Genomic DNA, 114,264 nt, shown 5'->3' on the forward strand with positions numbered 1-114,264 from the left:
CTCCCGCAGTCACCGCAGCTCTTCAAGCAGCTCCTGCAGGTCGGCGGGTTCGAGAAGTACTACCAGCTCGCCCGCTGCTACCGCGACGAGGACTTCCGCGCCGACCGCCAGCCCGAATTCACGCAGCTCGACATCGAGGCGAGCTTCGTCGAGGAGGACGACATCATCGCCCTCGGCGAGCAGCTCGTCTCCGCCCTGTGGAAGCTCATCGACGTCGAGATCCCCCTCCCCATCCGCCGCATGACCTACGCCGACGCCATGGCCAGGTACGGCTCGGACAAGCCCGACCTCCGCTTCGGGCTCGAGCTGACCGAGCTGACGGACTTCTTCAAGGACACCGGGTTCGGCGTCTTCAAGGCGCCCTACGTCGGTGCCGTCGTCATGCCGGGCGGTGCCTCGCAGCCGCGTCGTCAGCTGGACGCCTGGCAGGAATGGGCGAAGCAGCGCGGCGCGAAGGGCCTCGCCTACGTCCTGATCGACGACGACGGCAGTCTGCGCGGACCGGTCGCCAAGAACCTCACCGACGCCGAGCGGGAGGGCCTCGCAGCCGCGACCGGCGCCAACCCCGGCGACTGCATCTTCTTCGGCGCCGGTGACCGCACGTCGTCGCGCGCCATCCTCGGTGCCGCGCGCGTCGAGATCGGACGACGCACGGGACTCATCAAGGAGGGCGACTGGGCGTTCGTCTGGGTGGTCGACGCCCCCATGTTCGAGCCCGCGTCCGCGGCGGTCGCCGCCGGGGACGTCGCCGTCGGAGGAGGGGCCTGGACGGCCGTCCATCACGCCTTCACGTCCCCGAAGCCCGAGTTCCTCGACACCTTCGACACGGATCCCGAGAACGCCCTGGCCTACGCGTACGACATCGTCTGCAACGGCAACGAGCTCGGCGGCGGGTCCATCCGGATCCACCGCCGCGACGTCCAGGAGCGCGTGTTCGCCGTCATGGGCCTCGGCGCCGAGGAGGCGCAGGAGAAGTTCGGTTTCCTCCTCGAGGGCTTCAAGTACGGCGCGCCTCCCCATGGCGGGATCGCGCTCGGCTGGGACCGCGTGGTCTCCCTGCTCGCGGGCACCGACTCCATCCGGGACGTCATCGCCTTCCCGAAGTCCGGTGGCGGTTTCGACCCGCTGACGGCCGCGCCGGCGCCCATCACGGCCCAGCAGCGCAAGGAGGCCGGCGTCGACGCGAAGCCGAGGACCGACGCGAAGGCAGAAGCGAAGACCGACCCGAAGTCCGGGCCCATGACCGGGGCCTGACCGGTACGCCGGAGTCTCCGGCACGCACTGAGGAGGACGGGGCACCCGGGTGCCCCGTCCTTCGCATCGGGGTCCCGGGCTGATCGCTGTCGGACGAATTGTGACGGTTCATCCGCGGGCGCGGCCGCTCTGTGAAATACTCGGCGGAGTATGTGCTCCGGGGTCGGTGTAAGTCCGAACCGGCGGTTATAGTCCGCGACCCGTCCACGAGCTGCGCACCCGCGCGATGAGTGGACGGTTGAGCCGGTGGAATTCCGGGACCGACAGTCAAAGTCTGGATGGGAGAAGCACACACGGCAGGGACTCGCCGCTGCCCGGGAACGGGTGACGGTCCTGTCGCGGCCTCGCCGCGACAGCGTGTCCCTCCTTCTGTCATCCCCGGAGCCGTCGTATCGGCGAAGGATCGGCATGGACTTTCTGCAGTGGCTCTTCGAAGCCCGCATCCCCGTAGGCAACGGCTCCCTCCTGCTCCGCGAGGTGGTGGGCAACATCTTCGGCCTGCTCAGCGCGTTCGGCGGCATGCGTCGTCGCGTCTGGGCGTGGCCCGTCGGCATCGTCGGCAACCTCCTGCTCCTCACGGTCTTCCTCGGTTCGCTCTTCGGTACGGCGAGCGCGGTGAACCTGCTGGGGCAGGCCGGGCGTCAGGTCATGTTCATCGCGGTCTCCGTCTACGGCTGGCGGCAGTGGCAGGCCAGCCGGAACCGCGGGGGACAGGCCGTCGTCCCGCAGTGGGCCGGCAACAGGGCGCGCCTCGGGATGGTCGCCTTCCTGCTCATCGGCACCCTCGCGCTGACACCGCTCTTCCGCATGCTCGGCTCCTACGAGCCCGTCTGGGCCGACGCCTGGACCTTCGTCGGGTCGCTGCTCGCCACCTACGGCATGGCCAAGGGCTGGGTGGAGTTCTGGCTCGTCTGGGTCGCCGTGGACGTCGTGGGCGTCCCGCTGCTGTTCAGCGCGGGCTACTACGCCAGCGCCTTCATGTACATCTTCTACGGCGGCTTCACGCTCGTCGGCTTCTTCGTGTGGGCGCGTGCCCAGCGGACGGCGAAGCCCGGCGTCGAGACGCTCCTCCCGGATCCGACCCTCCGGTGAGGACCACGGCGCACGGAATCGAAGGGGTCACGCCGGCGGAGTCGGCAGCGCTGCTGCGTGCCCTCGACCTCGCCGCGTGCGGCGTGCGGGGCGCCAACCCCCTTGTGGGCGCCGTCCTGCTCGCCCCCGACGGCGCCGTCCTCGGCGAGGGCCACCACCGGGGAGCAGGCACGCCGCACGCCGAACCAGCCGCCCTCGCCGACGCCCGGGAGCGCGGCAACGACCCGCGGGGCGCCACCATGGTGGTGACCCTCGAGCCGTGCGACCACACCGGCCGGACCGGCCCGTGCAGCACGGCACTCCTCGAGGCCGGCGTCGCCCGCGTGGTGTACGCGGCCGACGACGTCGATGCTGCCGCGGCGGGTGGCGGGCAGCGGCTGCGCGCCGAGGGCGTCGACTGCGTCGCGGGTCACGAGGCCGCCCGCGCCCGGGAGCTGAACGAGCGCTGGGCCGCTGCCACCTCCGCGCGGCGCCCCTTCGTCACGCTGAAGTCGGCGCAGTCCCTCGACGGCCGGGTGGCTGCCCCGGACGGCACCAGCCAGTGGATCACCGGCGCCGAGGCCCGCGCCGACGGCCACAGGCTCCGCGCCCTGGCCGACGCCGTCCTGGTCGGCACGGGCACCGTCCTCGCCGACGACCCGCAGCTGACCGCACGGCCGGGTACGGCACCGTCCGACGCCGCACCGACCGGCAGCGCACCGACCGGCGCAGCGCCCGTCGACTCGGCGCGGCCGGGCACCCCGGCGTCGGCGCGGAGTGCGGGTCTGCGCGTGGTCATGGGCCGCAGCGCCGTACCCGACGCCGCCGCGATCCGCGGCGAGGGGTTCCTCCACCTGCCGACGCGGGATGTGCACGAGGTCCTCGACGCGCTGTACACCCGGGGCGTCCGCCACCTCCTGGTGGAGGGAGGCCCCCGGATCGCCTCCGCCTTCCTCAGGGCCGGCGTGGTCGACGAACTGTTCAGCTACGTCGCCCCGCTGCTCCTCGGCAACGGCGCACCGGCGTTCCCCGGGCTCGGCGTCGAGACGCTCTCCGGCGCGACACGGTGGGTGCCCGACGACGCCGGGGGCCCCGCCGTCGTCCGGCTCGGAGCCGACGTGCGGCTGCACCTGCGGCCCCCGTCCCTCGCCCCCTAGCGGTACGTGGCCTCCCGCCCACGCTCCGGCTCTCCTCCCGCCTCCCCACCCGAAGGAAGTACCAGTGTTCACAGGAATCGTGTCAGAGCAGGGCAGCGTCGTCTCCCTCGACCTCGCGCCCGACGGCGAGAGCGGCCTCCTCGTCGTCGAGGCGCCGGAGACCGGGAAGGACCTCGCACCGGGCGCCTCGATCGCCGTCAACGGCGTCTGCCTCACCGCCGTCACGCTCGACGGCGCCCGCGTGGGCGTCGACGTGATGGGCGAGACCCTCCGCCGGACCACCACGGGCGGGCTGGAGCCGGGAGCGCCCGTCAACCTCGAGCGGTGCGTGCCTGCCGGCGGCCGCCTCGACGGTCACGTCGTCCAGGGGCACGTGGACGGGATCGGTGTGCTGCTCGAGCGCGAGGACCTCGGCGCGTGGCACCGGCTCCGTTTCGGGCTGCCCGCGACGCTCGGCCGGTACGCGGCGGAGAAGGGCTCCGTGGCGATCGACGGCGTCTCCCTGACCGTCACCGCCGTCAGCCCGGCGGACGACGCCGAGCAGTGGTTCGAGGTCGGACTCATCCCGACGACGCTCCGGGAGACGGGCCTCGGCGCCAAGGTCCTCGGCGACCCGGTGAACCTGGAGATGGACGTGCTCGCCAAGTACGCCGAACGGCTCCTCGGCTTCGCCGCCGCCGACGCGCGGCGGCAGACCACCGGGGGAGCGCAGTGACGGCACGCGTGCCGGCCGCAGCCGACGGACCGGTGCGGCTCGATCCCGTGGAGGCCGCCATCGCCGCCCTCGCGGCGGGACGTGCCGCCGTCGTCGTGGACGACGAGGACCGCGAGAACGAGGGCGACATCGTGTTCGCGGCCGAGGACGCCACCCGGGAACTGGTCGGGTGGACCGTGCGCTGGACCTCGGGCGTGCTCTGCGTGCCGCTGCGGGCGGACGACGCCGACCGGCTCCTCCTGCCGCCGATGACGGCGGTCAACGAGGACTCCAAGGGCACGGCGTACACCGTCTCGTGCGACGCCGCGGCCGGGGTCGGCACGGGGATCAGCGCCGCCGACCGCGCGTGGACCGCCCGTGTGCTCGCCGACCCGTCCAGCGGTCCGCGCGACCTCACCCGCCCGGGGCACGTCTTCCCGCTGCGCGCCGCACCGGGCGGAGTGCGCGAGCGGCCGGGACACACGGAGGCCGGCGTCGAGCTCTGCGTCCTCGCGGGCAAGCGGCCTGCCGCCGTCATCGCCGAACTGGTGCACGACGACGGCGACATGATGCGCCTGCCCGCGCTCCGGCGCTTCGCCGACGAGCACGGGATCCCGCTCATCTCCATCGAGGACCTCGTCGCCCACGTGGCGCACAGAGCCCCGGCGCTGCACGGCGCGGCCCCGCCCGCCCCCGCAACCACGACCACCACGACCACCACGACCGACCCCACCGAAGGAGCACCATGAGCGGCCACGGAGCACCCAGCATCGACGTCAGCGCACTGACCACGTCAGGGGGCGCACCCCTCCGCCTCGCGATCATCGCCGCGAGCTGGCACACCGAGATCATGGACGGCCTGCTCGACGGCGCCCGCCGCGCCGCTGCCGACGCCGGGGCCGACGTCACCGAGATCCGCGTCCCGGGCAGCTTCGAGCTGCCCGTCGCCGCGGCGCGCCTCGCACCGCACGTCGACGCCGTCGCCGCCCTCGGCGTCGTCATCCGCGGCGGTACGCCCCACTTCGACTACGTGTGCCAGGCGGCGACGTCGGGACTCACCGACGTGAGCGTGAGCACCGGTGTGCCCGTCGGATTCGGCGTGCTGACCTGCGACACCGAGCAGCAGGGGCTCGACCGGGCGGGCCTGCCCGGCTCCTCGGAGGACAAGGGCTACGAGGCGGTGTCGGCGGCACTCGCCACGGCCGCCGTCCTCCGCCCCTGGGCGCCGTAGCCCGATGCCCGGGTCCGGCGGTCGGAACGCGCGTCGCGTGCCCGATCCGCCCGACGACGGCCGGAGGCAGTCGGAGGCGTCCGTCACACGACGGCCGCCGCGGGACGGGGCGGCCCGGCGAGCCGATAGCCTAGGGAGGTGAAAACCTTTGAATCCCTGTTCGAGGAACTCAGCGCGAAGGCCGCCGACCGCCCGGCCGGCTCCCGGACCGTCGCCGAGCTCGACTCCGGCGTGCACGGCATCGGCAAGAAGGTCGTCGAGGAGGCCGCCGAGGTCTGGATGGCCGCCGAGTACGAATCCACGGAGGACGCCGCCGAGGAGATCTCCCAGCTGCTCTACCACCTGCAGGTCCTCATGCTCGCGAAGGGGCTCACCCTGGAGGACGTCTACAAGCATCTGTAGCCGCGCCGGCGCCACCCGCCCGCGGCCCCTGCTTGCCCTCTCCTCCTCCACCGAAGGATTCCTCCCATGCTCCGTGTAGCAGTCCCCAACAAGGGCGCCCTGTCCGAGGCCGCGTCCGCCATGCTCGCCGAGGCCGGCTACCGCCAGCGCCGCGACCCCCGCGAGCTCGTGCTCGTCGACCCCGAGAACGAGATCGAGTTCTTCTTCCTCCGCCCCCGCGACATCGCGGTGTACGTCGGCTCGGGCACGCTCGACGTCGGCATCACCGGCCGCGACCTCTTCCTCGACGCACAGGTCAACGCGGAGGAGCTTCTGCAGCTCGGCTTCGGCGCCTCCACCTTCCGGTTCGCCGGTCCCGTCGGGGACTTCTCCTCCGTGGAGCAGCTCGAGGGCCGCAGGCTCGCCACGAGCTACGAGGGACTCCTCAACGACTACCTCGCCGGGCGCGGCATCACCGCGTCCGTGGTCCGGCTCGACGGCGCCGTCGAATCCTCGGTGCGTCTCGGCGTCGCGGACGCGATCGCCGACGTCGTGGAGACCGGCAACACGTTGCGGGCCGCGGGCATGGAGATCTTCGGGGAGCCCATCCTGCAGAGCGAGGCCGTCCTCATCGGCCGGGCGGGTGCGGACGCACCGGCAGGGCTCGACGTCCTGCTGCGGCGCCTGCAGGGCGTCCTCGTGGCACGCCAGTACGTGATGATGGACTACGACATCCGCACCGACCTCGTGGACCGGGCCGCGGCCCTCACGCCCGGACTCGAGTCGCCGACCATCTCCCCGCTGCGCGACTCCGAGTGGGTCGCCGTCCGTGCGATGGTCAAGCGGAACCGGACCAACCGCATCATGGACGAGCTGTACGACCTCGGTGCGCGCGCCATCCTCGTCAGCACCATCCACGCCTGCCGGATCTAGGGGCAGCCATGACCGTCGCCATCCGCGTCATCCCCTGCCTCGACGTCGACGCCGGGCGCGTCGTGAAGGGCGTCAACTTCGAGGACCTGCGCGACGCCGGCGATCCGGTGGAGCTCGCCCACCGGTACGACCGCGCAGGAGCCGACGAACTGACGTTCCTCGATGTCACCGCCTCCTCCGGCAACCGCGAGACGACCTTCGACGTCGTCGCACGGACCGCCGAAGAGGTCTTCATCCCCCTGACCGTGGGCGGGGGAGTCCGCGAGATCTCCGACGTCGACCGCCTCCTGCGCCACGGTGCGGACAAGGCGTCCATCAACACGGCGGCCGTCGCACGCCCGTCCGTGATCGACGAGATCACGGCGCACTTCGGAGCGCAGGTCCTCGTGCTCTCCCTCGACGCGCGCCGCACGCGGGACGGCAGCACGCCGTCGGGCTTCGAGGTGACGACCTACGGGGGCCGCAAGGGCACCGGCATCGACGCCGTCGCCTGGGCCAGGGAGGCCGCTGACCGGGGGGTGGGGGAGATCCTGCTCAACTCGATCGACGCCGACGGCACCAAGGAGGGCTTCGACCTCGAGCTCATCCGGGCGGTCCGGGCCGCCGTCGGCGTGCCGCTCATCGCTTCGGGTGGTGCCGGCAGGCCCGAGCACTTCCCGCCGGCGGTGCAGGCAGGAGCCGACGCCGTCCTCGCGGCCTCCGTCTTCCACTTCGGTCCGATGGACGCCATCGCCCGGGTCAAGGCGGCCATCCGCGAGGCGGGGTTCCCCGTCCGTTAGCGCGTCAGGGTGCATCCGGCGCGGCGGCCCAGACCCGGGGTGGGGTTCCCACGGCTCCGGGTACCCGGCGCGGCGTCCCGGACGCACAGGTGCTGGCGGGTGCTGACCCGTCCCGGACCTCAGAGGCCTACGTCGGCGCTCTCGAGCAGGGCGACGGCGTCCGGCTGACCCTCGAACGTGACCAGCGCCTGCTGCCGTCGCCCATGGGCGTGGAGCAGCAGTTCGCCCGGATCACCGACAATGGCCACCGACACCGGTGCGCGCTTGGCGACGTGCCTCGGCCCGTCCGGCCTCACCAGCACGACGCCGAGATCCACCGCCCGGTAGAGGATGGCCGCCCGTTTGACGAGTTCCTCCCACAGCGCGTCCGCGTAGTCCTCGTCGAGCGCCCTGGGCGCCCAGCGCGTCGTGGCACGGCGGACGTCCTCGGTGTGCACGAAGTACTCGATGAGGTTGGTGCTCGTGTCGATCGAACTGATACGCATGGGCGACAGTGCGGGAGGGCCGGCCGAGAAGCGGTTCACCAGGGCCTCGTACCCCGCCGGGGACGCAGCGCGCTCGGCCGTCTCCCCGATGGCGCGCTCCGTGACGGGAGCCAGCCTCCGGATGACCATCCCGAGACTGAACACGGGCTTGTGCTCCCGCAGGTACAGGTGCGCGGCCAGGTCGCGCGTCCGCCACCCTTCGCACAGGGTGGGGGCGTCGGGGCCGGCTGCCAGAAGCGTCTCGGCCAGGACCTCGCGGGACGGGGTTACGAAGTGCATCACAGCTGAAAATAGCACGCCGCACCTCCGCGGGGGCAGGTGCGGGGGCGCATCCCGGGGACCGCACTAGAATCAGGGGTGATGCCTCCCTCCACTCCTTCCCCGTCCTCGTCCGGAACGTCCCCCGCGGGGCCACCCGACGAGGAGCGCCCGGCCCTCGATCCGGCCATCGCCGAAGCCCTCAAGAAGGACGACGCCGGCCTCGTCGCCGCCGTCGTGCAGCAGTACGACACGCTCGAGGTGCTCATGCTCGGCTGGATGGACGAGGAGGCCCTCCGGCGCACCCTGACGAGCGGCCGCGTGACCTTCTACTCGCGTTCCCGCGCCGAGTACTGGCGCAAGGGCGACACCTCCGGCCACCGCCAGTGGGTGAAGGGCGTGGCCCTCGACTGCGACGGCGATGCCCTGCTGGTCACCGTCGACCAGGAAGGCGCCGCGTGCCACACCGGCACCAGAACCTGTTTCGACGGGCGCGCGCTCCCCGCCGCGACCGCCGACCGTCCCGAACCCGAAGGATCCTGACCCCATGCAGCAGCTGGGCACCATCAGCCCCACCCTCGAGGAGTTCCGCGCCCTGGCGAGGGCCCGCCGCGTGGTGCCCGTGCACCTGAAGGTCCTCGCGGACGCGCACACTCCCATCGGTATCTATCGGAAGCTCGCCGCCGGGCAGCCCGGGACGTTCCTCATGGAATCGGCGGCGGTCGGCGGTGTGTGGTCGCGCTACTCCTTCATCGGCTCCCACTCCCGGGCCACGCTCACCACCCGCGACGGCGAGGCGTACTGGCTCGGCGAACCGCCGGCGGGTGTCCCGGTGGGCGGCGACCCCGTGGAGGCCCTCCGCCTCACCGTCGAGGCGCTGCGCACCGAACGGTTCGAGGACCTACCCCCTTTCACCTCGGGCATGGTGGGCTTCGTGGGCTGGGAAGCGGTCCGGCACTGGGAGCGTCTCACGAGCCCGCCCGAGGACGACCTGCTGCTGCCCGAGCTCGCGATGTGCCTCGTCTCGGACCTGGCCATCCACGACAACTCCGAGGGCTCGCTCACGCTGGTCGCCAACGCCGTCAACTTCGACGGCACCGACGAGCGGGTCGACGAGGCATGGCACGACGCCGTCGCCCGCATCCGTGCGATGCTCGCGAAGCTGGTGGCGCCCGCCGAACTGGCCGTCTCGGTGATGGCCGCCGACGCGCCGAGCGCCGAGCGCTCGATGGATCGGGTCCGCGAGTCCTGGTTCGAACCCGACTACCTGCGGGCCATCGAGCGCGGCAAGCGGGCGATCGTGGACGGCGACGTCTTCCAGGTCGTCATCAGCCGCCGGTTCGAGATCGAGTGCGACGCCTCCGCCCTCGACGTCTACCGGATCCTGCGCACCACCAACCCGAGCCCCTACATGTACCTCTTCAGCCTCGAGGACGCCGACGGGCGCGGCTACTCGATCGTGGGCAGTTCGCCCGAGGCCCTCGTGACGGTGACGGGTGACGAGGTCATCACGCACCCGATCGCCGGATCGCGCCCTCGCGGCAGGACCACCGAGGAGGACCGCGACCTCGCCGTCGAACTCCGCGCGGACACCAAGGAGAAGGCCGAGCACCTCATGCTCGTGGACCTGGCACGCAACGACCTCTCCAAGGTCTGCCTGCCGGGCAGCGTGGACGTCACCCAGTTCATGGAGGTGGAGAAGTTCAGCCACATCATGCACCTCGTGTCCACGGTGGTCGGCCGGCTCTCACCCTCGAAGACCGCCTACGACGTCCTCGCCGCGACCTTCCCCGCCGGGACCCTGTCCGGTGCCCCGAAACCCCGCGCCCTGCGGCTCATCGACGAGGTGGAACCGCACCGGCGGGGCATCTACGGCGGTGTCGTCGGATACCTGGACTTCGCCGGGGACATGGACATGGCCATCGCCATCCGCTCGGCCCTGCTGCGCGACGGCAAGGCGTACGTGCAGTCGGGCGGCGGGATCGTCGCCGACTCCGTCCTCGAGGCGGAGGCCCTCGAGACGGTCAACAAGGCCGCGGCGCCACTCCGCGCCGCGCTGACCGCGGCCGGGCTGCGGCCCGCGACGGCGGAGGTACCGTGAGCGCCGACCGTCCGGCCCCCGGCCGCCTCACCCGGCGCGGCATCGTGGTCCTCGGGATCGTGGTCCTCGCACTGCTCGCCTTCGGATCGACCACCCAGACCTGGCTCACCGTGCGCCTGCCGCAGGACGCCGTCCAGACGCCGGACCTCGCCATCCCCGGCAGCGACGCCTCCACACCCGTCACCGCGTTCGCGCTCGTAGCCCTCGCCGCGGCCCTCGCCGTGTCGATCGCAGGGCGTGTGGCCCGGTGGATCATCGCGGCCATCCTCGTGCTGTCCGGCGTCGGCATCGTGCTGTCCGCCGCCGCGGTCGCCCTCGACCCGGCCGGCGCGGCGGAGCCCGCCATCGGCACGGCGATCGGGGTCAGCAGCTCGGCGGGGGCCGAAGCGACCGCCGGCGCGATGCCCTGGCTCGCCGTGGCAGCCGGCGCCCTGCTGGTCCTCGCGGCACCGTGGGTGCTCCTGGCCGGCAGGATCTGGGGTGTGAACCGGCGGTACGACGCCGGCGCGGCCCGGGGCGTCCGTGCTCCGTCGGACGGCCTCCAACCCGCGGACGCCCTCCAACCCGGCGCGCCGGTACCGTCGACCGGTGACGTGGCTCCCGGCGTCGTCCCGCCTGTCCGCACGGGCCCGGACGAAGCAGCGGACACGGGGGCGGTCGGAACCCCCGCCCTGCCCGGCGCCGAAGCCGCCGGCGCCGGTGCGGACGCCGGTCGGCCGGAGCAGCCCGACCCGTCGGGGCAGTCCTCGCGGAGCAGCCGGACGAACACCCATGCGGACGAGATCGACAGCTGGGACGAGCTCTCCCGCGGGAACGACCCGACCGGCTGACCGACGGCTCCTCCCCGCACCGCCGGCACCGCCCTCCCGTCGCACCGCACCGCCTGCCCGTCGCACCGCCCACGCGTCGCCCGCACCACCCGTCGCGCCGCCCCCGTCGTCCGGCCGCGGCCCACCGCCTCCGTTCCGCCGCGCCGACCCATCAATGGCAGAATGGAACGAGACCCGTTCGAAGGAGATTTCCCATGGCATCCGAGACCCGCGCCTCCGCTACCCGCAACACCCCCGCGAACCACGCCCAGATGGGCGACGAGACGATCGGTCACGGCAACAGCCCCGCCGCATGGACCTGCGTGCTCATCATGCTGGCTGGCGCCGCCGTGGCCTCCTTCGCCTACGTCCTGGCCAGCACGGAGGGCAACAAGGACTTCGGCACGCTGCTGTTCTGGGCAGGCATCGGGGTCATGTTCATCGGCCTGATCGTCGGTTTCATCCTCCGCAAGATCGGCTACGGCGTGGGTGGATCCAAGCTCAAGAACAACGGCCACTAGATGACGGTCCTCGACGACATCATCGAGGGCGTCCGTGAGGACCTCGCGGAGCGCCGCCGTGCGCGTCCCCTCGAGGACGTCCGCGCCGCCGCCCTCGCGGCGTCCGCCCCGCTGGACGCCTTCGCGGCCCTCGGCGCAGGGCGGCCCGGGACGATGGCCGTCATCGCCGAGGTCAAGCGCAGCAGTCCGTCCAAGGGTGCGCTGGCCGACATCGCCGACCCGGCGGCACTCGCCGCATCCTACGAACGGGGAGGCGCGGCGGTCATCTCCGTGCTGACCGAGGAACGGCGGTTCGGGGGGTCGCTCGCCGACCTCGACGCCGTCCGCGCGGCGGTGGGCCTGCCCGTCCTCCGCAAGGACTTCACCGTGGACAAGTACCAGATCTGGGAGGCCCGCGCCCACGGCGCCGACGTCGTCCTCCTGATCGTCGCGGCGCTCACCGACGAGGAGCTCGCCTCGTTCCTCGCCCTGACGCACGGGCTCGGCATGAACGCGATCGTCGAGACGCACACCGAGGACGAGGTCCGCCGCGCGGTCGCCGCCGGAGCCCCCATCATCGGCGTCAACGTCCGCAACCTGAAGACCCTCGAGATCGACCGGGACGTCTTCGGCCGCCTCGTGCACCTCATCCCGACAGGTACCGTCGTCATCGCCGAATCGGGGGTGCGGGACGCGAACGACGTCGCCGGTTACGCCGCCAGCGGCGCGCACGCCGTCCTCGTGGGGGAGGCACTCGTCCGCCACAGCGACCCCGCCACCACGATCGGGGCCTTCCGGCGGGCGGACCGCACCGCCGGGAACCCGGGAGTACCCGCACACGGCTGACACGACATCCCTGCGCGGCCCCGCGGACCTGCGGGACGGCGCAGCGACAGCACGAAGGACCGGTCGCCGCCGGTCCGCGAGCGATCCGGACGGCACCGTCGCCCGGACCAGGACCAACAGGACAGGAACCCTGACGCCATGACCGACATGCACCAGGACGCGGGCCGCCCCGGCACGGACGCCGGAGCAGCGGACACCATCGACGCCGGAACGGCCGAGGCGTTCCTCAGCCACGACGAGAGCCTCCGCCACGCCCCGGGTCCCTACTTCGGGTCGTACGGCGGCCGCTGGATGCCGGAATCGCTGATCGCCGCGCTCGACGAACTGCAGGACACGTTCGAGAAGGCGAAGGCCGATCCCGAGTTCACCGCGCAGGTCACCGAGCTCAACAGGAATTACGCCGGCCGGCCGTCCCTCCTCACCGAGGCGCAGCGCTTCGCCGAGCACTGCGGCGGCGTCCGCGTGTTCCTCAAGCGCGAGGACCTCAACCACACGGGCTCCCACAAGATCAACAACGTGCTCGGCCAGGCCCTGATCGCCAAGCGCATGGGCAAGACCCGCGTCATCGCCGAGACGGGCGCCGGCCAGCACGGCGTCGCCAGTGCGACAGCGGCGGCACTCCTCGGGCTCGAGTGCGTCGTCTACATGGGCGCCGAGGACACGCGCCGCCAGGCGCTCAACGTGGCGCGCATGCAGCTGCTCGGCGCGACGGTCATCCCCGTCACCAACGGATCGCAGACCCTGAAGGACGCCATCAACGAGGCACTGCGCGACTGGGTCGCCAACGTCGGGACCACGCACTACCTCCTCGGCACCGCGGCCGGTGCCCACCCCTTCCCCTCCATGGTCCGGTACTTCCACGAGGTCATCGGCGACGAAGCGCGGGAGCAGATCCTCGAGCAGACGGGCAGGCTGCCCGACGCCGTGTGCGCCTGCGTGGGCGGCGGCTCCAACGCCATCGGCATGTTCCACGGCTTCCTCGACGACCGCGAGGTCGCCCTCCACGGCTTCGAGGCCGGCGGCGACGGCGTCGAGACCGGCCGCCACGCGGCGACGATCACCCTCGGCCGCCCCGGGGTGCTCCACGGGGCCCGCTCCTACCTCATGCAGGACGAGGACGGCCAGACGATGGAGTCGCACTCCATCTCCGCCGGCCTCGACTACCCGGGCGTCGGCCCGGAGCACGCCTACCTCGCCGACATCGGACGGGCGAACTACGAGCCCATCACCGACGCGGAGGCCATGGAGGCGTTCAAGCTCCTCAGCCGGACCGAGGGCATCATCCCCGCCATCGAGACCGCGCACGCCCTCGCCGGCGCCATGAAGGTCGGCCGGCGCCTCGCCGCGGACCTCGGGCCGGGGGAGCAGGCATCGGACAGGATCATCGTCGTGAACCTCTCGGGCCGCGGCGACAAGGACGTGGCGACCGCCGCGGGCTACTTCGACCTGCTCCCGGACGACAGTGCCGAGCAGGAGATCGCCCAGGAGGGTGAACAGCTGTGACCACGCATCCCACGAACACGTCCACCGGAGGACCGTCCGCCGCCGGTGGGTCCAAGGCCGCAGCCGCCATCGAGAAGGCACGCAGCGAGGGCCGGACGGCGCTCATCGGCTACCTGCCCGCGGGCTTCCCCGACGTCCGGACCACCATCGACGCCGGCATCGCCATGGCACGGAACGGCGTGGATCTCATCGAGATCGGCATCCCCTACTCGGACCCCGTGATGGACGGGCACGTCATCCAGGAAGCGACGGTCGAGGCGCTGGCCAACGGCTTCACCGTGCCCCGGATCTTCGACGTCGTCGAGGGCATCACGCGGGAGACGGACGCCGCCGTCCTCGTCATGACCTACTGGAACCCCGTGATGCGCATGGGCGTGCGCGCCTTCTCGGAGCGCCTGGCCGCCGCCGGCGGCGCCGGGCTCATCACCCCCGACCTCATCCCCGACGAGGCGTCCGAGTGGCTCGCGGTGTCCGAGGAGCTCGGCCTGGATCGCGTGTTCCTCGTGGCGCCCTCCACGTCGCCACAGCGCATGCAGAACACCGTCGACGCGAGCAAGGGCTTCGTTTATGCCGTGTCGGTGATGGGTGTCACCGGCGCCCGGACCTCCGTCGGTGCCGCGGCGCGGGCCGTGGTCGACGCGGCCCATGCGGCCGGCGCGGACCGCGTCTGCGTCGGCCTCGGCGTCTCCTCGTCGGCCCAGGTCCGGGAGATCGGTGTGTACGCCGACGGCGTCATCGTCGGGACGGCCCTCGTGGCCGCCCTGCGAGACGGCGGCGTGGACGCGGTTGCCGACCTCGCCCGCGAACTCAGCACGGGCACGACGAAGGTCCCGGCATGACCGCCGGGACGGTCACGTCAAGGCTTGCAGCGTCGATCCCCAGCCCCCCGGCCGAATGGGCGAGCTTCGATCTCGGCCCCCTGACGATCCACGCCTACGCGCTGTGCATCCTGGCCGGCATCATCCTCGCGCTCATGCTCACGCAGAGGCGCTTCGTCTCCTTCGGCGGGAACGCGGACGCCGTCTGGGACATCGCCATCTGGGCCATCCCGTTCGGCATCATCGGGGGGCGGCTCTACCATGTGTTCTCCTCGCCGGACGCCTACTTCGGGCCCGAGGGCGACCTCGCCCGGATCCCGCAGATCTGGCAGGGCGGCCTCGGCATCTGGGGCGCCATCGCTCTCGGCGCCGTCGGCGCGTGGATCGGCGCGCGGCGTGCGGGCGTGAAGCTCTCCGCCTTCGCCGACGCGGCAGCGCCCGGCGTGCTGCTCGCGCAGGCCGTCGGACGGCTCGGCAACTGGTTCAACCAGGAGCTCTTCGGCGCGCCGACCACGCTGCCCTGGGGCCTGGAGATCGACGCCGACAACGTCAACTTCCCGCCCGACCAGGCACCCGGCACGCTGTTCCACCCGACGTTCCTCTACGAGCTCCTGTGGAACCTCGCCGGCGTCGCGCTCCTGCTCCTGCTCGCCCGGAGGTTCCGCCTCCGCGGCGGGCGCATGTTCTGGCTCTACGCGGCGTACTACACACTCGGACGCGTGTGGATCGAGACGCTCCGCATCGACGACGCCGAGATGGTCACCCTCTTCGGCGTCACACAGCGGCTCAACGTCTGGACGAGCATCGCCGTCTTCCTCGTGTCGCTGGCAGTCCTCGTCTATCTCTCGGTCCGACGCGGCGCCGTCGACGCGCCGTCCGTCTACCTGCCCGGGCGAGACCCCAAGGACACAGGCACAGGCACAGGGACGGACGGCGGTGCCGGCGACGCTTCGCGCGACGGCGCGGCGCCCGGCCCGGAGTCCGAGGACGCCGGGACGTCGGGAGACCTCACGGATGCGCGCGAGGCCGGCGACGGTCGGGCAGGCGACGCCGCCGGGCACCCAGCCGGTGCCGCCCGGCACGAGCCTTCCGGCGACAGCGCCGACGGTCGGTCCGAGGGTGCGGTCGACGCCTCGGCGAGCCGCTCCGGAACGGCCGGCAGCGCTCAGGGCGCCACCTCCGATAACGCTTCGGCCACAGGTGGCCACGTGTCGGACACGGCGCGGAGGGCGCGGAATGGCCGTGGTAACCTTTCCGAAACAACGGCTCCCGAGTAACGTCCTGCGTTCCTCAGGGCCCCGCGAAAGCGGAGCCGCGGGATTAGGTCCCCGCAAGCAGTCCCCGGGCCACCGCCCCTCAAGGACGCAACACCACACAGTTGTGGACTATCGGTGCGACGGCCGGATCACCTTCCTGTCCGCACCGAACCGACCCGTCCGGCGCAGGACGAGTACTGCGACCGCCCGCCAAGAACGTCGGGCGATGCCGGCGCAGGCGGGTAGATGAACCAACAGACGGTGGCCGCTCCCAGCGGCGCCCGCGGGGCCAAGGCTGTCCCCTCCCGACGCTCCATCAAGGGGGAAGGATCCTTAACTGATGACTGCTGCAACGCCAGAGACCTCTACCGGGACGCATCCCGGGACGACGTCGACCACCGACGGGCCCGTGGAATCGCCCTTCACACGATTCGCCTCCATCCCGGAGGCCACGGGTCTCTACGACCCGGAGAACGAGAAGGACGCGTGCGGCCTCGCCGTCATCGCGACCCTGCGCGGTGAGCCCGGGCACGACATCGTCGATGCCGCACTGACCGCGCTGCGCAACCTCGAGCACCGCGGCGCCGTGGGCGCCGACGAGGGCACCGGCGACGGCGCCGGCCTTCTCACCCAGATCCCCGACGAGTTCTTCCGTGCCGTCGTCGACTTCCCGCTCCCTGCCGCAGGCTCATACGTCGTCGGCACCGCGTTCCTCCCCGCCGAGGCGAAGGAGGAGGAGACGGCCCGTGCCGGCCTCGAGTCGATCGCCGAAGCCGAAGGCCTCGAGGTCCTCGGCTGGCGCGTCGTGCCCATCGTGGCGGACCTCGTCGGCGCGATGGCCCGCGCGTGCATGCCGCACTTCGTCCAACTCTTCCTGGCGCCCGCGGACGGCGCGGTCCCGGACCTCGATGCCCGGGCATTCCGGGTCCGCAAACGCGCCCAGAACAAGTTCGGCGTCTACTTCCCCTCGCTGTCCTCGAAGACGATCGTCTACAAGGGCATGCTGACCACGGCGCAGCTCGAGCCGTTCTACCCCGACCTGTCGGACGAGCGGTTCAAGACGCGGCTCGGGATCGTGCACTCACGCTTCTCGACGAACACGTTCCCGTCGTGGCCCCTCGCGCAGCCGTTCCGGACCATCGCCCATAACGGCGAGATCAACACCGTCAAGGGGAACCGCAACTGGATGCGGGCCCGGCAGTCGCAGCTGTCCAATCGGCTGCTCGGCGACTCCCCGGAGGAGCTCTACCCCATCTGCACGCCGGGCGCCTCGGACTCCGCGTCGTTCGACGAGGTGGCCGAACTCCTGACCCTCTCCGGTCGCCCCATCACGCACTCGATCATGATGATGATCCCGGAGGCGTGGGAGAACCACGCCACCATGGATCCCGCCCGCCGCGCCTTCTACCAGTACCACTCCATGCTCATGGAGCCCTGGGACGGACCGGCCGCCGTCTCCTTCACCGACGGCAGGCTGGTCGGCGCGGTCCTCGACCGCAACGGCCTGCGCCCCGCCCGGTACTGGGTCACCGAGGACGGGCTCGTGATCCTCGCCTCCGAGGTGGGCGTGCTCGACGTCGAGCCCTCCCGCGTGGTCCGCAAGGGTCGCGTCTCACCGGGCAAGATGTTCCTCGTCGACACCGAGGAAGGCCGGCTCATCGAGGACCAGGAGATCAAGGCCGAGGTCGCCGCAGCGAACCCGTGGGGCGAGTGGGTCCGGGAGAACCTGATCCAGCTCGAGGACCTCCCGGAACGCGAGCACGTCATCCACACCAAGGCCTCGATCAACCGCCGCCAGCGCACCTTCGGGTACACGCAGGAGGAGCTGCGCATCCTCCTCGGCCCCATGGCGAAGAGCGGCGCCGAGCCCCTCGGCGCCATGGGATCCGACACGCCCATCGCCGTGCTCTCCAAACGCCCGCGCCTGCTGTTCGACTACTTCGTCCAGTCCTTCGCGCAGGTCACGAACCCGCCGCTCGACTCGATCCGCGAGGAACTCGTCACGTCGATGGGCGTGACCATCGGACCCGACGGCAACCTCCTGTCCACCGGGCAGGTGCGCTCCAAGCAGATCGCGCTCAAGTTCCCCGTGATCACCAACGACGAGCTCGCGAAGATCGCCAACCTCGAGACCGACGACGGCGACCGGCTGACGGTCCGCGTCCGGGGCCTCTACCGGCACGACGGCGGCGAGGCCGCCCTGCGTGCGCGCCTCGCGGAGATCTGCGAGCAGGTCTCCAGCGCACTGAACCGCGGTGTCGAGTACGTGGTGCTCTCGGACCGCGACTCGAACGCGCAGTGGGCGCCCATCCCGTCGCTCCTCCTCACCAGCGCCGTGCACCACCACCTCCTGCGCAGCGCCAACCGCACCAAGACCTCGCTCGTGGTCGAGGCCGGCGACGTCCGCGAGGTCCACCACGTCGCCGTGCTGATCGGCTACGGAGCCTCCGCGGTCAATCCCTACCTGGCGATGGAGAGCTGCGAGGAACTCGTCCGCAACGGCGACATTACCGGCGTCACCGCCGAGGCCGCCGTCGCGCACCTCATCAAGGGCCTCGGCAAGGGCGTCCTGAAGATCATGTCCAAGATGGGCATCTCCACGGTCAGCTCCTACTGCGGTGCCCAGACCTTCGAGGCGCTCGGCCTGGCGCAGGAACTCGTCGACGAGTACTTCCACGGCACGCAGACCCAGCTGGGCGGCGTGGGGCTCGACGTCGTCGCGGCCGAGACCGCCGCACGCCATGAGAGCGCGTACCCGCAGGACGGCATCGAGGACCCGCACCGCGGCCTCGACAACGGCGGCGAGTACCAGTGGCGCCGGGAGGGCCCGCCCCACCTGTTCAACCCCGAGACCGTGTTCCGGCTGCAGCACGCCACGCGTGAACGCCGCTACGACATCTTCAAGGCCTACACGCGCGGCGTGGACGACCAGTCGAAGGACCTCATGACCCTCCGCGGGCTCCTGAAGTTCCGCGGCGACGCCCGTGAGCCCATCGCGATCGACGAGGTGGAGCCCGTCTCCGCCGTCGTGAAGCGGTTCTCCACGGGTGCCATGAGTTATGGCTCCATCTCCAAGGAAGCCCACGAGACGCTCGCGATCGCGATGAACCGCCTCGGCGGCAAGTCCAACACGGGGGAGGGCGGCGAGGACGTCGAGCGCCTGCTGGACCCCGAGCGCCGCTCCGCCATCAAGCAGGTGGCCTCCGGGCGGTTCGGCGTGACGAGCCTCTACCTGACCAACGCGGACGACATCCAGATCAAGATGGCGCAGGGGGCGAAGCCCGGCGAGGGCGGCCAGCTCATGAGCCAGAAGGTCTACCCGTGGATCGCCCGCACGCGGCACTCCACACCCGGTGTCGCCCTCATCTCGCCGCCGCCGCACCACGACATCTACTCCATCGAGGACCTCGCGCAGCTCATCTACGACCTCAAGCGGTCGAACCCGAGCGCGCGCGTCCATGTGAAGCTCGTGTCCGAGGTGGGCATCGGCACGGTCGCTGCGGGCGTCACGAAGGCCAAGGCCGACGTCGTCCTGGTGTCCGGCCACGACGGCGGCACCGGCGCAAGCCCGCTCAACTCGCTCAAGCACGCGGGCATCCCGTGGGAGCTCGGGCTCGCCGAGACGCAGCAGACGCTCATGCTCAACGGCCTGCGCGACCGCGTGGTCGTGCAGGTGGACGGGCAGCTCAAGACCGGGCGCGACGTCGTCGTCGCCGCCCTGCTCGGCGGGGAGGAGTTCGGCTTCGCGACGGCGCCGCTCGTCGTGTCGGGCTGCATCATGATGCGGGTCTGCCACCTCGACACCTGCCCGGTGGGCGTCGCGACGCAGAACCCGGAACTGCGGAGCCGCTTCACGGGCAAGCCGGAGTTCGTGGTCAACTTCTTCGAGTTCATCGCTGAGGAGGTCCGCGAGATCCTGGCGGAGCTCGGCTTCCGCACGCTCGAGGAGGCCATCGGCCACAGCGAGCTGCTCGACTCCCGCGACGCGATCGAGCACTGGAAGGCCGACGGCCTGGACCTGGACCCCATCCTGCGCGGCAACGAGTTCGATTCCGGCGAGCCGATGCGGAACATGCTGCCGCAGAACCACGATCTGGACCAGCACTTCGACAACAAGCTCATCGAGATGAGTGCCGACGCGCTGCACCACCGCTCCCCGGTCCGCATCTCACTCGACGTCGTCAACACCGACCGCTCCGTCGGGACGATGCTCGGCCACGAGGTGACGCGGACGTTCGGGCTGGACACGCTCGGCACGAACACCATCGACGTGACCCTCACGGGCCAGGCGGGGCAGTCGCTCGGCGCCTTCCTGCCGGCCGGTGTCACTCTGCGGCTGTTCGGCGACTCCAACGACTACGTCGGCAAGGGCCTGTCCGGCGGGCGCATCATCGTCCGCCCGGACCGCGCGAACGCGTTCCACGCCGAGCACAACGTGATCGCGGGCAACGTCATCGGCTACGGCGCCACGAGCGGCGAGATGTTCCTCCGCGGCCAGGTGGGGGAGCGGTTCCTCGTCCGGAACTCGGGCGCCACCGCGGTGGCGGAGGGCATCGGCGACCACGGCTGCGAGTACATGACGGGCGGGCAGGCGCTGATCCTCGGCCGCACCGGCCGCAACTTCGGTGCGGGCATGTCCGGGGGGACGGCCTTCGTGCTCGACCTCGACCGCGCCCGCGTCAACCGGCAGAGCCTCGAGAACGGGGAGCTCCTGCTCGTCGAGCTGGACGCCGAGGACATCGAGATCGTCCGGCAGCTGCTGATCCGCCATGTCGAGGAGACCGAGTCCGCCCTCGCCGAGACCCTGCTCGCGTCCTTCGACGACACCGTCGCACGATTCACGAAGGTCCTGCCGCGCGACTACGCCGCCGTGCTGGACGCCCGCGCCACCGCCGCCGAACAGGGACTCGATCCCGACGGCGAAGAGGCATGGACCAAGATCCTGGAGGTAACCGGTGGCTGACCCACGCGGATTTCTGAAGGTGCGCGAGCGCCAGACCCAGCCGCGCCGGCCCGTGCCGGTCCGCATCATGGACTGGCAGGAGGTGTACGAGGCGCAGGAGAAAGGCGTCCTGAAGGCGCAGGCGGGCCGCTGCATGGACTGCGGCATCCCGTTCTGCCACCAGGGCTGCCCGCTCGGCAACCTCATCCCGGAGTGGAACGACCTCACGTTCCGCGACAAGGGCCGCGAGGCGATCGAGCGGCTGCACGCGACGAACAACTTCCCGGAGTTCACGGGACGGCTCTGCCCGGCGCCGTGCGAGTCGTCGTGCGTGCTCGGCATCAACCAGCCGCCCGTGACCATCAAGCAGGTCGAGGTCTCCATCGCCGACCAGGCGTTCGAGGAGGGCTGGGTGGAACCGCACCCGCCGGAGCGGCTCACCGACCGCACCATCGCCGTCGTCGGCTCCGGACCCGCCGGCCTCGCGGCCGCGCAGCAGCTGACCCGCGCGGGCCACACCGTCGCGGTCTACGAGCGTGACGACCGCATCGGCGGGCTCCTGCGCTACGGCATCCCCGACTTCAAGATGGAGAAGATCCACCTCGAGCGCCGCCTCGAGCAGATGGAGGCCGAGGGCACCCGGTTCCGCACCGGCGTGGACGTCGGGAAGGACATCAGCTGGGGGCAGCTGAAGCGGCGCTACGACGCCGTCATCGTCGCCACCGGCGCCACCGTGCCACGCGACCTGCCCATCCCGGGCCGCGACCTGGAGGGCGTCCACTTCGCGATGGACTACCTCGTGCAGGGCAACCGCGTCGTGGCCGGCGAGGCCATCGAGGACCAGATCCACGCGGAGGGAAAGCACGTGGTCATCCTCGGCGGCGGCGACACAGGCGCCGACTGCCTCGGCACCGCGCACCGGCAGAAGGCCGCGAGCGTCACGACGCTCGCCATCGGGCAGCAGCCCTCCTCCGAGCGCCGGCCGGACCAGCCCTGGCCCACGTTCCCCACGCTCTTCGACATCGCGAGCGCCCACGAGGAGGGCGGTGAGCGCCGCTACCTCGCGTCGACCGTCGAGTTCGTCGGCGACGGTGGCGTACTGCGCGGCATCAAGGTCGCGGAGACCGAGTTCGTCGACGGCCGCCGCGTGCCGAAGGCCGGCACCGAGCGCGAGATCCCGGCAGACCTCGTCTTCCTCTCCCTCGGCTTCACGGGGGCCGAGCCGGCGGGCATCACCGAGCAGGTCCACGCCGAGTTCGACGAGCGCGGGAACGTGGCGCGCGACGGCTACTACATGACCAACACACCCGGCGTGTTCTCGGCGGGCGACGCCGGCCGCGGCCAGTCGCTCATCGTGTGGGCCATCGCGGAAGGCCGCGCGTGTGCCGCAGCGGTGGACCAGTGGCTCATGGGATCGACCAGGCTGCCCGCGCCCGTGGCGCCGACCGACCGCTCCATCGCCGTCCTCTGATCGGCACCGGCAGCACCCCTGCCACCACCTCCGACATCACCCCGACGACCCCAACACGACTAGGCTAGGTTCATGAGACGCGCAAAAATCGTTGCAACATTCGGCCCCGCAATCGCCAGCTACGAGAACACCCTCGCGGTGCTCGAGGCGGGCGTCGACGTTGCCCGGATGAACATGAGCCACGGTGATTACGCCGTGCACACCAGCACCTACGAGAACGTCCGTCGTGCGTCGGAGGAGCTCGGCAAGCCCGTGGGCATCTTCGCCGACCTCCAGGGCCCCAAGATCCGCCTCGGCCGCTTCGCCGACGGCCCCCATGCCCTCTCCCCGGGCGACGTCTTCACCATCACCGTCGAGGACATCGAGGGCACGCAGGAGATCTCCTCCACCACGTTCAAGGGGCTGCCCCAGGACGTCAGCGTCGGCGACATGCTGCTCATCGACGACGGCAAGGTCTCGCTGCGCGCCACGGCGGTCGACGACGTGAAGGTCACCACCGAGGTCGTCGTCGGCGGCATGGTGTCCAACAACAAGGGCATCAACCTGCCGGGCGTCGCCGTGAACGTCCCCGCCCTCAGCGACAAGGACGAGGAGGACCTCCGCTGGGCCATCCGCACCGGTGTCGACATGGTCGCCCTCTCCTTCGTCCGCGACGCCGGCGACGTCAAGCGCGTCCACGAGATCATGGACGAGGAAGGCCGCCGGGTCCCGGTCATCGCGAAGATCGAGAAGCCGCAGGCCGTGGACGCCCTCGAGGAGATCATCGACGCGTTCGACGCCATCATGGTCGCCCGTGGCGACCTCGGCGTGGAGATGCCGCTGCAGGACGTCCCGATCGTGCAGAAGCGCGCCGTCGAGCTCGCCCGCCGCTGGGCCAAGCCCGTCATCGTCGCCACGCAGGTCCTCGAGTCCATGATCGACAACCCGCGCCCCACGCGCGCCGAGGCCTCGGACTGCGCCAACGCCGTGCTCGACGGCGCGGACGCGGTCATGCTCTCGGGCGAGACGAGCGTCGGCAAGTACCCCATCGAGACCGTCCGCACCATGGCCGACATCATCGAATCCACCGAACGGCACGGCCTCGAGCGGGTCCCCCCGCTCGGCAGCAAGCCGAAGACCCGCGGTGGAGCCATCACCCGCGCCGCCGTCGAGATCTCGGACCAGCTCGACGCCAAGTACATCTGCACGTTCACCCAGTCGGGTGACTCCGCGCGCCGCCTGTCCCGCCTGCGCCCGAGGAAGCCGGTCTTCGCGTTCACCCCGGTGCAGTCCACCCTGAACGCCATGTCCCTCATCTGGGGCATCCAGCCGAAGCTCGTCGAATTCGTGGAGCACACGGATCAGATGACCGCCCAGGTGGACAAGGTTCTCTTCGAGCAGGGCCTCGTCGAGGTGGACGATCTCGTGGTCATCGCCGCCGGTTCCCCTCCCGGACAGGCCGGTTCGACGAACTCCATCAAGGTCCACCGCGTCGGCGACATCACCGACGCCGGACAGCTGCCCGACGGCCACACGTCGTACATCAAGGAAGGCGTGGGCCCCTGGCCCCTCAAGAAGAAGTAGCCCGATCCGACGAAAGGACCCCCACCCTTCCCGGGTGGGGGTCCTTTCGTCGTCCTGCCCGGGTCGGGTTCGCCGACCCGGCCTCTCAGTTGACCTGGTTGATGATCGTCTCGGCGACCTCGCGCATGCTCAGGCGCCGATCCATGGAGGTCTTCTGGATCCAGCGGAAGGCCTCGGGCTCGGTGAGGCCCATCTTGGTGGTGAGCAGGCTCTTGGCGCGCTCCACGAGCTTGCGGGTGGCGAACTGCTCCTGGAGGTCGGAGACCTCGGCCTCCAGCGCCTTGATCTCCTCATGGCGTGACATCGCGATCTCGATGGCAGGGATGAGGTCGGCAGGCGTGAACGGCTTGACCACGTAGGCCATCGCCCCGGCGTCGCGCGCGCGCTCGATGAGTTCCTTCTGGCTGAAGGCGGTGAGCAGGACCACGGGGGCGATCCGTGCCTTGACGATCTGCTCGGCAGCCGTGATGCCGTCCATGACCGGCATCTTCACGTCCATGAGCACGAGGTCCGGCTTGTGTTCCTGGGCGAGCGCCACGGCCTTCTCGCCGTTGTCGGCCTCGGCCACGACCTCGTAGCCTTCCCCCCGCAGGATCTCGATGATGTCGAGTCGGATGAGCGTCTCGTCCTCGGCCACGATGACCCGGCGTGCGGGCCCGACGGGCGTGGATTCGGTGGATTCAGACACTGTTGCTCCTTGATCACGGTGGCGTTCTGGTGGGTCCGCGGAGCGCATGCCCGCGTACCCGGAAACAGCCTATCGGCATGTAGAGTGGATTCGCGCACCGGCGGTGGACGAAGTCAGCCTGCCACCCCAGGTCCGGGCGCGGACGGCCCGAATGGCGGAATTGGCAGACGCGCTGCACTCAAAATGCAGTATCGAGAGGTGTGTGGGTTCGAGTCCCACTTCGGGCACAGCGCATCCACGGATCGGGAGTCGTCCGGCGGACGATCTGTCCTCGCGGCGGGACGTGCGCCTCGACACGCCGATCCCGGGGTCATGATGGCCCTCCGCCCCTTCTCTCATCGCCGGTGGTCGTCTACCATTGGGGGTCCACCGCGAGACGGTGTTGGGATGGCTCAGCTGGGGAGCCGCAGTCCGCAAGTGAAGATCGCAACTGCAGGCAGCGGGGACGAGGAATTCGGGGAAGACGCCCGGATTGGTTGTGGGTCGCCGGGTCTGCTCTGGGCATAAACGGGCGGCAACGCCGGACGACCGCCCGCGGCGTGCCGAACACGGCACACACCCATCCTCATCCTCAGCCCGGCATGCGTGGAAGAAAGCCATCATGAAAAACTCTCTTAGTTGGCGTCTGTTCGTCCTTGTCGCAGGAACCCTGCTCGCCCTTCTGGCAGGTATGGGCCTGGCCGCACCGGCCGTCGCCTCGCCTGTCCAGGTCGCGACCTCCGGGAACCACTACGACCGGGGGGCGGATTTGTATCTCGAGGCGAAGGGCGAGGGCAGACACGTCGATCTGAAGGTCCGCGGCGAGAACTACGACGCCAAGTGGGTCTATGTGAAAGTCGTCCAGATCAATCATCACGGCCGGGAACGAGTGATCGACCATCGCGAGGTACGGACGGACAAGGACGACGACTTCAGGTACCAGATCAGGAACGCCTCGTGTGGCTACGAGTATAAGGCCATCAGCTACAGCAAGAAGGATGGCTGGGAGCAGAGTGGGAGGGTCTGGATCAAGTGCGATAGGGACCGTCACTAGGCTTCCAGCCAGCACGCGTTCCCTGTGATGGGCTCGCAACGATGGGCCCCCTCGGCCTGAAAGGCATTCTCGACCCGGCAGGGGATCGGTCCCGTACAGGACCCGAGCCCTGCCGGGTCATCTCATGGGACGGTCGGTCCCGGGTCCGGCTACTGCGTGGTGCGTCGGGCGGCGGCGCCGTGGCGCTCGGACACCAGTTCGCGTAGGGCGATGGAGACCAGGTCGCGCTGTCCCTCGCGCAGCTGGACCTCCGCGACCGTGTACAGCATCAGTTGTTCCTCGCTCTCCTCCCCGCCCAGGGAGAAGTAGCGCAGCCACACCTCCGACAGGTGCAGATCCTCCTCGATCATGATCTGCGTGAGTTGTTCCCTTTGGGTGTGGGCGTCCATGGTCCGTTCCTCAGCTCTCCGGGTGACATCCTGTTCCAACCTTCCTCCTTCACCGAGGTCGGAGGGTCGACGCCGGGTGCGGGAAATTTCTCCCCGTTCCGCCGCGAGGAGGGTGTGACGCTCCTCCGCTGCGTCGCCGGTCCTTCCCGGGGAGCCGCAGCACCGTTGCGGTGCAGCGCGGTCGGGGTACATTGGGCGCATGGCCAGCGAAGCGATGATCCTCGACGTCGACTCACCGGACGGTCCCCGGCCTGTCCGCTTGTCCAGCCCGTCCCGTGTCCTCTGGCCCCAGGCGGGCCTGACCAAGCTCGACCTCGCGCGCTACCTCATCGACGTCGCTCCCGCCTTCCTGACTGCCAACGGCGACCGGCCGGTGTCGCTGCAGCGATTCGGCGGCGACGTGGACGGCGACCACTTCTTCAGCAAGAACCCGCCCAAGGGCGTACCGGACTACGTGCGCAGTGTGCCCGTCACCTACCCCAGTGGCCGCTCCCACCCCCAGCTGGTGCTGGACGAGCCGGCCGCGGCGGTGTGGGCCATCCAGATGAACACCGTCGTCTTCCACCCCTGGGCGTCCCGCGCGGGCGCCCCGGACCTGCCCGACGAGTTGCGGATCGACCTCGACCCGCAGCCGGGCACGACCTTCGCGGACGTCGTCGCGGCGGCCCACGAGCTCCGTTCCGTCCTCGGCGACGCCGGGCTTGCGAGCTTCGTGAAGACGTCGGGCAACCGCGGTCTGCACGTCTTCTCGCCCGTCGAACCCGTCCACGAGTTCCTCGAGGTCCGTCGCGCGGTCATCGCCGCCGCCCGGGAGCTGGAGCGCAGGATGCCGGATCGCGTGACGACCGCGTGGTGGAAGGAGGAGCGCGGCGAGCGCATCTTCGTGGATTACAACCAGGCGAACCGCGACCGCACCATGGCCGGAGCGTACAGTCCGAGGGCGCTCCCGCACGCTCCCGTGTCCTGCCCCGTCACGTGGGACGAACTGGACGGCGTCGACCCTGCCGCCTTCACGATCGCGACCGTGCCCGAGCGGCTGCGCACGGTCGGCGATCCCTGGGAGCACCTCCACGACGAACCGGGAAGCATCGACGTGCTGCGCTCGTGGTGGGGCCGTGACGTCGCGAACGGCCTCGGGGAGCTGCCCTTCCCGCCGGACTTCCCGAAGATGCCCGGCGAACCGATGCGGGTGCAGCCCAGCCGCGCACGCAACCGCACCTGAACCCCGCCGTCCTCCGCGCTGTCAACACACGCCGCGACCTGAAGTGCACGGCTGCCGGGAGACCCGGAAGAGCGCGCTGTCAGCCACCGTCCTGCCCGCCGATGCGCCTGAGGACGTCGAGGGCCCGCGTACCCGACTGGCCGAGGCCCCCGTGACCTCCGCGCTCGCCACGGTCTCGGACCCGGAGGGCGGGCTGACGCTCGCCCTCGAGATCATCACCGTGGCGACGCCGGAGGGCCAGGACCTGGAGCTCCGGCCGGCGTCGACCGTGATCGAGGAGTGGGCTGCCGCGGCCGCCGGTGGGGAGTCGCCCGAGGTCGTGGGGCTCGTCGAACAGTACGCCGGTGGGGCGGTCCCGGGCGGCACGAGCGAGCTCCTGATGCTCGGCGCGTTCTCCGACCTACCGGACACCGCGCGGACCGTCACGGTGCGGCCGACGGGCGGCGAAGAGCCGGTGGAGGCGACGGTCCGGCCCGAGTCCCGGCCCGGCGTCCGACCGCTCGCGGCACGTGCTCCGGAGTAAACTTGGGCCCATGCCGAGCTCCGAGCAATCCCGCACCGCGGTCGTCATCGAGGACGATGACGACGTCCGCGATCTGCTGCACACCGTGCTGACCGGGACGGGGTTCAGGGTGCACACTGCGCCTGCGGGGCTTGCCGGCGTGGAGATGGTGCGGCGCCTGATGCCGGACGTCGTCACGCTCGATGTGGGGCTGCCGGACATCGACGGCTTCGAGGTGGCCGAGAGGATCCGGCGCTTCTCCACGACCTTCATCGTGATGCTGACGGCACGGGCCGACCCGTCCGACGAGCAACGGGGATTCGACGCCGGGGCGGACCGCTACCTGCGCAAGCCCTTCCGGCCCGCCGACCTCCGGCGGCACATCCAGGAAGGGACCACGACGGCGGACGCCTGACCGCCCGCGGTACGGATGCCTGTCTCCTTGGGGTCACGATCCGGTGGGGCTGCGCCTCAGTGGGAGCGGGCGCCCGCATCGGTCTCGAGGACGGGCGCGTTGACCGCGTCGGAGGCGAGCCCCGTCACCAGCGCGTACACCCCCTTGTGCAGGTAGTCGATCCCCTTCTCGCTCACGGGCCACAGTCGCGGGGCAGCGCCTGCCCCGGTCGCGTTCTCGAGCGTCTGGTCGAACGCGAGGCGGACGACGGCGTGAGCTGCCGTCGCGGAGGTGCCTCGGATGCCCGTCACGGACCAGATCCCGCGGAGAGCTCCGAGGGTCGCACCGGTCAGCCAGTGCATCACGCGGTTCCAGCCCGGGTACAGGTCTGCGTTGCCCGTCGGCCTACCGACGAGGGCACGCAGCGTCCGCCCGGGGACGTGCGAGTCGGGCCGGTGCGTCAGGCGCTGCTCCGCGTGTTCCGCCACGGTCATGGCGGCGGTCCCGACGAGGCCGGCTGCCGCACCCCGCAGGGCTGCCTGCAGGAGGGCCGAACGGCGCCCCGCCATCAGTCGTCGTCCTCGCGGGCGTCGTCGTCGACGTCCGTGTCGACCCCGTTGTTGTCGTCGTTGTTCCCGGTGTCGGTGCCGGGATCGTCGCTGTCCTGGTTACCCAGGTCGCAGCCGCCGAGGAAGAGGGCGCCGGCCGCGAGGAGGGCGGCGACGGTCTTCAGCTTCTTGTCGGCCATGGTGTCCGTCCTCCGGTGATCGGTCGTGGTGCGCCGCTTCCGGCGCTCCGCTTCACGGTAGGCAGGGCGCCGAAGCGAGGGCAACCCGCCGGCCCGTCCCGGCGGAACTTGCAATCCCTTCATCCGCCCTTCTGGTGCGGTGTCCCGATCGTGTCCTGTTCCGGCTTTCCTGGGGCAGGACACCGTAGCGCTTCATCAGCCAGTCGAGGTCGTCCTGCAGGCCGGCCTTCCAGGCCTCCCACGTGTGACCGCCGGGCACCGTCTGCAGCTGCACGTCGATGCCGGCCTTCTGCAGCGCGGCGGCCACCTCCTCGCCCTGCGGCCGGTCAGTCGCGGACGTCGCGGATCATGTTCGTGATCCTGGCCGTCGACAGCCGGCGGCCCCGTTCGTCCGTCATCACCACTTCGTGGGTCGTCAGCGTCCGTCCGAGGTGGATGGCCGTGGCAGTGCCTGTCACGAGCCCCGAGTCGGCGCTGCGGTGGTGCGTGGCCCCCACCTCGATCCCGACGGCCTGCCGGTCGGGTCCGGCGTGGAGCCCGGCCGCGAAGGAGCCGAGCGTCTCGGCCAGCACCACGTGCGCCCCGCCGTGCAGGATCCCGGCGACCTGCTGGTTGCCCTCGACGGGCATCGTCGCGACCATCCGCTCGGCGCTCATCTCGGAGAACACGATGCCCATCTTGACCGTGAGTGCGCCCACGCCGTAGCGCCCCAGCCAGCCGTGCATCTCGGCGGGAACCCCCGCGGCGACCAGCTCGGCCAGCCGGTCCTCGGACGGGCGGGAGGGGGTATCGGTCCGGGTGCGGTTGTCTGTCATGGGAACTAGGCTGGCACCTGTGAGTGAAACAGCCAAGCCCGCCGCGACCCTGACCGTCCCCCCTCCCTCGGAGACCTCCCCGGCGCCGGCGCCGGCCCGCCGCAGTGACGGCTCGCGGAACCGTCTCCTCGTCATCGACGGGCACTCCATGGCGTTCCGGGCGTTCTATGCCCTGCCTCCCGAGAACTTCTCCACCGACACGGGGCAGCACACCAACGCGGTGTACGGGTTCACCGCGATGCTCATCAACCTCATCAAGGACCAGAAGCCCAGCCACGTCGCCGTGGCCTTCGACCTCGACACCCCGACGTTCCGCTCGGAGGAGTACACGGAGTACAAGGGCGGCCGGAACAAGACGCCCGAGGAGTTCCACGGCCAGGTGGACCTGATCATCAAGGTCATGGAGGCCATGCGGATCCCGACCATCTCCCTCGACGGCTACGAGGCCGACGACATCCTGGCGACCCTGGCCTTCCAGGCCGCCGCAGTCGACTGGGACGTCCAGGTGGTCAGCGGCGACCGCGACGCCTTCCAGCTGGTCAACGACCGCGTGACGGTGCTGTACCCCAAGCAGGGTGTGACGAACATCCCGCAGATGGACGCCCAGGCCATCGAGGAGAAGTACTTCGTGCCTCCCCACCAGTACTCGGATCTCGCGGCCCTCGTGGGCGAGAGCGCCGACAACCTGCCCGGCGTCCCCGGCGTGGGCCCGAAGACCGCGGCCAAGTGGATCAAGCTGTACGGCGGCCTCGAGGGCATCCTCGAGAATCTCGACAAGATCGGCGGCAAGGTCGGCGACTCGCTGCGCGCCAACATCGACGACGTGAAGCGGAACCGCCGCCTCAACCGCCTGCTGACCGACCTCGAACTGCCGGTGGACCTCGACGCCATGGTGTCGCAGCACCCGGACCGCCCCGCCGTCGAGGACCTCTTCGACTCGCTGCAGTTCAACACCTTGCGCAAGCGCTTGTTTGACCTCTTCGGGGAGGAGGAGACCGAGGACGAGGGCGACGAGCAGAGCGCACCCTCCCACGTGCTGGTCGACGACGCCGCAGGGCTCACACAGTGGTTCACCGCCACCAACCAGGCCCCGGCCTCCGTCGCCCTGGCGACGGAGACGACGGCAGGCACCACGGACGTCGTCGGGATCGCCGTCGTCACCGGCCTGCATGCCGCCTTCATCCCGCTCGAGCCCCTCGACGCGGAGGCGGAGAAGGTCCTCGGGGGCTGGCTGGCCTCCACCGACGCGCCGAAGATCGTCCACGACTTCAAGACGGTGTTCAAGCTCCTCTCCGCCCGGGGCCTCCACCTCGCCGGGGAGGTCGACGACACGGCGATCTCCGGTTACCTGATCCAGCCCGACCGCCGCAGCTACGAGCTCGCGGACCTCGCGCAGTACCACCTGCGCCTGTCCATCACCGCGTCGGCCAACGACTCCTCGGGACAGCAGGCACTGGACCTCGGCGGGAACGACGTCGCATCGCCCGCCGTCGTCGCCGCGTACGCCGCCCTGCGCCTCAGCGAGCACTTCGCCGGCCAGCTCGTCGAGAAGGGCGCCAACCAGCTGCTCGGCGGACTCGAACTGCCGCTCGCGGAGGTGCTCGCCCGCATGGAGCTCACGGGTGTGGCCGTCGACCTCGACGGACTGGACCGGCTCTACGACGACTTCTCGAAGACCATCAGCGCCGCCGGCTCCGAGGCATTCCGGATCATCGGCAAGGAGATCAACCTCGGCTCGCCCAAGCAGCTGCAGACCGTCCTGTTCGACGAGCTCGAACTGCCGAGGACGAAGAAGATCAAGACGGGCTACTCGACCGACGCGGACGCCCTGACCGACCTGATCACCAAGACGGGCCACCCGTTCCTCGAGCAGCTCCTGGCGTACCGTGACGCCACCAAGCTGCGCCAGACCGTCGAGGGGCTCCGGAAGGCCGCGGGCGACGACGGCCGCATCCACACGACCTACCTGCAGACCATCGCGGCGACCGGGCGCCTGTCCTCGACGAACCCGAACCTGCAGAACATCCCGGTCCGCTCCGACGAGGGGCGGCGCATCCGCGAGGTGTTCGTCGTCGGGCAGGGCCGGAACGGCGAGAAGTTCGAGAGCCTCATGACGGCCGACTACTCGCAGATCGAGATGCGCATCATGGCGCACCTGTCCGGCGACGAAGGCCTCATCTCCGCCTTCCAGGAGGGCGAGGACCTCCACCGGTTCGTGGGCTCCCACATCTTCGGGGTCGCGCCCGAGGAGGTCACGAACGCCATGCGCTCGAAGGTGAAGGCCATGTCCTACGGCCTCGTCTACGGGTTGAGCTCGTTCGGCCTCTCCAAGCAGCTCAACATCTCCGTCGACGAGGCGCGCACCCTGATGCGCGACTACTTCGAACGGTTCGGCGCGGTGCGCGACTACCTGCGCGGCATCGTCGAGCAGGCCCGCAAGGACGGCTTCACCTCCACGATCGAGGGCCGGCGCCGTTACCTCCCGGACCTCTCCAGCGACAACCGGCAGCTCCGGGAGATGGCCGAGCGCGCGGCGCTCAACGCGCCCATCCAGGGGTCCGCCGCGGACATCATCAAGAAGGCCATGCTCGGCGTCGACGACGCCCTGACCACGCGTGGGCTTGCTTCGCGCATGCTGCTGCAGGTGCACGACGAACTCGTGCTCGAGATCGCCGAGGGCGAGGCCGCGGAGGTCGAGGCGCTGGTCCGCGAGCAGATGGGCAGCGCCGCCGAGCTGTCCGTGCCCCTCGACGTGTCGGTCGGCACGGGAGCCAGCTGGCACGACGCCGCGCACTAGGGCATCCGGGCCGGCGGCAGCCGTTGGTCGGGCGAGGCCGCCCCGGTTAGGGTGGTGGACTGTGAGCCACTACACGCCCGACCTGCGGACCGAGACCTTCACCCCTGGCCCCGACGAGGACGCCACCGCCGGTGGCCGCTTCGCGAAATGGCTCGACGCCGAGGGGATCGGCTTCCACGAGGGGACGTTCGACCCCGAGGACCTCCCGCACTACCTCGCTGCCTACCGGGCTGACCGGCGCGTCCTGTGGGGCGTGCACGACGGCGCCCAGCCCGCCGAGGCCCTCGGCGCCGACCACCCGGTCGCCACCTACGGCACCATGGTGCATCCGTTGAACGTCGGCGCGGGCCAGATCGACGCCCACCAGATCACGGCCGTCACCGTCCGTACCAGCCACCGGCGCAACGGGATCCTCCGGTCGATGATGATGCGGGACCTGCGGGAGGCGAAGGAGCGCGGACTGCCACTGGCGATCCTGACCGCGTCCGAGGCCACGATCTACGGGCGCTTCGGTTTCGGCTGCGCCACCTTCACGCAGAGCATCGAGGTCGACGTGCGCGAACGCTTCGAGGTGACGGCGCCGGGCACGGGCACCACGACGCTCGTCGCCCGGGAGCACGCCGTCCCGCTCGCCGAGAGGATCTTCGAGCACTTCCAGGCCTCGACGTTCGGGTCCGTCGGCAGGCAGCACGCCTACCCCCGCCGCGCCTCGGGCGAGTGGGGACGCGAGCGCCCCGTCGAGGACCGCGCGGTCCGCATGGCGGTGCACTACGACAGCGCCGGCGAGCCCCTCGGCTACGTGAGCTACCGGTTCGCCGGCTGGGAGACGACCCCGTACACGATGAAGATCGTCGACCTCGTGGCCGCTACGCCCTCGGCGTACCTCGAACTGTGGCGCTACCTGGGATCGCTCGATCTCGTGGAGCGGATCACCTGGGACGGCGCGCGCCGCGACGACCCCCTGCCCTGGGCACTGCGGGACCGGCGCTGCTACCAGGTCAAGGGCACCGAGGACGTGCTGTGGGTCCGTCTACTCGATGTGGCGGCGGCGCTCGGGCGGCGCTCGTACCGCGGCAGCGGCAGGATCGTGCTGCACGTGGTCGACGGCCACGACATCGCGGGCGGCTCGTTCGTCCTGACCGTCGTCGACGGCGCCGCGCAGGTCGTGCCCGCCGGCACCGAGGCGCCCGACGCCACGCTGACGGTGAACGCCCTCGGATCCCTGTACCTGGGGGGAGTGCAGGCGTCCACGCTCGCCCTGGCCGGCGGACTGACCGCGCATTCGGGTGAGGCAGTGGACCTGCTCGACTCCCTCTTCGGACGGCCGCAGGAGCCCTACTGCATCACCCACTTCTAGTCGCCGGTTCCCTGTCCGTGCACGGCCGCGGCCCGCATCGCGGGAGCTCCACGCTGCTTTGACGGTGTTGGACCCCGCGGCTAGACTGAGCAGGCGCGTAGTGCGTTTCGTCGGGTCCCGATGCAGATCGGATGCCCGCGGGGCGCAGTACTCCTCATGAACCTCTCGAGGTTCTTTCCATTTCGTCCACATCCGGACATCGGAACCCGCTCCCGGCCCAGCCGGAATCGCGGTCTCCGTCATGACCGGAGCTAGTCATCATCCACAACGGAGCCCCAACTACATGACCATCACCACCACCGAGAAGCAAGGTGCCCCCGTAGTCGCCATCAACGACATCGGCACCGCTGAGGACTTCCTCGCAGCGATCGACGCGACGATCAAGTACTTCAACGACGGAGATCTCGTCGAAGGTACCGTCGTCAAGGTCGACCGTGACGAGGTCCTGCTCGACATCGGTTACAAGACCGAGGGTGTCATTCCTTCCCGCGAGCTTTCCATCAAGCACGACGTCGATCCCGGGGACGTCGTCTCCGTGGGCGATCAGGTCGAGGCTCTGGTACTCACCAAGGAAGACAAAGAAGGCCGGCTGATCCTCTCCAAGAAGCGCGCTCAGTACGAGCGTGCCTGGGGCGACATCGAGAAGGTCAAGGAAGAGGACGGCGTCGTCACCGGCACCGTCATCGAGGTCGTCAAGGGTGGCCTCATCCTGGACATCGGCTTGCGCGGCTTCCTGCCCGCGTCCCTCGTCGAGATGCGTCGCGTCCGCGACCTGGCTCCGTACATCGGCCAGCAGATCGAAGCGAAGATCATCGAGCTCGACAAGAACCGCAACAACGTCGTGCTGTCGCGTCGTGCGTGGCTCGAGCAGACCCAGTCCGAGGTGCGCTCCACGTTCCTCAACAAGCTCGAGAAGGGCCAGGTCCGTCCGGGCGTCGTCTCCTCGATCGTCAACTTCGGTGCCTTCGTGGACCTCGGCGGAGTGGACGGCCTCGTGCACGTCTCCGAGCTGTCCTGGAAGCACATCGACCACCCCTCCGAGGTCGTCGAGGTCGGACAGGAAGTCACCGTGGAGGTCCTCGAGGTCGATCTCGACCGCGAGCGCGTCTCCCTCTCGCTCAAGGCCACCCAGGAAGACCCCTGGCAGACCTTCGCCCGCACGCACGCCCTGGGTCAGGTCGTGCCCGGCAAGGTCACGAAGCTCGTCCCCTTCGGCGCATTCGTGCGTGTCGAAGACGGCATCGAGGGCCTCGTGCACATCTCGGAGCTGGCCGTCCGGCACGTGGAACTGGCCGAGCAGGTCGTCTCCGTGGGTGACGAGCTCTTCGTCAAGGTCATCGACATCGACCTCGAGCGCCGCCGCATCTCCCTCAGCCTCAAGCAGGCCAACGAGGGCGTCGACGCGGACAGCACCGAGTTCGATCCCGCGCTCTACGGCATGGCCGCCGAGTACGACGACGAGGGCAACTACAAGTACCCCGAGGGCTTCGACCCCGAGTCGAACGAATGGCTCGAGGGCTACGAGACCCAGCGCGCCGCCTGGGAAGCCCAGTACGCCGAGGCCCAGTCACGCTGGGAGTCGCACAAGAAGCAGGTCGTGCAGCACGCGTCCGACGACGCCGCCGCAGCGAACGAGCCCGTCGAGTCGAACTCGACGAGCTACTCCTCGGAGCCCGTCGTCGCGGACTCCGGTTCCGGGACGCTCGCGTCCGACGAGGCTCTTGCGGCACTGCGCGAGAAGCTGACCGGAGCGTAAGCACCGGGTTGCAGCCGAACGCTGCAGCAGGACACAGGGAGGGCCCCCGCCGATCGGCGGGGGCCCTCCCTGCTTGTCGTCCGGGTGCCGGCGGGCACGGAGGTGACGGCTCCGGGCATCGGGAACCCGCCGGCTACCGACTCACCGGCGCTTCGACACCGTGACGGTGAAGCGGGGTGAACGGTCGAGCTGGTGCGTGGGGCCGATGATCCGCTCCAGGACCGGCCGGTAGCGCAGGTGGCTGTTCCACACCGTCCACAGCTCGCCCCCGGGTGCCAGGACGCGGGCGCACGCGCCGAAGAGCCGATGGGCTATGCCCGCGTGCACGGTACTGCCGATGTGGAACGGCGGGTTCAGGACGATGACGCCGGCCGAGGCGTCCGGCACCGTCGACAGGGCATCGTCCCGGCTCACCCTGACGCGGTCCGCGACGCCGTTGGCCTCCGCCGTGGCGAGCGTGGACGCCGTCGCCGAGGCGGACTGGTCCGTGGCCCGGACGTCCAGGCGGGGATGGCTCAGGGCGAGGTACGCGGCGATCGCCCCGTTCCCGCAGCCCAGATCGATGACCCCGGCCCGATGGGAGGGCCCGGCCGTCGGGTCCGCCAGCCCGCGCAGGTGGGGGAGCAGCAGCCGCGTTCCCGGGTCGAGCGCGGCACCCCCGAACGTCGCGCCGTAGGCGCGCAGCTCGAGAGGCCCGCCCAGCCCGACGTCGTAGCGTGCGCTCCGCGGGTAGGAGGACCCGTCGACGGGGCGGGGACCGGTGGCGACGAGGACGCGGGACTTCTGCCGGGCGAGACCGGCGGTGACGTCCGAGAAGTACCGGCCGAGCACGGTGTTCATGGCCGGCGTCATGTGCTTGACCCGGCCGGTGGCCAGGACCTGCACGTCCGGGCGGGCGAATAGCGCGATCGTCCAGGCGATCTCGTCGAGTTCGTCGAGCGAGCGGGGCAGTCGCAGGAGGACTGTGGTAACGCCGTCGAACAGCTCGGCGTCGAGCCGGCAGGACCGGTAGGATCCCTGCATCCCCTGGTCCGTGGCGTTCAGCGCCAGGGCCCGCTCGTGCACGACGCCGTCCTGGAAGACGCGGACGGTGGCGCCGGAGAGTGCTGCGGCGCCCAGTGTGAGGGCGCCATAGGCATCGTTGATCGTGGCGATGCCGCCGGTGCCGAGGCGATCAGCTGCGGTGTCGAGGAGCAGCCGATCGGCGGCATCCACGGCCACCAGCTCCTGTGCCTCGATGTCGGGGCGGCGGCGCAGGAGGTCCAGGCTGAACGGGGTCACCCTCTCCATCCTAGGTGCCGTCCCGACTCCGGTCAGGAAGTGCCCGGACCGGACTCGGGACCGCCGGGATCGTCCGGGCCGTCAGGCATGTGCGTGCTCGGACGGTCCGCGCCCGTGCTGTCCCCGCCGCCGGTGCCGGGATCGTCCGTGCTGCCCGCGCTGCCCGTGCCGTCCGGGGCGGAGGCACCCCCGGCCCTCCTGCCGAGAAGCCAGTCCAGCGGCGTCCCGCCTGGGCCCCCGGGGGACGCGACCGACCCCGATCCGTCGGCCGCCGTGTCCTCGGCCGCCGTGTCCCCGTCCGCGCCGTCGGGCACGAGATCCGTGCTGTACGGCGCGCGGGGCGGCGCGGGCAGCCGGTCGATCAGTTCGTTCGCCGCATGCGCGAGCAGATCGCGCTGCAGCGGCGGGAGGGTGAAGGAGCCGTGCAGATAGGCCTCGACCTCGTACTCGCCGGCATCACCCGCCAGCCCGAAGTAGTGCAGCCACAGCTCACCGGGGTCGATCTGCGCGTGACGGATGGCCCGGAGGAGCTGGATACGCTGGTACTCGTGGTCCGGATGGTTCTCCACCTGCAGCGCCCTAGTACGAGGGGCCGGCGGCGCCGTCGATCACGGACAGGGCGACCGTCCGCAGGTCCACCCTCGTCATCGAGGCCTCTGACAGCAATCGTCGCATCGCGGTGTCGGCATCGAGCCCGTGCCGTTCCATCAGCACGCCGCGGGCCGAGGAGATGAGGTCGCGGGTACCGAGGGCATCGCGCAGGGCCTTGCTCGCCGCCGCCGGGGAGCTGTCCGGCTGGACGTTCCCGAGGAGCGTCGCCGCCGGGGACGCGAGGAGCACGAGCTGCCTGCGATCCTGCAGGGAGAAGGCCGACGGGAGCGGGGAGTAGACCTTGAGCGCGCCGAGGCTCCTCCCGTTGTGCACGAGCGCCGTGCTGAGCGTCGATCTCAGGGGGAGGTGCCGGACGGCTTCCTGCCACAGGGGCCAACGGTCGTCCGTCCGGACGTCGTCGATCTGGACGGTGGCCTCGGCGGCCCACGCGGTGAGGCAGGGGCCCTGGCTCAGGTCGTACTGCAGCGCATCGGCTTCCGCGACCACGTCGTCGGTGTACCCGGTGCTCCGCCTGCGGCCCTGGTCGTCGAGGAGGGAGACACCGGCTCCGAGCGATCCCGGGATCGACCTCTTGACGGCCTCGGCCAGATCCTCGACGGCACGCCCCGCCGTACCCTCGGTCAGCAGGAGGCCCTTGAGTCTGGCGAAGACGAACGTCAGTTCTTCCATGGGTGAAGTCACAGTTCCAGCCTCGGCAGCAGAGCGGATTCGATCGGGTACGGAGTATCAGGATACACACGGGATCCCGCGGGCCCGGGCACGGATGCGGGCGATCGTCGCGTCCACCCGGGGCCGTCCGCGGCCACCCGGGGCGGTGGTCGGGACGAGCATCCCTTCGCCCAGCTGTCCCAGCACGCCGCGCGTGCCGCGCGCCGTCAGCCTCAGCTCCCGGACGGCACGGTCGCGAGCAGCTCCTTCTCCTCGACCAGCTCGGTTGAGAGGGTCTTGTAGCCCACCGAGCCGAACAGCACGGTGATGATGCCGTCCTCGTAGCCCATGACCGTCCCGCGTCCCCATTCGGGGTGCTCGACGACGGTGTCGACCTCGAAGGGGACGTCCGCCTGCGACGCGGCGCCCGCTCCGGCCGACTCCGGCACGGTTCCGGCCTGCTCCTGCCGAAAGCAGTTGTCGCAGTTGCCGCAGGCCCCCGGCAGTTCCTCCCCGAAGTACGCCAGCAGGAACTGCCGCCGGCAGCCCCTGGTCTCCGCGTAGCGGCGCGCCATGTCGACGCGTGACCGATCGATGCGCTCTCGTCTCTCCGCCTGCCCCACCGCAGCCTCCACCGCGTCCGAGGTGGACATCCTCCTCGCGCGGTACCCCTTCACGCCGTCCCCGACGGCGCCGGATGCCACGAGCAGGTTGAGGAGCCCTGCCAGCTTCCGGGGCGGGAGGCCCGAGAGCTCCTTCAGCTTCCTGACCGTGACGGGCTTGCCCCGGGCGGCGAGGAACGCGAACAGCTCCCTCAGCCGGGTGCGGTTGACGGACTTCGCGGCGAAGAAGCGGCGCAGGGACAGATCCTCGGGGCGGTAATGGAGGATGGCCCTCGACCCGAGCCCGTCCCGTCCTCCCCGGCCGATCTCCTGGTAGTAGCTGTCCAGGGAATCCGAGATGTCCGCGTGGAGGACGAAGCGCACATCCGGCTTGTCGATACCCATGCCGAAGGCGGTCGTCGCGACGACCACGTCGATGGAGCCGTCGAGGAACCCCTCGTGCACCGCCTGGCGTTCCTTCTTGAGCCGCCCCGCGTGGTAGACGTCGGCGCGCCGTCCGCGCTCCTGCAGCTCCGCGGCGAGGGCGTTGGCGGACTTCTTCGTCGCCGTGTATACCAGGCCGGGACCCTCGAGGGCCAGGACCTGGTCCCGGACGGCGCGCTCCTTCTCGGCGCCGTCGACGTGCTGGACGACGTCGAGGGTCAGGTTGGGGCGGTCGAAGCCCTCCACGATCACCGCGTGGCCCGCCAGATGGAGCCGCTCGGCGATCTCCGTCTGCACGGGGTGTGACGCCGTGGCGGTGAGGGCGACCACCGGCACCCGGAGATCCCTGAGCAGGTGGCCCAGCTGCAGGTAGTCGGGCCGGAAGTCGTGGCCCCAGGACGCGACGCAGTGCGCCTCGTCGACGACCACGAGCGACACGTCGAGCGAGCGGAGACGAGTGGCGACGTCGTCGCGTGCGATCTGCTCCGGTGCGAGGAAGAGGAACTTCGCGCGCGTCGCCTCGTCGTCGTCGGCTGCCGCATCCCAGGCGGCGTCGAGCTCCGTCTTCCTCATCCCCGAGTTGATGACATAGGCACGGACGGAGCCCGACGTCTCGTTGATCGATTCGGCCTGGTCGTGCTGCAGCGCGATCAGTGGTGAGACGACGACGGCGACGCCGGGCAGCGTCAGGGCGGGAACCTGGTAGATGGCGGACTTCCCGGAGCCCGTCGGCATGACGCAGAGGACGCTCCTGCCCGCCAGGACCGCTTCCATGGCGCGCTCCTGGCCGGGGCGCAGGTCCTCCCAGCCGAAGGTGGAGGCGGCGGTCGATCGAAGGTCGTGCAGGGTGATGGTCACGGTACTCCTCGGGGACGGCAGTACCCCGAGCGTATTCAGGGGCACCGACACTCGCCCGCGGCGACCGTCGCCCCTGCCCGGTCTTGACAGCGGATGCGGGGGACGCCGGGCTAGGGTGGGCTCATGCTGCGCGTAGGACTGACCGGGGGGATCGCCGCGGGGAAGTCGGTGGTGGCCCGCCGCCTCGCCGACCTCGGCGCCGTGGTCGTCGATGCCGACCTCCTGGCCCGGGAGGCCGTCGCACCCGGGTCGCCGGGCCTGGCCGAGGTCGTCTCCGCCTTCGGCCCGGGTGTCCTGGGAACGGACGGCGCGCTCGACCGACCCGCGCTCGGCGCCCTGGTCTTCGCCGATGCCTCCGCGCGGGAGCGGCTCAACGGGATAGTGCATCCGCGGGTGCGGGCCCTGGCCGCGGCGATCGTGGACGGGGCGCCCGAGGACGCCGTCGTGGTCGAGGACATCCCGCTGCTCGTGGAGACCGGCCAGGCGGCGCGCTTCCACCTCGTCGTGGTCGTCGATGCGCCGGACGAGGAGCGCATCGGGCGGATGGTCCGGGACCGCGGCATGGACCCCGGCGACGCCCGCCGCCGCATCGCCGCCCAGGCGTCCCGCGACGACCGGTTGCGGGAGGCCGATGCGGTCCTCGCCAACGACCGGACCCTGGACGATCTCCTCGACGCGACGGACGCCCTCTGGCACCGCAGGATCGTGCCGTTCCGGGACAACCTGTCCGCCGGTGTCCCGGCCGCCGAGCCGACAGGCCCGCTCGCCGCCGGGCTTGCGGGCACGAGCGGGCCGGGCCGGCGCATCCGGGCGAAGCTGGCCGCGGCGCTCCCCTCCGGCGCCTCGGTGGAGCCCGGCAGCGACCCCGACGGCGGACCGGACGGCGATATGGGGCCGACGGGTGTGCAGGTGTCGCTCGCCGCGGACGCCGATGCCGAGGCGGTCACCGCGGCCCTGGTGCTCGCGGGATACCCCCGCGTCCGGGGCGGGCGACGCGCCGGGGACGGTCCCGGCGAGGGTGCCGCGGCCGTGCATCGCGCGGCCGATCCGGCCGTCGACGCCACGGTGACCGTGGTCGCGGCTCCGCCGTTCGGCTGAGGCGCTCCAGCGGCGCCGTCAGGGGTTCAGCCGCCAGCAGATCCGCGGCGAAGTGTCACCGGCAGCGACTACCGTTGAGACATGAGTCTTGCGCAGGATATCAAGCGAGTCGTCGCTCCGTTCGAGGTCATCAGCGAGTACACCCCGGCGGGCGACCAGCCCACCGCCATCAAGGAACTCGCGGAGCGCATCAATGCCGGGGAGAAGGATGTCGTCCTGCTCGGTGCCACCGGTACCGGCAAGAGCGCCACGACCGCCTGGCTGATCGAGCAGGTGCAGCGCCCCACCCTGGTCATGGTGCAGAACAAGACCCTCGCCGCGCAGCTCGCCAACGAGTTCCGGGAACTGCTGCCCAACAACGCGGTGGAGTACTTCGTCTCCTACTACGACTACTACCAGCCCGAGGCCTACGTCCCGCAGACGGACACCTTCATCGAGAAGGACTCCTCCATCAACGAGGAGGTCGAGCGCCTCCGGCACTCCGCGACCAACGCGCTGCTCACGCGTCGCGACGTCATCGTCGTCGCCACCGTCTCCTGCATCTACGGGCTGGGGACGCCCGAGGAGTACATCAACAAGATGGTCACGCTGCACCGCGGCGACCAGATGAACCGGGACGCGCTGCTGCGGCAATTCGTGGGCATGCAGTACACGCGGAACGACATGGACTTCCACCGCGGCACGTTCAGGGTCCGTGGGGACACCGTCGAGATCATCCCCATGTACGAGGAGCATGCGCTGCGCATCGAGTTCTTCGGGGACGAGGTGGAGAACATCTACACCCTCGACCCGCTGACCGGGAACGTCATCCGGGAGGAGGAGGAGATGTACGTGTTCCCCGCCTCCCACTACGTCGCCGGCGAGGACCGCATGACGCGGGCGATCAAGGACATCGAGGACGAACTGCGGCAGCGCCTGGCGGAATTCGAGTCGCAGAACAAGCTCGTCGAGGCACAGCGCCTCCGCATGCGCGTGACCTACGACCTCGAGATGATGCAGCAGATGGGGTTCTGCAACGGTATCGAGAACTACTCGCGGCACATCGACGGACGCGATCCGGCCTCGGCGCCCCACTGCCTGCTCGACTACTTCCCCGACGACTTCCTGCTGGTCGTCGACGAGTCGCACGTGACCATCCCGCAGATCGGCGCCATGTACGAGGGTGACTCCTCGCGGAAGCGGACCCTCGTGGACCACGGGTTCCGGCTGCCGTCCGCGATGGACAACCGCCCGCTGAAGTGGGACGAGTTCCAGGACCGCATCGGGCAGACGGTCTACCTGTCCGCCACGCCCGGCAAGTACGAGCTGGGCAAGGCGGAAGGGTTCGTGCAGCAGATCATCCGCCCGACCGGCCTCATCGATCCCGAGGTGGTCGTCAAGCCCACCAAGGGTCAGATCGACGACCTGCTCGACGAGATCCGGAAGCGCACGGCGATCAACGAGCGCGTCCTCGTCACCACGCTCACCAAACGCATGGCCGAGGACCTCACGGGGTACCTGCTCGAGCACGGGGTCAAGGTCGAGTACCTCCACTCCGACGTCGACACCCTGCGGCGGGTGGAGCTGCTGCGGGAACTGCGGATGGGCACCTTCGACGTCCTGGTCGGCATCAACCTGCTCCGCGAGGGGCTCGACCTCCCCGAGGTGTCGCTCGTCAGCATCCTCGACGCGGACAAGGAGGGCTTCCTCAGGAGCGCGACCTCGCTCATCCAGACGATCGGACGCGCAGCTCGCAACGTGTCCGGGGAGGTCCACATGTACGCGGACCGCATCACGGACTCGATGGCGCGCGCGATCGACGAGACGAACCGGCGTCGGGAGATCCAGGTGGCCCACAACCTGAAGCACGGCATCGATCCCACACCGCTGAGGAAGCGGATCGCGGACATCACCGACACCATTAACCGGGAGGACGCAGACACCCGCGCACTGCTCGAGGAAGCGGGCAAGTCCCGGAAGCCGAAGAAGGGCGTCGGGCGGCACGACGGCCTCGCGTCGGTGCCTGCCGAGGACCTGACGGACCTGATCCAGCAGCTCACGGACCAGATGCACGCGGCCGCAGCCGAATTGCAGTTCGAGCTGGCCGGGCGGCTGCGCGACGAGGTCGGCGACCTGAAGAAGGAACTGCGGCAGATGCAGTCCGCCGGCCACGCCTGACCGGATGTCCGAGGGGACCCGGCTCGGGGCTCCCTCGAGGCAGGGTCCCGTCGGCGGCCCGGTCGGCGGGTCGGCCGAAGGATCGACGGGTCCGTGCGGTCATGGTCCGGGCGGGAGACGGCGATGACGGTCGCGTCAAGGGACGAGGCGACGACACAACCGGTGCATGCCATTCGCGCGCTTCTCGTCCGCCCGGGTAGCATTGACCCGACGTAGGGGAGTATCCCAAGCGCTACGGACGTCAACACGCAGGGCATCGTCGGCCTGCCGGACGTAGCGGCGAGTCGGCAGTATGCCGCGGCGGAGAGACTTACGGCGATCGACTCCACCCTCCGGAAGGTATTCCATGCCCGCATTGCCCATGGCGTTCGAGATCGGCACGTTCGTCGTGCTCGGGATCATCCTGCTGTTCGACCTGCTGCTCGTCGTCAAGCGGCCACACGAGCCGTCCATGAAGGAGGCCGGCCTGTGGGTCGCCTTCTACGTGGGACTCGCGCTCGTGTTCGCGGCCCTGATGTTCTTCTTCACGGGACCCGAGTACGGCGGGCAGTTCATCGCCGGCTGGATCACCGAGTACAGCCTGAGCATCGACAACCTGTTCGTCTTCATCATCATCATGGCGCGGTTCTCCGTGCCCAGGAAGTACCAGCAGGAAGTACTGATGGTGGGCATCATCATCGCGCTGATCCTCCGCGGCATCTTCATCGCGCTCGGTGCGGCCGTCATCGAGAACTTCAGCTGGATCTTCTACATCTTCGGCGCATTCCTCCTGTACACCGCGTACAAGCAGGCCACCGACTCCGGTGAGGACGAGGAGCACGCGGGGGACAACAAGCTGATCGCGAAGCTCAGGTCCGTCCTGCCCATGTCCGAGTCCTACGACGGCAACAAGGTACGCACCGTCGTCGACGGCAAGAAGGTCTTCACGCCCATGCTCATCGTCTTCGTGACGATCGGGCTCACCGACCTGCTGTTCGCCGTCGACTCCATCCCGGCGATCTTCGGCCTGACGCAGAGCGCGTTCATCGTGTTCACGGCGAACATCTTCGCCCTCATGGGCCTGCGCCAGCTCTACTTCCTCCTCGGCGGCCTGATGACCCGCCTGATCTACCTGAAGCACGCCCTCTCCGTGATCCTCGCCTTCATCGGCGTGAAGCTCATCTTCCACGCGATGCACGTCAACGAACTGCCGTTCATCAACGGCGGCCAGCACATCGAGTGGGCCCCCGAGATCCCGACGTTCGTGTCCCTCGCCGTGATCATCGCGACAATCGTGGTCGCCGTGATCGCCAGCCTGATCAAGTCCAAGGCCGACGAGAAGGCCGCTGTGCGTTCCGGTACGTCGACGGAGACGCCGTCCGCGGTCACCGACGGACTCGACGAGGCGGCGGACGATGCCGGCGCCAAGGAACCCCGCCGCTAGGTTTCGGCCCGGCCCGGACGCGCACGGCAGAAGGACCCCGCACCACGGGTGCGGGGTCCTTCTGCGTCCGTGGAGCGGACGCGCCCTGGAGCGGCCCCGCCCGACCGGGGAATCAGGGGCGCGTCATGCCGAGCAGCCGTTCGAAGATCGCCTCGCCGTCGTCGGCGATCCCGTCGTGGTGGAATTCGTCCGTCTCCCACACCTCGAGCCTCCGCACCGCTGCTGCGGTCGCGAGGGACAGATCCCTGTCGACGTAGATGTCGTGGCGGTAGACGGCGGCGGCGACGGGCACCGTATTGGTCGCGAGGACATCGCCGTCGTACAGGCGGCCCCAGTCGTCCTTCGCCGCGAGCACGTCCGCCACGTCACGGAGCGGCCGGAGCGCGGGATCCTCCTCGAAGTACCAGGGGTACACCATCTCGCCCGTGAACAGGATCTCCGCCGCGTCGTCACGGAACTGCGGGTACTCGTCGAGCACGCGCCGGGCCGACCAGCCCGACGCGAAGCCCTGGCAGTAGATCGACTCGTGCATCAGTGCGTAGAGCGGCTGCGCGCCCCGGCTCACGATGCCCTGGACCTGCTCGAGGAACGTCGCGGACAGCCGGGGCCCGTCGGGTGTGGTGGTGAAGGCGTCCTCCAGCAGGTAATGCAGGCCGTGCACCCTCGTGTTCCCGCCCAGGAACGAGCCCACCATCTGGAAGCGCCGCACCGTCAGCCGTTCCCCGCTGGGGAGGAACTCCTCCACCGCCGTGAGGTGGCGGGCGATGCGGGTCACCCTTTCCCGGTCCTCGGGGTACCACGAGAAGTACTCCCGGTTGCGTTCCTCGACCCGGGCGAACGTCGCCCGGTAGACCTCCTCGGGGCGGCCGGTCAGGGGAGCGAGGCCGCCCGTGACGAGGGCCCGCTCGACGCCCTCGGGCGCCTTCGACAGATAGGTGAGCGTGCAGAAGCCGCCGTAGCTCTGCCCGAAGACCGTCCACGGGCCGCTGCGCAGCCGGGCGCGGATCAGTTCGGCGTCCGCCACGATCGCGTCCGCCCGGAAGTGGGCCAGGTAGTCGGCCCGGGCCTGCGGCGTCGGCAGCGCGGCGAGCGTCGCGGCGTCGGCGGGCGTCGACAGGCCCGTCCCCCGCTGGTCGAGCATGAGGATCCGGAAGTCCTTCGCGGCGGCCTTCATCCAGCCCGAGAGCTGCGTGGTGCGCACACCGCGCCCGCCGGGGCCACCCTGCAGGAACAGGAGCCACGGCAGGCGTGCGGCGTCGTCGTCGCTGTGTTCGAGCGACGAGTACTCGCGGGCGAAGACCTCGATCCGCTCCGACGCCGCGTCCCCGTGGTCGAGCGGTACGCGGAAGGAGTGGCCGGTCGCCCGCAGCCCGCGCATGACGGCCGTCCTGCCGACGACGTGGTCGCCGTCGTCGGGCGCGGTGCCCGGCGTGGGCCCGGGCGCGGACGCCGGCGTCACAGGGCCGCGACCTCGGCGAGCGCGCCTCCCGTGAGGCGGAAGGTGCTCCACCCGGACTGCGGTCGTGCGCCGAGCTGTTCGTAGAAGCGGATGGACGGCTCGTTCCAGTCGAGCACCGACCACTCCACGCGGGCGTACCCGCGCTCCGCGGCGATCCTCGCGAGGTTGGCCAGCAGGGCCTTGCCGTGCCCCGCGCCGCGTGCCTCGGGGCGGACGTACAGGTCCTCGAGGTAGATGCCGTTGACACCTTCCCAGGTGGAGTAGTTCAGGAACCAGAGCGCGAAGCCCTGCACCTGCCCCCCGGCCTCCGCCACATGGGCGTAGATCGTGGGCTTCTTGCCGAACAGCGCGTCCTGGAGGGACGCGACGGTGTTCTTCACCGCGTCGGGTTCGCGCTCGTAGAGGGCGAGGTCGTGGATGAGCTGGAGGATGACCGGCACGTCCGCCGGCCGTGCTGCGCGAATCGAGGACATGACCCAAGACTAGCGAAGCCGGAGCGGCCGCTCAGGCGGCGACGGGTGCCCCCACGCCGAGGATCCGGACGACGGGGGTGCCCGCCTCGTCCGACGCCGGGAGGTCGATCTCCGCGTTGATGCCCCAGTCGTTGTTCCCCTCGGGGTCCTTCAGGATCTGCCGCACCCGCCACAGACCCGGGGCCTTGGTGATGAGCAGCAGGGCCGGTCCGCGGGCCTCCGGACCGTCGTCGATGTCCTCGTAGTCCCCGAAGTACCCGTCGAGGGCCTCGGCCCAGCGGTCCGCGGTCCACCCTGAGTCCGCGTCCAGCGCACCGAGCGCCTCGTCCCGTTCGTCGGCGAAGAGCTTCACGCGCTGGAACATCTCGTTGCGCACCATGACGCGGAAGGCCCGCTCGTTCGACGTGACCGACGGCGGCTCCTCGGGGAGTTCCACGGCGTCGACCGCCACTCCCGGCGCGATCCCGGCGGACAGTTGGGTCCACTCGTCGAGGAGGCTGCTGTCGACCTGCCGGACCAGTTCGCCGAGCCACTCCAGGATGTCGCTGAGGTCCTCGCGGAGGGCCTCGACGGGCACGGTGTGGCGCAGGGCCTTGTAGCAGTCGGCGAGGTAGCGCAGGAGGATGCCCTCGGAGCGCGTCAGGGAGTAGAACGCCACGTACTCGCCGAAGCTCATGGCCCGCTCGTACATGTCGCGCACCACCGACTTGGGCGCGAGCTCGAAATCGCCGAGCCAGGGTGCCGACGTGCGGTACACGTCGAACGCCTGCTGCAGCAGCTCCTCGAGCGGCTTCGGGTAGCCGATCTCCTCGAGGCGTGCCATGCGCGCGTCGTAGTCGATGCCCTCGGCCTTCATCGCCGCGACGGCCTCGCCCCGGGCCTTCTTCTCCTGCGCGTTCAGCACCTGCCGGGGTTTCTCGAGGGTCGCCTCGATGACGGAGACGACGTCGAGCGCATAGCCCGGGGCCTCGGGGTCGAGGAGTTCGAGGCTCGCGAGGGCGAAGGGGGAGAGCGGCTGGTTGAGTGCGAAGTTGGCCTGCAGGTGGATCCTGAGCCGCACCTGCCGGCCGTCCGGCTCAGGGACGGGCAGCCTCTCGACGATGCCCGCCGTGATCAGCTCACGGTAGATGCCGATGGCACGGCGCAGGAGGCCCAGCTGCGACGCGCGCGTCTCGTGGTTCTCGGTCAGGAGGCGCTTCGTGGCGGTGAAGGGGTCGCCGGGCCGCTCGAGGAGGTTCAGGAGCATCGAGTGGCTGACCGAGAACGACGACGTGAGCGGGTCGGGGACGCTCTCCACGAGCCGCTCGTACGTGGGCTTGCCCCAGGAGACGAAACCCTGCGGCGGCTTCTTGCGCACCACCTGGCGCAGCTTCTTCTGGTCGTCGCCGAACTTGGTGACGGCCTTGGCCATGGCCTTGGTGTTCTCGACCACGTGGTCGGGCGCCTGGACCACCACGGTCCCCGCGGTGTCGTACCCCGCCCGGCCGGCACGGCCGGAGATCTGGTGGAACTCGCGCGCGTTGAGCAGCCGCGTGCGGACGCCGTCGTACTTGCTGAGCGCGGTGAGGAGCACCGTACGGATCGGCACGTTGATGCCGACACCGAGCGTGTCGGTGCCGCAGATGACCTTCAGCAGCCCGGCCTGGGCCAGCTGCTCCACCAGGCGCCGGTACTTGGGCAGCATGCCGGCGTGGTGCACGCCGATGCCGTGGCGGACCAGCCGGTTGAGGGTCTTCCCGAAGCCCGCGGAGAACCGGAACGTCGCGATCAGGTCCGCGATGCGGTCCTTCTCCTCGCGCGTGCAGACGTTGACGCTCATGAGGTTCTGCGCCCGCTCGATCGCCTCCGCCTGGCTGAAGTGCACCACGTACACGGGCGCCTGCCGGGTGGACAGCAGTTCCTCGAGGGACTCCTGCACGGGTGTCTCGACGTAGTAGAAGTGCAGGGGGATGGGCCGTTCGACGGACGTGACCGTCGCCGTCGGGCGGCCCGTGCGCTCGGTGAGGTCCTTCTCGAACCGCGAGACGTCGCCGAGGGTCGCGGACATCAGCAGGAACTGCGCCTGGGGCAGCTCGAGCAGCGGGACCTGCCAGGCCCAGCCCCGCTGCGGGTCGGAGTAGAAGTGGAACTCGTCCATGACCACCGTGTCGACATCGGCCAGGGCGCCCTCCCGCAGGGCGAGGTTCGCGAGGATCTCCGCGGTGCAGCAGATGATCGGTGCGTCCTGGTTCACCCCCGAGTCACCCGTGATCATGCCCACGTTCTCCGGCCCGAAGATGTCGCAGAGCGCGAAGAACTTCTCGGACACGAGGGCCTTGATCGGCGCCGTGTAGTAGCTCGTCCGTCCCTCCGCGAAGGACTTCAGGTGGGCCGCGATGGCGACCAGCGATTTCCCGGAGCCGGTCGGGGTCGCCAGGATGACGTTGTTGCCCGAGACGAGCTCCATGGCGGCCTCGTCCTGCGCGGGGTACAGGGTCAGGCCCCGGCCCGTCGCCCAGCCGGTGAAGGCCTCGTAGACCGCGTCCGCGGTGAGTCGGCCGTCGTCGTGCCGGGGCAGGTGCTCTTGGATCCTCATGGTCCGTTCAGCCTACCGGTGGGGGCGTTAGGGTGGATCATGCGCTGGGACCCTGGACTCTACGCCCGCCATGCCGGTCATCGCGGTCGGCCCTTCTTCGACCTCGTGGGACGCATCGACCACGCCTGTCCGCGGAGCGTCGTCGATCTCGGCTGCGGACCCGGGAACCTGACGGAGGCGCTCGCGCAGCGGTGGCCCGACGCGTCGGTGCGGGGGGTCGACTCCAGCGCGGACATGATCGGGGCCGCCCGCCGCCGTCCGGCGCCGCCGAACCTGGCGTTCGAGGTGGGAGACCTCCGCGACTACCGGCCGGGCTCCGACGAGGTCGTCGTCACGAACGCGGCCCTCCAGTGGATACCCGGTCACCGCGACCTCCTGACCGCGTGGGCGGAGGCGCTCCCCGCGGGCGGGTGGATCGCGCTCCAGGTCCCCGGGAACTTCACGGCCCCGTCCCATGCCCTGATGCGCGAGCACGCGGCGAGCCCCCGGTGGGCGGACAGGCTCCGCGGCGTGCTCCGCCACGACGACGCCGTCGGGGCGCCCGCGGACTACCTGGCGCAGCTGCTGGACGCCGGGCTCGAGGCCGATGTCTGGGAGACGACGTACCAGCAGGTGCTGACGGGGGAGGACGCCGTGCTGGGCTGGGTCCGCGGGACGGCGTTGCTGCCGGTCCTGGAGGTGCTGTCGGACCAGGAGGCCGCCGAGTTCGAGGCCGGCTACGGGGAGCTGCTCCGGAGGGCGTACCCGCGGGGCGGGCACGGCACCGTGTTCGGCTTCCGGCGGATCTTCGCCGTCGGGCACCGGCCCGCCTGAGCAGAGGTCCGGACGGCCCCTCGGCGGCGGTCCGTCCAGCCGACCGTCCTACCAGCCGCGCTGCTTCCACTCCGCGAGGGAGCCCCGCTCCGCGCCCAGGGTCGTGCCCCTGCCGTGCCCGGGGTGCACGACGGTGTCGTCGGGCAGGCGGTCGAAGACCCGGGTGACGACGTCGTCGAACAGGGACGCGAACCGCTCCGGATCGCCCTGCGTGTTGCCGATCCCGCCCGGGAACAGCGAATCGCCCGTGAACAGGTGCGCGGGACCGTGCGGATCCCGGTACAGGATCGCGACGGAGCCCGGGGTGTGACCCCGGAGGTGGATCGCCTCGAGCTCGAAGCCCTCGAAGGACCCCACGTCGCCGTGCCGCAGCGGGACGTCCGTCGCGACGGCGATGTCCTCGACGTCGTCCGCCCCCGCGGCGGTGCGCGCCTTCGTGGCGTCCGCGACCTCGGCGAGCGCGCGCACATGGTCCCAGTGGGAGTGCGTCGTGATGATGAGGGCCACGCGGGTCTCGGCGTCCGTGTCCTCCTGCGCGTCCGCGAGGAGGCCGAGGATCGCCGGGGCGTCGTCGGCGGCGTCGACGAGCACCTGCGCACCGGTCGACTTCGAGGTCAGCACGTACACGTTGTTGTCCATCTCGGACACGGACAGGCTGCGGATCGTGATCTCGCTGAGGTCCTGCAGGAGCTCGGTCATGAGCACAGTGTAGGCAGGGTGCCCGGGACCCGGGCGAGCCACCCGGGCCGGGCCGCGGCGGTAGGGTCTCAGGAGGACGGGCCACCGAGGCCCTCGGACCCGCGACGGAATGGACAGAGTATGGAGCAGGGCATTCCGCGGTGGCTCAGGCTGGACGAGAAGAGCACGGTGCCGCCCTTCGAGCAGATCAAGCAGGCCGTCCTCGGCGCCGCCCACGCGGGCAAGGCTCCCGTCGGCACGCGCCTGCCGCCCGTGCGTGGACTCGCCACCCACCTCGGTATCGCCGCGAACACCGTCGCCCGGGCCTACCGCGAGCTGGAGCAGGCCGGGGTCGTCGAGACCAGGGGTCGGGCCGGCACGGTCATCGCCGCCGGAGGCGATACCGCGCGGGAGCGCGTGGCCGACGCCGCCGGCGCGTTCGCCGCCGTCGCGCACTCCGCGGGGGTCCCGGAGGCCGAAGCGGTCGCCATGGTGAGGGCGGCATTGCGCCGAGGGTGAACGGCACGCGCGGGGGCGCCGCACCAGCGCGGATCGGCGACTATTCGAATATGCTTTCGAACGGTTTTTCTCCTACAGTTATCTGGTGTCTATAGCAAATTCTCTCGAGCAGCACGCCCACAACCCGGAGCCTGCACCCCAGGATCTCTCCCGGCTGATCGTCAAGGGCGCACGCGAGCACAATCTGCGCAACGTCGACCTCGACCTCCCGCGCGACGCCATGATCGTGTTCACCGGACTCTCGGGCTCGGGGAAGTCATCCCTGGCCTTCGACACCATCTTCGCGGAGGGCCAGCGACGCTACGTCGAGTCCCTGTCCGCCTACGCCCGGCAGTTCCTCGGCCAGGTGGACAAGCCCGACGTCGACTTCATCGAGGGCCTCTCACCCGCCGTCTCAATCGACCAGAAGTCCACGAGCAAGAACCCCCGGTCCACCGTGGGCACCATCACGGAGATCTACGACTACATGCGCCTGCTCTGGGCGCGCGTCGGCCGCCCGCACTGCCCCGTGTGCGGGGAGCCCGTCGCGAAGCAGACGCCGCAGCAGATCGTCGACCAGCTCCTGGAACTCGACGAGGGCACGCGCTTCCAGGTCCTCGCGCCCGTCGTGCGCGCCCGCAAGGGCGAGTTCGTGGACCTTTTCCAGGAGCTCACCGCCAAGGGCTACTCGCGTGCCCGCGTGGACGGCAAGCTCATCCAGCTGAGCGATCCGCCGAAGCTCGGCAAGCAGTACAAGCACACCATCGAGGTCATCATCGACCGCCTCGTCGTCAAGGGCGGCATCCAGCAGCGCCTCACCGACTCCGTCGAGACCGCGCTCAAGCTCGCCGACGGTCGCGTCCTCGCCGAGTTCGTGGACCTCCCCGAGGACGACGCGAAGCGCCTCCACGCCTTCTCCGAGCACCTCGCCTGCCCTAACGAGCACCCGCTGGCGATCGACGAGATCGAGCCGCGCTCGTTCTCCTTCAACAACCCGTTCGGCGCCTGCCCGGCCTGCACCGGGATCGGCAGCAAGCTCGAGGTGGACGAGGAGCTCGTGGTCCCCAACCACGACCTGAGCCTCGCCGAGGGTGCCATCGCCCCGTGGTCGCTCGGCACGGCGACCACCGAGTACTGGACGCGCCTGCTCGAAGGGCTCGCCGCCGAGCTCAAGTTCGACGTCACCACCCCCTGGCGGAAGCTGCCCGACCGCGCCCGCGAAGCCGCGCTGTACGGCAAGGACCACAAGGTCGTCGTGCAGTACAAGAACCGCTTCGGCCGGGAGCGGAAGTACAGCACGGGCTTCGAGGGCGCCATCCAGTACATCCAGCGCAAGCACCTGGAGACGGAGTCCGACAACGCGAGGGACCGCTACGAGGAGTACATGCGGGAGATCCCGTGCCCCACCTGCGGCGGCGCACGGCTCAACCCGGCGTCGCTCTCGGTGCTCATCAACGGCCGCTCCATCGCCGAGGTCGCCGCGATGCCGATGCGCGACTGCGCCGAGTTCCTGGACACCCTCGTCCTGACGGGTCGCGAGGCGCAGATCGCCAACCAGGTGCTCAAGGAGATCCAGGCTCGCCTCACCTTCCTCCTCGACGTCGGCCTCGAGTACCTCAACCTCGAGCGGGCCTCCGGCACGCTGTCCGGCGGCGAGGCCCAGCGCATCCGCCTGGCCACGCAGATCGGGTCGGGCCTCGTCGGCGTGCTGTACGTGCTCGACGAGCCGTCCATCGGGCTGCACCAGCGCGACAACCGCCGGCTCATCGAGACCCTGACGCGGCTGCGGAACCTCGGCAACACCCTGATCGTCGTCGAGCACGACGAGGACACGATCGCCGAAGCCGACTGGATCGTCGACATCGGGCCGGGCGCGGGGGAGCACGGCGGCCAGGTGGTGCACTCGGGGCTCCTCGAGGACCTCCTCACCAACGAGAACTCCCTGACCGGCGACTACCTCTCGGGCCGCCGCAGGATCGAGATCCCGGCGAAGCGCCGCAAGATCGACCGGTCCCGGCAGCTGAAGGTCGTCGGCGCCCGCGAGCACAACCTCGTGAACGTGGATGCGACGATCCCGCTCGGGGTGCTCACCGCCGTGACCGGCGTGAGCGGCTCCGGCAAGTCCACCCTCGTGAACGACATCCTCTACAAGGTCCTCGCCAACAAGCTGAACGGCGCGAAGCAGGTCGCCGGCCGGCACAAGCGGATCGACGGCCTCGAACACCTCGACAAGGTCATCCACGTCGACCAGAGCCCCATCGGCCGCACGCCGCGGTCCAACCCCGCCACCTACACGGGCGTCTTCGACAACATCCGCAAGCTCTTCGCGGAGACGACGGAGGCCAAGGTCCGCGGCTACCTGCCGGGCCGCTTCTCCTTCAACGTCAAGGGCGGCCGCTGCGAGGCGTGCTCCGGCGACGGCACCCTGAAGATCGAGATGAACTTCCTCCCGGACGTCTACGTGCCGTGCGAGGTGTGCCACGGGGCGCGCTACAACCGCGAGACCCTCGAGGTGCACTACAAGGGCAAGACCATCGCCGACGTGCTCGACATGCCGATCGAGGAGGGCGCCGAGTTCTTCGCCGCGTTCAGCCCGATCGCGCGGCACCTGAACACGCTGGTCGAGGTGGGCCTCGGCTACGTGCGGCTCGGGCAGCCCGCCACCACCCTCTCCGGCGGCGAGGCGCAGCGCGTCAAGCTCGCCAGCGAACTGCAGAAGCGGTCGAACGGGCGGAGCATCTACGTGCTCGACGAGCCGACGACCGGCCTGCACTTCGAGGACATCCGCAAGCTCCTGCTCGTCCTGCAGGGACTCGTGGACAAGGGCAACACCGTCATCACCATCGAGCACAACCTCGACGTGATCAAGAGCGCCGACTGGGTGATCGACCTCGGACCGGACGGCGGGTCAGGCGGCGGACAGATCATCGCGACGGGCACGCCCGAGCAGGTCGCCAGGAACGAGGGAAGCTACACCGGCACGTTCCTCAAGGAGATCTTCGCCAAGGCCGTGTAGCCCGTCGTCGCCCTCCCGGATATGCCCGGGAGGGCATGCATGCCGCGCGCCCTGCCGGTGCTATGGCAAGCTTGCCCGGTGGCAAATATGCGTTCGCTGATACTCTTCGACCTCGACGGCACACTGGTCGACCCGGCGGGGGCCATCACCGGGGGCATCAGCGAGGCCCTGCGCCGCCACGGGCTGCCGGTCCCCGACGACGCAACCCTCCAGGCCATGGTCGGGCCTCCGCTCGTGCGGTCGCTCATCTCCCTCGCCGGGGTGCCCGGTTCCCGCGTGCAGGACGTCCTCGACACGTACCGTGCGGGTTACGTCGACACGGGCATGGCCCGCAGCCGGCCCTACCCCGGGATCGCCCGCTGCGTCGACGCGGTGGCCCGCGGCGGCGCTGTGGTGGCCGTCGCCACCCAGAAGCCCGAATGGCTCGCCGAGGAGCTCCTCGCCGTGCAGGGACTCCGGCACCTCTTCGCCTCCGTCCACGGGTCCCCGCGGGACGAGTCCGCGGCACCGGACGGGAAGGCAGCCATCATCCGGGCCGCCCTGGACCGGCACCCGGACGCCGCCGGCTCCGCCGTGATGGTCGGCGACCGCCGCCACGACGTCGAGGGCGCCGCCGCGAACGGCCTGCCGTGCATCGGCGTCGGCTGGGGGTTCGCCGCACCGGGTGAGCTCGAGGAGGCGGGCGCTGCCGCCGTCGTGCAGTCCGCCGACGAGCTCCTGGAGGTGCTCGGTGGGAGTCTATGACCTGACGCGCAGCACCACCCGGGGTCTCATCGCGGGGCTCTGCCGGCCCACCGTCGAAGGGCTGCACCACGTGCCCGCGGACGGCCCGTTCATCGTCGCCGCGAACCACCTCTCCTTCCTCGACAGCGTCCTCGTCCAGGCGCTCATGCCCCGGCCCGTCGCCTTCTTCGCCAAGGCCGAGTACTTCACGGGCACGGGCATCAGGGGCGCCCTCATGAAGTCCTTCTTCGAGGGTGTCGGCTCGATCCCCGTCGAACGGGGTCAGCAGGCCGCGAGCGTCCAGGCGCTGAAGACCCTCCTCGACCTGCTCGAGCAGGGAGACGGCGTCGGCATCTACCCGGAGGGGACCCGCTCACGGGACGGCAGGCTCTACCGCGGCCGCACGGGCGTCGGGTGGCTCGCGCTCACGACCGGCGCCCCCGTGGTGCCCGTGGGCCTGATCGGCACGGACGCGCTGCAGCCTGCGGGCAGGAAGGGCGTCCGACCCCAGCACTTCACCCTGCGCATCGGTCGGCCCCTCGTGTTCGCGAAGACCGGCCCCGGGCATCCCCTGCCCGCGCGGCGCAACGCCACGGACACCATCATGGACAGCATCGCCGGCCTCACCGGCCAGGAACGGGCGCCGCACTACAACCAGAGCCCCGCTACCGAGTAGTCCGCGCGACGCCGCGGCGGGCGTCAGCGGTCAGCGGAACCGCGCCGCCGGGGTCGGGGCATGTCACCGCCCGCACCTAGGATTGTAGGCGTGGCAAACCCCGTGACGTACCGTCCGAAGACCGGCGAGATCCCGCTCGATCCGGGCGTGTACCGTTTCCGCGACGAGCACGGCCGGGTCATCTACGTCGGCAAGGCGAAGAACCTCCGCTCCCGCCTGAACTCCTATTTCGCGAACCCGCAGGGCCTCCTCGCCAAGACCCGCAGCATGGTCTTCACCGCCGCGAGCGTGGAGTGGACGGTCGTGGGCAGCGAGCTCGAAGCGCTGCAGCTCGAATACACCTGGATCAAGGAGTTCGATCCGCGGTTCAACATCATGTTCCGCGACGACAAGTCCTACCCCTACCTCGCCGTCACCATGGGGGAGAAGTACCCCCGCGTCCAGGTGATGCGCGGCGACAAGAAGAAGGACACCCGCTACTTCGGGCCGTTCTACCCGGCGAAGGCCATCCGCGAGACCGTGGACACGATGATCCGCGTGTTCCCCGTCCGTACGTGCAGCGCCGGGGTGTTCAAGCGCGCCGAACGCAGCGGCAGGCCCTGCCTCCTCGGCTACATCGACAAGTGCTCGGCACCGTGCGTCGGGCGCATCAGCGCCGAGGACCACAGGGCTCTCGCCGGTGACTTCTGCGAGTTCATGTCCGGCGAGGCCAAGAAGTTCATCTCCGGGCTCGAGCGGAAGATGGCCGAGGCGGTCCAGGAGCTCGACTACGAATCCGCGGCACGCCTCCGCGACGACATCGCCGCACTCCGCCGGGTCTTCGAGCGGAACACCGTCGTGCTGAGCGAGGACACCGACGCCGACATCTTCGCGCTCAAGGAGGACGAGCTGGAGGCCGCCGCCCAGGTCTTCCACGTCCGGGGCGGACGCATCCGCGGGCAGCGCGGCTGGGTCGTGGAGAAGGTCGAGGACATGGACACCCCGGACCTCGTCGAACACCTGCTCCAGCAGGTCTACGGCGAGGGCAGCAGCAGCAACGAGCAGATCCCGCGCGAGGTCCTCGTCCCGGTGCTGCCGAGCAACTCCGACCAGATGCTCGAGTGGCTGCGCGGGCTCCGGGGTGCCCGCGTGGATGTCCGCGTCCCGCAGCGCGGCGACAAGGCCACGCTGTTGGGCACCGTGGAGCAGAACGCCGCGGAGGCGCTGCGCCTGCACAAGAGCCGCCGCGCCGGCGACATCACCACGCGGTCCACCGCCCTGCAGGAGCTGCAGGAGGCCCTCGACCTGCCCCAGCCGCTGATGCGCATCGAATGCTTCGACATCTCGCACGTGCAGGGGACCAACGTGGTGGCCTCGATGGTCGTCGTCGAGGACGGCCTGCCGCGCAAGTCCGAGTACCGCAAGTTCTCGATCACAGGGGACGCCGCACGCGACGACACGGCGTCCATGTACGACGTCATCCATCGCCGGTTCCGCAACTACCTCGCCGGGAAGGCGGGCCCGCCCCGCGACGCCGCCGCCCCCGACCCGGAGGTCGATCCCGTGGACGACGAGGCGTCGGTCCTCCCGCACCCGGCCGTGGACGAGCCGCTCGGCGCGAACGGCGGGCCGCTGAAGGACACGACGACGGCGATCACCCGCAACCGCTTCGCCTACCCGCCGAACCTCGTCGTCGTCGACGGCGGACCGCCCCAGGTGGCCGCGGCCTCCCGGGCCCTCGAGGACCTCGGGATCGACGACGTGTTCGTGATCGGCCTCGCCAAGCGGCTCGAGGAGGTGTGGGTCCAGGACAGCGAGTTCCCGGTGATCCTCCCGCGCGCCTCGGAGGGGCTGTTCATGCTGCAGCGCATCCGCGACGAGGCGCACCGCTTCGCCATCACCTTCCACCGCCAGAAACGCGGCAAGTCGATGACCGCGTCGGCGCTCGACGAGGTCGCAGGCCTCGGCCCCGCCAAGCGCAAGGCCCTGCTCAAGCACTTCGGCTCGGTGAAGAAGATCCGGGCCGCCTCGGTCGAGGAGCTCGTCGAGGTGCCGGGCGTCGGTCCGGCCCTCGCCGAGACCATCCGCACCTCGCTCGCCGTCTCCCCGGAGGACGCTCCCGCGCCCGCCGTGAACATGACCACGGGCGAGATCATCGAAGATTAGCTAGGCTGAAGGCGCGGCCGGAGGCGTCGCGGAGACCACACCAGGGCCGGCCGGAAGACCGGACGCCCCGTCGAGCCGGAACGGATGCACCACGATGACTGAGGCCACGAGCCTGACTCCGGTCGAACCCGCCGAATCCGAGCTGCTGGTGGTGACCGGCATGTCGGGGGCCGGCCGCAGCACCGCCGCGAACGCCCTGGAGGACCACGGCTGGTACGTCGTCGAGAACCTCCCTCCGCAGATGCTCACCACGCTCACCGAGCTCGTCGCGCGGACACCCGAGACCATTCCCAAGCTGGCCGTCGTCGTCGACGTGCGCGGCAAGGAGCTCTTCCGCGACATCCGGGCGTCCCTCGCGGGCCTCCGCTCGGCCGGGGTGAACTACCGGGTGCTGTTCCTCGACGCCGACGACGCCGTCCTGGTGCGCCGCTTCGAGCAGGGCCGCCGCCCGCACCCCCTGCAGGGCGACGGCCGCATCCTCGACGGGATCGCCGCCGAACGCGACGTGCTGAAGGAGCTGAAGCACTCGGCGGACGACGTCATCGACACGACCGACCTCAACGTGCACGCCCTGGCCACCAAGGTCACCGAGCTGTTCTCCGACTCCGGCCCGATCGTCCTGCGACTCAACGTCATGAGCTTCGGCTTCAAGTACGGCCTCCCGGCGGATGCAAACTACGTGGCCGACGTCCGGTTCATCCCGAACCCCCACTGGGTGCCGGTCCTGCGTCCGCAGACGGGCCTCGACGCCCCGGTCCGCGACTACGTCCTCGGGGCGCAGGGGGCCGGCGATTTCATCGAGCGGTACGTCAACGCCCTGGTCCCCGTGCTCGACGGGTACCGCCGCGAGAACAAGCACTACGCCACCATCGCGGTCGGGTGCACGGGCGGCAAGCACCGCTCGGTGGCCGTGACCGAGGAGATCGCGCAGCGCCTGGCCCAGCTGCCGGGAGTGCAGGTCGCCGCGCATCACCGTGACCTCGGACGTGAGTGATGGGAGTCCTCTCCGGGCCCCTTCCCCTCGTCCCGCCGTCCGCACGGCGGCAGGGTGACTCGGGCGGCGGACCCGCCGTCGTCGCCCTCGGCGGCGGCCACGGACTCGCGGCGTCGCTCTCGGCCCTGCGGCTCCTGACGCAGGAGCTGACCGCCGTGGTCACGGTCGCCGACGACGGCGGCTCCTCCGGACGGCTCCGCCACGAACTCGGGGTGCTGCCTCCCGGGGACCTGCGCATGGCCCTCGCCGCCCTGTGTGACGACACCGACTGGGGCCGGACGTGGCGCGACGTGATGCAGCACCGGTTCACCTCCCGCCACGGCGTCGAGAGCCCCCTGGACGACCACGCCATGGGCAACCTGCTGATCGTCACCCTGTGGGAACTGCTGGGGGATCCCGTGGCGGGCCTCCAATGGGCCGGCGCCCTCCTCGGGGCGCGCGGGCGGGTCCTCCCGATGGCCAGCGTGCCCCTGACCATCGAGGGCGACCTCCTCAGCGAGGTGCAGGGGAGCCTGCGGGTCACGACGGTCACCGGCCAGGCGAAGCTCGCCGTCGCCTCCGAGACCGGCAACGTGAGCAACATCCGGCTCCTGCCGCCCGCCGCGCCCGCCTGCAAGGACGCACTCGAGGCCATCGAGCTGGCCGACTGGGTCGTCCTCGGCCCGGGCTCCTGGTACACGTCCGTGCTGCCGCACCTGCTGCTCCCCGAACTGAGGGACGCCCTGTGCCGCACCTCGGCCAAACGGTGCCTCACGATGAACCTCAGCAACGACACCAAGGAGACCCAGGGCATGAGCGCCGTGGACCACCTCCACGTGATCTCCCGGTACGCGCCCGACTTCACGGTCGACGTCGTGCTCGCGGACCCCGCCGTGATCGCCGACCGGGACGAGTTCGAGCGGACCGTCGCCGGGATGGGAGGACGCGCCGTCTTCGGTACAGTGGGAGCTTCGACCGGAAAGCCCGTCCACGACCCGCTCCGGCTGGCGACGTCCTACAACGACATGTTTGGGGAGAACTAGGAGTGCATCTGTGGCCCTGACCGCCGACGTCAAAGAGGAGCTCTCGCACCTCGACGTCAAGAAATCCTCGGTCCGCAAGGCCGAGGTGTCCGCGCTGCTGAGGTTCGCCGGGGGCCTCCACATCATCTCGGGCAGGATCGTCATCGAGGCCGAGGTGGACCTCGCGTCGACCGCCCGCCGGCTGCGCGCGGCCATCGCCGAGGTGTACGGCCACAACAGCGAGATCATCGTGGTCACCGGGGGCGGTCTGAAACGCGGGAACAGGTACGTGGTCCGCGTAGTGCGTGACGGCGAATCCCTGGCGCGCCAGACGGGACTCCTGGACAGTCGCGGCCGCCCCGTCCGGGGGCTGCCGTCCGCCGTCGTGAACGGGTCGACGGCGGACGCCGAGGCCGTCTGGCGCGGGGCCTTCCTCGCGCACGGATCGCTCACCGAACCCGGGCGGTCCTCCTCCCTCGAGGTCACCTGCCCCGGCCCGGAGTCGGCCCTCGCACTCGTCGGCGCCGCACGGCGCCTCGACATCTCCGCCAAGGCACGCGAGGTCCGCGGCATCGACCGCGTGGTCATCCGCGACGGCGACACCATCGCCGCGCTCCTGACGCGGATGGGCGCCCATGACGCGCTCATGGTGTGGGAGGAACGCCGTATGCGCAAGGAGGTGCGTGCGACGGCCAACCGCCTCGCCAACTTCGACGACGCGAACCTGCGCCGGTCCGCGCAGGCCGCGGTCGCCGCCGGAGCGCGCGTGGAGCGCGCCCTCGAGATCCTCGGCGAGACCGTCCCCGAGCACCTGCGGTACGCGGGCGAGCTGCGCGTCGCCCACAAGCAGGCGAGCCTCGACGAACTCGGGCGTCTCGCCGACCCGCCCATGACCAAGGACGCCATCGCCGGGCGCATCCGCCGGCTGCTGGCTATGGCCGACAAGCGGGCATCCGACATCGGGATCCCGGGGACCGATGCGAATGTGACCGCGGACATGCTCGACGAGTGAAGAAATGCATAGGATGGAACAGCAAGCCCGCTTGTCATCGAGCGGAGCTGCTGCCCTCCGCACCACAGGGGCGGCGGACCGTGCGGGCACCTGAGATCACTACATGGAGGACTACGTGAGCGAATACGTACTGCCGGATCTTGACTACGACTACGCGGCCCTCGAGCCGCACATCTCGGGCCGGATCATGGAGCTCCACCACTCCAAGCATCAGGCCACCTACGTCAAGGGCGCCAACGACGCCCTCGCGCAGCTCGCCGAGGCCCGCGAGAAGGGCGAGTTCGGGACCATCCCGAAGCTCTCCAAGGACCTCGCCTTCCACGTCGGCGGGGTGATCAACCACAGCATCTTCTGGAAGAACATGTCTCCCGAGGGAGGCGACAAGCCCGACGGCGAGCTCGCCGCGGCGCTGGACGACGCCTTCGGCTCCTTCGACGCGTTCCGTGCGCACTTCACGGCCGCCGCCACCTCACTGCAGGGCTCGGGCTGGGCCGTTCTGGCCTACGAACCGCTGGGCAAGAACATCGTCATCGAGCAGCTCTACGACCAGCAGGGCAACGTGCCCGTCGGCACCGTCCCGCTGCTCATGCTCGACATGTGGGAGCACGCCTTCTACCTGGACTACGTCAACGTGAAGCCCGACTACGTCAAGGCCTGGTGGAACCTCGTGAACTGGGCCGACGTCCAGACCCGCTTCCAGGCGGCACGGACCGGCGCTTCCGTCCTCCTCACGCCCGGAGCGTAGCGTGCGCCGCGGGCGGACAGGGCAGGCTCCACGCCCACCCGTCCGCGGCAACCGGCGTCCGGGACGCGTGCCGCTCGGGCGCGCTGAGTAAGGTTGGAGCCGGGGGAGCACCCCCGCTGGTCCGGCTCCGGAACACAGCTCCCGGGGGAGCCCGCAGGACCCGATCGATTTCGGCACGAAGGTGTGCCCGGTACCAGATGTATTCGTCGCCGGAGTCACCCGAGAAGGGTCAACGAGGCGGCACCACCTATGAAGGAGATGGAAACCAGTGACTACTCGTGTTGGAATCAATGGCTTCGGCCGTATCGGACGCAACTACTTCCGCGCGGCGCTCGAGCAGGGCGCCGACCTCGAGATCGTCGCCGTCAACGACCTCACGAGTCCCGAGGCACTCGCCCACCTGCTCAAGTACGACTCCGTCACCGGGCGCCTGAAGGCCTCTGTGGAGGTCGACGGCGGCGACCTGGTGGTCGACGGCAAGCGCGTCCGCGTCCTGGCCGAGCGCGACCCGGCGAACCTGCCCTGGGCGGATCTCGGCGTCGACATCGTCATCGAGTCGACCGGGTTCTTCACGAAGGCGGCGGATGCACAGAAGCACATCGACGCCGGCGCCAAGAAGGTGCTCATCTCCGCCCCCGCGTCCGACGAGGACCTCACTGTGGTCCTGGGCGTCAACGACGGCGACTACGACCCCGAGAACCACCACATCATCTCCAACGCGTCCTGCACCACGAACTGCCTCGGCCCCCTCGCCAAGGTGCTGAACGACTCCTTCGGCATCGAGCGCGGTCTGATGACGACGGTCCACGCCTACACCGCTGACCAGAACCTGCAGGACGGCCCCCACAAGGACCTCCGCCGCGCCCGCGCCGCCGCGATCAACATGGTCCCCACCTCCACGGGTGCGGCCAAGGCGATCGGCCTCGTGCTGCCGGAGCTCAAGGGCAAGCTCGACGGCTACGCCATCCGCGTGCCGGTCCCCACGGGCTCCGCCACCGACCTGACCGTCACCGTCGGGCGCGAGGTGACCGTCGACGAGGTCAATGCGGCCTACAAGGCTGCTGCCGCCGAGGGCTCCCTCGAGGGCTACCTCTCCTACACGGAGGCCCCGATCGTCTCCTCGGACATCGTGACCGATCCGGCCTCCTGCATCTTCGACTCCGGACTGACGAAGGTCATCGGAAACCAGGTCAAGGTCGTCGGCTGGTACGACAACGAGTGGGGCTACTCGAACCGCCTGGTGGACCTGACGGAAATCGTCGCCGCCAAGCTCTCCTAGGCGGGCCCGGCCGTGGCTTACGCAACGCTCGACGATCTCCTCGCCGAAGGGGTTCGGGGACGCCGCGTCCTCGTGCGCTCCGACCTCAACGTGCCCCTCGAGGGCGAGGTGCCCTCGCTGAAGGTCACCGATGACGGCCGCGTGCGCGCGTCCCTCCCCGTTCTGCGCAAGCTGAGCGAGGCGGGCGCCGCCGTGATCGTCATGGCCCACCTCGGGCGGCCCAAGGGCGCACCCGAGGAGAAGTACTCGCTCGCGCCGGCCGTCGACGTGCTCCGGGAGCTCGCCGACTTCCCGGTGAGCCTCGCCCCCGACACCACCGGTGAGGGCGCGAGGGCCGCAGCCGCCGCCCTCGCCGACGGCGAGGTGCTCGTCCTCGAGAACGTGCGCTTCGACGCCCGCGAGACGAGCAAGGACGACGCCGAGCGCGCCGCGTTCGCCCGCGAGATGGCCCAGCTGGCCGGCGAGGACGGCGCGTACGTGGACGACGCGTTCGGCGCCGTGCACCGGCGGCACGCGAGCGTGTACGACATCGCCTCGCTGTTGCCCGCCTACCAGGGCGACCTCGTCCGCGCCGAGCTCGTGGTCCTCGAACGGCTGACGACCGACCCGCAGCGGCCGTTCGTCGTCGTCCTCGGCGGCTCGAAGGTGTCCGACAAGCTCGCCGTGATCGAGAACCTGATCGGCACCGCCGACCGGATCCTCGTCGGCGGCGGCATGGTGTTCACCTTCCTGGCCGCCCAGGGGCACGAGGTCGGCGCCAGCCTGCTCGAGGAGGACCAGATCGACACGGTCCGCGGTTATCTCGAACGCGGACCGCGGGACGGCACGCAGTTCGTGCTCCCGACGGACATCGTGGTGGCCGAGAAGTTCGCCGCCGACGCCGGGCACAGCGTCGTCGCCGCCGACGCGATCGCTGCCGGGACCTACGGTGCCTCGGGTATCGGGCTCGACATCGGACCCGTGACGGGTGCGGACTTCGCCGCGAACATCGCCGAGGCGAAGACCGTGTTCTGGAACGGCCCCATGGGCGTGTTCGAGTTCGACGCCTTCGCCGACGGCACCCGCGCGGTCGCCCAGGCCCTCACGGAGGCGCAGGCGGACGGCGCCCTGACCGTGGTGGGTGGCGGTGACTCCGCTGCGGCCGTGCGCGGTCTCGGCTTCGCCGACGACCAGTTCGGGCACATCTCGACCGGCGGCGGCGCGAGCCTCGAATACCTCGAGGGCAAGGAACTGCCCGGGCTGACCGCCCTGGCGCGCGACTAGCGGCACCCGCGCACCGGAACGGCGGGACCCGCACGGCCCAGGCCGAGCGGGTCCCGCTGCCGTACGACGACCAGCCATGGACCGACGGGTCCTGGAACGAACAGATGGAGTAGGACGATGACCACCTCGACCAACGGCGCCTTCGACCGCCGACCGCTCATCGCGGGCAACTGGAAGATGAACCTGGACCACATGCAGGGCATCACCTTCCTGCAGAAGCTCGCCTGGACCCTCGACGACGCGGGCCACGACTTCTCGCGCGTCGAGGTGTCGGTCTTCCCGCCGTTCACCGACCTCCGAGGGGTGCAGACCCTCGTGAAGGGCGACGACCTGCAGCTCGTCCACGGCGGGCAGGACCTCTCTCCCGAGGACTCGGGCGCCTACACCGGCGACATCTCGGGCCAGTTCCTCGCGAAGCTCGACTGCACCTACGTGCTGGTGGGCCACTCGGAGCGCCGCACCATCCACTCGGAGTCCGACGAGCTGCTGAACCGGAAGGTGCACGCCGCCTACCGGCACGGACTGGTGCCCGTCCTCTGCGTCGGCGAGGGCCTCGAGATCCGGCAGGCCGGGACGCATGTGGACCACACGCTCGAGCAGGTGCGCCTCGGGGTCGCCGGGCTCACGCCCGAGCAGGCCGCGTCGCTCGTCATCGCCTACGAGCCCGTCTGGGCCATCGGCACCGGCGAGGTCGCGGGCCCCGGCGACGCGCAGGAGATGTGCGCCGCCCTCCGCGCGGAACTCGCCTCGCTGTTCGACGAGACCACGGCGTCGAAGACCCGCCTCCTCTACGGTGGCTCGGTCAAGGCGGCAAGCGCGGCGAGCATCCTCCGGGAGCGCGACGTCGACGGCGTCCTCGTCGGCGGTGCGAGCCTCGATGTGTCCGAGTTTGCTAGTATTGTCAGGTTCGAACAGCATCTGGTGACAGACTAGTTCCGTGCGCCGGCCGCTTCAGGCCGCGGCTACCGAGCCTTGAAAGGGCCCCGTGGAAATCCTTCGTATCATCCTGCTCGTCCTGCTCGGGATCACCAGCCTCCTGCTGACCCTGCTGATCCTGCTCCACAAGGGGCGTGGCGGCGGTATGTCGGACATGTTCGGTGGAGGCATGACCTCGAGCATGGGGTCCTCGGGCGTGGCCGAGCGGAACCTCAACCGGTTCACCGTGGCCCTCGGGCTCGCCTGGGGGGTCGTCATCGTGGCCCTGGGCCTGATCCAGCGGTTCGCCGGGGAAGCGTAGCCCCCGTTCGACGAGACGAAGCCCCCGGTCCCTTCAGGGACCGGGGGCTTCTCCGTGGGACCGTCGGCCCGGGATTCAGTCGGACGATTCGTCGTCGTCGTGGTCGATGAGGCGGCCGGGCAGCTTCTGCGCGGCGTCCTGGTCGATCAGCCACAGGGTCTTGCTCCGGCCCCTCGCGCCTGCGGCGGGCACCTGCACCTGGCCGGCTCCCGCGAGGGCGAGGCCCACCGCGCCGGCCTTGTCGCTGCCGCTGACGGAGAGCCACACCTCCTGCGCCGTGTTGATGGCCTCGAGGGTCAGCGAGATGCGCTGCGGCGGCGGCTTCGGGGCGTCGGGTACGCCCACCGTCGTCGCGCCCTTCGTGCGGATGCCCCCCAGTTCGGGGAACAGCGACGCGACGTGCGCGTCCGGTCCCACCCCGAGCAGGAGGACGTCGAAGCGGGGGAGCCGCGGGTCCGCCTGGGCGGCGTCCGCGTCCGCCGCGAGTTCGGCCCGCGCCGCGGCGGCCAGCTGCTCCGCGTAGTCGACGGCGGCCGCGTCCTCGTCGGGGAACTCGTCCCTGGAGCCGAACTCGTGGATCTTCACCGGGTCGGCGCCGATGCGGTCGAGGAGTGCGGCGCGTGCCTGCACGGCGTTGCGGTCGGGGTCCTCGGCCCGCAGGAAGCGTTCGTCCCCCCACCAGAAGTGCACGTTGGCCCAGTCGACGGCCGTGTGCGCCGGTGACTCGGCCACCGCCTGCAGCGCCGCCGTTCCGATCGAACCCCCCGTGAGGACGACGGTCGCCGTCCCGCGGTCGCTCTGCACGTCCACGAGGCGCGTGATGAGCCTCGCCGCCACGGCCGCCGCGAGGGAGGCCTGGGACGGATGGATGCTGACTTTCGGCTCAGCGCTCACTCGTGCGCACACTCCTCAGGTTGGTACGGGCCAGGCCCTCCGTGATCACTTCTCCGAACACCTCGTCGGGGTCGAGGCGCCTCAGTTCCTCCGCGAGGCAGTCCCGCAGGCCCCGGCGGGGCAGCGAGATGCGCTGGACCGGCTGGTTCGGCTGGTGCAGCTCCGCGACGTCCTGGTCCGGCCTGTGGAGCTCGATGTCGCCGCCGCTCCTCGTCAGTCGGACGCGCTTCAGGCCCGTGCCGGCCGGGCCGGCCACGATGGTGACGGGGGCGTCGAGGGCCTTCGTCAGCCAGGCCGCGAGGAGCACCGTGCTGGGGGAGTCGGAGGCGCCCTCGACCATGACCGCCGTGATGGGCTCGTCCCCCTCGAGCTGGTCGAGGACCGCGGCGAGCTGGATACGCCAGTTGGTCAGGCGCGTCCAGGCGAGATCGGTGTCGCCGGCCGTGTACGTGCTGCTGATGTTGAACAGCGCGGCCGTCGGATCCGCCTCGTTGGCGGAGTCGGTGATCCGCCGGTGCGCGATCCCACCGATCGAGGTCTGCGAGGCCGCCTCCGGGACCCCGTGCGGCCACCAGGCCACGATCGGGGCGTCGGGCAGGAGGAGGGCCGACACGAGCGACTCGTTCTCGTCGGCGAGCTCCCCGTAGCCGTGCAGGACGACGACCTCCGAGGCCCCGGCGTCGCCGCCGACGCGGATCTGGCCGTCCAGCCGCGTCGCCTCGTCGGCCGACCCCTCCGCGAGGACGATGATGCGGCACGGGTGCTCCCGGCTCGCCTCGTTGGCGGCGTCGATGGCCTCCTCCTCGTAGCCGGACCGGGTGATGACGACGAGCGTCAGGACCCGTCCGAGCGCTACGACGCCGCCGCGGTCGCGCAGGGCCATGAGTTCCTTGGACACCCTCGAGGTGGTGGTGTCGGGCAGGTCCACGATCATGGTCGCCTCCAGGTGCGTCCGTCGGCGGCGAGCAGTGCGTCCGCCGAGGCGGGACCCCAGCTGCCCGGTACGTAGGGTTCGGGCTGGCCGTCGAGGGTGGCCCAGTGTTCCTCGAACGGGTCGAGGATCTTCCAGGAGAGCTCCACCTCCTGCTGCCGCGGGAACAGCGGCGGCTCTCCGAGGAGCACGTCGAGGATGAGCCGCTCGTAGGCCTCCGGGCTGGATTCGGTGAAGGAGTGGCCGTAGCCGAAGTCCATGGTGACATCGCGCACCTCGGCCTGGGTGCCGGGCACCTTGGACCCGAACCGGATGGTCACGCCCTCGTCGGGCTGCACGCGGATGACGACGGCGTTCTGGCCGAAGTCCTCGTCGTCGTGGGCCCGGAACAGCAGGTTGGGGGCCCGCTTGAAGACGACGGCGATCTCCGTGACGCGGCGTCCGAGCCGCTTGCCCGCCCGCAGGTAGAACGGCACCCCGGCCCAGCGGCGCGTGTTGATGTCGAGCCGGAGCGCGGCGAAGCTCTCCGTCGTGGAGTCCGCGGGGATGCCGTCCTCGTCGAGGAAGCCGTTGACCCGCTCACCTCCCTGCCAGCCGGCCTCGTACTGTCCGCGGGCGGACCGCCTCGTGAGGTCCGCCGGGAGGGTGACGGCCGCGAGGACCTTCTCCTTCTCGGACCGGAGGTGGTCGGCGTCGAACGAGATGGGTTCCTCCATCGCCGTGAGGGCGAGGAGCTGGAGCAGGTGGTTCTGGATGACGTCGCGGGCCGCGCCCACACCGTCGTAGTACCCGGCCCTGCTGCCGATCCCGATGTCCTCCGCCATGGTGATCTGCACGTGGTCCACGTAGTTGGCGTTCCACAGCGGCTCGAAGAGCTGGTTCGCGAAGCGCAGCGCCAGGATGTTCTGGACCGTCTCCTTGCCCAGGTAGTGGTCGATCCTGAACACGGCGTCCGGGGGGAAGACCTCCTCGACGATGCTGTTGAGCTCGCGCGCGGACCCGAGGTCGTGCCCGAAGGGTTTCTCGATGACCACGCGGCGCCACTGGCCGTCGTCGGGCTGCGCCAGGCCGTGCTCGGAGAGCTTCTGGCACACCGTCTCGAACGCGTTCGGCGGGATCGAGAGGTAGAACGCATGGTTGCCGCGGGCGCCCCTGCTCTCGTCCAGGCCGTCGAGGCTCTCCTTCAGCTTCTTGAAGGCCTCGTCGTCGTCGAAGTTGCCCGTGACGAAGCGGATGCCCGCCGAGAGCTGCTCCCAGACCGTCTCGTTGAACGGCGTCCGGGCGTACTGGGTCACGGACTCCCGGACCTGCTCCACGAACTCCTCGTCGCTCCACTCGCGCCGGCCGAAGCCGACGAGGCCGAAGCTGGGCGGAAGGAGCCCGCGGTTGGCGAGGTCGTAGATGGCCGGCATGAGTTTCTTCCGGGCGAGATCGCCCGTCACGCCGAACAGGACCAGGGAGGAGGGACCGGCGATCCGGTTCAGGCGCCGGTCCCTCGGGTCCCTGAGCGGATTGGCCGCTCTCGCCGTCGTACTGTCAGCCATGCTCACCCGTTCCCGTGGTGGGACTGCCCGGAGGCGGCGAGGGACGCGACGACGCCGCGTAGCTGCTCCACGCCCGCCGCACGGTCCGTGAGGTGCAGGCGGAGGACGGGGCGACCGTGGTCCGCGAGCACCTGCGCGTCACCGGCGGCCTGCGCGGAGATGAGCTCCCCGAACGTGAAGGGTCGGTCGGGGATCGCGAGGTCCTTGCTGCCGGCCCCGGTGAGCTGCAGGTACCCGCCGATGGGCGAGCCGCCCTTGTGGTACTGGCCGGTGGAGTGCAGGAAGCGCGGGCCCCAGCCGAACGTGACCGGGCGGCCGGTGGCCTCGGCGAGCGGTGAGCGGATCTCCTCGAGGGCCGCCTGGCGGTGGCGGTCGAGGTATGCCTGGACGGAGAGGTAGCCGTTCGCCGGGAGGGCCGCGAGGAGGGCCTCCAGCGCGTCGGCGACCGTGGCGGAGGAGCCGAGCAGTCCGGCGTCGCCGCGTACCTCGATGGCACCGTCGACGAAGGCTGCCGGAACGGGCCCCGGCTGGGCGTCGAGCAGGCCGCGGGCGGCCGTCTTCGCCGCCTCGACGTCGGGCTGGTCGAACGGGTTGATGCCGAGGAGCCGGCCCGCGACGGCGACGGCGTACTCCCAGACGAACAGCTGGCTGCCCAGCGTGCCGCTGACCGAGACGCGTGTGCCGCGCGTCATCTCGTCGCTGGGAGCCTCGTCGAACGGCGCCAGGAGGACGGGGAGGACGTCGTCCGCCACGTCGGCCAGCTCGGGAGCGCCTGTCGAGGCGACCACCGGCAGCAGGCCGGTGCCGAGCTTGCCCGTGGACTCCGCGATGAGCTGCTCGGCCCAGTCGGCGAAGCCCGGGAGTCCGGAACCGGCGTCGGCGAACACGATCTTGTCGCGGAGGGGCGTGGTGCCTCCGAGGACGGCACCGAGTTGCAGTCCGACGTTGTCGTCGACGTCGTCGCCGAGGAACTCGGCGGCGTCCTCGGCGTCGTCGAGGAGCACTGCGACATCCGCGCCGGCGAGGCCGGACGGGACGAGGCCGAAGGCCGTCAGGGCCGAGTAGCGGCCGCCGACCTCAGGGTTCGCGGTGAACACCTTTCGGTAGCCGGCCTTCCGGGACGCCTCGTCGAGGGGCGAGCCCGGATCCGTCACGATCACGATCCGCGAGGCCGCGTCGATGCCCGCGTCGGTGAACGCCTGCTCGAAGAGGCGTCGCTGCGAATCCGTCTCCACGGTGGAACCCGACTTCGAGGACACGACGATGGCGGTGCGCTGCAGATCCTCCTCGAGGGCCGCGCGGACCTGCTCCGGATCCGTCGCGTCGAGCACCACGAGCTGGACGCCGGCTTCCTTCGTGATCACCTCGGGCGCGAGCGAGGAGCCGCCCATGCCGCAGAGCACGATGCGGTCGACGCCCTCGGCCTGGAGATCGGCGCGGAGCCCGGCGATCTCCGGGAGGAGGGCCCGGGAGTCTTCGAAGAGGTCGATCCAGCCGAGGCGCTTCGAGGCCTCCGGCTCGGCGTCGGTGCCCCACAGGGTGGGGTCCTTCGCCATGAGGCGGGAGGCCACGCGGTCGTGCACGAGGGCGGGTACGGCCGATTCGACGGCCGCGAGGGCGTCGCCGGAGGCGGTGAGAGCGAATGAGCCCATGGGAATCAGCCCTTCGCGGCGTCGAGGGCGGTCTGGACGGTCTCGAGGAGCTCGGACCAGCTGGCGACGAACTTGTCGAGGCCCTCGGTCTCGAGCTGCTCGACGACCTCGTCGTAGGAGATCCCGAGCGCGTCGAGCCGGTTCAGGAGCTCGTTGGACTCGGCGTACGTCCCGGTGACCGTGTCGCCTTCGACGACGCCGTGGTCGGACATCGCCAGGAGGGTCTTCTCCGGCATGGTGTTGACGACGTCCGCGGCGACGAGGCCGGTGACGTACAGCGTGTCGGGGAGGTTCGGGTCCTTGACGCCCGTCGACGCCCACAGGGGACGCTGGGCGTTCGCGCCGGCCGCCCTGAGGACCTGCCAGCGTTCCGTGGAGAACTGCTCCTGGAAGATCTGGTAGGCGAGGCGTGCGTTGGCGAGCCCGGCCTTGCCCTTGAGCGCCGTCGCCTCGTCGGTCCCGAGCGCGTCGAGCCGCCCGTCGATCTCGGCGTCGACGCGGGAGACGAAGAACGACGCGACGGAGGTGATCTTGGTCAGGTCGTGGCCGTTCTCCTTCGCCTGCTCGATGCCCTGCTGGAAGGCGTTGATGACGGCGCGGTAGCGCTCCAGGGAGAAGATCAGGGTGACGTTGACGCTGATCCCGGCGGCCAGGGTCTCGGTGATGGCCTCGAGGCCTTCGACGGTGGCCGGGATTTTGATGAGCACGTTGGTGCGCTGCACCTTGGCGTGCAGGCGCTTGGCTTCCGCGATGGTGCCCTGCGTGTCGCGGGACAGGCGGGGGTCCACCTCGATGGAGACGCGGCCGTCGGCACCGTTGGTGCGCTTGGCCTCCGCGGCGAAGATGTCGCAGGCCTGGGCGACGTCGTGCGTGGTGATGTCGAAGACGGCCTGGTCGACGTCGGCGCCGGCCTCGGCGAGCGCCCCGACCTGGGAGGCGTAGGACTCGCCCTTCTTCAGCGCCGCGGCGAAGATGCTCGGGTTCGTCGTCACGCCGACGACGTCCAGGTCTTCGATCAGGTGCTTGAAGGCGCCGGAGTTGATGCGCTCACGGGAGAGGTCGTCGAGCCAGATGGAGACGCCGGCGGCGGAGAGGTCGGTGGTGGGTGATGCGGTCATGATGTGCTCCTTTTCCGCTTCCGCGGAATGTGTACTGGACGGATCGAAGAGGGGTGCCGGCTACTGCTGGTCGCCGGTCTCGGTGGCGCGCTGCCCCGAGCCCAGGGCCGCCGTGCCGTTGGGCGCCAGGGGATCGGCGGCGACCGCTTCGAGGGAGTCCCTAGCGGCTGCCGCGACGGCCTCGGCGGTGATGCCGAACTCGCGGTAGAGCGTCTTGTAGTCGGCGGAGGCGCCGAAGTGCTCGAGGGACACGCTGCGTCCGGCGTCGCCCACGATCCCGGTCCAGCTCTGCGAGACGCCGGCCTCGACGGACACGCGGGCCCGGACCGTCCGCGGCAGGACGCTGTCGCGGTAGGCGGCGTCCTGCGCGTTGAACCACTCGAGGCACGGCATCGAGACGACGCGCGCGGCGATGCCCTGGGCTTCGAGGGTCGCGCGGGCCTCGACGGCGAGCTGCACCTCCGACCCGGTGCCGATCAGGATGACGTCGGGCGTGCCGTTCTTCGCCTCGGCGAGCACGTAGCCGCCCTTCGCGACGCCCTCGGCCGAGCCGAAGGTGTCACCGTCGGCCGCTCCCTCGCCGCGTTCGTAGGTCGGGATGTTCTGGCGCGTCAGCACGATGCCGGCCGGGTTCTCGGTGTTCTCCAGGATGGTCCGCCAGGCGACCGCCACCTCGTTGGCATCACCCGGGCGCACGACGTCGAGCCCGGGGATGGTGCGCAGCGAGGAGAGCTGCTCGACGGGCTGGTGCGTGGGCCCGTCCTCGCCGAGGCCGATGGAGTCGTGTGTCCACACGTAGATCGCCGGGACGCCCATGAGGGCGCCGAGCCGCACGGCCGGGCGCTGGTAGTCGCTGAAGATCAGGAAGGTTCCCGAGAAGGCGCGTGTGCTGCTGTGCATGACGATGCCGTTGACGATCGCCGCGGCAGCATGCTCGCGGATGCCGAAGTGCAGGACGCGCCCGTACTGGTTGCCTGACCAGGCCTTGGTCTGCCGGCTCTCGGGGATGAACGACGGCGAACCCTCGATGGTCGTGTTGTTCGACTCCGCGAGATCTGCACTGCCACCCCAGAGTTCGGGGAGTACCGGGCCGATGGCCGTCAGGACCTTGCCCGACGCCGCTCGGGTGGACATGTCCTTGCCCGCCTCGAACGTGGGCAGGGACGTTTCCCAGCCCTCGGGGAGCGTGCGCGCCTGAATCCGCTCGAGCAGTGCCGTCTCCTCGGGGTGCGCTGCCGTCCAGGCGTCGAAGCCCTCACGCCAGGCCTTCTGCGCGTCGGCGCCGCGCTGCACCACGCCGCGTGCGTGCTCCAGCACCTCGGGGTCGACGTCGAAGTGCTTCTCCGGGTCGAAGCCGAGGGCTTCCTTGAGTGCCGCCACCTCGTCCTTGCCGAGGGCCGACCCATGGATCTTGCCGGTGTTCTGCTTGGTCGGCGCCGGGAAGCCGATGATGGTGCGCAGGGAGACGATGCTCGGCCGGGACGTCTCGTTCTTCGCCGCGACGAGGGCGGAGTAGAGCTCGGCGACGTCCTCGACGTACTCACCGGTCCTCGTCCAGTCCACGCGCTGCGTGTGCCAGCCGTAGGCCTCGTACCGCTTGAGGACGTCCTCGGTGAAGGCCACGTCCGTGTCGTCCTCGATGGAGATGTGGTTCTCGTCATAGATCACCACGAGGTTGCCGAGTTCCTGGTGCCCCGCGAGCGAGGACGCCTCCGCCGTCACGCCCTCCTGGAGATCGCCGTCCGAGGCGATGACCCAGATGGTGTGGTCGAACGGGCTCGTGCCCGCAGGTGCGTCGGCATCGAACATGCCGCGCTGGCGCCGCTGCCCGTAGGCGAAGCCGACCGACGTCGCCAGTCCCTGGCCGAGGGGCCCGGTGGTGATCTCCACGCCCTTGGTGTGCCGGTACTCGGGGTGGCCCGGCGTGAGGGAACCCCACGTGCGCAGCGCCTTCAGGTCGTCGAGCTCCAGTCCGTAGCCGGACAGGTAGAGCTGGATGTAGAGGGTCAGCGAGGTGTGGCCGGGGGAGAGGACGAAGCGGTCGCGGCCCGTCCACTCGGGGTCGGACGGATCGTGCCGCATAAGCTTCTGGAAGAGGAGGTAGGCGGCGGGGGCGAGGCTCATCGCCGTCCCCGGGTGCCCGTTGCCCACCTTCTCGACGGCGTCCGCCGCGAGGATGCGGACGGTGTCCACGGCCTTCTGGTCCAGCTCGGTCCAGGTCAGTTCCTGCTCTTGGGTCTGCGGCACGTTTCCGGGCCCCTCTCTGTCCGGAACGGCACCCTAGCTGGCGACGGCGTACCTCTGGGCACGCCGTCGGGCTGGCCGTTCACCGTTGAATTGCGAAGTTCGGCCCCGACCGGGGACAGCACTGAGTCCGGACGACATGGTCCGGCGGCGCTTCCACAGCGGGCTTTCGAATCCACACTATCCCTTCCGGACGGCGTTGCGCCGTGGGAGGCGAAGAATGTCATCCGTTCCCCGCAGGGGTTGCGCGGCGGGCACCCCGCACACCCCGACGGCGGCCCGGCAGGGGCGCGTCCGCGGCTCGGCCGCAGGGGACCCGGCGCGACCGGCACCCCGCGGGGAGGTCTCGCGTGTCCTGGTCGTCCTCGTCGTCCTGGCCGCCGTCGACTCCCGCACGCGCAGCAGGCGGGAGCCGACACCGCCCCTCGCGGGCCGCAAGCGCTGCGGGGGACAGGACCCGACGCCGATTTCTACACGCCGTAAAAGGGTATGATGGCGTTGTCTTTTACTCCGGAAGAAACGAAAGTGTTGCCTCGTGAAGACCCAGCAGGCTCCTGCTCCGGCACGTTCCCCGCAGGCCCGTCAGGGTTTCGGCCGCAAGGCGAAGGCCTACCTCGCGCTGACGAAGCCCCGCGTGATCGAGCTCCTCCTGGTGACCACTCTTCCCACGATGATCTTCGCGCAGGGCGGCTTCCCGCCGCTCGGGCTGATCCTCGCGACCATGGTCGGTGGCGCACTCGCGGCCGGGAGCGCGGGTGCGTTCAACTGCTACATCGACCGTGACATCGACAAGCTCATGCACCGCACGGAGAACCGCCCCCTCGTCACGGGCGAGGTGACCCCGCGGGAGGCCCTCGTGTTCTCCTGGATCCTCGGCGTCGTGGCGATCGCCGTCCTGTGGTTCGGGGCGAACCCGCTCGCCGGGATGCTCGGCGTCGGCGCGATCTTCCTCTACGTGGTGGTCTACACCCTGGTGCTCAAGCGCCGCACGTCGCAGAACATCGTGTGGGGCGGCGCCGCCGGGTGCATGCCCGTCCTCATCGCCTGGGCCGCCGTCACCAACTCGATCGAGTGGCCCGCCGTCGTGCTGTTCCTCATCATCTTCCTGTGGACGCCCCCGCACTACTGGCCGCTGTCCATGAAGTACGGCGACGACTACCGGGCCGCCAGCGTCCCCATGCTCGGAGCCATCGCCGGTGCCCGCGTGGTGTCCGTCCAGGTGGTCCTCTACGCCTGGGCGATGGTGGCCTGCTCGCTCCTGCTCATCCCCGCCGGCGCCGGCTGGGTGTACTCCGTGGCCGCGGTCGTCGGCGGCGCCTGGTTCATCCGCGAGTCGCACCGGTTGTACTCGCTGGCGCAGCAGGGCGAGCTGAGCAGCAAGGCCGCGATGAAGGTGTTCCACGGCTCCATCAGCTACCTGACGGTGCTCTTCCTGGCCCTCGCGATCGACCCGTTCGTCGGATCCGCCGTCCTCGCCTGAGCCCCCCTGCCGCCCGAGCCCCCCCCTGCCGTCTGGGCACACCCATCGCCTGGCACCCGGGGCCGGTGCGCACCCGGCGCGGCGGCCCGGTCCCGCGGCGGCGTTCCCCCGGGGATGGGAGCCCGGCGCGGCGGCACACGTCGCTCCCTCCCTCTAGGCTTGCTGCCATGGACTTCACCGGCCTCATCGCCTATCCCATCACCCCGTTCGCCGCCGACGGCTCCGTCGGCCAGGACGATCTCCGAGCACTCGTGGACGGTCTTGCCACGTCGGGCGTCGACGCCGTCACGGTGCTCGGATCGTCGGGCAGCTTCGCCTACCTGGACCGGTCGGAGCGCGCGCAGGTGGCGCGCACCGCCATCGAGGCGATCGACCGGCGCCTTCCCGTCGCCGTGGGCATCAGCTCCGTCGGCACGCGCGAGGTCCTCGACGCGGCAGTGGACGCGCAGGCGGCAGGCGCCGAGGGCCTCGTGCTCTCGCCCGTGTCCTACGTGCCCCTCACCGACGACGAGGTCCTGGCGCAGGTACGCGCCGTGTGTGCAGTGACGGACCTGCCGGTCTGCCTCTACAACAACCCCGGCACCACACAGTTCGACTACTCGCTGCGCGTCGTCGCGGAACTGTCGGCCCTGCCGCAGGTCGTTGCGTTCAAGGACACGGCCGCCGACGCGGCGACGTTCAATGCGCGGCACGCCGAGCTCGCCCCCCTCGTGCCGGACGGCTTCAGCCACGGGGTGAGCGGCGATCTGCTCATGATGACCGGAGAGGTCGCCGCGGATGCCTGGCACAGCGGGCCCGCCGCGCTCCTGCCGGCGTACTACGGGCGCCTCCGTGCCGCCGTCGTCGCCGGGGACCGGGCCGGGATCGAGCGCGTGCGCTCCGTCCTCGCGCCCCTCGTGGACCACGTGGCGGGGCTGCGCAAGATCAGCGGCCTGCACCTGCTGGCCCGCGCCTGCGGAGTCGCCGCGGGGGATCCGCGGCCGCCCCTGCTGCCGAGTCCTGGCTCCGAACTGCGCGAACTCGGGCGCCTCCTCGATCTCCTCGAGGCGGAGTTCCACGACGACTGACGCAGGTCGTCCGCTCCCGCCGTCGTGGCTCCAGCGGGCGGACCGCGGGTCGCTCCACGACACATCGGTCCGCAGCGTGGAGGCAACCGCCACCCGGGAACGACGACGGCAATCCTGCGGTCCTGCACCGGAGGCCGGATAGGACGGCCGCGGACCGGTCCTACGCCACGGACTCCCGCAGGTCGGCGCGGGCGCGCGTGCCGGGCAGGGGCTTCGTCGTCGTACCGGTGTACTGTGCGTGGACCGCCGCCGCCATGAGCAGCGACGCCCCGAGCATGTGCAGGGCCACGAGGGCGACCGGCAGGTGCAGGAAGTGCTGCGTGTACCCGATGGCACCCTGCACGACGACGACGACGGCGAGCATCCCGAGGGCCTTGCGCAGCTTCTCGTGGACACGGCCGCGATAGGCGACGACGACGGCCAGCGCCACGGTCGCGACGAGCAGGTACACGGGCAGGGCGTGCAGGCGCGTCACGAGGAGCGCGTCCAGTCCGTTCCGCGCGGCCCCGTGGTCCCCCGCGTGGGGGCCCGACCCCGTGACGACGACCCCGAGGAGCACGGCGACCGAGGTGAGGACCGTCGCGGTGACGAGCAGCCGGCGCAGGAGCGGAGGCGCGGCCGGTGCGCGGTGCGCCCTGTACTCCTCCGTGGTGAGCCGGGCACGGTTGACCAGCAGGGTGGCGAGGGCGACGAGGACCATGGACACGATGAAATGGAGACCCACGACCCAGGGGTTGAGGCCCGTCCGGACGGTGATCCCGCCGATCACGGCCTGCGCCGGGATGCCGAGGAAGAGTCCGACCGACAGGCGGAAGAGGTCCCTGCGGTCCCGCCGCATGCCGAGGACGGCGACGATCATCGCGATGGCGATGATCACCAGCACGAAGGTCAGGAGCCGGTTCCCGAACTCGATCACGCCGTGGAGGCCCATCTCGGGCGTGGTGGTGATCGAGTCGGGGGTGCAGCGGGGCCACTCGGGGCAGCCGAGCCCGGATGCCGTCAGCCGGACCGCGCCACCCGTGACCACGATGGCGATCTGCGAGACCAGGGAGGCGACCGCCAGCCGGCGCACGAGCGGCGTCGTCGTGCGCGGGAGGGCGTCCGGGATGCGGGAGAGGACGGGGAAGGTCATACGGTCAGCTCCATTTGAACCAGCGGATGGCCGCCAGACTGGCGAGGACGGCCCAGGCGAGGAGCACCAGGCACGCGATGGGGTCGAGGGTGCCGTCCACGAGGGCGCTCCGCAGCCCGTCGCCCAGTGCGGCGGACGGGAGGACGGAGACGAACGGCTCGGCCGCGGCGGGCAGGCTCGCCGCAGGGATGATGACCCCGCCCGCGGCCGCGAGCAGGATCCACACGAGGTTGGTGACGGCCAGGGTGGCCTCGGGGCGGAGCGTGCCGGCCACGAGCAGGCCGAGGGCCGTGAACGCGGCGGAACCGACGAGCAGCAGCAGCGCCGCCGGGAGCAGCCCCTCGGCCCTCGGCGACCAGCCCATGAGCACGGCGGCGCCGCCGATCACCACGAGCTGGACGGCGAGGACGGCGGCGACGGCCACGGCCTTCCCGAGGATCAGCCCCGATCGGCCCAGCGGCGTGGTCGAGAGGAAGCGGAGGACGCCGTACCGCCGGTCGAAGCCCGTCGCGATGCCCTGCCCCGTGAAGGCGGTCGACATGGTGCAGAGGGCGAGGACGCCGGGAGCCGCGACGTCGATACGGCTGGGCCCGTACGCGTCGAGCAGCGGGGTGAGGACCAGGGCGGTCAGCGCCAGGAGCGGGAGCACGATCGCGAGGACGAGCTGCTCACCGTTGCGGAGCATCGCCAGCGCCTCGTAGCCCCCGTGGCGCAGGACGCGCGCCGGAAGAGGTGCGGCCGTTCCCCGGCCGCGGGTGGGGGCGGTGCCCTGGGTCATCGGATGCTCCGTCCGGAGATGTCCAGGAAGACGTCCTCGAGCGAGCGCGGCGCCATGGAGATGGCCGTCGGCATGACGCCGTGCGCGTCCCACCAGGTGGCCAGCTGCGCGACGTCGGAGGCCGTGAGTGCTCCCCGGAGGACGTACTGTCCGGGTTCGTCCTCGCGCTGGTGCAGGTGGGGGAGGAGATCGGGGGGCAGCGAAAGGCCGGGCACGGTCTCGAACCGCAGCTCGCGCATGCCGTCGGCGTCCTTGTCGGCGGTGAGGGCGGCCACCGTACCCTCGGCGACGGTACGGCCGCCCTCGAGGATGTAGACGTAGTCGGCGAGCCGCTGCGCGTCGTCGAGCAGGTGCGTGGTCAGGATGACGGCGAGGCCGTCGGCGCGCAGCTCGCGGATCAGGTCGAAGACGATGGTGCGGGACTGCGGGTCGAGCCCGGCGCTGGGCTCGTCGAGGAAGACCACCTCGGGCCGCCCCACGAGGGCGCACGCGAGGGCCAGGCGCTGCTTCTGGCCGCCGGAGAGCCTCCGGATCGAGACCGTCCCGAACTCGTCGAGCCCGAGGCGCTCCGCCAGCGCGTCGACCGGCAGCGGGGAACTGAACATGGACGCGACGTGGCGCAGGAGGGCCAGGGGACGCACGGACGGCGGTAACCCGCCGTCCTGGAGCATCACGCCGACCCTCGCGCGCAGGTGCGGCGAGGCCCGGTAGGGGTCCTCGCCGAGCAGGCGCACCACGCCGCCGTCGGCGCGCTGCAGCCCCTGGGCACACTCGAGGGTCGTCGTCTTCCCGGCTCCGTTGGCCCCGAGGAGGACCGTCACGGCCCCGCGTGCCGCGCTCAGGCTCACGCCTTCGAGCACGCGCACCATACGCCCGTCGAGGGCGCCGACGGGACCGAAATCCTTGATGAGTCCGTCGATCTCGAGGGCGGGGGGAGGTGTCGGCACGTCCTTATTCTACGTCAGGTAGTAATCGGCCCGGGGTTGCCGATGGGTAGCCTCGCCTAAGTGGTCGGGCGGAATACATTACGTCATGCTTATGTTGTCTATTGTGTCGCCGATGGGAGGAGTGGACCATGACTGCAACACCCCGTGCCGCACCGGCCGTCGGCGTGCCCGCCGACCGTACCGCGCAGATCGTCTCCCCGGATCCCGACGAGCGTACGCGTGACCGCGTCCTGTCCGCCGTCCTCGAACGGGGACCGGTCAGTGCCGCCGAACTCGGCGACCGCCTCGGTTTCACCCCTGCCGCCATGCGCCGTCACCTCGACGCGCTCTCCTCCGACGGCCTGATCGAGGTGAAGCGGGTGCGCAGTTCCGCCACCGGCGCCGGACGGCCTGCCCGACGTTACGTGCTCAGCCAGCGGGGCCAGGCGAAGATGGGGAACGACTACCTCGACATCGCCACGGCCGCCCTGGCGCAGCTGGGCGCCGCGGCCGGCCCGGAGGCCATCGAGGAATTCGCCCGCACGCGGTTCTCCGGCATGGAGGAGCGCTACCGGCCCATCGTCGAGGCCGCGGGTCCCGATCTCGAGGCCCGCGCCCGCGCCCTCGCCGCCGCCCTGACCACCGACGGTTTCGTCGGGTCCACGAAGACCGTCGGTCGGCCACCGGGGGGCGGAGTGCGGAGCATCCCCGCGGCCCGCCCCGTGATGCTGAGCGTCCAGCTCTGCCAGGGGCACTGCCCCATCCAGGGCCTCGCCTCCGCCTTCCCCGCGTTCTGCGAGCAGGAGACCGGCGTCTTCGCCCGGCTCCTCGGCGTGGACGTGCGGCGCCTCTCGACGCTCGCCGCCGGCGGGCACGTCTGCACCACCCACATACCTCTGGGACGGACGACGGCGGTGCCCGTTCCGGGCGCCTCCGGGCCCGCCGCATCGCCGGACGACCCGGCAGCAGCGCCGCCCGCCCCAGCAACGTTATCCATCCATCAGCAAGGAAGGCCGTGATGACGGATCAAGTAGACCGCAAGCCAGCTGCGTCGGCAGTGCCGGAGTCGGTGATCAGCGACATCCTGGAGAAGAACCCGGAGCTCGAGGGCATCGGCACGTACCAGTACGGCTGGGCCGACAAGAACGAGGCGAGCGACAACGCCCGCCGCGGCCTGAGCGAGGAGGTCGTCCGCGACATCTCCGCCAAGAAGAACGAGCCGCAGTGGATGCTCGATCTCCGCCTGAAGGGCCTCAAGTACTTCGACCGGAAGCCCATGCCCGCGTGGGGCGCGGACCTGTCGGGGATCGACTTCGACAACATCAAGTACTTCGTGCGCTCCACGGAGAAGCAGGCCAATACGTGGGAGGACCTCCCCGAGGACATCCGCAACACGTACGAGAAGCTCGGCATCCCCGAGGCGGAACGTGCGCGTCTCGTCTCCGGCGTCGCGGCCCAGTACGAGTCCGAGGTGGTGTACCACCAGCTCCGCGAGGACCTCGAGCGCCAGGGCGTCATCTTCCTCGACACCGACACCGCGCTCCGCGAGCACCCGGAGATCTTCAAGGAGTACTTCGGCTCGATCATCCCCGTGGGCGACAACAAGTTCGCGTCGCTCAACACGGCGGTCTGGTCCGGCGGGTCCTTCGTCTACGTGCCGAAGGGCGTCCACGTCGAGATCCCCCTGCAGGCCTACTTCCGGATCAACACCGAGAACATGGGCCAGTTCGAGCGCACGCTGATCATCGCGGACGAGGACTCCTACGTGCACTACATCGAGGGCTGCACCGCCCCGATCTACACGTCCGACTCCCTGCACTCGGCCGTCGTCGAGATCGTGGTGAAGAAGGGCGCCCGCGTCCGGTACACCACCATCCAGAACTGGTCGAACAACGTGTACAACCTCGTGACCAAGCGCGCCATCGCCCACGAGGGAGCGACGATGGAGTGGATCGACGGCAACATCGGCTCGAAGGTCACCATGAAGTACCCGGCCGTGTACCTGGTCGGCGAGCACGCCAAGGGCGAGACGCTCTCGATCGCCTTCGCGGGCGAGGGGCAGCACCAGGACACCGGTTCGAAGATGGTGCACATCGCACCGAACACGAAGTCGTCGATCATCTCGAAGTCGGTCGCGCGCGGCGGCGGGCGGGCCGCGTACCGCGGCCTCGTCCAGGTCCGCGACGGCGCCAAGCACTCCGCGAACACGGTCCGCTGCGACGCCCTGCTGGTCGACACCATCTCGCGCTCCGACACGTACCCGTACGTGGACATCCGCGAGGACGACGTCACCATGGGCCATGAGGCCACCGTGTCGCGCGTCAGCGAGGAACAGCTGTTCTACCTCATGTCCCGCGGGCTCCCCGAGGACGAGGCCATGGCCATGATCGTGCGCGGGTTCATCGAGCCGATCGCCCGGGAACTGCCCATGGAGTACGCGCTCGAGCTGAACCGGCTGATCGAACTGCAGATGGAAGGGGCCGTAGGCTAGCGATGGCTGAGACCACCCACACGGAAATTTCACCCGACACGACGCTCGAGGGAGAGGTCACCGCGATCGGCGACCTCGACGGGAAGGCCCGCATCGGTGCCCCCTCCGGCACCGGCGAGCGGCCGGCGGCGATCGACGGCTTCACCGAGGAGGGCGAAAGCCTGCCCGGCGGGGACGACGGCACCGGGCAGCTCGGCTTCAAGAAGCACAGCCACGGCAACGCGCCCGTGGTGCCCGAGGCCTCCCGCGGGGAGCGCCGCAGGTCCTTCGACCTCGCCGACTTCCCGACGCTGACCGGCCTCGAGGAGGACTGGCGGTTCACGCCGCTCAAGCGCCTCCGCGGGCTCCACACGGATGCGCTGAGCGGCACGGCTCCCGGGATCGAGGTCGGCGGTGCCGGCAACGTCACCGTCGAGACGGTCGGACGCGGCGACGCCCGCCTGGGCTCGGCCGCCACCCCCGAGGACCGCGTGTCCGCCGCGGCGTGGAACGCGTTCACCGAGGCGACCGTCATCACCATCCCGAAGGAGACGGTGGCGGACGGCGAGGTCATGGTCAAGGTCACCGGATCGACGTCCGAGGCCGCGGCCCAGCACATCCTCATCCACGCGGAGGCCTTCTCGAAGGCCGTCGTCGTGCTCGACCACTCCGGCTCCGTCACCCTGGCCCAGAACGTCGAGATCATCGTCGGCGACGGGGCGCAGCTGACGGTCGTCAGCGTCCAGGAATGGGACGACGACGCCGTGCACGTGTCCTCGCAGCAGGCGAAGGTGGGCCGCGACGCACGCTACAAGCACGTCGTCGTCAGCCTCGGCGGCGACCTCGTGCGTCTGACGCCGTCGTCGATCTTCACCGCCACCGGCGCCGAGGTCGAGATGTACGGCCTGTACTTCGCGGACGCGGGCCAGCATCTCGAGCAGCGCCTCCTCGTGGACCACGCCGTGCCGAACTGCAAGTCCCGCGTCACGTACAAGGGCGCCCTGCAGGGCGTCGATGCCCATACGGTCTGGGTCGGCGACGTCCTGATCCGCAAGGCGGCCGAGGGTACGGACACCTACGAGACCAACCGCAACCTGATCCTCACGGACGGCGCGCGTTCGGACTCCGTCCCGAACCTCGAGATCGAGACCGGCCTCATCGAGGGCGCGGGCCACGCCAGCGCCACCGGTCGGTTCGACGACGAGCACCTCTTCTACCTGATGGCCCGCGGCATCCCCGAGAAGGCAGCACGCCGCCTCGTCGTCCGCGGCTTCCTCACCGAGGTCATCCAGCAGATCAAGGTCCCCGCCCTGGAGGAGCGCCTGTCCGAATCGGTCGAGCGCGAGCTCGCCGCAGGGAACCTGTGATGGCCGATGCGCCCGGTGGCGAGCTGATCTGCAGCGTCGACGACATCCAGGTCAAGCAGGCGCTCCGCGTCCTGATCGACGACTACCCCGTCGTCGTCGTCCGCGACTCCGACGGCGAGATCCACGCGCTGGGTGATACGTGCTCCCACGCCGACATCTCCCTGTCCGAGGGCGACGTCGAGGGCTGCGCCATCGAATGCTGGGGCCATGGCTCCCAGTTCGACCTGCGGAGCGGCGCCCCGCTGCAGCTCCCGGCCTACGAGCCGGTCCCGGTGTTCGCACTCGAGGTCCACGACGGCAACGTCTACGTGGACGTCACCACCGTCACCAACGGAGCGCCCGCCCCGCAGCTCGGCTAGCCGACGCCGTCCGAACCTCCCACGTCCTGCGCAGCAGGCGATGAAGAAAGAACACGATGACCACACTTGCAATCAAGGACCTGTACGTCAGCATCGACACCGAGCAGGGCAACGTCCCCATCCTCAAGGGTGTCACGCTGACGATCAACACCGGCGAGACCCACGCGATCATGGGCCCGAACGGTTCCGGCAAGTCGACCCTCGCGTCGACCATCGCCGGCCACCCCCGCTACAAGGTCGACAGCGGTTCGATCACGCTCGACGGCGAGGACGTCCTGTCGATGAGCGTTGACGAGCGTGCCCGTGCCGGGCTCTTCCTCGCGATGCAGTACCCGGTCGAGGTCCCGGGCGTCACGATGACGAACTTCCTGCGCACCGCGAAGACCGCGCTCGACGGTGAGGCGCCGAGCCTGCGCCACTGGACCAAGGACGTCAAGACGGCCATGGCCCAGCTGCGCATCGACGCGGACTTCGCCCAGCGCAACGTCAACGAGGGCTTCTCCGGCGGCGAGAAGAAGCGCGTCGAGATCCTCCAGCTCGAGCTCTTCCGCCCGAAGTTCGCGATCCTCGACGAGACCGACTCCGGCCTCGACGTGGATGCCCTCAAGGTCGTCTCCGAGGGCGTCAACCGCGAGCACTCGAAGGGCGAGATGGGCACGCTGCTCATCACCCACTACACGCGCATCCTGCGCTACATCAAGCCGGACTTCGTGCACGTGTTCGTCGCGGGCAGGATCGCCGAGGAGGGCGGGCCGGAACTCGCGGACCGCCTCGAGGAAGAGGGCTACGATCGTTTCACGGCACAGTCCGCGGTCGAGGCCTAGAACTCCCACGATCCCCGGCACGTCCGCGTGCCGACCGTTTTGAACACCGCCTGAAAGGAAGAGTCGGATGAGTGACGTGCAGCAGGCGCAGACCGCGCTGGATGACATCGAGGAAGCGCTGCGGGACGTGATCGACCCGGAGCTCGGCGTGAACATCGTCGACCTCGGCCTCCTCTACGGCCTGAACTACGCGGAGGACGGCGCCCTCCTGATCGACATGACCCTCACCACTGCGGCCTGCCCGCTGACCGACGTGCTCGAGGAGCAGGTGGGTCAGGCGCTGGACGGCGTGGTCGACGCGTGGCGGCTCAACTGGGTGTGGATGCCGCCGTGGGGTCCCGAACGGATCACCGAGGACGGCCGCGACCAGATGCGGGCCCTCGGCTTCAACATCTGAGGTGTCGCGGGGGCGCGACGCCCGTACGAGAGGGTGGTCCAGGCGACAGCCGGGGCCGCCCTCCCGCGTCCCACGGGTCGGTGCGCTCCCCGCCCGGCGCGCGGGGAGGCGTCCGACCCGCGCCGGAACCGCTGTCCTCGGGGCGGCCCTCCCCGATGCCCTCCTCGTCGACGGCACCACCCAGACCGCGGGCGGCGAGGGCTTCACCTGTGCGGTGCGCGTAGGCGACGGCCCCGACCACCAGGGGCGTGACCGCGACGCGCGGATGGCGGTCGAGGCCGCGCGCACGCGCCGCCTCGCGGACGTCGACGAACAGGCCCGCGAGATAGGGGATGCTGCGCAGCATGATGGAGAGGGCGAGGGCGAACCGCTCGGGGTCGGCGCCGACCGCGCGGAACGGCCGGGCCAGCCGCGCCACGCCGTCGAGCAGGTCCTGCGTCGGGGTCGTGAGGGTGACGGCCCGGGCGGCGAGCAGGCAGGCCGCGATGCCGCCGACGACCGCGACGGCGTGCAGCCAGCCCTGGGACACGCCCTGGTAGACCGCGAGGATCCCGAGCACGGGTGCCGCCGGCAGCAGCATCCGGAGGATCCGCGCCGGGGACTGGTGCGCCCCGATGGTCAGCGCCGCGAGGGACAGCACGAGCGCCACCGCGCTGGTCGCCGGTGACCGCCACGCGATCACGACGACGGCGCACGCCAGGGACACGACGGCCTTCACCGGCAGCGGTGTCCGGTAGAGGAAGCCGGAGCCGGGCTGGTAGAGACCGAGCGTGCTGCCGTACCCCCTCACGGGCCGCCGACCCCCGCCGTCGCCGCGATCTCGCGGTACCGCGCCACCGCGTCCCTCGGCAGCCCGTCGAAGACGATCCGGCCGTCGTCGACGACGAGCGTCCTGTCGCTCTCGAGGGCGAAGTCCAGGTTGTGGGTCGTGAAGACGACCTGCTGGTCGAGTCCGGCGACGAGCGCCCGGACACGGGCGTCGTTGCGGAGGTCCAGCAACGTCGTGGGCTCGTCGGCGACGAGCACGCGCGGCTCCACGGCGAGGACGACGGCGAGGGCCAGGATCTGGCGTTCGCCGCCGGAGAGATCGTAGATGCTGCGGTCGGCCAGGTGCTCGATGCCGAACCGCCGCAGGACGGCCTCGCCGGCCCGCCGCCGGTCCGCGGCCGGCAGCTTCCGGCTCCGCAGGGACAATTCCACGTCCTCGCGACCCGTGGGCATGACGAGCTGCGACAGGGGATCGGTGAACACGAAGCCGACGCTGCGCCGCACCGCGTGTCCCTGCGACCGCGTGTCCCGGCCGAAGACGGCGACCGACCCCGAGGTGGGGACGAGGAGGCCGTTGACGAGCCGCAGGAAGGTCGACTTGCCGGAACCGTTGGGCCCGATCACCGAGACCCGCCGCTCGGACAGGGTGAGGGTGAGCGGATGGAGGAGTGTCCGCCCGTCGTCCGTGCGGACCGCCGCGCCGCTGAACTCAAGCACGCGGCACGGGCCGCCCCGCGAGGAGCCGCGGGAAGGCGCGGTGGACCGACACGGCGAGCACCGCGGCCAGCAGGTTCTTCACGACGTCACCGGGCAGGTACGCGGCATCGACGACGATCGCGTCCCGCACGGGCAGCCCCGCGTTGACGACCAGCCCGGCGATGCCGAGCGGGTGGATCGTCAGCAGGCTCGCGGCGAGGCACGCGAGGAACAGCAGGAGCGTCCTGGAGCGCTTCGCCCGGCGAAGGACGACGACGGCCAGGAGCCCGGACACGAGGGCCGCCAGCGGGAACGCCACGAGGTAGCCGGCCGACGGTCCGGCGAGCACGCCGAAGCCCCCACTGAAACCGCTGAACACGGGCAGGCCGATCAGCCCTGCGACGAGATACAGCAGCACGGCGGCCGTTCCGCGGGCCGGTCCGAGCACGATCCCGGCGAGCATCACGCCGAGCGTCTGCAGTGTGATCGGCACCCCGAGCGGGCCCACCGGGATACCGGGTAGGATTGCAAGGGCGGCGATGAGGGCGGCGAAGACCGCGACCAGCGAGAGATCGGTGGCATCCCACCGTGTGCGGGACGACGGCCGGCGGGTGCGGGCCGGTCCTGCATCGGTTTTCCCGGCTGGCTGCATGGCACATCCTCCTTCAGCGGGCCGGAGTCGCACCGGCCACTCCGGTGATCTGTCGGATTCCTCCAGCCGCAACTGCTTCTGTACCGAGACTAGCGCCGGTCATCAGGGACTCCCTTGTGGGATTCCTACAACAAACGCCGTCTCCGGCACCATCGAAAGGCCCCACCGTGATTAGCGTATCGAACCTGGAGCTCCGGGCCGGAGCCCGCCTGCTCATGGACGAGGTCTCCTTCCGGGTCGACAAGGGCGACAAGATCGGGCTCGTGGGGCGCAACGGCGCCGGCAAGACGACGCTCACGAAGGTGCTGGCGGGTGAGTCGCTGCCCGCCGGCGGCACGGTGACCCGCTCGGGCGAGATCGGGTACCTGCCGCAGGATCCCCGGACGCCGAACATGGAGCAGCTCGCCCGCGACCGCATCCTGTCCGCCCGCAACCTCGACGCCGTCGTCGGGGAGCTGCGCCAGGCGCACGAGGACATGGCGAGCGAGAAGACGTCGGTGCGGAACAAGGCGATGGCCCGGTACGACCGCATCGAGACGGCGTTCCTCGCGGGCGGCGGCTACGCGACCGAAGCCGAGGCGGCGTCCATCTCCTCCAACCTCTCGCTGCCCGAGCGCATCCTCAACCAGCCCCTCAAGACCCTGTCCGGCGGCCAGCGCCGGCGCGTGGAGCTCGCCCGCATCCTGTTCTCGGGCGCCGAGACCATGCTCCTCGACGAGCCCACGAACCACCTCGACGCCGATTCCATCACCTGGCTCCGCGAGTTCCTCAAGAACCACCAGGGGGGCCTGATCGTCATCAGCCACGACGTGGAGCTCCTCGAGGCCACCGTGAACAAGGTGTTCCAGCTCGACGCGAACCGCGGGACGATCGACATCTACAACATGGGCTGGAAGCGGTACCAGCTGCAGCGCGAGACGGACGAGCGTGCGCGCAAGCGCGAGCGTGCGAATGCGGAGAAGAAGGCGCACGTCCTCATGGACCAGGCGAACAAGATGCGCGCCAAGGCGTCCAAGGCCGTCGCCGCCCAGAACATGGCCAAGCGCGCGGAGCGGCTGCTCGGCGGGCTCGACGCCGTGCGCACCTCGGACCGCGTCGCGGCCCTGCGCTTCCCGGACCCGTCGCCGTGCGGCAAGACGCCCATGACGGCGGAGGGCCTCAGCAAGTCCTACGGCTCGCTCGAGATCTTCACCGACGTCGACCTGGCGATCGACCGCGGTTCCAAGGTGGTGATCCTCGGGCTCAACGGCGCGGGGAAGACGACCCTGCTGCGCATGCTCGCCGGGGTGGACACGCCCGACACCGGGAAGGTGATCGCCGGCCACGGCCTCAAGGTCGGGTACTACGCGCAGGAGCACGAGACGCTCGACACGCAGCGGACCGTCCTCGAGAACATGAAGTCCTCGGCACCGGACATGCAGGACGCCGAGGTGCGCGGCATCCTCGGCTCGTTCCTGTTCTCCGGCGACGACGTCAACAAGCCCGCCGGTGTGCTCTCCGGCGGCGAGAAGACCCGCCTGGCGCTCGCCACGATCGTCGCGTCCTCGGCCAACGTGCTGCTCCTCGACGAGCCGACGAACAACCTCGACCCCGCCAGCCGCGCCGAGATCCTCGGGGCGCTCAGGAACTACAGCGGAGCCGTGGTGATGGTCAGCCACGACGAGGGAGCGGTGGACGCCCTCGACCCCGAGCGCGTCGTCCTGCTGCCCGACGGCGTCGAGGACCTCTGGAACTCCGACTACCTGGAACTCGTCACACTGGCCTGATCTCGGCTGGAGCCGTCATGCCGCGTCGACCGCACGGGACTCGAGGGCGGGTACCGTGCGCATCGGCGGGTGACCGACCGCCGCTCGTCGTCGCGGGCTCGTCCAGATCCCGCTCGATCCGGCCGTGACGAACGCCTTCGGGATCTGACTCAGGCAGATCGCCGCGTCCAGCATGCGCACCAGGGGGAACAGCAGCCCGAAGAGCAGGTAGCCCGGGCGCCTGAGCAGCACGGCCGCCAGGACCGACAGCAGGAAGTCGGGCAGCAGCACACCCACGAGCACGGCCTCCACCGGCAGGGCGTTGGCGATCCAGTCGACGGGCTGCGGCACCTGCTGCATCTCGGCCGGCAGCGCGTCGAAGACCAGGGACAGTGCGAGGAGGGGCAGCAGGGTCAGGAGGAGCACCCCGCTGACGACGATCTCGATGATGTGCACCCACAGGTTCACCCAGAACTTGGAGAACCGGAAGCGGTGCCGCCGGACGGTCTGCCAGAACCCCAGGTTCCAGCGCCGGATCTGGCGCATGTAGTCCCCGAGGTTGTCAGGATCCTCCGTGTACGCGACGGCCGCCGAGGGATGGAAGGCGATGCGTCCGAGCTTCCTCGCGTGCACGTCGAAGGTCATGTTGAAGTCCTCGATGACCAGCCCGCGGCCCGCGACGTCGATGTGCCGAAGGACCGAGGTGCGGTACATGCTCGCGAAGCCGGGCACGATGTTCACCACGTTCGCGCCCTTGGCCGCCTGCCCGTACTTGAGCAGCAGCTGCACGATGAGGTACAGCCTGTCCCGGTACGCCACGAGGAAGCGCCCGAGCAGGGGGCGGCGGCCGGTCCCGACGATGGACTTCGCGCGGCCGGCCACGGCGGCGACCCCAGGGTCGGCGAAGAGGGGGAGGCCGGTCGTCAGGTACTCCTTGGTCGGGCGCGTGTCGGCGTCGAGGATGAGGACCACCTCGAAACGGTCGCAGAGCTCGAAGTACCGGATTCCCTCCGCCAGGGCTCCGGCCTTGCCGCGGTTGACGGTGAGGTCCAGGACGTTGACGCCCATGCCCTGCGCGATGGGGACGGTGGCGTCGCTGGACCTGTCGGACACCACGTGGATGTTCGCCGGTGCCACCAGCGCCGACGCCGCACGGAGCGACTGCTCGATCGAGGCCGCCTCGTTGTGGGCGGCGATCAGGACCGCCACCTGGCTGACGTCGGGGGTGCCCCGGGGCGGACCTCCCCGGCGGGTGGAGGTCAGGCGGCGGAACACCTCGCCGATGCTGCGGCCCAGACCGACGAGGCTCCAGAAGGTCGTGCTGACACCGATCACCAGCAGGACCACGACTACGTAGGTCAGGACATCCATGATTCTCCATTATCGGGACGAGGGGTGAAGGGGATCATCGCGGCGCCCACTTACTGGACCTGGCTGGTGGTGACGATGCGCCGCCAGGGCCCGTCCGGGACGTCCTCCTCGTCGACGAACTGCCAGTCGACGCGGTCGTCCTGACCGTCGAGGTCGCTGAACCCCAGGCAGCCGTTGATGGCGGGGGACACGTCCAGGCCGGCACCGCTGTACTCGGTGCTCGCGGGACGTCGGTCGTCCGTGCCGAAGACGTACGCGCTGTCGTCGTACACCGCCGGTCCAGCATCCTGGATCTGCCCGTAGCACACGGCGGAGCCCTTCCTCAGTTTCACCCAACGGTTCTTCATGAAGCTGTGCTGCCTGCTCGTCAGGAGCGCCGGGTTGTCCGCGGCCTCCTCCGCCGCCCAGGGGATGACGGTGCCGCGCTGGGCGAAGGCCTCGGGATTGTTGAGGTCGTCGAACGGCAGGTCCAGGTAGAACGGGTTCTGCAGGGGCGTCATGCTGCTGGGGAAGTAGCCGTTGGAGGCCACACGAGGTTCCGTGCTGCAGCCGTCGGCCGTCCGGATGCCGTCGCACCCTCCGTAGCTCTCCATCCACCGCGAGTCGTAGGTGGAGAACTCCTGGCTGCCGTCCTCCGCGTCCGGGTCGTGGATCTCCCCCACCCAGAAGGTCGTGGAGACGATGTCCGTGTGCCAGGGGTACTTGCTCTTCCCCTGCGTGGCGACGATCGCCGTCGTGCCGGCGAGGAGCAGCGCGACAGCCGCAACCGCCAGCACGATCGTGCGCCGGGGGGATCGGGTGCGGACTGCCACCGGTGGATCCTTTCTCGCTGTCGGTTCGTGGAGGGTCCTGCGGGGGTTCCCCGCCGGTCGATCGTCCGCAGCGCGTGCTGCGTGGGCGCCCGCACCCGTTCCCGTGGTCACCATGGCGAGGCCAGGATGCTCAGGGACGCCGGGTTGTCGAAGGGCGCCGTGAAGGTGCGGCGGACCTGGGCCCAGGTCGCGGCGATGCTGCGCGTCAGGAACTCGTCCCAGGTGATGTCCACCTCCTGGCTGTAGTCGTCGGTGACGAGCGTCCCCGCCTGCCGGAGGTTGAGGCCGAAGCTCAATCCGTCGACGTCACGGGGGATGGGCGGCGTGGTGTACGTCGCGTGGGTCCACTCGTCGGTCGGGGGGAAGGGAGGGCTCGAGGTCCAGTGCGTCCAGCTTCCGTCGGAGTCGCGGACGTAGATCTCGAACTGCGTCTCTCCCGTGGACTTGTACCAGGTGCCGAGGTCGTAGGCCCTGCCCGACTCCACCGGCGGGGAGCACGTGCCCAGGTCGAGGGTCGGCAGGAGTTTGGCGTCGCCGCCCACGTAGTCGGCCAGGTCCAGCCGGCTGCCCACGTCGCCCGAGTGGGCGTCCTCCACCACCGTGAAGGAGGGGCGGTTCTCCCCCCAGCCGACGCTCTGCCAGCAGGCCGGCAATGCACTGTCGTGGCTCGGCGTCTCGAGGCCGGGGTTGCGGAGGAGGTTCCCGGCACGGGGTGCAGGAGGGTACTCGACCGTCTCCTGCTGCGATCCTCCGATGACCTCGTCCACGGTCCGGACCACGGTGCCGAGCGGCGCGCGAGCGGCCAGCCAGGCCGCGAAGGCGTCCAACACCGACGGCGGGACGGACAACGACGCGCCGGTGGCGTCGATGTGGTGGAAGGTGAGCTGCAGCCATCCGCCCGTGGTCTCGGCATCGGTGACGGTCTTCTGCAGGTCGGCCAGTGTCCAGGTGTTCTCCACCTGATTCGGTGCCTTGGTCCTGAAGGGATCGGCCGGCGGGATGGTCTCGGCGACCGGGCACTCCTCGCAGGTGAAGGTCACCCGGGGCAGCTCGGGGCTCCGGATGTCTCCCAGACCGCGGGCGCTGTTGTAGCCGCACCCCGCGACGATCTGCTCCAGGTCACGGCTCGCCGTCCCGTACGGGTAGGCGAAATTGGTGACGTCCAGTCCGAGTTCCACCAGCTTGGTCCTGTCGTTGCATACTTGGCGCTGCGCTTCCTCCGCGTCCATCTCCGCCAGATCGGCGTGGGTCACGGTGTGGCCGCCGATCTCATGACCGGCGGCCTGGAGGTCCCGTAGCTGGGCGAGCGTCATCTTGGTGGGCATCGGATCCGTCGGCCCGGGCTCGTCGGCGATGAGGCCCGACGACACGAAGAAGGTGCCCCTGAGCCCGTACCCACTCAGGACGCGGGCGGCATCGACCTGGTCGTCGTGTCCGTCGTCGAACGTCAGGCTCACCACCGTCCGCGGCGTGCCGGCCGGGGGCTCGGCGCCCACAGCGGAGTGCGCCGGCCCCGATCCGCTGATCGATGCACCGAGCAGGAGGACGACGAGGAGCAGTGTCGCGGTCATGCTGAACAGATCCGTAGGATGCCTGTGCGTTCGGTCGCCCGGGCCCGCGGCCCCGCGTCGAAGGGCCTTCCGGGCCCTTCGTCGGCGGGTTCGCGTCACCTAGTGGCTCCGGCCGGCACCTCACCCGGGGCGGTGGAGAGCATCGACTTGGCCACCTTGAGGATGATCGTGTCCACGGTCGTGGTCGGCTTGAACCGGACGAGCCGTCCTGCGAGGGAGTTGTCCGGGACCCTGCGCCGCATGTCCTCGTAGCCGGCGCCGTAGGCCTCCTCGTAGGGGACGAGACTGATGATGCTGCTGCTGCCGAGCAGCTTGATCGACCGCTCGGCCAGGTCGAGGATGGAGATCTCCTGCAGGCCCCCCAGGTTCACCGCGAGCCCGCGGGTCGCCGGCTCCTCGGCGATGCGCACCAGCGCCGGGATGATGTCCCCGACGTAGGAGAAGCAGCGCGTCTGCTTGCCGTCGCCGAACACGGTGAGCGGCTCGCCACGGAGCGCCTGGCCCACGAGGTTCGGCACGACCATGCCGTAGCGGCCGGTCTGGCGAGGACCGACGGTGTTGAACAACCGCACGATGGAGACCTGCAACCCGTACTCACGCCAGTAGGCGTGGGCGAAGGCCTCGTCGATCCCTTTCGCCGCCGCATAGGTCCACCGCGACTTGAGCGGGGAGCCCAGGATGCGGTCGGAGTCCTCCGACAACCGGTCGGCGGTGTTCTTGCCGTAGATCTCGCTGGTGGAGGCCAGCAGGAGATCCACCCGTGCGTCGCGGCAGGCGTCGAGTACGACCTCGGTGCCGTGGATGTTCGTGCGGAGGCTCTCGAGCGGGTGGTCCACGATCAGGTGCACACCCACCGCAGCCGCCAGATGGAAGACGCGGTCCGATCCGGTGACGACCTCCCGGACGGCGTCCCGGTCGAGGATGCTGCCCTTGCGGAAGGTGAAGGACGGGTTGTCCCAGACGTCCTTCAGGTTGTCGAGGGAGCCGGTGGACAGGTCGTCCAGGACCGTGACGGTGTCTCCCGCCTCCAGCAGGTACTCGGTGAGGTGGCTGCCGATGAAGCCGGCACCGCCCGTGATGACAGTTCTCATGCTCGTTCTCCCAGCTGATTCGTTTCGGGGGTGATGCGTCTTAGAGGTGGAAAATGTTCGTCCCGAGGGCCAGGCGGAACGTGGAGTCCAGTACGGGGATCTCGGGGGAGATCCAGGTGACGTCCGCCGAGCTGTGCGCGGTGTGGAGGAGCACCAGGTCGGCCTCGAATGCTCCGGGGTCGGCGTCGTGCTCGAGCATGGTGCCGTCGGCGAGCCGCACGGTGGGGATCAGGTGGTCGTGGTAACCCACCACGGCGCCCTCCTCGATGAGGCTCGAGAGGATCTCCAGGGCGGGGGACTCCCGCAGGTCCTCCACATCCGGCTTGTAGGCCACGCCGACGACGAGGACCCGCGCGGAGTGAAGGCCCTTGTCGCGGTCCGACAGGATCTTGCGGATGCGGTCGACCACCTTGCCGGGCCTGGCGGCGATCGCATTCATCGCCTGCTCGATCACCGGCGTCGACAGGCGGAGCTTGCGCATCTGCCAGAGCAGGTAGTGGGGGTCGCAGGGGATGCAGTGGCCGCCCACTCCCGGGCCCGGCGTGAAGGCCATGAAGCCGTAGGGCTTGGTCGCCGCAGCGCCGATCACCTCCATGACGTCGAGGTCCAGGGAATGGGACATATCGGCGAATTCGTTCGCGAGGCCGATATTCACGGCACGGAAGGTGTTCTCGACGAGTTTCGTCATCTCCGCGGCGTCCGCGGAACTCACGACGTGAATGGAGCGGGTGTACGTGCCGATGAGTGACACGGCCGCCGTCGTGCAGCTCTTCGTGATTCCACCGACGACGCGGGGGACGTCCTCGTGGGCGAAATTGTCGGCACCCGGGTTTATGCGTTCCGGGCTGAAAGCCAGGTGGATATTGCTGCCCGGCACGAGTCCGCGGCGTGCGAGCGGGGTCGCGAGCAGGTCCCGGGTGCAGCCGACGTAGGTCGTGGAGGTGAGGAGCAGCAGCTGGCCGCTCACGGCCTGCTCGACGACGGTCTGGCAGGCGCTGCTGAGGATGGCGAGGTCGGGGACCAGGTAGGCGTCCACCGGCGTAGGGACGCAGATGATGACGGCGGCCGCCTGGGACAGGCGGGTGGAGTCGGAGGTGAGTTCGAAGTACGGGTCGGCCAGCGCCCGGGTCAGGCGCTCCCGGTCGGAGTTCACCAGGTCCGCGCGTCCGTTCCGGATGACGTCCAGGCGGGAGGTGCTCGCGTCGACGCCGAGGACCCTCGCGCCGGCGGCGGTGAAGGCGAGCGCCGTCGGCAGCCCGACATAGCCCATGCCGACGATCGCGACATCGAACTCGAAGGCCTGTTCCTGCTGTTCCGGCGCCGGCTCGAAGACCGGGGCGGGAGCTTCCAGGAGTTGTGGTGCATTGTGCCTGTTCGACAATTTCGGACCAGCAACCAGATTTCCAGTCATAACTTCGTCCTTTTTTGATCGGCGGTTCCGTCGCTGGCCGGTGAGGTGGCCGACAAAATGCCCGGAATCCCTGATTCGGAGCCTTGGAACATTTACGACAGTCGACGAATTCATCGTCCGTCGCCAAAACTCTACGAAGGGCCCTGCGCGCACGCACGAGTGAGATCCACTCGACTCCGGTCCGGAACACCTGCAAGTACCACCCGAAGTCACTCGGTGGCTACGCGTAGGAACAGGGGCGATTACTGGCGGGGCCGACGTCCGGCGGCTACCATACCGGCGGCTACTCGTGCCCGGCCGGCTGCCGCTAGGGTGATCGCGTGGACTTCGACTGGCTCCGGACCTCGTGCCTGTCCTTCCCGGGCGCCTACGAGGACTATCCCTTCGGCCCCGGCGTCGCGGTCTTCCGCGTCCGGGTCGATCGTCGCGGCCGAACGCGGACTCCCGGGAAGATCTTCGCCCTCACCGGCGTGGACGGCCGCCCGCCCTCCATCTCCCTCAAGTGCGAGCCGGCCCTGGCAGTGCAGCTGCGCGCCGCGCACCCCGAGATCACGGGTGCGTGGCACCTCGACAAGAGGCACTGGAACGGTGTGAGGCTCGACGGGGACCTTCCGCCCGGAACGGTGCGCGACATGATCGAGGATTCCTACGACCTGGTCGTCTCCGCCCTGCCCGCGGCGGACCGGCAGGCGCTCGGCTGGCCGGCAGCGGCCGCCGCCGAGGGCTCCTAGCGGATCCCCTGCGAGTCGAGGATGGCGTCCTCCTCCTCTTCCGAGGAGGGCCGCCGGCGACGGCGGGGCGGGTGCCGCGGAGCCGTGCCGTCCTGCTCGGCGTCGCCCTTGCGCTGCTGGCGCGCCGCATACCCTAGGCCCACGAAGGCGAGCACGCCGAACGCGAACCACTGCATGGAGTAGGAGAGGTGCGGACCCTCGTCGATGGACGGTTTGGGTGCCGCGACCGGCGTCTCGGCTGCCGCCGGCCGCTCCAGCGCGAGCAGGCCGTAGGCGGCGTCCTGCAGCGGGTAGTCCAGGCGGTCCGCGAGCGCGGGGAGGTCGATCGACGCGACCTGCCCTTCGGGGGCACCGCGGTTGACCGCCGGTTCGCCCGCCTTCGTCCGGGCCGTGACCTCGACCCGGCCCGACGGCGGTGCGGGGACCTCGTCGGGGCGCCCCGCCTCCGCATTGCCGATCGGGAGCCAGCCGCGGTCGATGACCACCGCGGTGCCGTCGTCGAGGCGCAGGGGCGTCAGGACCTCATAGCCCGGTTGCCCGTTGAGGGGTCGGTTGCGCACGACCACCTGGTGGGCGACGTCGTAGGTCCCGGTGAAGGTGACGGGCGTCCACTCGCGGTCGGGGTCGTAGCTGTCGAAGCCGTTCGTCCCCGGCACGTAGGGCGCGGGCGGGGCGTCGTAGTTGGCCTCGATGCGCTGGATGTCCTGCACGACCTCCTCGCGGCGGTCGAGCTGCCAGCGACCGAGACCCACGCAGCCCGCAGCCAGCACGATCACCATGGCGAGCCAGCCGAGCCAGCGCGCGGACACGAGGAAGCGGTACACCTAGCGGGTCTCCATCGGTCGGTCGGGTATGAGGGGGAGGGTCTGCTTCCAGAGGCCCCGATCCCTGAGGTAGTCCTCGAACCATGCGACGTGCCCGGGGCACGAGGCCCACGCCTTCCGGCGCTCGGGCGTGTGGATGCGCGGGTTGTTCCAGAGGAGTTGCCAGGCGGCGTCATCGCGGCAGCCCTTGCGGGAGCACACGGGGCCGCCCGCGGGGAGCGGTGTCTGGAACAGCGCGAGACCCGCCGTCGAGCCGACGGCGGGTCCCCCGAGCGGCGCAGCGTCAGGCATCGGCGCCGGACCTGCCGTGACCGGCGGCATGCGAGCCGTGCTGCGCAGGCGGCATGTCGTCGAGGACCTCCCCGCTCAGGACGGCGTCGCCGTCGTCGGGAGCGGAGTCGAGGACCCTGGCCTCGATCTCGCGGACCGGGGCGCGGTCGATCAGCGCGTCGCTGTGCCGGATGTTGCTCGTGTCGCTGCCGCCGTTCGCCACGATCACGGCGAAGTACGGCAGGAACACCGCCCCGGCGATCATGACCCACTGCAGCCACACGTACGGGACCACGAAGACCAGGACGAAGCAGACGAGGCGGATGCTCATCGACACCGTGTACCGGATCATGCGGGTCCGCATCTCGTCGCTGTGACCGACACGAGCGTCGGAGATGCTGTGGACGTCTGTGTTGTGCTTCGATTTGTTGCTCATCACACTCCAAAAAGACTCCCTCAATTGTCTCACTCCGGGCCCCGTTCCCGAAGTCGAGGGATGCGCCGCTAGGATCGTCGGGACAGTTCGGCGGGGACGGTATGGACCGCCTCCGGCCCATAGACAGAGGAGTTCTCCCCTTGGCACCTGATGCAGACAGCACGACGACGGCGACCGGTCGGAGCGTCCTGATCACGGGCGGCAACCGGGGCATCGGCCTTGCTATCGCAAAGGTATTCGTAGCCAACGGCGACAGGGTTGCCATCACGTACCGAAGTGGTGAGGTTCCCGAGGGCATGCTCGGCGTCCGGGCCGACGTGACGAGCGAGGAGCAGATCGATGCCGCGTTCACGCAGGTCGAGGCGGAGCACGGCCCCGTGGAGGTCCTCGTCGCCAATGCCGGGATCACGCGGGACGTCCTGCTCCTGCGCATGACCGAGGCGGACTTCACCGACGTGATCGACACCAACCTCACCGGTGCGTTCCGGGTGGTCAAGCGGGCGTCGCGCGGCATGATCCGCCTCCGGCGCGGCCGCGTCATCCTGATCTCGAGCGTCACGGGGCTGTACGGCGCACCCGGCCAGATCAACTACTCCGCCTCCAAGGCGGGCCTCGTCGGCATCGCCCGGTCCCTCACCCGCGAGCTGGGATCGCGGGGCATCACGGCCAACGTGGTGGCGCCCGGCTTCATCGACACGGACATGACCGCGGAGCTGCCGGAGGAGACGCGCAAGAACTACCTCGCCACGATCCCCGCAGGGCGCTTCGCCTCCCCGGACGAGGTGGCCGGCGTCGTGTCCTGGTTGGCCGGCGACGCCGCCGCGTACATCTCCGGCGCCGTCATCCCCGTCGACGGCGGCCTCGGCATGGGCCACTGACGCCCCAGCACCCGCACCATTCAAGATTTCGAGCAGAAGGAGCATCATGGCCACCCTCGAGGGAACCACAGCGATCGTCACCGGATCGTCCCGCGGCATCGGAGCCGACGTCGCGCAGCTGCTGGCAGCGCAGGGCGTCGCCGTCGTCGTCAACTACCGGCAGAAGGCGCCCCGTGCGAACAAGGTCGTCGCCGGGATCGAGGCCGCGGGCGGGAGGGCCGTCGCCGTGGGCGCCGACCTGACCGCCGCCGAGGGGCCGGCGGCCCTGGTGGACGCCGCCGTGTCCGGGTTCGGCGGGCTCGACCTGCTGGTGCTGAACGCATCGGGCGGCATGGAGACGTCGATGGGGGAGGACTACGCCCTCCGGCTCAACCGCGACGCGCAGGTCGCCATGCTCACCGCCGCCGTCGAGGTCATGCCCGCGGGCTCGCGCGTCGTCTTCGTCACGAGCCACCAGGCGCACTTCATCGAGAAGGTGGAGACGATGGACGCCTACGAGCCGGTCGCCCGCAGCAAGCGGGCCGGTGAGGACGCACTGCGTGCCCTGATCCCGCAGCTCGAGGAGAAGGGCATCACGCTCGTCGTCGTGTCGGGGGACATGATCGAGGGCACGGTCACCGCGACCCTGCTCGACCGCGCGACCCCCGGCGCCCTCGAGGCCCGCCGCCAGGAGGCCGGGCGCCTCTACTCGGTGGCGGAGTTCGCGGCCGAGATCGTCAGGATGGTGACCGCCGATGTCCCGACCGGCCACACCGAGTACGTGGGCGGCGCCGAGGACTTCCTGGCCAAGGGCTGATCGTCCCGCCCGGCCGGAGGCGTCCCCGCGGTTCAGCCGTGGGGCGCCTCAGGGTCCGCAGGCGCCTCTGCCCGGCTCTGCGCGATCAGTTCCTCCGTGCGGACCAGGCGTAGGAGCGTGACCAGCACGATCCCTCCCGGCATGTCGGACACCACCGTGTAGCCGAACCAGGCGAGCCATCGCCCGTAGCCGATGGCGGCTCCCGAGTGGAAGAGCTGCAGGCCCGCGAGGAGGAAGCCCCCGATCACGGTCGCGACGATCCGCGCGGCGTCGTCCTCGGTGCCCTGCTGCATCCTGCTCATGAGGGTGATCGTGCTGCCCCCGAGCACCGCCAGCGCCACGACCTGCAGCGAGAACGGCGCGTCGACGAAGTGGTGGGCACTCGTGCTCACCGTGCCCGACCATTGCGCGAACGCCTCCCGCGAGGACGTTCCTCAGGGTCCGCGTCGCAAGCCGTCGTGCCACCGGCGGGAGCTTCCGGGGTGGCGGGATTACCGCGGGGCATCGGGGCCGGGGTGTGGTGCCGCCCGCCGTCAGAGACCTGAGCCGTCAGAGACCTGAGAAGTACCGCACGACATCGAGGTCGGGCAGGTCCAGTGCGGCGTCGGACGCGGCCCGGACGGCCGGTTTCGCCCGGAACGCGACGCCGAGTCCGGCCGCAGCCAGCATGTCGAGGTCGTTCGCCCCGTCGCCCACGGCGATCGTCGACGCCAGGGGCACGCCGGAGCGGTCGGCTTCCGAGCGGAGCACCCGTTCCTTCTCGCCGCGGTCGACGACGGCCCCCGCCACGCGGCCGGTGAGCATGCCGGCCTCGACCTCGAGATCGTTAGCCCGCGCGAAGGAGAGGCGGAGGCGCTCGGCTAGGGGTGCGAGGACCTGGGAGAAGCCCCCCGAGACGACCCCGACCCGGTGCCCGGCGTCCCGGTACGCCGCGACGAGCTGCTCCGCCCCGTCGCTCAGTTCGATCCGGGCGACGACGTCGTCGACGACGGAGGACGGCAGGCCCGCGAGGGCGCGCACGCGGTGGTGCAGGGACTGGGCGAAGTCGAGTTCGCCCCGCATGGCCGCCTCGGTCACCGCTGCCACCTCCGCCTCGCGGCCCGCGTGGGCAGCGAGAAGTTCGATGACCTCCTGCTTGATGAGCGTCGAGTCGACGTCCATGATCAGCAGCTTCGGACCGGGTGCGTACACCGGTGCGGGGACGAGGGCCGCGCCGACGCCGGTCGCGGAGCACCAGCCGGACAGCCCCGGGCGTACGCGGGAGGCGTCGGCGGGGAGTGAGACGTCGAGGGTCAGGACGTCGTAGGTCGCCGACCCGGCGGCGGATGCGGCTCGTACCTCTGCGCCGAGACCCCGGAGGGCCGAGCACAGGCCGTCGCGGTGCCCGTCGTCGAGGTGTCGGGCGTAGGCGACCACCCTGGCGTCGTCCCGCATGTGCGCGCTCCTGTCCGCGCCGTGGCCGGCGCCGTCTGCTCGTTGCCCCGGGGTGTCCGCGCGTCCCGCACGGGTGCCGCCGGACGCGTCTGCCGGGCGCATCCGCGGGGCGGCGGCGGCCGCCGCCCGCAAGGCCCGACGGTTTCGCCATGGAGCCGCTCCTTAGCCTAGTGTCTAGGACCATGTGCAACGTTCTGGAACTGGCGGGAGTGAGCCTCGTCAGGAGTGGGAAGACCCTCCTCGATGACATCGACTGGCAGGTCCGGGAGGGCGAGCGCTGGGTGGTCATGGGCCCCAACGGGGCCGGCAAGACCACGCTGCTCCAGCTCGCCGGAGCCCGCCTGCACCCCACCCGCGGGGTCGTCGGGATCCTCGACGAGGTCATGGGCGCCGTCGACGTCTTCGAGCTGCGGCCCCGGATCGGCCTCGCGTCGGCCGCCCTGGCCTCCCAGGTACCCGATCACGAGACGGTGCTGGACGTCGTCGTCACCGCGTCCTACGGAGTCACGGGACGCTGGCGCGAACAGTACGAACGCCTCGACGAGCGGCGGGCGTTCCGCCTGCTCGACGCGTGGGGCGTGTCCCGCTACATGAACCGCCGCTTCGGCTCCCTCAGCGAGGGGGAGCGCAAGCGTGTCCAGATCGCCCGGGCCCTCATGGCGGACCCGGAGCTGCTGCTCCTCGACGAGCCGGCCGCGGGCCTCGACCTCGCCGGCCGCGAGGACCTCGTGCAGCGCCTCGCCGAGCTGGCACGCGACGAGGAGGCCCCCGCCATGGTGCTCGTCACGCACCACCTCGAGGAGGTCCCCCCGGGCTTCACGCACGCGCTGCTGCTCCGGGACGGCGCCGTCGTCGCGGCCGGCCCGATCGGCGGCGTGCTCACGGAGGAGAACCTGGGTGCGGCGTTCGACGTCGCCCTGAAGCTCACCGAGGAGAACGGCCGCTACAGCGCCGTCGCCCGGGCGTGACCGGCGGAAGCCCTGCGGCCCGCTGATGCCGCTGATCGTACTCGAGGCGGCCGACGACCCGCGCCTCGCGGACTACCGGAACCTCACCGACGTCCAGCTCCGCCTCGCCCGGGAGCCCGCCGAGGGCCTCTACATCGCGGAGGGCCCCAAGGTGCTGCGCCGTGCACTGGATGCCGGCCACGCTCCGCGGTCGTTCCTGCTGGCGCCCAAGTGGGTGCCGGACCTCGGGGACGTCCTCGCGCGCTTCCCCTCCGTGCCGGCCTTCGTCGCGCCGCAGGCGACGCTCGAGGCGATCACCGGGTTCCACCTCCACCGGGGTGCCCTGGCCGCGATGCACCGCCCCGCGCCTCTGCCGCTGGAGGGGATCCTGGCCTCCGCCCGCCGGATCGCGGTCATCGAGGACATGGTGGACCACACCAACCTGGGCGCCGTGTTCCGGTCCGCCGCCGCACTCGGCATCGACGCCGTCCTGGTCAGCCCGCGCAGCGCCGACCCGCTCTACCGGCGGGCAGTACGCGTCAGCATGGGCAGCGTCTTCCAGGTGCCCTGGACGAGGCTCGGCGCCTGGCCCGGGGACCTCGCCGCCGTCCGCGGCGCCGGCTTCACCCTCGCGGCCCTGGCCCTCGTGCCCGGCGCCGTGCCGCTGGGCGCGTTCCCCGCGCGGGAGCGGGAGCGGCTCGCGCTCCTGCTCGGCACCGAGGGGGACGGGCTGAGCGACGCCGCCCTCGCCGAGGCCGACGTCGCCCTGACCATCCCGATGCACCGGGGAGTGGACTCGCTGAACGTCGCCGCCGCGGCCGCCGTCGCCTTCTGGGAGTGCCGGTACGACGGCGGCCCGCCCGCGGTTTAGCGGCGGCGCGGCTCCTGCGCTAGTATTGCTAGCTGGCCCAGTTGCCACCTCCATCCCCGTGCCTGGCAAAATCCAGGCAACCAGAGAAGGTAGTCCCGTGAAGTCTGATATCCACCCCAAGTACCAGTCGGTCGTGTTCCGCGACCTGGCCTCCGACAAGGCGTTCCTGACCAAGTCCACGGTCGGCTCCGCCAAGACCATCGAGTGGGAGGACGGCAACACCTACCCCCTCATCGAGGTCGAGATCTCCTCGGAGTCGCACCCGTTCTACACGGGCAAGCAGCGCATCATGGACTCCGCTGGCCGCGTCGAGCGCTTCAACGCCCGCTTCAAGGGCTTCGGCGGCAAGAAGTAGCCGAGCTCCGCACCGGATCCGCGAGCGCGAGCCCGCTGTCCCCGAGGGAAAGCCACGCCGATCCGGCGTGGCTTTTCCCGCTTAACGCGACATCCGCCACGACACCGAGGCGCCCGGCAGCGGGCGGTCCGGGGAGGTCCAGATCATGACACAGGCATCCGACACGTCCCGCCTGCACGGGGAGTACAAGACACCGGGCGGCAAGCTCACGGCCGTGGACCTCGCCGTACGGGACGGTCGCCTCGCTGACGTCTCCGTCAACGGCGACTTCTTCCTCGAGCCGGACGAGGCGCTCCTCGACATCAACGCGGCACTCGAGGGGCTCCCCGCCGACACCGCGCCCGGGGAACTCGCCGCCGCCGTCACGGCGCGCCTGGACCCGTCCGCCGTCCTGTTCGGATTCTCGCCGGAGGCGATCGCCACCGCCGTCCGTCGTGCCCTGGGGCGGGCCACCGCCTTCTCGGACCACGCGTGGGAGATCATCCCGCCCATGCCGCTCTCCACGGCCATGCACGTCGCGATGGACGAGGTCCTCACGCACGACGTCGGCACCGGCGCCCGCAACCCCACGCTCCGGTTCTGGGAGTGGCAGTCGCCCTCCGTCGTGATCGGCAGCTTCCAGTCGGTGCGCAACGAGGTGGACCCGGAGGGCGCCGCCCGGCACGGTGTCACGGTGGTCCGGAGGATCAGCGGGGGCGGAGCCATGTTCATGGAGCACGGCAACGCCATCACGTACTCCCTCTACGTCCCGCAGTCCCTCGTCGACGGCATGAGCTTCGCCGAGTCGTACCCCTTCCTCGACGCCTGGGTGATGGAAGCGCTGCAGGAGCTCGGTATCACGGCCTGGTACCAGCCGCTCAACGACATCGCGACCGACCTCGGGAAGATCGGCGGCGCCGCCCAGAAGCGGCTCGCGAACGGGGGCATGCTGCACCACGTGACCATGAGCTACGACATCGACGCCGACAAGATGCTCGAGGTGCTCCGGATCGGCAAGGAGAAGATGTCGGACAAGGGCACGAGGAGCGCGAAGAAGCGCGTGGATCCCCTCCGCCGCCAGACGGGCAGGACACGCGAGGAGATCATCGACGTCCTGATCTCCACCTTCCGTCGCCGCTACGGCGCCGTGGACGCCACCCTGTCCGGGGACGAGCTGCGCCGCGCCGAGGAGCTCGTGGACCGCAAGTTCGGCACCGAGGACTGGCTCTACCGCGTGCCCTGAGCCTGCGCCCTCAGGGAGCGCAGCAGGTGGTCCCGCTCCTCGACGACGATACGGCGGAGCGCCGCGGGTGCGTCAGCGTGCCCGGCGAGCCACGCATCGGTCCGCACGACGACGGGGTGCCGCTCCGGCGCACCCTCGAGGTCCTGGTGCCCCGGGTACAGTCCCCGGACGATCCTGCTCGCCATCTCGATCCCGCGCGTCGCCCAGACGCCGCGGATCGCCTCGAAGTAGGGCTCCTCGTACCGCCCCAGCAGGTCGCGTGCGCCGATCCGGAAGCCCTCGATCGCGGCGCCGAGCAGTTCGTTCGACAACCGCTCTCCCCGCACGGCCTCCTCCCAGGTGGCCTCCTTGATGGCGGCGTCGGGGATCGCCGCCGAGGCCAGCGTGAAGCCCACGCGTCCCGATGCCGTCGCGTCCTCGCCGCGTCGGGCCTCCAGCTCCCCGGGACGCACCCGCTGCTGCGCGGCGAGGCCCTGGAGGAAGAACCAGCGCAGCTCGGCGTCGAGGCGCAGTCCGGCGATCTCCTCCTCGCCGTCCAGGACGGAGCGGACGACGTCGCACGCGCGCGGTGCGGTGCGCGCCGCGGCAGCGAGGGCGCGTGCCCAGGCGAGCTGCAGGTCCGAGCCCGGCTCCGCGGCGCGGAGGCCCTCCGCCAGGACGTCGCTCATCCTGTCCCGGAGTGCCGGGCGGCCGGCGGCCGGCGCGAAGGCCTCGACCGCGGTCCGGGCATTGGCCAGGAGGACCTGCAGCACGCCCACGCCGGTCTCGGCAGGGGCGGCGAGCACCACGGCATCGAGGTAGGACGACGCCGGCATGGCCGCGTCCCGCGTCGCGGACCAGAGGGCGGTCAGGCAGGTGGCGCGTGCCAGGGGGTCCCGCAGCCGGTGGACCGACGTCAGGAGCGTGGCGAGGGACCGCTCGTCGAAGGACACCTTGGCGTAGGTGAGGTCGTCGTCGTTGACCAGCAGGAGGTCGGGCTGCGCCGTTCCCACGAGGGCGGGCACCGGCGTCCTCGCTCCCTCCACGGTGACGGCCTCGGCCGCGGAGCGGACCAGCCAGCCGGCGTCGTCGAACGTGTAGAGGCCCACCCGGATCCGGTGCGGCCGGGGTTCGTCGCGGCCCGTCACCGGATCCACCGACTCCTGGACGATCGTCACGTCCGCGAGGACGCCGTCGGCGGCCGTCACCTCCGCGCGGAGCGAAGGCACCCCCGAGGTCTCCAGCCAGGCGCGGGCCCAGCCCGCGAGGTCCTGGCCCGTCGCGTCGGCGAGGACGTCGAGGAGGTCCACGAGCGTCGTGTTCCCGTACTCGTGCTTCCGGAAGTACTGCCGGGCGGCGGCCGTGAAGGCGTCCCGGCCCACGAAGGCGACGAGCTGCTTCAGCACGGAGGCGCCCTTCGCGTACGTGATGCCGTCGAAGTTCTGCTTCGCCGCCTCGAGGTCCGGGATGTCCGCGACGATCGGGTGCGTCGTCGGCAACTGGTCCTGCACGTAGGCCCACGACTTCCGGCGGTTCGCGAAGCTCACCCACGAGGTGTCCCAGCGCGTGGCCTCGGCCACCGCGAGGGCTCCCATGTAGTCGGCGAACGACTCCTTCAGCCACAGGTCGTCCCACCACGACATGGTCACGAGGTCCCCGAACCACATGTGCGCCATCTCGTGCAGGATTGTGTTCGCCCGGGCCTCGCGCTGCGCCTCGGTGGCGGCCGACTGGAACACGTAGTTCTCCGTGAACGTCACGAGGCCCGGGTTCTCCATGGCGCCGAGGTTGTACTCCGGCACGAACGCCTGATCGTACTTGCCGAAGGGGTAGGGGTAGTCGAACAGGTCGTGGAAGAAGTCCAGGCCGCGTCGCGTCGTGTCGAGGATCTCCGGCGCGTCGAAGGAGGGCGCCAGCGAGCGGCGGCAGTAGAGGGCGAGCGGGATCTCGAGTCCGTCGGCCGCCGTTCCCGCCGCGCCCGTCCAGGAACCGGTCTCCCGGTGGTAGGGGCCGGCGAGCACCGTGGTGATGTAGGTCGAGATGCGCGGGGTCGGGGCGAAGGTCCACCGCGAGATCGGAGCATCCGCCGTCCCGAGGGGCGCGACCGCCACCTCGGCGCCGTTGGAGGCCACCGTCCAGCCGGAGGGGGCCGTGACGCCGAACGAGAAGGACGCCTTCAGGTCCGGCTGCTCGAAGCAGGCGAAGACGCGGCGCGCGTCGGCGGGTTCGTACTGCGTGTAGAGATAGGTCTCCCCGTCCGCGGGGTCCACGAACCGGTGCAGCCCCTCGCCGCTCGAGCTGTACCGGGCCAGTCCCTCGACCGTCACCGTGTTGTGTGCGGCGAGGTCGTGCAGCGCGATCCGCGCGCCGTCCGCGGCCGCCGCGGGGTCCAGCGCCTCCCCGTTCAGCTCCAGCGCCGTGACGACGCCGATGAAGTCCAGGAACGTGGAGCCGCCGGGCCGCCGGCAGGAGAAGGTCACGGTGGTGGTGGTGCGGTAGGTGGTCGTCCCCGGGTCCCGCGCCCCGGAGAGATCCAGGTCGACGGCGTAGCTCTCGGTCCGCAGCAGGGCGGACCGGGCAGCCGCCTCGTCGCGGCCCAGATTCTCGTTCTCCATCCGGCCATTCAACCACGCACCCCGGCGGCCTCGTTTCCGGCAGATTAACTGCGCGTGTACCGGTGTGTGCGGATGTGTACCGAGGGGTGATCCGTGGCACCCTAGTCCCATGTCCGAGCTCTTCGCTGACTACGCAGCCGCCGCCCGCAAGACGCCCGCCTTCGACGAGATGTTCGATGCCGGACAACTGCCGCGGACCGAGTACGGCCAGGTGGCCGCCGCGCTGGGCGAGCTCAACCTCGCGGCCGTCACCGCCCGCGCCGATTCGATGGCCCGCACCTTCCTCGACCGCGGCGTCACCTTCGACTTCGCGGGGGAGGAGCGCCCCTTCCCCCTCGACATCGTGCCCCGCGTGATCGCCGGCAGCGACTGGGACACGCTGGAGCGCGGTGTGGCGCAGCGCGTGAAGGCCCTCGAGGCGTTCCTCGACGACGTCTACGACAGGATGGCGGTGGTCTCCGACGGCGTGATCCCGCGCCGCCTCATCACCTCCAGTGCGCACTTCCACCGCGAGGTCGCCGGCTTCGCGCCCGCGGGCGGGGTCCGCGTCCACATCTCCGGGATCGACGTCGTCCGCGACCAGCAGGGCACCTTCCGCGTCCTCGAGGACAACGTCCGCGTGCCCAGCGGCGTCAGCTACGTGCTCGAGAACCGCCGTGCCATGGCCAAGGGCCTGCCCGAGGCGTTCGGCCAGCAGCGCGTCCGCCCCGTCGAGGAGTATCCCCGCCGCCTGCTCGCCGCCCTGAGGAAGACCGCGCCTCCCGGCGTCGAGGACCCGACCATCGTCGTGCTGACGCCCGGTGTCTTCAACTCCGCGTACTTCGAGCACACGCTGCTCGCCGGCCTGATGGGCGTGGAGCTCGTCGAGGGCCGCGACCTCATCTGCCGCGGCAACCGGGTGTACATGAGGACGACGGCGGGGGAGCAGCGCGTCGACGTCATCTACAAGCGCATCGACGACGAGTTCCTCGACCCGCTGCAGTTCCGCGCGGACTCGGTGCTCGGCTGCCCCGGCATCGTCAACGCCGCGCGCGCGGGCATGGTGACGATCGCGAACGCCGTCGGCAACGGCGTCGCCGACGACAAGCTCGTCTATACCTACGTGCCGGACCTCATCAGGTACTACCTGGGTGAGGACCCGATCATCGCGAACGTGGACACCTACCGGCTCGAGGACGCGCCCGCCCGCGAGGAGGTCCTCGACCGCCTCGACGAGCTCGTCGTGAAGCCCGTCGACGGCTCCGGGGGCAAGGGCCTCGTCATCGGTCCCGATGCGACGAGGGCCGAGCTCGACGCGCTCCGCGCGAAGATCCTCGAGGATCCGCGCGGCTGGATCGCGCAGCCCGTCCTGCAGCTCTCCACCGTGCCCACGATGTCCGGCGGGCAGTTCAGCCCCCGCCACGTGGACCTGCGCCCCTTCGCCGTGAACGACGGCGAGGAGGTGTGGGTGCTGCCCGGCGGGCTCACGCGCGTGGCCATGAAGGAGGGCTCGCTGATCGTGAACTCGAGCCAGGGCGGAGGGTCCAAGGACACCTGGGTGGTCGACGGCGAGGTCCGGGGACCCGTCGGGGACGCCGCGCCGCAGGAGCGTCCCGTCGCCGTCCGCGAGCGCACCAGCGTCTGGCCGATCGAGACCAACTGGCAGGACAACCAGTCGCAGCAGCAGCAATGACACCGGGACGGCTCCCCGGCGCCCGCATCGCAGCGCATCCCTCCGCCCCGAGAACCCTGGAAGGCAGGACCCATGCTCAGCCGCATCGCTGAATCGCTCTTCTGGATCGGCCGCTACGTCGAGCGGGCCGACGGTACGGCGCGTATCCTCGACGTCCACCTGGAACGGCTCAACCAGATGCCCCTGGCCCAGCAGCGGGAGACCTCCCGGCAGCTGATGGGCGTCATGGGCAGCAGGCCGGAGAAGGAGGACACCGACCTCTCGGACCTCCTGCAGGCCCTGGCGTACGACCGGTCGAGTGCCACGTCGATCGCCGGCGCCCTCGGCGCCGCGCGGGAGAACGCCCGGCGCGCCCGGGAGACGGTCTCCAGCAGTGTCTGGGAGAGCCTGAACACCACCTGGTACGGACTCAGCCAGCACCGCAAGGACGTCGTGGGGACGTACCGCTTCTGCCACTGGGTGGTGGAGCGCACGGCCATGGTGCGGGGGCTCTCGGACACCACCATGAGCCACGACGAGTCCTGGCAGTTCCTCGTGCTCGGGCGCAGCCTCGAGCGCGCCGACATGACCGCCCGGATGCTCTCCACCCACGATGTGCACGCCGCTGGCCTCTCCTGGGTGAACATGCTGCGGTGCGCCGGCGCCTACGAATCCTTCCTGCGGACGCGCCGGGCGTCGTTCGGGGACCAGCAGGCGGCCGAGTTCCTGCTCCTCGACCGCCTGTTCCCGCGCTCGATCGTCTACGCCCTCAGCGACGCCGAGACCTGCCTGACCCAGCTGAACCCCGCCTACCAGCGCGTGGGCTTCATCAACGACGCCAGCCGGATCGTCGGCCAGGCGCGGACGTTCCTGGAGTTCCACCAGACCCGGGACCTGATGTCGGAGCTGCCCGAGCACATGGACCGCGTCCAGAAGGCCTGCGCCCGGGCCTCGGACGCCGTCTCCCGTACGTACTTCTCCCAGGCCGACGAGCTGGCCTGGGTCGGAGAGGTCTCATGACACGCCTGCTGATCGAACACCGCACCGGCTACGACTACCTCCGCCGCGTCTCGCTGTCCTACAACGAGGCCCGGATGACACCGCTCACCGATCCGCAGCAGGTGGTCCTCGAATCCACGCTGAAGGTCAGCCCGTCGAGTGCCGCGGTCGGCACCTACCGGGACTACTGGGGGACGCGCGTGACGTCCTTCGACGTCCACGTGCCGCACGAGCACCTCGAGGTCACCGCCGTCACCACCGTCGAGGTCAGCCGGATCGAGCGTGTCCCCGGCGACGGCGAGATCCTCACCTGGGACGACCTGGCCTCACCGGCCCTGAGCGACGGGTTCGCCGACTGGCTGAGTCAGACGGACCTCAGCGAGCCTGGCGAGGAGGTGCGCGAGCTCGCCGCCGACGTCACGCAGGGCCTGAACCCCCACGACGCCGCTCGGGCCGTCTTCGACTGGCTGCGGACCCGGATGGACTACGTGCAGGGGGCCACCGGGGTGCAGACGAGCGCCCGCGATGCCTGGGCCGAGCGGAAGGGCGTCTGCCAGGACCTGGCCCATGTCGCGATCGGGGCCCTGCGCGGCCTCGGCATCCCCGCCCGGTACATCTCGGGCTACCTGCACCCCCGCCGCAACGCCGCCGTCGGCGAGACCGTGGCCGGGCAGTCGCACGCCTGGGTGGAGTGGTACGACGGCGAATGGCGGGGGTGGGACCCGACGAACAGCGGTCCGGTCGGCGATTTCCACGTCTCGGTGGCGCGCGGCCGCGACTACCGCGACGTCTCACCGCTGAAGGGCATCCTGTCCGGCGGCGGAGGATCGACGCTCAACGTGACGGTCGCGATCACGAGGCTCGCGTAGCCGCACCGCCGGGCGTGCGCCCGGACGCGGAGGAGGCCCCGGCGATGCGCCGGGGCCTCCTCCGAACACCGGATCGTGCCGGCCGCCGGATCAGGCGGGGGCGACGACCTGGCCCTTGCTGACGATCGTCAGGCCTGAGTCCGTCACGGAGAAGCCGCGGCGACGGTCCAGCTCGGCGTCCACCCCGATCTTCGCCCCCGCCGGGATCCGCACATTCTTGTCGATGATGGCCCGGCGCACCACGGCACCGGCCCCGACGTTCACCTTGTCGAGGAGGACGCACCCGGTGACCTCGGCAGACTCCGCGATGAAGACGTCGGTCGCGAGCACGGAGTTCTGGACGGCGCCGCCGGACACGACGACGCCCGCGGAGACGATCGAATCATGTGCCTCGCCCGACCGCCCCGAGGAGCTGCGGACGAACTTCGCGGGCGGGGAGACGCTCTGCCGGGTGTAGATCGGCCACTGCAGGTTGTAGAGGTTGAACAGCGGCAGGGGCGAGATGAGGTCCATGTTGGCGTCGTAGTAGGAGTCCATCGTGCCGACGTCGCGCCAGTACTGGCGGTCACGGTCGGTGGCCCCCGGGATGTCGTTCGTCGTGAAGTCGTACACCGCGGCGTCGTTGCGCTCCACGAAGTAGGGGATGATGTCCCCGCCCATGTCGTGCTTGGTGTCCAGACGCGCCGCGTCGTCCTCGAGGGCCTTCACGAGGGCGTCCGTCGTGAACACGTAGTTGCCCATGGACGCGAGGAAGCTGTTCGGATCGTCGGGCAGGCCGGGCGTGGTCGCCGGCTTCTCGACGAACGCGGCGATCCGGCCCGGATCGTCCTGCGCCGTCTCGATCACGCCGAACTGGTCCACGAGGTTCATCGGCTGGCGGACGGCGGCGACGCTGACGGACGCGCCGCTCTTCACGTGGGCGTCCACCATCTGCTCGAAGTCCATGCGGTACACGTGGTCGGCGCCGATCACGACGACGATGTCGGGCTGCGCGTCGTGGATGAGGTTCAGGGACTGGTAGATCGCGTTCGCGCTGCCGAGGAACCAGCTCTTGCCCCGGCGCTGCTGCGCCGGCACGGAGGCGATGTAGTTCTGCAGCTGCGTGGACATCCTCCACGTCTCGGAGATGTGGCGGTCGAGGCTGTGGGACTTGTACTGGGTGAGCACGACGATCTGCAGGTAGCCGGAGTTGACGAGGTTCGACAGCGCGAAGTCGATGAGCCGGTAGCTCCCGGCGAACGGTACGGCCGGTTTGGCCCTGTCCGCGGTCAACGGCATCAGCCGCTTGCCTTCCCCGCCTGCCAAGACCACGGCAAGTACTTTCTTCGGTGCCACTTCTGACCCCCCGCTCTTCCTTGAGTGTTCTGCGTTCCCGATGGGTGGCCGATCGAACGTCGATCCATCCCGGAACCCTTCCGGTCTCCTCACACTAGAGGACTCCGGCGCACTGCACTACGTTGGGATGGTGCGAATAGACATTGTGACCAAGGAGTTCCCGCCCGAGATCTACGGCGGCGCGGGGGTGCACGTCGCCGAGCTGAGCCGCGTCCTCGCCCCGCAGGTCGACCTGCGGGTCCACGCGTTCGGCGCGCCCCGGCCGGAGGACTACCACGGCGCCTCCGTGCTCTCCTATGGCGTGCCGGAGGGCCTCACGGCCGCGAACGCCGCGGTGCAGACCCTCGGCACGGACCTGCAGATGCTGCAGGGCATCGGCGGCGCCGATGTCGTGCACTCGCACACCTGGTACGCCAACATGGCCGGCCACCTGGCGTCGCTCCTGCACGGGATCCCGCACGTGCTCAGCGCCCACAGCCTCGAGCCGCTGCGCCCGTGGAAGGCCGAGCAGCTCGGCGGCGGGTACGCGCTCTCGTCCTGGGTGGAGAAGACCTCCTACGAGGCCGCGGCCGCCGTGATCGCCGTCTCCGCCGGCATGCGGGCCGATATCCTCCGCAGTTACCCCGACGTCGACCCTGCCAGGGTGCACGTGGTGCACAACGGCATCGACGTGTCCCTGTGGGCCCGCGACGAGGACGACGACGCCCTCCGCGCCCACGGCATCGACCCGGCGAGGCCGAGTGTGGTCTTCGTGGGGCGCAACACCCGCCAGAAGGGCGTGCCCTACCTCCTCCGCGCGGCAGCCCACCTGCCGGCCGACGTGCAGCTGGTCCTCTGCCTCGGGGCCGCCGACACCCCGGAGCTCGCCGCCGAGACCGAGGTGCTCATCTCCGACCTGCGGGACAAGCGCGGTTCGGTGGTGCTCATCGAGCGGATGCTGCCGCGCCGGGAGGTCATCCAGATCCTGAGCCATGCGACGGTCTTCGCCTGCCCGTCCATCTACGAGCCCCTCGGCATCGTGAACCTCGAGGCCATGGCCTGCGGTGCAGCCGTCGTCGCGTCCGCCACCGGCGGTATCCCCGAGGTGATCGACGACGGCGTGACCGGCACGCTCGTGCCCCTCGAGCAGGTCCAGGACGGCACGGGGACGCCGCTGGACCCCGAGAGGTTCGTCACCGATTTCGCGGCGGCCCTGAACGCCCTCGTCGCGGACCCGGCGAGGGCGTCCGCCATGGGCGCGGCGGGGCGGGAGCGGGCCGAGCGGCACTTCGGCTGGGACTCGATCGCCGAGACGACCCTCGACGTGTACCGCAGCGTCCTCTAGCAGTACCTCCGCAGCAGCACCTCGGCAGCAGTACGTCGGCACGGCACCCTCCGGGCCCGGGAGCGTGCCGCTCCCCGGACCGCGGGAGGGCAGGAGATGACCGGTCGGGGACCGGAGAAGCGGTCGTTCCTGCCCTCCCGACGGGATCAGCGTTTCGCGCGCACCTTCGCGGCCTTCTTCGCCTTCTTCTCCCGGGCGTCCCGGGCCAGGAGCGTCTTCTCGTCGATCGGTGCGTCTCCGCCGGCGCGGCGGCGGCGCGTGTACTCCGCGGCCTCCTCCTGGCGCTGCTGCTCGGCGCCGCCGGCGATGGCCGACCGCAGGTGCTCGGGCCCGTAGCCGAACGCCTCGACGAGGTCGAGCGCGTGGGGGCGGATCTTGACGAGCAGGCGGTTGATGTAGCCGTCGAGCGTCCGGGCCCGCTGCGAGGAGAGCCGCCCGTTCATCAGGAACCAGGCGAGGTCCTTCTCGATCAGGCACAGGCCGAAGAGGTCGCGGAGGCGCGTGAGGACCTCCCGCGTGCCCGGGTCCTCGAGCTTCTTCAGCCCGCGGGTGAACGCCTCCCACTGCAGCAGTTCGGCGTGGGCGTGCGCCATCTCGATGAGCTCGTCCTGGTGCTCGTTGAACAGCGCCGCCGACTGTTCCTGCGACCTGCCCTTCGCCCCGCGGAGCACCGCGGCGACGTCGGCCACGCGGGCCTGCACGCGGTCGGTGAGCAGCTGGCGCTGCGTGTCCTCGTCGCGGAGGGCGATCGCCGACTTCTTCCCCGACCCGGAGTCGGCCACCGTCTGCGCGACACGCCGGAGTCCCGAGCGGTGCAGGGTCTTCCCCGCGGCCTGGGAGACGGCGTAGCGGGCGAGCACGCCGAAGTCGACGCCCTTGAACTCCTTGGCGTAATCGGTCAGCAGGCGCTTGGCGACGAGCTGCAGCAGGACCGTGTTGTCGCCCTCGAAGGTCACGTACACGTCGAGGTCGGCACGCAGCGAGGCGAACCGGTTCTCGATGAGGAACCCCTGGCCGCCGGTCGCCTCGCGGCACTCCTGCAGCGTGTCGAGGGCCAGCCACGTGCTGAGCGGCTTGAGGGCCGCGGCCAGGGTCTCCAGGTCCTGGCGGTCCTCGTCGGTGTCGTGCTCGCCGGAGAAGACGCCGTCGAACTTCTCGAGGAGTTCCTCGTGCGCGAAGGACGCCGCGTAGGTCGCGGCCAGGCGCGGCAGGAGCCGGCGCTGGTGCCGCTGGTAGTCCATCAGCACCTCCTCGCGCAGGTTCGAGGACGCGTTGAACTGGCGGCGCTGGGTCGAGTAGGTGATGGCGGCGGTGAGGGCGAGCTTGCTCGCCGCGACGGCGGCGCCGTCGAGCGAGACGCGCCCCTGCACGAGGGTGCCGAGCATCGTGAAGAAGCGGCGGCCCGGGGAGGCGATGGGCGAGCTGTAGGTTCCGTCCTCGGCGACGTCGCCGTAGCGGTTCAGCAGGTTGGTCCGGGGGACGCGGACGCCGGTGAAGTGCAGCCGTCCGTTGTCGATGCCGTTGAGGCCGCCCTTGATGCCGTCGTCCTCGCCGCCGACGCCGGGCTTGAAGGACCCGTCCGCGTCCCGCAGTTCCACGTAGAGGCCGTGGACGCCGTGGTTCACGCCGTTGGTGATCAGCTGCGCGAAGACGACGGCCGCCCGTCCGTCGACCGCCCCGTTGCCGATGTAGTCCTTCCACGCGGCGCGGAAGGGCGTGTCGATGACGAACTCGTCCGTGGCCGGGTCGAACGTGGCGGTGGTGGCGATACTGGCCACGTCGCTGCCGTGACCGGTCTCCGTCATGGCGAAGCAGCCGGGGATCTCCATGTTCATGATGCCGGGCAGCCACGCCGCGTGGTGCTGCTCCGTGCCCAGGTGCATGACGGCTGAGCCGAAGAGCCCCCACTGCACCCCGGCCTTGATCTGCAGCGAGGGGTCGGCGACGACCAGCTCCTCGAAGCCG

General features: G+C 70.5%; 104 protein-coding genes, 1 tRNA gene, 1 pseudogene and 1 riboswitch (2 of these 107 running past the window's edge). Of the genes and pseudogenes, 66 read left to right on the forward strand and 40 right to left on the reverse strand.

What is annotated here, in order from left to right:
* The 9 genes from aspS to hisF all read left to right on the forward strand — a co-directional run.
* A protein-coding gene (gene aspS, locus CXQ97_RS04010) for an aspartate--tRNA ligase (protein WP_104179551.1) crosses the window boundary here: on the forward strand, window positions 1-1,254 show its 3' portion. It extends 561 nt beyond the left edge of the window; only the last 1,254 of its 1,815 coding nucleotides appear in the window; the start codon falls outside the window, past its left edge; it ends in the stop codon at window positions 1,252-1,254.
* A gap of 149 nt (window positions 1,255-1,403) precedes the next feature.
* Window positions 1,404-1,548, forward strand: a riboswitch (FMN riboswitch).
* Window positions 1,549-1,662: 114 nt separating this feature from the next.
* Window positions 1,663-2,346, forward strand: a complete 684-nt coding sequence (pnuC, locus tag CXQ97_RS04015; RefSeq protein WP_104179552.1) for a nicotinamide riboside transporter PnuC — start codon at window positions 1,663-1,665, stop codon at window positions 2,344-2,346.
* A complete protein-coding gene (ribD, locus tag CXQ97_RS04020; RefSeq protein ID WP_258062241.1) occupies window positions 2,343-3,482 on the forward strand; it encodes a bifunctional diaminohydroxyphosphoribosylaminopyrimidine deaminase/5-amino-6-(5-phosphoribosylamino)uracil reductase RibD in 1,140 nt (379 codons plus the stop codon). The genes pnuC and ribD overlap by 4 nt, the downstream gene beginning before the upstream one ends.
* 64 nt (window positions 3,483-3,546) lie before the next feature.
* Window positions 3,547-4,197: a riboflavin synthase gene (locus CXQ97_RS04025; RefSeq protein WP_104179553.1), complete on the forward strand. Its 651-nt coding sequence runs from the start codon at window positions 3,547-3,549 to the stop codon at window positions 4,195-4,197.
* Window positions 4,194-4,925: a 3,4-dihydroxy-2-butanone-4-phosphate synthase gene (gene ribB / locus CXQ97_RS04030; protein ID WP_181034965.1), complete on the forward strand. Its 732-nt coding sequence runs from the start codon at window positions 4,194-4,196 to the stop codon at window positions 4,923-4,925. Before CXQ97_RS04025 ends, ribB begins: the two co-directional genes overlap by 4 nt.
* A complete protein-coding gene (ribH, locus tag CXQ97_RS04035) occupies window positions 4,922-5,407 on the forward strand; it encodes a 6,7-dimethyl-8-ribityllumazine synthase (protein WP_104179554.1) in 486 nt (161 codons plus the stop codon). The genes ribB and ribH overlap by 4 nt, the downstream gene beginning before the upstream one ends.
* Before the next feature lie 138 nt (window positions 5,408-5,545).
* Window positions 5,546-5,809 (forward strand): phosphoribosyl-ATP diphosphatase, encoded by a 264-nt coding sequence (locus CXQ97_RS04040; RefSeq protein ID WP_104179555.1) that lies wholly within the window; start codon window positions 5,546-5,548, stop codon window positions 5,807-5,809.
* A gap of 66 nt (window positions 5,810-5,875) precedes the next feature.
* On the forward strand, window positions 5,876-6,721 hold the full coding sequence (gene hisG, locus CXQ97_RS04045) for an ATP phosphoribosyltransferase (protein ID WP_104179556.1): 846 nt from the start codon (window positions 5,876-5,878) through the stop codon (window positions 6,719-6,721).
* A gap of 8 nt (window positions 6,722-6,729) precedes the next feature.
* Window positions 6,730-7,500, forward strand: a complete 771-nt coding sequence (gene hisF / locus CXQ97_RS04050; protein WP_104179557.1) for an imidazole glycerol phosphate synthase subunit HisF — start codon at window positions 6,730-6,732, stop codon at window positions 7,498-7,500.
* 119 nt (window positions 7,501-7,619) lie between these two features.
* Here the strand turns inward: hisF and CXQ97_RS04055 are convergent, their stop codons facing one another.
* Window positions 7,620-8,264 carry a TIGR03085 family metal-binding protein gene (locus CXQ97_RS04055; protein ID WP_104179558.1) on the reverse strand — a complete coding sequence of 215 codons (645 nt, stop codon included), beginning with the start codon at window positions 8,262-8,264 and terminating at the stop codon, window positions 7,620-7,622.
* 81 nt (window positions 8,265-8,345) lie between these two features.
* Between CXQ97_RS04055 and hisI the strand changes: the two genes are divergently transcribed.
* The 11 genes from hisI to pyk all read left to right on the forward strand — a co-directional run bounded on the left by hisI (window position 8,346) and on the right by pyk (window position 24,052).
* On the forward strand, window positions 8,346-8,786 hold the full coding sequence (gene hisI, locus CXQ97_RS04060; protein WP_104179559.1) for a phosphoribosyl-AMP cyclohydrolase: 441 nt from the start codon (window positions 8,346-8,348) through the stop codon (window positions 8,784-8,786).
* Window positions 8,787-8,790: 4 nt separating this feature from the next.
* Entirely contained in the window at window positions 8,791-10,344 is a 1,554-nt protein-coding gene (locus CXQ97_RS04065) for an anthranilate synthase component I (RefSeq protein WP_104179560.1), read from the forward strand.
* Window positions 10,341-11,174 (forward strand): Trp biosynthesis-associated membrane protein, encoded by an 834-nt coding sequence (locus CXQ97_RS04070; RefSeq protein WP_104179561.1) that lies wholly within the window; start codon window positions 10,341-10,343, stop codon window positions 11,172-11,174. The genes CXQ97_RS04065 and CXQ97_RS04070 overlap by 4 nt, the downstream gene beginning before the upstream one ends.
* A gap of 251 nt (window positions 11,175-11,425) precedes the next feature.
* Window positions 11,426-11,674, forward strand: a complete 249-nt coding sequence (locus CXQ97_RS04075; RefSeq protein WP_104179848.1) for an HGxxPAAW family protein — start codon at window positions 11,426-11,428, stop codon at window positions 11,672-11,674.
* Window positions 11,675-12,499, forward strand: coding sequence for an indole-3-glycerol phosphate synthase TrpC (gene trpC, locus CXQ97_RS04080; RefSeq protein WP_104179562.1), 825 nt, complete (start codon window positions 11,675-11,677; stop codon window positions 12,497-12,499).
* A gap of 147 nt (window positions 12,500-12,646) precedes the next feature.
* Window positions 12,647-14,002, forward strand: coding sequence for a tryptophan synthase subunit beta (trpB, locus tag CXQ97_RS04085; RefSeq protein ID WP_104179849.1), 1,356 nt, complete (start codon window positions 12,647-12,649; stop codon window positions 14,000-14,002).
* On the forward strand, window positions 13,999-14,841 hold the full coding sequence (gene trpA / locus CXQ97_RS04090) for a tryptophan synthase subunit alpha (RefSeq protein WP_104179563.1): 843 nt from the start codon (window positions 13,999-14,001) through the stop codon (window positions 14,839-14,841). The genes trpB and trpA overlap by 4 nt, the downstream gene beginning before the upstream one ends.
* Window positions 14,838-16,097, forward strand: a complete 1,260-nt coding sequence (gene lgt / locus CXQ97_RS04095; RefSeq protein WP_104179564.1) for a prolipoprotein diacylglyceryl transferase — start codon at window positions 14,838-14,840, stop codon at window positions 16,095-16,097. The genes trpA and lgt overlap by 4 nt, the downstream gene beginning before the upstream one ends.
* Before the next feature lie 319 nt (window positions 16,098-16,416).
* Window positions 16,417-21,039, forward strand: coding sequence for a glutamate synthase large subunit (gltB, locus tag CXQ97_RS04100; RefSeq protein WP_104179565.1), 4,623 nt, complete (start codon window positions 16,417-16,419; stop codon window positions 21,037-21,039).
* The gene (locus CXQ97_RS04105) at window positions 21,032-22,489 is read left to right on the forward strand and encodes a glutamate synthase subunit beta (RefSeq protein ID WP_104179566.1); all 1,458 of its coding nucleotides are present in this window, start codon (window positions 21,032-21,034) and stop codon (window positions 22,487-22,489) included. Before gltB ends, CXQ97_RS04105 begins: the two co-directional genes overlap by 8 nt.
* A 72-nt stretch (window positions 22,490-22,561) precedes the next feature.
* Window positions 22,562-24,052, forward strand: coding sequence for a pyruvate kinase (gene pyk / locus CXQ97_RS04110; protein ID WP_104179567.1), 1,491 nt, complete (start codon window positions 22,562-22,564; stop codon window positions 24,050-24,052).
* A gap of 85 nt (window positions 24,053-24,137) precedes the next feature.
* On the opposite strand, the gene CXQ97_RS04115 is transcribed toward pyk, so the two are convergent.
* Complete coding sequence (locus CXQ97_RS04115) at window positions 24,138-24,740, reverse strand: ANTAR domain-containing response regulator (RefSeq protein WP_104179568.1); 603 nt, start codon at window positions 24,738-24,740, stop codon at window positions 24,138-24,140.
* Between the two features lie 145 nt (window positions 24,741-24,885).
* On the opposite strand from CXQ97_RS04115, the gene CXQ97_RS04120 reads away from it, so the two are divergent.
* Both CXQ97_RS04120 and CXQ97_RS04125 read left to right on the forward strand, forming a co-directional pair.
* Window positions 24,886-24,967: transfer RNA gene (locus CXQ97_RS04120), tRNA-Leu, on the forward strand.
* A 374-nt stretch (window positions 24,968-25,341) separates the two neighbouring features.
* The gene (locus tag CXQ97_RS04125) at window positions 25,342-25,773 is read left to right on the forward strand and encodes a hypothetical protein (RefSeq protein WP_146069568.1); all 432 of its coding nucleotides are present in this window, start codon (window positions 25,342-25,344) and stop codon (window positions 25,771-25,773) included.
* A gap of 149 nt (window positions 25,774-25,922) precedes the next feature.
* On the opposite strand, the gene CXQ97_RS04130 is transcribed toward CXQ97_RS04125, so the two are convergent.
* A complete protein-coding gene (locus tag CXQ97_RS04130; protein ID WP_104179570.1) occupies window positions 25,923-26,162 on the reverse strand; it encodes a hypothetical protein in 240 nt (79 codons plus the stop codon).
* A 199-nt stretch (window positions 26,163-26,361) separates the two neighbouring features.
* Here CXQ97_RS04130 and ligD point away from each other — a divergent pair, with 199 nt between their 5' ends.
* Genes ligD through CXQ97_RS04145 form a run of 3 tightly spaced genes read left to right on the forward strand, consistent with a single transcriptional unit; the run spans window position 26,362 to window position 28,301 of the window.
* Window positions 26,362-27,384 (forward strand): non-homologous end-joining DNA ligase, encoded by a 1,023-nt coding sequence (gene ligD / locus CXQ97_RS04135; RefSeq protein ID WP_104179571.1) that lies wholly within the window; start codon window positions 26,362-26,364, stop codon window positions 27,382-27,384.
* Window positions 27,385-27,427: 43 nt separating this feature from the next.
* Window positions 27,428-27,907, forward strand: a complete 480-nt coding sequence (locus CXQ97_RS04140) for a hypothetical protein (RefSeq protein ID WP_104179572.1) — start codon at window positions 27,428-27,430, stop codon at window positions 27,905-27,907.
* Between the two features lie 10 nt (window positions 27,908-27,917).
* Entirely contained in the window at window positions 27,918-28,301 is a 384-nt protein-coding gene (locus CXQ97_RS04145; protein WP_104179573.1) for a response regulator transcription factor, read from the forward strand.
* 56 nt (window positions 28,302-28,357) lie between these two features.
* Here CXQ97_RS04145 and CXQ97_RS04150 read toward each other — a convergent pair whose 3' ends face one another.
* Genes CXQ97_RS04150 through CXQ97_RS04165 form a run of 4 tightly spaced genes read right to left on the reverse strand, consistent with a single transcriptional unit; the run spans window position 28,358 to window position 29,843 of the window.
* On the reverse strand, window positions 28,358-28,849 hold the full coding sequence (locus CXQ97_RS04150; RefSeq protein ID WP_104179574.1) for a hypothetical protein: 492 nt from the start codon (window positions 28,847-28,849) through the stop codon (window positions 28,358-28,360).
* Window positions 28,849-29,028, reverse strand: a complete 180-nt coding sequence (locus CXQ97_RS04155; protein WP_104179575.1) for a hypothetical protein — start codon at window positions 29,026-29,028, stop codon at window positions 28,849-28,851. The genes CXQ97_RS04150 and CXQ97_RS04155 overlap by 1 nt, the downstream gene beginning before the upstream one ends.
* Before the next feature lie 52 nt (window positions 29,029-29,080).
* Window positions 29,081-29,335 carry a hypothetical protein gene (locus CXQ97_RS04160; RefSeq protein ID WP_104179576.1) on the reverse strand — a complete coding sequence of 85 codons (255 nt, stop codon included), beginning with the start codon at window positions 29,333-29,335 and terminating at the stop codon, window positions 29,081-29,083.
* Between the two features lie 19 nt (window positions 29,336-29,354).
* Window positions 29,355-29,843, reverse strand: coding sequence for a hotdog fold thioesterase (locus CXQ97_RS04165; RefSeq protein ID WP_104179577.1), 489 nt, complete (start codon window positions 29,841-29,843; stop codon window positions 29,355-29,357).
* Between CXQ97_RS04165 and polA the strand changes: the two genes are divergently transcribed.
* The 3 genes from polA (at window position 29,842) to rpsA (ending at window position 35,753) form a co-directional block, all read left to right on the forward strand.
* On the forward strand, window positions 29,842-32,640 hold the full coding sequence (polA, locus tag CXQ97_RS04170; RefSeq protein ID WP_104179578.1) for a DNA polymerase I: 2,799 nt from the start codon (window positions 29,842-29,844) through the stop codon (window positions 32,638-32,640). The two genes, CXQ97_RS04165 and polA, sit on opposite strands and share 2 nt — an antisense overlap.
* A gap of 61 nt (window positions 32,641-32,701) precedes the next feature.
* Entirely contained in the window at window positions 32,702-33,997 is a 1,296-nt protein-coding gene (locus CXQ97_RS04175) for a GNAT family N-acetyltransferase (RefSeq protein WP_104179579.1), read from the forward strand.
* 283 nt (window positions 33,998-34,280) lie between these two features.
* Window positions 34,281-35,753, forward strand: a complete 1,473-nt coding sequence (gene rpsA, locus CXQ97_RS04180) for a 30S ribosomal protein S1 (protein ID WP_104179580.1) — start codon at window positions 34,281-34,283, stop codon at window positions 35,751-35,753.
* 141 nt (window positions 35,754-35,894) lie between these two features.
* Here the strand turns inward: rpsA and CXQ97_RS04185 are convergent, their stop codons facing one another.
* The 4 genes from CXQ97_RS04185 to CXQ97_RS04200 form a co-directional block, all read right to left on the reverse strand.
* Entirely contained in the window at window positions 35,895-37,034 is a 1,140-nt protein-coding gene (locus tag CXQ97_RS04185) for a class I SAM-dependent methyltransferase (protein WP_258062244.1), read from the reverse strand.
* A 32-nt stretch (window positions 37,035-37,066) separates the two neighbouring features.
* Window positions 37,067-37,603, reverse strand: coding sequence for a hypothetical protein (locus tag CXQ97_RS20520; protein WP_181034967.1), 537 nt, complete (start codon window positions 37,601-37,603; stop codon window positions 37,067-37,069).
* Between the two features lie 10 nt (window positions 37,604-37,613).
* Complete coding sequence (locus CXQ97_RS04195) at window positions 37,614-38,315, reverse strand: GAF and ANTAR domain-containing protein (protein ID WP_104179582.1); 702 nt, start codon at window positions 38,313-38,315, stop codon at window positions 37,614-37,616.
* Between the two features lie 212 nt (window positions 38,316-38,527).
* The gene (locus tag CXQ97_RS04200) at window positions 38,528-40,198 is read right to left on the reverse strand and encodes an ATP-dependent DNA helicase RecQ (RefSeq protein WP_104179583.1); all 1,671 of its coding nucleotides are present in this window, start codon (window positions 40,196-40,198) and stop codon (window positions 38,528-38,530) included.
* 123 nt (window positions 40,199-40,321) lie between these two features.
* Here CXQ97_RS04200 and coaE point away from each other — a divergent pair, with 123 nt between their 5' ends.
* The 3 genes from coaE to CXQ97_RS04215 all read left to right on the forward strand — a co-directional run bounded on the left by coaE (window position 40,322) and on the right by CXQ97_RS04215 (window position 44,876).
* Window positions 40,322-41,296, forward strand: a complete 975-nt coding sequence (gene coaE, locus CXQ97_RS04205) for a dephospho-CoA kinase (RefSeq protein ID WP_181034968.1) — start codon at window positions 40,322-40,324, stop codon at window positions 41,294-41,296.
* A gap of 81 nt (window positions 41,297-41,377) precedes the next feature.
* Window positions 41,378-43,453 carry an excinuclease ABC subunit UvrB gene (gene uvrB / locus CXQ97_RS04210; RefSeq protein WP_104179584.1) on the forward strand — a complete coding sequence of 692 codons (2,076 nt, stop codon included), beginning with the start codon at window positions 41,378-41,380 and terminating at the stop codon, window positions 43,451-43,453.
* Between the two features lie 346 nt (window positions 43,454-43,799).
* A complete protein-coding gene (locus CXQ97_RS04215) occupies window positions 43,800-44,876 on the forward strand; it encodes a TerC family protein (RefSeq protein WP_104179585.1) in 1,077 nt (358 codons plus the stop codon).
* A gap of 112 nt (window positions 44,877-44,988) precedes the next feature.
* On the opposite strand, the gene CXQ97_RS04220 is transcribed toward CXQ97_RS04215, so the two are convergent.
* The 3 genes from CXQ97_RS04220 to CXQ97_RS04230 form a co-directional block, all read right to left on the reverse strand.
* Entirely contained in the window at window positions 44,989-46,254 is a 1,266-nt protein-coding gene (locus CXQ97_RS04220; protein ID WP_104179851.1) for an alpha/beta fold hydrolase, read from the reverse strand.
* 77 nt (window positions 46,255-46,331) lie between these two features.
* Entirely contained in the window at window positions 46,332-46,808 is a 477-nt protein-coding gene (locus tag CXQ97_RS04225; protein WP_104179586.1) for a GNAT family N-acetyltransferase, read from the reverse strand.
* Between the two features lie 31 nt (window positions 46,809-46,839).
* Entirely contained in the window at window positions 46,840-49,383 is a 2,544-nt protein-coding gene (locus CXQ97_RS04230; protein WP_104179587.1) for an RNA helicase, read from the reverse strand.
* Window positions 49,384-49,422: 39 nt separating this feature from the next.
* On the opposite strand from CXQ97_RS04230, the gene CXQ97_RS04235 reads away from it, so the two are divergent.
* Window positions 49,423-50,196: a trans-aconitate 2-methyltransferase gene (locus CXQ97_RS04235; RefSeq protein ID WP_104179588.1), complete on the forward strand. Its 774-nt coding sequence runs from the start codon at window positions 49,423-49,425 to the stop codon at window positions 50,194-50,196.
* Between the two features lie 48 nt (window positions 50,197-50,244).
* On the opposite strand, the gene CXQ97_RS04240 is transcribed toward CXQ97_RS04235, so the two are convergent.
* Window positions 50,245-50,895 (reverse strand): MBL fold metallo-hydrolase, encoded by a 651-nt coding sequence (locus tag CXQ97_RS04240; protein ID WP_104179852.1) that lies wholly within the window; start codon window positions 50,893-50,895, stop codon window positions 50,245-50,247.
* A gap of 120 nt (window positions 50,896-51,015) precedes the next feature.
* On the opposite strand from CXQ97_RS04240, the gene CXQ97_RS04245 reads away from it, so the two are divergent.
* The 13 genes from CXQ97_RS04245 to secG all read left to right on the forward strand — a co-directional run bounded on the left by CXQ97_RS04245 (window position 51,016) and on the right by secG (window position 65,463).
* Window positions 51,016-51,393 carry a GntR family transcriptional regulator gene (locus tag CXQ97_RS04245; protein ID WP_181034969.1) on the forward strand — a complete coding sequence of 126 codons (378 nt, stop codon included), beginning with the start codon at window positions 51,016-51,018 and terminating at the stop codon, window positions 51,391-51,393.
* Window positions 51,394-51,478: 85 nt separating this feature from the next.
* A complete protein-coding gene (gene uvrA / locus CXQ97_RS04250; protein WP_104179589.1) occupies window positions 51,479-54,388 on the forward strand; it encodes an excinuclease ABC subunit UvrA in 2,910 nt (969 codons plus the stop codon).
* Between the two features lie 87 nt (window positions 54,389-54,475).
* Complete coding sequence (locus CXQ97_RS04255) at window positions 54,476-55,132, forward strand: HAD hydrolase-like protein (protein WP_258062314.1); 657 nt, start codon at window positions 54,476-54,478, stop codon at window positions 55,130-55,132.
* The gene (locus tag CXQ97_RS04260) at window positions 55,119-55,787 is read left to right on the forward strand and encodes a 1-acyl-sn-glycerol-3-phosphate acyltransferase (RefSeq protein ID WP_104179590.1); all 669 of its coding nucleotides are present in this window, start codon (window positions 55,119-55,121) and stop codon (window positions 55,785-55,787) included. Before CXQ97_RS04255 ends, CXQ97_RS04260 begins: the two co-directional genes overlap by 14 nt.
* A gap of 90 nt (window positions 55,788-55,877) precedes the next feature.
* Window positions 55,878-57,932: an excinuclease ABC subunit UvrC gene (gene uvrC / locus CXQ97_RS04265; protein ID WP_104179591.1), complete on the forward strand. Its 2,055-nt coding sequence runs from the start codon at window positions 55,878-55,880 to the stop codon at window positions 57,930-57,932.
* Window positions 57,933-58,026: 94 nt separating this feature from the next.
* Window positions 58,027-58,926 carry an RNase adapter RapZ gene (gene rapZ / locus CXQ97_RS04270; protein WP_104179592.1) on the forward strand — a complete coding sequence of 300 codons (900 nt, stop codon included), beginning with the start codon at window positions 58,027-58,029 and terminating at the stop codon, window positions 58,924-58,926.
* Window positions 58,926-59,948 carry a uridine diphosphate-N-acetylglucosamine-binding protein YvcK gene (gene yvcK, locus CXQ97_RS04275; protein ID WP_104179593.1) on the forward strand — a complete coding sequence of 341 codons (1,023 nt, stop codon included), beginning with the start codon at window positions 58,926-58,928 and terminating at the stop codon, window positions 59,946-59,948. Before rapZ ends, yvcK begins: the two co-directional genes overlap by 1 nt.
* Window positions 59,949-59,958: 10 nt before the next feature.
* Entirely contained in the window at window positions 59,959-60,939 is a 981-nt protein-coding gene (gene whiA / locus CXQ97_RS04280; protein ID WP_104179594.1) for a DNA-binding protein WhiA, read from the forward strand.
* 115 nt (window positions 60,940-61,054) lie between these two features.
* The gene (locus CXQ97_RS04285; RefSeq protein ID WP_104179855.1) at window positions 61,055-61,684 is read left to right on the forward strand and encodes a superoxide dismutase; all 630 of its coding nucleotides are present in this window, start codon (window positions 61,055-61,057) and stop codon (window positions 61,682-61,684) included.
* Between the two features lie 268 nt (window positions 61,685-61,952).
* Window positions 61,953-62,963 (forward strand): type I glyceraldehyde-3-phosphate dehydrogenase, encoded by a 1,011-nt coding sequence (gene gap, locus CXQ97_RS04290; protein WP_104179595.1) that lies wholly within the window; start codon window positions 61,953-61,955, stop codon window positions 62,961-62,963.
* A gap of 12 nt (window positions 62,964-62,975) precedes the next feature.
* Window positions 62,976-64,226: a phosphoglycerate kinase gene (pgk, locus tag CXQ97_RS04295; protein ID WP_104179596.1), complete on the forward strand. Its 1,251-nt coding sequence runs from the start codon at window positions 62,976-62,978 to the stop codon at window positions 64,224-64,226.
* A 117-nt stretch (window positions 64,227-64,343) separates the two neighbouring features.
* Entirely contained in the window at window positions 64,344-65,159 is an 816-nt protein-coding gene (gene tpiA / locus CXQ97_RS04300; protein ID WP_104179597.1) for a triose-phosphate isomerase, read from the forward strand.
* Between the two features lie 52 nt (window positions 65,160-65,211).
* Window positions 65,212-65,463: a preprotein translocase subunit SecG gene (gene secG / locus CXQ97_RS04305; RefSeq protein ID WP_104179598.1), complete on the forward strand. Its 252-nt coding sequence runs from the start codon at window positions 65,212-65,214 to the stop codon at window positions 65,461-65,463.
* A gap of 75 nt (window positions 65,464-65,538) precedes the next feature.
* Here the strand turns inward: secG and pgl are convergent, their stop codons facing one another.
* Genes pgl through tkt form a run of 6 tightly spaced genes read right to left on the reverse strand, consistent with a single transcriptional unit; the run spans window position 65,539 to window position 73,849 of the window.
* On the reverse strand, window positions 65,539-66,357 hold the full coding sequence (gene pgl / locus CXQ97_RS04310) for a 6-phosphogluconolactonase (RefSeq protein WP_104179599.1): 819 nt from the start codon (window positions 66,355-66,357) through the stop codon (window positions 65,539-65,541).
* Window positions 66,347-67,291 (reverse strand): glucose-6-phosphate dehydrogenase assembly protein OpcA, encoded by a 945-nt coding sequence (locus CXQ97_RS04315; protein WP_104179600.1) that lies wholly within the window; start codon window positions 67,289-67,291, stop codon window positions 66,347-66,349. Before CXQ97_RS04315 ends, pgl begins: the two co-directional genes overlap by 11 nt.
* Entirely contained in the window at window positions 67,288-68,832 is a 1,545-nt protein-coding gene (zwf, locus tag CXQ97_RS04320) for a glucose-6-phosphate dehydrogenase (protein ID WP_104179601.1), read from the reverse strand. Before zwf ends, CXQ97_RS04315 begins: the two co-directional genes overlap by 4 nt.
* Before the next feature lie 2 nt (window positions 68,833-68,834).
* On the reverse strand, window positions 68,835-70,484 hold the full coding sequence (locus CXQ97_RS04325; RefSeq protein WP_104179602.1) for a glucose-6-phosphate isomerase: 1,650 nt from the start codon (window positions 70,482-70,484) through the stop codon (window positions 68,835-68,837).
* A 5-nt stretch (window positions 70,485-70,489) separates the two neighbouring features.
* Window positions 70,490-71,602 carry a transaldolase gene (gene tal / locus CXQ97_RS04330; RefSeq protein ID WP_104179603.1) on the reverse strand — a complete coding sequence of 371 codons (1,113 nt, stop codon included), beginning with the start codon at window positions 71,600-71,602 and terminating at the stop codon, window positions 70,490-70,492.
* 60 nt (window positions 71,603-71,662) lie between these two features.
* A complete protein-coding gene (tkt, locus tag CXQ97_RS04335; RefSeq protein ID WP_104179604.1) occupies window positions 71,663-73,849 on the reverse strand; it encodes a transketolase in 2,187 nt (728 codons plus the stop codon).
* A gap of 217 nt (window positions 73,850-74,066) precedes the next feature.
* On the opposite strand from tkt, the gene CXQ97_RS19365 reads away from it, so the two are divergent.
* The 3 genes from CXQ97_RS19365 (at window position 74,067) to CXQ97_RS04345 (ending at window position 76,393) form a co-directional block, all read left to right on the forward strand.
* Window positions 74,067-74,339 carry a hypothetical protein gene (locus CXQ97_RS19365; protein ID WP_146069569.1) on the forward strand — a complete coding sequence of 91 codons (273 nt, stop codon included), beginning with the start codon at window positions 74,067-74,069 and terminating at the stop codon, window positions 74,337-74,339.
* 42 nt (window positions 74,340-74,381) lie between these two features.
* Window positions 74,382-75,326 (forward strand): heme o synthase, encoded by a 945-nt coding sequence (locus tag CXQ97_RS04340; protein ID WP_104179605.1) that lies wholly within the window; start codon window positions 74,382-74,384, stop codon window positions 75,324-75,326.
* 167 nt (window positions 75,327-75,493) lie between these two features.
* Window positions 75,494-76,393 carry a dihydrodipicolinate synthase family protein gene (locus CXQ97_RS04345; RefSeq protein ID WP_104179606.1) on the forward strand — a complete coding sequence of 300 codons (900 nt, stop codon included), beginning with the start codon at window positions 75,494-75,496 and terminating at the stop codon, window positions 76,391-76,393.
* A 160-nt stretch (window positions 76,394-76,553) separates the two neighbouring features.
* On the opposite strand, the gene CXQ97_RS04350 is transcribed toward CXQ97_RS04345, so the two are convergent.
* The 3 genes from CXQ97_RS04350 to CXQ97_RS04360 are packed head-to-tail and all read right to left on the reverse strand — an operon-like array spanning window position 76,554 to window position 79,250.
* The gene (locus tag CXQ97_RS04350; protein ID WP_104179607.1) at window positions 76,554-77,525 is read right to left on the reverse strand and encodes a heme A synthase; all 972 of its coding nucleotides are present in this window, start codon (window positions 77,523-77,525) and stop codon (window positions 76,554-76,556) included.
* 4 nt (window positions 77,526-77,529) lie between these two features.
* A complete protein-coding gene (locus tag CXQ97_RS04355) occupies window positions 77,530-78,303 on the reverse strand; it encodes an ABC transporter permease (RefSeq protein ID WP_104179608.1) in 774 nt (257 codons plus the stop codon).
* Window positions 78,300-79,250: an ABC transporter ATP-binding protein gene (locus CXQ97_RS04360; protein ID WP_104179609.1), complete on the reverse strand. Its 951-nt coding sequence runs from the start codon at window positions 79,248-79,250 to the stop codon at window positions 78,300-78,302. Before CXQ97_RS04360 ends, CXQ97_RS04355 begins: the two co-directional genes overlap by 4 nt.
* A 128-nt stretch (window positions 79,251-79,378) precedes the next feature.
* Between CXQ97_RS04360 and CXQ97_RS04365 the strand changes: the two genes are divergently transcribed.
* From CXQ97_RS04365 to CXQ97_RS04390, 6 genes are all read left to right on the forward strand, one after another.
* Window positions 79,379-80,248, forward strand: coding sequence for a metalloregulator ArsR/SmtB family transcription factor (locus CXQ97_RS04365; RefSeq protein ID WP_104179610.1), 870 nt, complete (start codon window positions 79,379-79,381; stop codon window positions 80,246-80,248).
* Entirely contained in the window at window positions 80,248-81,720 is a 1,473-nt protein-coding gene (sufB, locus tag CXQ97_RS04370; protein ID WP_104179611.1) for a Fe-S cluster assembly protein SufB, read from the forward strand. Before CXQ97_RS04365 ends, sufB begins: the two co-directional genes overlap by 1 nt.
* A gap of 2 nt (window positions 81,721-81,722) precedes the next feature.
* Entirely contained in the window at window positions 81,723-83,066 is a 1,344-nt protein-coding gene (sufD, locus tag CXQ97_RS04375) for a Fe-S cluster assembly protein SufD (RefSeq protein WP_104179612.1), read from the forward strand.
* Window positions 83,066-83,425, forward strand: a complete 360-nt coding sequence (locus CXQ97_RS04380) for a non-heme iron oxygenase ferredoxin subunit (RefSeq protein ID WP_104179613.1) — start codon at window positions 83,066-83,068, stop codon at window positions 83,423-83,425. The genes sufD and CXQ97_RS04380 overlap by 1 nt, the downstream gene beginning before the upstream one ends.
* A 56-nt stretch (window positions 83,426-83,481) precedes the next feature.
* Entirely contained in the window at window positions 83,482-84,249 is a 768-nt protein-coding gene (gene sufC, locus CXQ97_RS04385; RefSeq protein ID WP_104179614.1) for a Fe-S cluster assembly ATPase SufC, read from the forward strand.
* Between the two features lie 67 nt (window positions 84,250-84,316).
* Window positions 84,317-84,646 (forward strand): metal-sulfur cluster assembly factor, encoded by a 330-nt coding sequence (locus CXQ97_RS04390; protein WP_104179615.1) that lies wholly within the window; start codon window positions 84,317-84,319, stop codon window positions 84,644-84,646.
* Here CXQ97_RS04390 and CXQ97_RS04395 read toward each other — a convergent pair.
* Genes CXQ97_RS04395 through CXQ97_RS04405 form a run of 3 tightly spaced genes read right to left on the reverse strand, consistent with a single transcriptional unit; the run spans window position 84,636 to window position 86,762 of the window.
* Window positions 84,636-85,436, reverse strand: coding sequence for an energy-coupling factor transporter transmembrane protein EcfT (locus CXQ97_RS04395; protein WP_104179616.1), 801 nt, complete (start codon window positions 85,434-85,436; stop codon window positions 84,636-84,638). The two genes, CXQ97_RS04390 and CXQ97_RS04395, sit on opposite strands and share 11 nt — an antisense overlap.
* Window positions 85,433-86,131, reverse strand: coding sequence for an energy-coupling factor ABC transporter ATP-binding protein (locus CXQ97_RS04400; RefSeq protein ID WP_104179617.1), 699 nt, complete (start codon window positions 86,129-86,131; stop codon window positions 85,433-85,435). The genes CXQ97_RS04395 and CXQ97_RS04400 overlap by 4 nt, the downstream gene beginning before the upstream one ends.
* A complete protein-coding gene (locus tag CXQ97_RS04405) occupies window positions 86,124-86,762 on the reverse strand; it encodes a biotin transporter BioY (protein ID WP_104179618.1) in 639 nt (212 codons plus the stop codon). Before CXQ97_RS04405 ends, CXQ97_RS04400 begins: the two co-directional genes overlap by 8 nt.
* Before the next feature lie 167 nt (window positions 86,763-86,929).
* On the opposite strand from CXQ97_RS04405, the gene CXQ97_RS04410 reads away from it, so the two are divergent.
* Window positions 86,930-88,528, forward strand: a complete 1,599-nt coding sequence (locus CXQ97_RS04410) for an ABC-F family ATP-binding cassette domain-containing protein (protein WP_104179619.1) — start codon at window positions 86,930-86,932, stop codon at window positions 88,526-88,528.
* Between the two features lie 15 nt (window positions 88,529-88,543).
* On the opposite strand, the gene CXQ97_RS04415 is transcribed toward CXQ97_RS04410, so the two are convergent.
* From CXQ97_RS04415 to CXQ97_RS04435, 5 genes are all read right to left on the reverse strand, one after another.
* Window positions 88,544-89,878: a glycosyltransferase family 2 protein gene (locus tag CXQ97_RS04415; RefSeq protein WP_104179620.1), complete on the reverse strand. Its 1,335-nt coding sequence runs from the start codon at window positions 89,876-89,878 to the stop codon at window positions 88,544-88,546.
* 50 nt (window positions 89,879-89,928) lie between these two features.
* Window positions 89,929-90,690, reverse strand: a complete 762-nt coding sequence (locus tag CXQ97_RS04420; protein WP_104179621.1) for a hypothetical protein — start codon at window positions 90,688-90,690, stop codon at window positions 89,929-89,931.
* A gap of 107 nt (window positions 90,691-90,797) precedes the next feature.
* Entirely contained in the window at window positions 90,798-92,261 is a 1,464-nt protein-coding gene (locus CXQ97_RS04425; RefSeq protein ID WP_104179622.1) for a polysaccharide deacetylase family protein, read from the reverse strand.
* A 95-nt stretch (window positions 92,262-92,356) separates the two neighbouring features.
* A complete protein-coding gene (locus CXQ97_RS04430; RefSeq protein WP_104179623.1) occupies window positions 92,357-93,352 on the reverse strand; it encodes an NAD(P)-dependent oxidoreductase in 996 nt (331 codons plus the stop codon).
* Window positions 93,353-93,392: 40 nt separating this feature from the next.
* Complete coding sequence (locus CXQ97_RS04435) at window positions 93,393-94,763, reverse strand: nucleotide sugar dehydrogenase (protein ID WP_104179624.1); 1,371 nt, start codon at window positions 94,761-94,763, stop codon at window positions 93,393-93,395.
* 320 nt (window positions 94,764-95,083) lie between these two features.
* Between CXQ97_RS04435 and CXQ97_RS04440 the strand changes: the two genes are divergently transcribed.
* Window positions 95,084-95,494, forward strand: coding sequence for an MmcQ/YjbR family DNA-binding protein (locus tag CXQ97_RS04440; RefSeq protein ID WP_104179625.1), 411 nt, complete (start codon window positions 95,084-95,086; stop codon window positions 95,492-95,494).
* On the opposite strand, the gene CXQ97_RS04445 is transcribed toward CXQ97_RS04440, so the two are convergent.
* The 3 genes from CXQ97_RS04445 to CXQ97_RS04455 are packed head-to-tail and all read right to left on the reverse strand — an operon-like array spanning window position 95,491 to window position 97,024.
* On the reverse strand, window positions 95,491-96,318 hold the full coding sequence (locus CXQ97_RS04445; RefSeq protein ID WP_104179626.1) for an SURF1 family protein: 828 nt from the start codon (window positions 96,316-96,318) through the stop codon (window positions 95,491-95,493). The two genes, CXQ97_RS04440 and CXQ97_RS04445, sit on opposite strands and share 4 nt — an antisense overlap.
* Window positions 96,319-96,609 (reverse strand): hypothetical protein, encoded by a 291-nt coding sequence (locus tag CXQ97_RS04450; protein WP_258062248.1) that lies wholly within the window; start codon window positions 96,607-96,609, stop codon window positions 96,319-96,321.
* Entirely contained in the window at window positions 96,602-97,024 is a 423-nt protein-coding gene (locus CXQ97_RS04455; RefSeq protein ID WP_104179627.1) for a DUF3099 domain-containing protein, read from the reverse strand. Before CXQ97_RS04455 ends, CXQ97_RS04450 begins: the two co-directional genes overlap by 8 nt.
* Before the next feature lie 140 nt (window positions 97,025-97,164).
* Here CXQ97_RS04455 and fabG point away from each other — a divergent pair, with 140 nt between their 5' ends.
* Both fabG and CXQ97_RS04465 read left to right on the forward strand, forming a co-directional pair.
* Entirely contained in the window at window positions 97,165-97,902 is a 738-nt protein-coding gene (fabG, locus tag CXQ97_RS04460; RefSeq protein ID WP_258062249.1) for a 3-oxoacyl-ACP reductase FabG, read from the forward strand.
* A gap of 46 nt (window positions 97,903-97,948) precedes the next feature.
* Window positions 97,949-98,698: an SDR family oxidoreductase gene (locus tag CXQ97_RS04465; protein WP_104179629.1), complete on the forward strand. Its 750-nt coding sequence runs from the start codon at window positions 97,949-97,951 to the stop codon at window positions 98,696-98,698.
* A 32-nt stretch (window positions 98,699-98,730) separates the two neighbouring features.
* Here the strand turns inward: CXQ97_RS04465 and CXQ97_RS04470 are convergent, their stop codons facing one another.
* Both CXQ97_RS04470 and serB read right to left on the reverse strand, forming a co-directional pair.
* Window positions 98,731-99,090, reverse strand: coding sequence for a hypothetical protein (locus tag CXQ97_RS04470; protein ID WP_181034970.1), 360 nt, complete (start codon window positions 99,088-99,090; stop codon window positions 98,731-98,733).
* 157 nt (window positions 99,091-99,247) lie between these two features.
* Window positions 99,248-100,132, reverse strand: a complete 885-nt coding sequence (gene serB, locus CXQ97_RS04475) for a phosphoserine phosphatase SerB (RefSeq protein ID WP_104179630.1) — start codon at window positions 100,130-100,132, stop codon at window positions 99,248-99,250.
* A gap of 182 nt (window positions 100,133-100,314) precedes the next feature.
* Between serB and CXQ97_RS04480 the strand changes: the two genes are divergently transcribed.
* From CXQ97_RS04480 to CXQ97_RS04495, 4 genes are all read left to right on the forward strand, one after another.
* Entirely contained in the window at window positions 100,315-101,100 is a 786-nt protein-coding gene (locus CXQ97_RS04480) for an ABC transporter ATP-binding protein (RefSeq protein ID WP_104179631.1), read from the forward strand.
* A 25-nt stretch (window positions 101,101-101,125) separates the two neighbouring features.
* Window positions 101,126-101,950: an RNA methyltransferase gene (locus CXQ97_RS04485; RefSeq protein ID WP_104179632.1), complete on the forward strand. Its 825-nt coding sequence runs from the start codon at window positions 101,126-101,128 to the stop codon at window positions 101,948-101,950.
* Between the two features lie 97 nt (window positions 101,951-102,047).
* Entirely contained in the window at window positions 102,048-102,305 is a 258-nt protein-coding gene (locus CXQ97_RS04490; RefSeq protein WP_055773464.1) for a type B 50S ribosomal protein L31, read from the forward strand.
* A 145-nt stretch (window positions 102,306-102,450) separates the two neighbouring features.
* Complete coding sequence (locus CXQ97_RS04495) at window positions 102,451-103,527, forward strand: biotin/lipoate A/B protein ligase family protein (RefSeq protein WP_104179633.1); 1,077 nt, start codon at window positions 102,451-102,453, stop codon at window positions 103,525-103,527.
* Here the strand turns inward: CXQ97_RS04495 and pepN are convergent.
* On the reverse strand, window positions 103,512-106,121 hold the full coding sequence (gene pepN, locus CXQ97_RS04500) for an aminopeptidase N (protein ID WP_104179634.1): 2,610 nt from the start codon (window positions 106,119-106,121) through the stop codon (window positions 103,512-103,514). The genes CXQ97_RS04495 and pepN overlap by 16 nt on opposite strands.
* 109 nt (window positions 106,122-106,230) lie before the next feature.
* Here pepN and CXQ97_RS04505 point away from each other — a divergent pair, with 109 nt between their 5' ends.
* The 3 genes from CXQ97_RS04505 to CXQ97_RS04515 all read left to right on the forward strand — a co-directional run bounded on the left by CXQ97_RS04505 (window position 106,231) and on the right by CXQ97_RS04515 (window position 109,640).
* Window positions 106,231-107,793: a circularly permuted type 2 ATP-grasp protein gene (locus CXQ97_RS04505; RefSeq protein ID WP_104179635.1), complete on the forward strand. Its 1,563-nt coding sequence runs from the start codon at window positions 106,231-106,233 to the stop codon at window positions 107,791-107,793.
* A gap of 72 nt (window positions 107,794-107,865) precedes the next feature.
* Window positions 107,866-108,792 (forward strand): alpha-E domain-containing protein, encoded by a 927-nt coding sequence (locus CXQ97_RS04510; RefSeq protein ID WP_104179636.1) that lies wholly within the window; start codon window positions 107,866-107,868, stop codon window positions 108,790-108,792.
* Window positions 108,789-109,640 (forward strand): transglutaminase family protein, encoded by an 852-nt coding sequence (locus CXQ97_RS04515; protein ID WP_104179637.1) that lies wholly within the window; start codon window positions 108,789-108,791, stop codon window positions 109,638-109,640. Before CXQ97_RS04510 ends, CXQ97_RS04515 begins: the two co-directional genes overlap by 4 nt.
* Here CXQ97_RS04515 and CXQ97_RS04520 read toward each other — a convergent pair.
* Window positions 109,550-110,918 (reverse strand): annotated as a pseudogene (locus CXQ97_RS04520) (glucose-1-phosphate adenylyltransferase). The gene CXQ97_RS04515 and the pseudogene CXQ97_RS04520 overlap by 91 nt on opposite strands.
* A 187-nt stretch (window positions 110,919-111,105) precedes the next feature.
* Here CXQ97_RS04520 and glgA point away from each other — a divergent pair.
* Entirely contained in the window at window positions 111,106-112,299 is a 1,194-nt protein-coding gene (glgA, locus tag CXQ97_RS04525) for a glycogen synthase (protein ID WP_104179857.1), read from the forward strand.
* A 146-nt stretch (window positions 112,300-112,445) separates the two neighbouring features.
* Here the strand turns inward: glgA and CXQ97_RS04530 are convergent, their stop codons facing one another.
* A protein-coding gene (locus tag CXQ97_RS04530) for an acyl-CoA dehydrogenase (protein ID WP_104179639.1) crosses the window boundary here: on the reverse strand, window positions 112,446-114,264 show its 3' portion. 302 nt of this gene lie beyond the right edge of the window; only the last 1,819 of its 2,121 coding nucleotides appear in the window; its start codon lies off the right edge, out of view — the gene reads right to left on this strand; the stop codon is at window positions 112,446-112,448.

The sequence above is a fragment of the Arthrobacter sp. B0490 genome, from assembly GCF_002929355.1.
Lineage (GTDB): Bacteria > Actinomycetota > Actinomycetes > Actinomycetales > Micrococcaceae > Arthrobacter_D.

Bases quoted from the DNA above. Each gene is read 5' to 3' on its own strand.
- pnuC (WP_104179552.1), top strand. From the start codon at position 1,663: ATGGACTTTCTGCAGTGGCTCTTCGAAGCCCGCATCCCCGTAGGCAAC.
- ribH (WP_104179554.1), top strand. From the start codon at position 4,922: ATGAGCGGCCACGGAGCACCCAGCATCGACGTCAGCGCACTGACCACG.
- hisG (WP_104179556.1), top strand. From the start codon at position 5,876: ATGCTCCGTGTAGCAGTCCCCAACAAGGGCGCCCTGTCCGAGGCCGCG.
- hisF (WP_104179557.1), top strand. From the start codon at position 6,730: ATGACCGTCGCCATCCGCGTCATCCCCTGCCTCGACGTCGACGCCGGG.
- CXQ97_RS04055 (WP_104179558.1), bottom strand. From the start codon at position 8,264: ATGCACTTCGTAACCCCGTCCCGCGAGGTCCTGGCCGAGACGCTTCTG.
- hisI (WP_104179559.1), top strand. From the start codon at position 8,346: ATGCCTCCCTCCACTCCTTCCCCGTCCTCGTCCGGAACGTCCCCCGCG.
- CXQ97_RS04065 (WP_104179560.1), top strand. From the start codon at position 8,791: ATGCAGCAGCTGGGCACCATCAGCCCCACCCTCGAGGAGTTCCGCGCC.
- CXQ97_RS04075 (WP_104179848.1), top strand. From the start codon at position 11,426: ATGGGCGACGAGACGATCGGTCACGGCAACAGCCCCGCCGCATGGACC.
- trpC (WP_104179562.1), top strand. From the start codon at position 11,675: ATGACGGTCCTCGACGACATCATCGAGGGCGTCCGTGAGGACCTCGCG.
- trpB (WP_104179849.1), top strand. From the start codon at position 12,647: ATGCACCAGGACGCGGGCCGCCCCGGCACGGACGCCGGAGCAGCGGAC.
- lgt (WP_104179564.1), top strand. From the start codon at position 14,838: ATGACCGCCGGGACGGTCACGTCAAGGCTTGCAGCGTCGATCCCCAGC.
- gltB (WP_104179565.1), top strand. From the start codon at position 16,417: ATGACTGCTGCAACGCCAGAGACCTCTACCGGGACGCATCCCGGGACG.
- pyk (WP_104179567.1), top strand. From the start codon at position 22,562: ATGAGACGCGCAAAAATCGTTGCAACATTCGGCCCCGCAATCGCCAGC.
- CXQ97_RS04125 (WP_146069568.1), top strand. From the start codon at position 25,342: ATGAAAAACTCTCTTAGTTGGCGTCTGTTCGTCCTTGTCGCAGGAACC.
- CXQ97_RS04130 (WP_104179570.1), bottom strand. From the start codon at position 26,162: ATGGACGCCCACACCCAAAGGGAACAACTCACGCAGATCATGATCGAG.
- ligD (WP_104179571.1), top strand. From the start codon at position 26,362: ATGGCCAGCGAAGCGATGATCCTCGACGTCGACTCACCGGACGGTCCC.
- CXQ97_RS04145 (WP_104179573.1), top strand. From the start codon at position 27,918: ATGCCGAGCTCCGAGCAATCCCGCACCGCGGTCGTCATCGAGGACGAT.
- CXQ97_RS04150 (WP_104179574.1), bottom strand. From the start codon at position 28,849: ATGGCGGGGCGCCGTTCGGCCCTCCTGCAGGCAGCCCTGCGGGGTGCG.
- CXQ97_RS04155 (WP_104179575.1), bottom strand. From the start codon at position 29,028: ATGGCCGACAAGAAGCTGAAGACCGTCGCCGCCCTCCTCGCGGCCGGC.
- polA (WP_104179578.1), top strand. From the start codon at position 29,842: ATGGGAACTAGGCTGGCACCTGTGAGTGAAACAGCCAAGCCCGCCGCG.
- CXQ97_RS04165 (WP_104179577.1), bottom strand. From the start codon at position 29,843: ATGACAGACAACCGCACCCGGACCGATACCCCCTCCCGCCCGTCCGAG.
- rpsA (WP_104179580.1), top strand. From the start codon at position 34,281: ATGACCATCACCACCACCGAGAAGCAAGGTGCCCCCGTAGTCGCCATC.
- CXQ97_RS04195 (WP_104179582.1), bottom strand. From the start codon at position 38,315: ATGGAAGAACTGACGTTCGTCTTCGCCAGACTCAAGGGCCTCCTGCTG.
- coaE (WP_181034968.1), top strand. From the start codon at position 40,322: ATGCTGCGCGTAGGACTGACCGGGGGGATCGCCGCGGGGAAGTCGGTG.
- uvrB (WP_104179584.1), top strand. From the start codon at position 41,378: ATGAGTCTTGCGCAGGATATCAAGCGAGTCGTCGCTCCGTTCGAGGTC.
- CXQ97_RS04215 (WP_104179585.1), top strand. From the start codon at position 43,800: ATGCCCGCATTGCCCATGGCGTTCGAGATCGGCACGTTCGTCGTGCTC.
- CXQ97_RS04220 (WP_104179851.1), bottom strand. From the start codon at position 46,254: ATGCGCGGGCTGCGGGCGACCGGCCACTCCTTCCGCGTACCGCTCGAC.
- CXQ97_RS04225 (WP_104179586.1), bottom strand. From the start codon at position 46,808: ATGTCCTCGATTCGCGCAGCACGGCCGGCGGACGTGCCGGTCATCCTC.
- CXQ97_RS04230 (WP_104179587.1), bottom strand. From the start codon at position 49,383: ATGAGGATCCAAGAGCACCTGCCCCGGCACGACGACGGCCGACTCACC.
- CXQ97_RS04235 (WP_104179588.1), top strand. From the start codon at position 49,423: ATGCGCTGGGACCCTGGACTCTACGCCCGCCATGCCGGTCATCGCGGT.
- CXQ97_RS04240 (WP_104179852.1), bottom strand. From the start codon at position 50,895: ATGACCGAGCTCCTGCAGGACCTCAGCGAGATCACGATCCGCAGCCTG.
- CXQ97_RS04245 (WP_181034969.1), top strand. From the start codon at position 51,016: ATGGAGCAGGGCATTCCGCGGTGGCTCAGGCTGGACGAGAAGAGCACG.
- CXQ97_RS04255 (WP_258062314.1), top strand. From the start codon at position 54,476: ATGCGTTCGCTGATACTCTTCGACCTCGACGGCACACTGGTCGACCCG.
- rapZ (WP_104179592.1), top strand. From the start codon at position 58,027: ATGACTGAGGCCACGAGCCTGACTCCGGTCGAACCCGCCGAATCCGAG.
- yvcK (WP_104179593.1), top strand. From the start codon at position 58,926: ATGGGAGTCCTCTCCGGGCCCCTTCCCCTCGTCCCGCCGTCCGCACGG.
- tpiA (WP_104179597.1), top strand. From the start codon at position 64,344: ATGACCACCTCGACCAACGGCGCCTTCGACCGCCGACCGCTCATCGCG.
- CXQ97_RS04315 (WP_104179600.1), bottom strand. From the start codon at position 67,291: ATGATCGTGGACCTGCCCGACACCACCACCTCGAGGGTGTCCAAGGAA.
- zwf (WP_104179601.1), bottom strand. From the start codon at position 68,832: ATGGCTGACAGTACGACGGCGAGAGCGGCCAATCCGCTCAGGGACCCG.
- CXQ97_RS04325 (WP_104179602.1), bottom strand. From the start codon at position 70,484: ATGGGCTCATTCGCTCTCACCGCCTCCGGCGACGCCCTCGCGGCCGTC.
- tal (WP_104179603.1), bottom strand. From the start codon at position 71,602: ATGACCGCATCACCCACCACCGACCTCTCCGCCGCCGGCGTCTCCATC.
- CXQ97_RS19365 (WP_146069569.1), top strand. From the start codon at position 74,067: ATGTCATCCGTTCCCCGCAGGGGTTGCGCGGCGGGCACCCCGCACACC.
- CXQ97_RS04345 (WP_104179606.1), top strand. From the start codon at position 75,494: ATGGACTTCACCGGCCTCATCGCCTATCCCATCACCCCGTTCGCCGCC.
- CXQ97_RS04350 (WP_104179607.1), bottom strand. From the start codon at position 77,525: ATGACCTTCCCCGTCCTCTCCCGCATCCCGGACGCCCTCCCGCGCACG.
- CXQ97_RS04355 (WP_104179608.1), bottom strand. From the start codon at position 78,303: ATGACCCAGGGCACCGCCCCCACCCGCGGCCGGGGAACGGCCGCACCT.
- CXQ97_RS04365 (WP_104179610.1), top strand. From the start codon at position 79,379: ATGACTGCAACACCCCGTGCCGCACCGGCCGTCGGCGTGCCCGCCGAC.
- sufB (WP_104179611.1), top strand. From the start codon at position 80,248: ATGACGGATCAAGTAGACCGCAAGCCAGCTGCGTCGGCAGTGCCGGAG.
- sufD (WP_104179612.1), top strand. From the start codon at position 81,723: ATGGCTGAGACCACCCACACGGAAATTTCACCCGACACGACGCTCGAG.
- CXQ97_RS04380 (WP_104179613.1), top strand. From the start codon at position 83,066: ATGGCCGATGCGCCCGGTGGCGAGCTGATCTGCAGCGTCGACGACATC.
- sufC (WP_104179614.1), top strand. From the start codon at position 83,482: ATGACCACACTTGCAATCAAGGACCTGTACGTCAGCATCGACACCGAG.
- CXQ97_RS04390 (WP_104179615.1), top strand. From the start codon at position 84,317: ATGAGTGACGTGCAGCAGGCGCAGACCGCGCTGGATGACATCGAGGAA.
- CXQ97_RS04405 (WP_104179618.1), bottom strand. From the start codon at position 86,762: ATGCAGCCAGCCGGGAAAACCGATGCAGGACCGGCCCGCACCCGCCGG.
- CXQ97_RS04415 (WP_104179620.1), bottom strand. From the start codon at position 89,878: ATGGATGTCCTGACCTACGTAGTCGTGGTCCTGCTGGTGATCGGTGTC.
- CXQ97_RS04425 (WP_104179622.1), bottom strand. From the start codon at position 92,261: ATGACCGCGACACTGCTCCTCGTCGTCCTCCTGCTCGGTGCATCGATC.
- CXQ97_RS04430 (WP_104179623.1), bottom strand. From the start codon at position 93,352: ATGAGAACTGTCATCACGGGCGGTGCCGGCTTCATCGGCAGCCACCTC.
- CXQ97_RS04435 (WP_104179624.1), bottom strand. From the start codon at position 94,763: ATGACTGGAAATCTGGTTGCTGGTCCGAAATTGTCGAACAGGCACAAT.
- CXQ97_RS04450 (WP_258062248.1), bottom strand. From the start codon at position 96,609: ATGCCTGACGCTGCGCCGCTCGGGGGACCCGCCGTCGGCTCGACGGCG.
- CXQ97_RS04455 (WP_104179627.1), bottom strand. From the start codon at position 97,024: ATGAGCAACAAATCGAAGCACAACACAGACGTCCACAGCATCTCCGAC.
- CXQ97_RS04465 (WP_104179629.1), top strand. From the start codon at position 97,949: ATGGCCACCCTCGAGGGAACCACAGCGATCGTCACCGGATCGTCCCGC.
- serB (WP_104179630.1), bottom strand. From the start codon at position 100,132: ATGCGGGACGACGCCAGGGTGGTCGCCTACGCCCGACACCTCGACGAC.
- CXQ97_RS04480 (WP_104179631.1), top strand. From the start codon at position 100,315: ATGTGCAACGTTCTGGAACTGGCGGGAGTGAGCCTCGTCAGGAGTGGG.
- CXQ97_RS04485 (WP_104179632.1), top strand. From the start codon at position 101,126: ATGCCGCTGATCGTACTCGAGGCGGCCGACGACCCGCGCCTCGCGGAC.
- CXQ97_RS04495 (WP_104179633.1), top strand. From the start codon at position 102,451: ATGACACAGGCATCCGACACGTCCCGCCTGCACGGGGAGTACAAGACA.
- pepN (WP_104179634.1), bottom strand. From the start codon at position 106,121: ATGGAGAACGAGAATCTGGGCCGCGACGAGGCGGCTGCCCGGTCCGCC.
- CXQ97_RS04505 (WP_104179635.1), top strand. From the start codon at position 106,231: ATGTCCGAGCTCTTCGCTGACTACGCAGCCGCCGCCCGCAAGACGCCC.
- CXQ97_RS04510 (WP_104179636.1), top strand. From the start codon at position 107,866: ATGCTCAGCCGCATCGCTGAATCGCTCTTCTGGATCGGCCGCTACGTC.
- CXQ97_RS04515 (WP_104179637.1), top strand. From the start codon at position 108,789: ATGACACGCCTGCTGATCGAACACCGCACCGGCTACGACTACCTCCGC.